This window comes from Amycolatopsis rubida (assembly GCF_900115345.1).
Classification (GTDB): Bacteria; Actinomycetota; Actinomycetes; order Mycobacteriales; family Pseudonocardiaceae; genus Amycolatopsis; species Amycolatopsis rubida.
In genome coordinates this window covers 1355532-1468876 of the sequence record NZ_FOWC01000001.1, presented here as the reverse complement: position 1 = coordinate 1468876, position 113345 = coordinate 1355532, and the positions used below count along the sequence as shown (strand labels likewise).

The 113345-nt window shown below is 68.8% G+C and carries 110 protein-coding genes, 2 tRNA genes and 1 other RNA gene (1 of these 113 only partly in view); 49 read left to right on the top strand and 64 right to left on the bottom strand.

What is annotated here, in order from left to right:
• Positions 1–816 carry the 3' portion of an alpha/beta fold hydrolase gene (locus tag BM362_RS07250; protein ID WP_093572772.1) on the top strand. It extends 102 nt beyond the left edge of the window, so only the last 816 of its 918 coding nucleotides appear in the window; the start codon falls outside the window, past its left edge; its stop codon occupies positions 814–816.
• Between the two features lie 279 nt (positions 817–1095).
• Here the strand turns inward: BM362_RS07250 and BM362_RS07245 are convergent, their stop codons facing one another.
• The 4 genes from BM362_RS07245 to nth are packed head-to-tail and all read right to left on the bottom strand — an operon-like array spanning position 1096 to position 4283.
• Positions 1096–2280: a MarP family serine protease gene (locus tag BM362_RS07245; protein WP_093572524.1), complete on the bottom strand. Its 1185-nt coding sequence runs from the start codon at positions 2278–2280 to the stop codon at positions 1096–1098.
• A gap of 7 nt (positions 2281–2287) precedes the next feature.
• Complete coding sequence (locus BM362_RS07240; RefSeq protein ID WP_067577031.1) at positions 2288–3004, bottom strand: NUDIX hydrolase; 717 nt, start codon at positions 3002–3004, stop codon at positions 2288–2290.
• Positions 3001–3603 carry a TlpA family protein disulfide reductase gene (locus tag BM362_RS07235; RefSeq protein WP_093572523.1) on the bottom strand — a complete coding sequence of 201 codons (603 nt, stop codon included), beginning with the start codon at positions 3601–3603 and terminating at the stop codon, positions 3001–3003. The genes BM362_RS07240 and BM362_RS07235 overlap by 4 nt, the downstream gene beginning before the upstream one ends.
• Positions 3600–4283: an endonuclease III gene (gene nth, locus BM362_RS07230; protein WP_067577035.1), complete on the bottom strand. Its 684-nt coding sequence runs from the start codon at positions 4281–4283 to the stop codon at positions 3600–3602. The genes BM362_RS07235 and nth overlap by 4 nt, the downstream gene beginning before the upstream one ends.
• A 237-nt stretch (positions 4284–4520) precedes the next feature.
• Between nth and BM362_RS07225 the strand changes: the two genes are divergently transcribed.
• On the top strand, positions 4521–4772 hold the full coding sequence (locus BM362_RS07225; protein ID WP_037369289.1) for a hypothetical protein: 252 nt from the start codon (positions 4521–4523) through the stop codon (positions 4770–4772).
• A gap of 159 nt (positions 4773–4931) precedes the next feature.
• Entirely contained in the window at positions 4932–5606 is a 675-nt protein-coding gene (locus BM362_RS07220) for a Crp/Fnr family transcriptional regulator (RefSeq protein WP_009084463.1), read from the top strand.
• A gap of 420 nt (positions 5607–6026) precedes the next feature.
• Here the strand turns inward: BM362_RS07220 and BM362_RS07215 are convergent, their stop codons facing one another.
• Positions 6027–7184: a glycosyltransferase gene (locus tag BM362_RS07215; protein WP_093572522.1), complete on the bottom strand. Its 1158-nt coding sequence runs from the start codon at positions 7182–7184 to the stop codon at positions 6027–6029.
• A gap of 92 nt (positions 7185–7276) precedes the next feature.
• Here BM362_RS07215 and BM362_RS07210 point away from each other — a divergent pair, with 92 nt between their 5' ends.
• Both BM362_RS07210 and dnaN read left to right on the top strand, forming a co-directional pair.
• The gene (locus tag BM362_RS07210) at positions 7277–8536 is read left to right on the top strand and encodes an MFS transporter (protein ID WP_067577039.1); all 1260 of its coding nucleotides are present in this window, start codon (positions 7277–7279) and stop codon (positions 8534–8536) included.
• A 188-nt stretch (positions 8537–8724) separates the two neighbouring features.
• The gene (gene dnaN, locus BM362_RS07205) at positions 8725–9798 is read left to right on the top strand and encodes a DNA polymerase III subunit beta (protein ID WP_093572521.1); all 1074 of its coding nucleotides are present in this window, start codon (positions 8725–8727) and stop codon (positions 9796–9798) included.
• A 635-nt stretch (positions 9799–10433) separates the two neighbouring features.
• On the opposite strand, the gene BM362_RS07200 is transcribed toward dnaN, so the two are convergent.
• The 7 genes from BM362_RS07200 to sp36 form a co-directional block, all read right to left on the bottom strand.
• Positions 10434–10688 (bottom strand): glutaredoxin domain-containing protein, encoded by a 255-nt coding sequence (locus tag BM362_RS07200; protein WP_043827085.1) that lies wholly within the window; start codon positions 10686–10688, stop codon positions 10434–10436.
• Positions 10685–11461: an MBL fold metallo-hydrolase gene (locus BM362_RS07195; RefSeq protein WP_093572520.1), complete on the bottom strand. Its 777-nt coding sequence runs from the start codon at positions 11459–11461 to the stop codon at positions 10685–10687. Before BM362_RS07195 ends, BM362_RS07200 begins: the two co-directional genes overlap by 4 nt.
• Positions 11462–12286, bottom strand: a complete 825-nt coding sequence (locus BM362_RS07190) for an NUDIX hydrolase (protein WP_093572519.1) — start codon at positions 12284–12286, stop codon at positions 11462–11464. It abuts the gene before it with no gap.
• 170 nt (positions 12287–12456) lie between these two features.
• On the bottom strand, positions 12457–13641 hold the full coding sequence (locus tag BM362_RS07185; protein ID WP_067577047.1) for a hypothetical protein: 1185 nt from the start codon (positions 13639–13641) through the stop codon (positions 12457–12459).
• 38 nt (positions 13642–13679) lie between these two features.
• Positions 13680–14309, bottom strand: a complete 630-nt coding sequence (locus BM362_RS07180) for a hypothetical protein (RefSeq protein WP_093572518.1) — start codon at positions 14307–14309, stop codon at positions 13680–13682.
• On the bottom strand, positions 14309–14764 hold the full coding sequence (locus BM362_RS07175) for a RidA family protein (RefSeq protein WP_093572517.1): 456 nt from the start codon (positions 14762–14764) through the stop codon (positions 14309–14311). The genes BM362_RS07180 and BM362_RS07175 overlap by 1 nt, the downstream gene beginning before the upstream one ends.
• Before the next feature lie 10 nt (positions 14765–14774).
• A complete protein-coding gene (sp36, locus tag BM362_RS07170) occupies positions 14775–14936 on the bottom strand; it encodes a Sp36 family protein (RefSeq protein ID WP_093572516.1) in 162 nt (53 codons plus the stop codon).
• 189 nt (positions 14937–15125) lie between these two features.
• Here sp36 and BM362_RS07165 point away from each other — a divergent pair, with 189 nt between their 5' ends.
• Genes BM362_RS07165 through bagB form a run of 3 tightly spaced genes read left to right on the top strand, consistent with a single transcriptional unit; the run spans position 15126 to position 17519 of the window.
• Positions 15126–15374, top strand: coding sequence for a hypothetical protein (locus BM362_RS07165; RefSeq protein ID WP_067577053.1), 249 nt, complete (start codon positions 15126–15128; stop codon positions 15372–15374).
• Between the two features lie 22 nt (positions 15375–15396).
• Positions 15397–16401: an ATPase BagA gene (bagA, locus tag BM362_RS07160; RefSeq protein WP_067577055.1), complete on the top strand. Its 1005-nt coding sequence runs from the start codon at positions 15397–15399 to the stop codon at positions 16399–16401.
• Positions 16401–17519: an ATPase BagB gene (bagB, locus tag BM362_RS07155; protein ID WP_067577056.1), complete on the top strand. Its 1119-nt coding sequence runs from the start codon at positions 16401–16403 to the stop codon at positions 17517–17519. Before bagA ends, bagB begins: the two co-directional genes overlap by 1 nt.
• A 44-nt stretch (positions 17520–17563) precedes the next feature.
• On the opposite strand, the gene BM362_RS07150 is transcribed toward bagB, so the two are convergent.
• Positions 17564–17857 (bottom strand): WhiB family transcriptional regulator, encoded by a 294-nt coding sequence (locus BM362_RS07150; protein WP_067577058.1) that lies wholly within the window; start codon positions 17855–17857, stop codon positions 17564–17566.
• Positions 17858–18194: 337 nt separating this feature from the next.
• Here BM362_RS07150 and BM362_RS07145 point away from each other — a divergent pair, with 337 nt between their 5' ends.
• From BM362_RS07145 to BM362_RS07135, 3 genes are all read left to right on the top strand, one after another.
• Positions 18195–20345, top strand: a complete 2151-nt coding sequence (locus tag BM362_RS07145; protein WP_093572515.1) for a transglycosylase domain-containing protein — start codon at positions 18195–18197, stop codon at positions 20343–20345.
• A gap of 432 nt (positions 20346–20777) precedes the next feature.
• The gene (locus BM362_RS07140) at positions 20778–21704 is read left to right on the top strand and encodes a metallophosphoesterase (RefSeq protein WP_198545209.1); all 927 of its coding nucleotides are present in this window, start codon (positions 20778–20780) and stop codon (positions 21702–21704) included.
• Positions 21705–21733: 29 nt separating this feature from the next.
• Positions 21734–21807, top strand: a tRNA-Pro gene (locus BM362_RS07135).
• A gap of 188 nt (positions 21808–21995) precedes the next feature.
• Here BM362_RS07135 and BM362_RS07130 read toward each other — a convergent pair.
• Positions 21996–22739 carry a class I SAM-dependent methyltransferase gene (locus BM362_RS07130; protein ID WP_093572514.1) on the bottom strand — a complete coding sequence of 248 codons (744 nt, stop codon included), beginning with the start codon at positions 22737–22739 and terminating at the stop codon, positions 21996–21998.
• Positions 22740–22778: 39 nt separating this feature from the next.
• Here BM362_RS07130 and BM362_RS07125 point away from each other — a divergent pair, with 39 nt between their 5' ends.
• Complete coding sequence (locus BM362_RS07125) at positions 22779–24626, top strand: S9 family peptidase (protein ID WP_093572513.1); 1848 nt, start codon at positions 22779–22781, stop codon at positions 24624–24626.
• Between the two features lie 39 nt (positions 24627–24665).
• On the opposite strand, the gene BM362_RS07120 is transcribed toward BM362_RS07125, so the two are convergent.
• From BM362_RS07120 to BM362_RS07100, 5 genes are all read right to left on the bottom strand, one after another.
• Positions 24666–25292 (bottom strand): TIGR03085 family metal-binding protein, encoded by a 627-nt coding sequence (locus BM362_RS07120; protein ID WP_093572512.1) that lies wholly within the window; start codon positions 25290–25292, stop codon positions 24666–24668.
• 28 nt (positions 25293–25320) lie between these two features.
• Entirely contained in the window at positions 25321–26712 is a 1392-nt protein-coding gene (gene gad / locus BM362_RS07115; RefSeq protein WP_067577072.1) for a glutamate decarboxylase, read from the bottom strand.
• A 95-nt stretch (positions 26713–26807) separates the two neighbouring features.
• On the bottom strand, positions 26808–27284 hold the full coding sequence (gene dps, locus BM362_RS07110; protein WP_067577074.1) for a DNA starvation/stationary phase protection protein Dps: 477 nt from the start codon (positions 27282–27284) through the stop codon (positions 26808–26810).
• A gap of 25 nt (positions 27285–27309) precedes the next feature.
• Positions 27310–27732, bottom strand: a complete 423-nt coding sequence (locus tag BM362_RS07105) for an organic hydroperoxide resistance protein (RefSeq protein WP_093572511.1) — start codon at positions 27730–27732, stop codon at positions 27310–27312.
• Positions 27733–27866: 134 nt separating this feature from the next.
• Entirely contained in the window at positions 27867–28439 is a 573-nt protein-coding gene (locus BM362_RS07100) for an NADPH-dependent FMN reductase (protein WP_208865110.1), read from the bottom strand.
• A gap of 129 nt (positions 28440–28568) precedes the next feature.
• On the opposite strand from BM362_RS07100, the gene BM362_RS07095 reads away from it, so the two are divergent.
• Positions 28569–29621: an alpha/beta hydrolase gene (locus BM362_RS07095; RefSeq protein ID WP_067577078.1), complete on the top strand. Its 1053-nt coding sequence runs from the start codon at positions 28569–28571 to the stop codon at positions 29619–29621.
• A gap of 112 nt (positions 29622–29733) precedes the next feature.
• Here BM362_RS07095 and BM362_RS07090 read toward each other — a convergent pair whose 3' ends face one another.
• Positions 29734–30291, bottom strand: coding sequence for a hypothetical protein (locus BM362_RS07090; RefSeq protein ID WP_093572510.1), 558 nt, complete (start codon positions 30289–30291; stop codon positions 29734–29736).
• A gap of 673 nt (positions 30292–30964) precedes the next feature.
• Between BM362_RS07090 and BM362_RS07085 the strand changes: the two genes are divergently transcribed.
• The gene (locus tag BM362_RS07085) at positions 30965–32113 is read left to right on the top strand and encodes an MFS transporter (RefSeq protein ID WP_093572768.1); all 1149 of its coding nucleotides are present in this window, start codon (positions 30965–30967) and stop codon (positions 32111–32113) included.
• Positions 32114–32228: 115 nt separating this feature from the next.
• Here BM362_RS07085 and BM362_RS07080 read toward each other — a convergent pair whose 3' ends face one another.
• Both BM362_RS07080 and BM362_RS07075 read right to left on the bottom strand, forming a co-directional pair.
• Positions 32229–32606 carry a hypothetical protein gene (locus BM362_RS07080; protein WP_093572509.1) on the bottom strand — a complete coding sequence of 126 codons (378 nt, stop codon included), beginning with the start codon at positions 32604–32606 and terminating at the stop codon, positions 32229–32231.
• 57 nt (positions 32607–32663) lie between these two features.
• A complete protein-coding gene (locus BM362_RS07075; protein WP_093572508.1) occupies positions 32664–33854 on the bottom strand; it encodes an RtcB family protein in 1191 nt (396 codons plus the stop codon).
• A gap of 680 nt (positions 33855–34534) precedes the next feature.
• Between BM362_RS07075 and BM362_RS07070 the strand changes: the two genes are divergently transcribed.
• The 4 genes from BM362_RS07070 to BM362_RS07060 all read left to right on the top strand — a co-directional run bounded on the left by BM362_RS07070 (position 34535) and on the right by BM362_RS07060 (position 36603).
• Positions 34535–34972, top strand: a complete 438-nt coding sequence (locus tag BM362_RS07070; protein ID WP_093572507.1) for a hypothetical protein — start codon at positions 34535–34537, stop codon at positions 34970–34972.
• Between the two features lie 229 nt (positions 34973–35201).
• Positions 35202–35324, top strand: coding sequence for a hypothetical protein (locus BM362_RS49875; protein ID WP_280142714.1), 123 nt, complete (start codon positions 35202–35204; stop codon positions 35322–35324).
• Positions 35325–35648: 324 nt separating this feature from the next.
• Positions 35649–36104, top strand: coding sequence for a hypothetical protein (locus BM362_RS07065; protein WP_093572506.1), 456 nt, complete (start codon positions 35649–35651; stop codon positions 36102–36104).
• Between the two features lie 4 nt (positions 36105–36108).
• Positions 36109–36603 carry a hypothetical protein gene (locus BM362_RS07060; protein ID WP_143132390.1) on the top strand — a complete coding sequence of 165 codons (495 nt, stop codon included), beginning with the start codon at positions 36109–36111 and terminating at the stop codon, positions 36601–36603.
• A gap of 48 nt (positions 36604–36651) precedes the next feature.
• Here BM362_RS07060 and BM362_RS07055 read toward each other — a convergent pair whose 3' ends face one another.
• Both BM362_RS07055 and BM362_RS07050 read right to left on the bottom strand, forming a co-directional pair.
• Positions 36652–37692 carry an aspartate-semialdehyde dehydrogenase gene (locus tag BM362_RS07055; protein WP_093572504.1) on the bottom strand — a complete coding sequence of 347 codons (1041 nt, stop codon included), beginning with the start codon at positions 37690–37692 and terminating at the stop codon, positions 36652–36654.
• Positions 37692–38957 carry an aspartate kinase gene (locus tag BM362_RS07050; protein WP_067577093.1) on the bottom strand — a complete coding sequence of 422 codons (1266 nt, stop codon included), beginning with the start codon at positions 38955–38957 and terminating at the stop codon, positions 37692–37694. Before BM362_RS07050 ends, BM362_RS07055 begins: the two co-directional genes overlap by 1 nt.
• A 236-nt stretch (positions 38958–39193) precedes the next feature.
• Between BM362_RS07050 and BM362_RS07045 the strand changes: the two genes are divergently transcribed.
• The 3 genes from BM362_RS07045 (at position 39194) to BM362_RS07035 (ending at position 41258) form a co-directional block, all read left to right on the top strand.
• Positions 39194–39784 (top strand): nitroreductase family protein, encoded by a 591-nt coding sequence (locus BM362_RS07045; protein ID WP_093572503.1) that lies wholly within the window; start codon positions 39194–39196, stop codon positions 39782–39784.
• 342 nt (positions 39785–40126) lie between these two features.
• The gene (locus BM362_RS07040) at positions 40127–40558 is read left to right on the top strand and encodes a hypothetical protein (protein WP_208865109.1); all 432 of its coding nucleotides are present in this window, start codon (positions 40127–40129) and stop codon (positions 40556–40558) included.
• 73 nt (positions 40559–40631) lie between these two features.
• Positions 40632–41258, top strand: coding sequence for a hypothetical protein (locus BM362_RS07035; protein WP_143132389.1), 627 nt, complete (start codon positions 40632–40634; stop codon positions 41256–41258).
• A gap of 219 nt (positions 41259–41477) precedes the next feature.
• Here BM362_RS07035 and BM362_RS07030 read toward each other — a convergent pair whose 3' ends face one another.
• Complete coding sequence (locus BM362_RS07030) at positions 41478–41855, bottom strand: hypothetical protein (protein ID WP_067577100.1); 378 nt, start codon at positions 41853–41855, stop codon at positions 41478–41480.
• A gap of 244 nt (positions 41856–42099) precedes the next feature.
• Here BM362_RS07030 and leuA point away from each other — a divergent pair, with 244 nt between their 5' ends.
• On the top strand, positions 42100–43884 hold the full coding sequence (leuA, locus tag BM362_RS07025; protein ID WP_067577102.1) for a 2-isopropylmalate synthase: 1785 nt from the start codon (positions 42100–42102) through the stop codon (positions 43882–43884).
• A gap of 10 nt (positions 43885–43894) precedes the next feature.
• Entirely contained in the window at positions 43895–44863 is a 969-nt protein-coding gene (locus tag BM362_RS07020; RefSeq protein WP_067577104.1) for a helix-turn-helix transcriptional regulator, read from the top strand.
• A gap of 13 nt (positions 44864–44876) precedes the next feature.
• Here BM362_RS07020 and BM362_RS07015 read toward each other — a convergent pair whose 3' ends face one another.
• A complete protein-coding gene (locus tag BM362_RS07015) occupies positions 44877–45794 on the bottom strand; it encodes an SDR family oxidoreductase (protein WP_067577106.1) in 918 nt (305 codons plus the stop codon).
• A gap of 154 nt (positions 45795–45948) precedes the next feature.
• Between BM362_RS07015 and BM362_RS07010 the strand changes: the two genes are divergently transcribed.
• The gene (locus tag BM362_RS07010) at positions 45949–46509 is read left to right on the top strand and encodes a DedA family protein (RefSeq protein WP_093572499.1); all 561 of its coding nucleotides are present in this window, start codon (positions 45949–45951) and stop codon (positions 46507–46509) included.
• Here the strand turns inward: BM362_RS07010 and BM362_RS07005 are convergent.
• The gene (locus BM362_RS07005) at positions 46463–47575 is read right to left on the bottom strand and encodes a serine hydrolase domain-containing protein (RefSeq protein ID WP_093572498.1); all 1113 of its coding nucleotides are present in this window, start codon (positions 47573–47575) and stop codon (positions 46463–46465) included. The two genes, BM362_RS07010 and BM362_RS07005, sit on opposite strands and share 47 nt — an antisense overlap.
• Before the next feature lie 64 nt (positions 47576–47639).
• On the opposite strand from BM362_RS07005, the gene BM362_RS07000 reads away from it, so the two are divergent.
• Positions 47640–48194: a TetR family transcriptional regulator gene (locus BM362_RS07000; RefSeq protein WP_067577113.1), complete on the top strand. Its 555-nt coding sequence runs from the start codon at positions 47640–47642 to the stop codon at positions 48192–48194.
• Here BM362_RS07000 and BM362_RS06995 read toward each other — a convergent pair.
• On the bottom strand, positions 48191–49096 hold the full coding sequence (locus tag BM362_RS06995; protein WP_067577115.1) for a LysR family transcriptional regulator: 906 nt from the start codon (positions 49094–49096) through the stop codon (positions 48191–48193). The genes BM362_RS07000 and BM362_RS06995 overlap by 4 nt on opposite strands.
• Before the next feature lie 86 nt (positions 49097–49182).
• Here BM362_RS06995 and BM362_RS06990 point away from each other — a divergent pair, with 86 nt between their 5' ends.
• Positions 49183–50082 carry an EamA family transporter gene (locus BM362_RS06990; protein ID WP_067577117.1) on the top strand — a complete coding sequence of 300 codons (900 nt, stop codon included), beginning with the start codon at positions 49183–49185 and terminating at the stop codon, positions 50080–50082.
• A 2-nt stretch (positions 50083–50084) separates the two neighbouring features.
• Here BM362_RS06990 and BM362_RS06985 read toward each other — a convergent pair whose 3' ends face one another.
• The 5 genes from BM362_RS06985 to BM362_RS06965 form a co-directional block, all read right to left on the bottom strand.
• Positions 50085–52304 carry an N-6 DNA methylase gene (locus tag BM362_RS06985; protein WP_093572497.1) on the bottom strand — a complete coding sequence of 740 codons (2220 nt, stop codon included), beginning with the start codon at positions 52302–52304 and terminating at the stop codon, positions 50085–50087.
• Positions 52301–52948: a hypothetical protein gene (locus BM362_RS06980; RefSeq protein ID WP_232791512.1), complete on the bottom strand. Its 648-nt coding sequence runs from the start codon at positions 52946–52948 to the stop codon at positions 52301–52303. Before BM362_RS06980 ends, BM362_RS06985 begins: the two co-directional genes overlap by 4 nt.
• 385 nt (positions 52949–53333) lie before the next feature.
• Positions 53334–53981: a DedA family protein gene (locus tag BM362_RS06975; protein WP_067577123.1), complete on the bottom strand. Its 648-nt coding sequence runs from the start codon at positions 53979–53981 to the stop codon at positions 53334–53336.
• 94 nt (positions 53982–54075) lie between these two features.
• Positions 54076–55287 (bottom strand): RNA polymerase sigma factor, encoded by a 1212-nt coding sequence (locus BM362_RS06970; RefSeq protein WP_067577125.1) that lies wholly within the window; start codon positions 55285–55287, stop codon positions 54076–54078.
• On the bottom strand, positions 55284–55664 hold the full coding sequence (locus BM362_RS06965; protein ID WP_093572496.1) for a YciI family protein: 381 nt from the start codon (positions 55662–55664) through the stop codon (positions 55284–55286). Before BM362_RS06965 ends, BM362_RS06970 begins: the two co-directional genes overlap by 4 nt.
• A 102-nt stretch (positions 55665–55766) precedes the next feature.
• Here BM362_RS06965 and BM362_RS06960 point away from each other — a divergent pair, with 102 nt between their 5' ends.
• The gene (locus BM362_RS06960; RefSeq protein ID WP_208865108.1) at positions 55767–56189 is read left to right on the top strand and encodes a YybH family protein; all 423 of its coding nucleotides are present in this window, start codon (positions 55767–55769) and stop codon (positions 56187–56189) included.
• Positions 56190–56238: 49 nt separating this feature from the next.
• On the opposite strand, the gene BM362_RS06955 is transcribed toward BM362_RS06960, so the two are convergent.
• The 11 genes from BM362_RS06955 to BM362_RS06900 form a co-directional block, all read right to left on the bottom strand.
• Entirely contained in the window at positions 56239–57351 is a 1113-nt protein-coding gene (locus BM362_RS06955; RefSeq protein ID WP_244287056.1) for an ABC transporter ATP-binding protein, read from the bottom strand.
• Positions 57348–58343, bottom strand: a complete 996-nt coding sequence (locus BM362_RS06950) for an ABC transporter ATP-binding protein (RefSeq protein WP_067577129.1) — start codon at positions 58341–58343, stop codon at positions 57348–57350. The genes BM362_RS06955 and BM362_RS06950 overlap by 4 nt, the downstream gene beginning before the upstream one ends.
• Before the next feature lie 4 nt (positions 58344–58347).
• On the bottom strand, positions 58348–59283 hold the full coding sequence (locus tag BM362_RS06945; RefSeq protein WP_067577131.1) for an ABC transporter permease: 936 nt from the start codon (positions 59281–59283) through the stop codon (positions 58348–58350).
• Positions 59280–60281, bottom strand: coding sequence for an ABC transporter permease (locus BM362_RS06940; RefSeq protein WP_067577133.1), 1002 nt, complete (start codon positions 60279–60281; stop codon positions 59280–59282). The genes BM362_RS06945 and BM362_RS06940 overlap by 4 nt, the downstream gene beginning before the upstream one ends.
• Positions 60282–60368: 87 nt before the next feature.
• Positions 60369–62045: an ABC transporter substrate-binding protein gene (locus tag BM362_RS06935; RefSeq protein ID WP_161269649.1), complete on the bottom strand. Its 1677-nt coding sequence runs from the start codon at positions 62043–62045 to the stop codon at positions 60369–60371.
• 425 nt (positions 62046–62470) lie between these two features.
• Entirely contained in the window at positions 62471–62947 is a 477-nt protein-coding gene (locus BM362_RS06925; protein ID WP_244287055.1) for a uridine kinase family protein, read from the bottom strand.
• A gap of 44 nt (positions 62948–62991) precedes the next feature.
• Positions 62992–63429, bottom strand: coding sequence for a DUF2304 domain-containing protein (locus BM362_RS06920; RefSeq protein WP_067577138.1), 438 nt, complete (start codon positions 63427–63429; stop codon positions 62992–62994).
• An 11-nt stretch (positions 63430–63440) separates the two neighbouring features.
• Positions 63441–64184, bottom strand: a complete 744-nt coding sequence (locus BM362_RS06915; RefSeq protein ID WP_067577140.1) for a glycosyltransferase family 2 protein — start codon at positions 64182–64184, stop codon at positions 63441–63443.
• A 6-nt stretch (positions 64185–64190) separates the two neighbouring features.
• Positions 64191–66158, bottom strand: a complete 1968-nt coding sequence (locus tag BM362_RS06910) for a DUF6541 family protein (RefSeq protein WP_093572493.1) — start codon at positions 66156–66158, stop codon at positions 64191–64193.
• 83 nt (positions 66159–66241) lie between these two features.
• Positions 66242–67525: a hypothetical protein gene (locus BM362_RS06905; protein ID WP_093572492.1), complete on the bottom strand. Its 1284-nt coding sequence runs from the start codon at positions 67523–67525 to the stop codon at positions 66242–66244.
• The gene (locus BM362_RS06900; RefSeq protein ID WP_093572491.1) at positions 67522–68541 is read right to left on the bottom strand and encodes a glycosyltransferase family 2 protein; all 1020 of its coding nucleotides are present in this window, start codon (positions 68539–68541) and stop codon (positions 67522–67524) included. The genes BM362_RS06905 and BM362_RS06900 overlap by 4 nt, the downstream gene beginning before the upstream one ends.
• Positions 68542–68627: 86 nt before the next feature.
• Here BM362_RS06900 and BM362_RS06895 point away from each other — a divergent pair, with 86 nt between their 5' ends.
• A complete protein-coding gene (locus BM362_RS06895; protein ID WP_067577149.1) occupies positions 68628–69725 on the top strand; it encodes a UDP-N-acetylglucosamine 2-epimerase in 1098 nt (365 codons plus the stop codon).
• 357 nt (positions 69726–70082) lie between these two features.
• Here the strand turns inward: BM362_RS06895 and recR are convergent, their stop codons facing one another.
• Positions 70083–70679, bottom strand: a complete 597-nt coding sequence (gene recR / locus BM362_RS06890) for a recombination mediator RecR (protein WP_067577151.1) — start codon at positions 70677–70679, stop codon at positions 70083–70085.
• A 3-nt stretch (positions 70680–70682) separates the two neighbouring features.
• Positions 70683–71039, bottom strand: coding sequence for a YbaB/EbfC family nucleoid-associated protein (locus tag BM362_RS06885; protein WP_067577153.1), 357 nt, complete (start codon positions 71037–71039; stop codon positions 70683–70685).
• A 103-nt stretch (positions 71040–71142) separates the two neighbouring features.
• On the opposite strand from BM362_RS06885, the gene BM362_RS06880 reads away from it, so the two are divergent.
• Together BM362_RS06880 and BM362_RS06875 are read left to right on the top strand one after the other, a co-directional pair.
• Positions 71143–71997: an N-acetylmuramoyl-L-alanine amidase gene (locus BM362_RS06880; RefSeq protein WP_244287054.1), complete on the top strand. Its 855-nt coding sequence runs from the start codon at positions 71143–71145 to the stop codon at positions 71995–71997.
• 105 nt (positions 71998–72102) lie between these two features.
• The gene (locus BM362_RS06875; protein WP_093572490.1) at positions 72103–75207 is read left to right on the top strand and encodes a TIM-barrel domain-containing protein; all 3105 of its coding nucleotides are present in this window, start codon (positions 72103–72105) and stop codon (positions 75205–75207) included.
• Positions 75208–75250: 43 nt separating this feature from the next.
• Here BM362_RS06875 and BM362_RS06870 read toward each other — a convergent pair whose 3' ends face one another.
• Positions 75251–77311, bottom strand: coding sequence for a DNA polymerase III subunit gamma and tau (locus BM362_RS06870; protein ID WP_093572489.1), 2061 nt, complete (start codon positions 77309–77311; stop codon positions 75251–75253).
• Positions 77312–77335: 24 nt separating this feature from the next.
• On the opposite strand from BM362_RS06870, the gene BM362_RS06865 reads away from it, so the two are divergent.
• On the top strand, positions 77336–78208 hold the full coding sequence (locus BM362_RS06865; protein WP_067578050.1) for a fused MFS/spermidine synthase: 873 nt from the start codon (positions 77336–77338) through the stop codon (positions 78206–78208).
• A gap of 74 nt (positions 78209–78282) precedes the next feature.
• Here the strand turns inward: BM362_RS06865 and ffs are convergent.
• From ffs to BM362_RS06845, 4 genes are all read right to left on the bottom strand, one after another.
• Positions 78283–78382, bottom strand: an RNA gene (gene ffs / locus BM362_RS06860) — signal recognition particle sRNA small type.
• Between the two features lie 5 nt (positions 78383–78387).
• On the bottom strand, positions 78388–78882 hold the full coding sequence (locus tag BM362_RS06855; RefSeq protein ID WP_093572487.1) for a GTP-binding protein: 495 nt from the start codon (positions 78880–78882) through the stop codon (positions 78388–78390).
• Between the two features lie 3 nt (positions 78883–78885).
• Positions 78886–79305 (bottom strand): roadblock/LC7 domain-containing protein, encoded by a 420-nt coding sequence (locus BM362_RS06850; RefSeq protein ID WP_009084595.1) that lies wholly within the window; start codon positions 79303–79305, stop codon positions 78886–78888.
• Positions 79302–81635, bottom strand: coding sequence for a sensor histidine kinase (locus BM362_RS06845; RefSeq protein ID WP_093572486.1), 2334 nt, complete (start codon positions 81633–81635; stop codon positions 79302–79304). The genes BM362_RS06850 and BM362_RS06845 overlap by 4 nt, the downstream gene beginning before the upstream one ends.
• 260 nt (positions 81636–81895) lie before the next feature.
• Between BM362_RS06845 and BM362_RS06840 the strand changes: the two genes are divergently transcribed.
• Positions 81896–82801: a serine/threonine dehydratase gene (locus tag BM362_RS06840; RefSeq protein ID WP_093572485.1), complete on the top strand. Its 906-nt coding sequence runs from the start codon at positions 81896–81898 to the stop codon at positions 82799–82801.
• Here BM362_RS06840 and BM362_RS06835 read toward each other — a convergent pair.
• The 3 genes from BM362_RS06835 to BM362_RS06825 are packed head-to-tail and all read right to left on the bottom strand — an operon-like array spanning position 82788 to position 86832.
• A complete protein-coding gene (locus BM362_RS06835) occupies positions 82788–84572 on the bottom strand; it encodes a glycosyltransferase family 39 protein (RefSeq protein WP_067577170.1) in 1785 nt (594 codons plus the stop codon). The two genes, BM362_RS06840 and BM362_RS06835, sit on opposite strands and share 14 nt — an antisense overlap.
• Positions 84573–84617: 45 nt before the next feature.
• A complete protein-coding gene (locus BM362_RS06830; protein ID WP_093572484.1) occupies positions 84618–86105 on the bottom strand; it encodes a sensor histidine kinase in 1488 nt (495 codons plus the stop codon).
• Complete coding sequence (locus BM362_RS06825) at positions 86080–86832, bottom strand: response regulator transcription factor (protein WP_067577173.1); 753 nt, start codon at positions 86830–86832, stop codon at positions 86080–86082. The genes BM362_RS06830 and BM362_RS06825 overlap by 26 nt, the downstream gene beginning before the upstream one ends.
• A 159-nt stretch (positions 86833–86991) precedes the next feature.
• Here BM362_RS06825 and BM362_RS06820 point away from each other — a divergent pair, with 159 nt between their 5' ends.
• Both BM362_RS06820 and BM362_RS06815 read left to right on the top strand, forming a co-directional pair.
• Positions 86992–87552, top strand: a complete 561-nt coding sequence (locus BM362_RS06820) for a hypothetical protein (protein ID WP_093572483.1) — start codon at positions 86992–86994, stop codon at positions 87550–87552.
• An 87-nt stretch (positions 87553–87639) separates the two neighbouring features.
• Complete coding sequence (locus BM362_RS06815) at positions 87640–87834, top strand: hypothetical protein (protein ID WP_067578052.1); 195 nt, start codon at positions 87640–87642, stop codon at positions 87832–87834.
• A gap of 1 nt (position 87835) precedes the next feature.
• On the opposite strand, the gene BM362_RS06810 is transcribed toward BM362_RS06815, so the two are convergent.
• A complete protein-coding gene (locus BM362_RS06810; protein ID WP_093572482.1) occupies positions 87836–88282 on the bottom strand; it encodes a nitroreductase family deazaflavin-dependent oxidoreductase in 447 nt (148 codons plus the stop codon).
• A 125-nt stretch (positions 88283–88407) separates the two neighbouring features.
• Between BM362_RS06810 and BM362_RS06805 the strand changes: the two genes are divergently transcribed.
• Genes BM362_RS06805 through BM362_RS06795 form a run of 3 tightly spaced genes read left to right on the top strand, consistent with a single transcriptional unit; the run spans position 88408 to position 91120 of the window.
• Positions 88408–89088, top strand: a complete 681-nt coding sequence (locus BM362_RS06805) for a TetR/AcrR family transcriptional regulator (protein ID WP_067577177.1) — start codon at positions 88408–88410, stop codon at positions 89086–89088.
• A 46-nt stretch (positions 89089–89134) separates the two neighbouring features.
• Positions 89135–90652, top strand: a complete 1518-nt coding sequence (locus tag BM362_RS06800; protein WP_093572481.1) for a 3-hydroxyacyl-CoA dehydrogenase — start codon at positions 89135–89137, stop codon at positions 90650–90652.
• A 33-nt stretch (positions 90653–90685) separates the two neighbouring features.
• The gene (locus BM362_RS06795; protein WP_093572480.1) at positions 90686–91120 is read left to right on the top strand and encodes a VOC family protein; all 435 of its coding nucleotides are present in this window, start codon (positions 90686–90688) and stop codon (positions 91118–91120) included.
• 921 nt (positions 91121–92041) lie between these two features.
• On the opposite strand, the gene BM362_RS06790 is transcribed toward BM362_RS06795, so the two are convergent.
• Positions 92042–95020: a PQQ-dependent sugar dehydrogenase gene (locus tag BM362_RS06790; protein WP_093572479.1), complete on the bottom strand. Its 2979-nt coding sequence runs from the start codon at positions 95018–95020 to the stop codon at positions 92042–92044.
• Between the two features lie 91 nt (positions 95021–95111).
• Positions 95112–95741: a L,D-transpeptidase gene (locus tag BM362_RS47305; protein WP_167545217.1), complete on the bottom strand. Its 630-nt coding sequence runs from the start codon at positions 95739–95741 to the stop codon at positions 95112–95114.
• A 236-nt stretch (positions 95742–95977) separates the two neighbouring features.
• On the opposite strand from BM362_RS47305, the gene BM362_RS06780 reads away from it, so the two are divergent.
• A complete protein-coding gene (locus BM362_RS06780) occupies positions 95978–96496 on the top strand; it encodes a hypothetical protein (protein ID WP_067577185.1) in 519 nt (172 codons plus the stop codon).
• Here the strand turns inward: BM362_RS06780 and BM362_RS06775 are convergent.
• Entirely contained in the window at positions 96480–97373 is an 894-nt protein-coding gene (locus BM362_RS06775; protein ID WP_093572478.1) for a serine/threonine-protein kinase, read from the bottom strand. The genes BM362_RS06780 and BM362_RS06775 overlap by 17 nt on opposite strands.
• A gap of 17 nt (positions 97374–97390) precedes the next feature.
• Entirely contained in the window at positions 97391–99133 is a 1743-nt protein-coding gene (locus BM362_RS06770) for an HsdM family class I SAM-dependent methyltransferase (protein WP_093572477.1), read from the bottom strand.
• 77 nt (positions 99134–99210) lie between these two features.
• Here BM362_RS06770 and BM362_RS06765 point away from each other — a divergent pair, with 77 nt between their 5' ends.
• From BM362_RS06765 to BM362_RS06735, 7 genes are all read left to right on the top strand, one after another.
• On the top strand, positions 99211–99960 hold the full coding sequence (locus tag BM362_RS06765; RefSeq protein WP_067577189.1) for a PP2C family protein-serine/threonine phosphatase: 750 nt from the start codon (positions 99211–99213) through the stop codon (positions 99958–99960).
• 63 nt (positions 99961–100023) lie between these two features.
• Positions 100024–100108 (top strand) — tRNA-Ser (locus BM362_RS06760).
• Between the two features lie 103 nt (positions 100109–100211).
• Complete coding sequence (locus BM362_RS06755) at positions 100212–100589, top strand: nuclear transport factor 2 family protein (RefSeq protein WP_067577191.1); 378 nt, start codon at positions 100212–100214, stop codon at positions 100587–100589.
• Between the two features lie 361 nt (positions 100590–100950).
• Complete coding sequence (locus tag BM362_RS06750) at positions 100951–101211, top strand: hypothetical protein (protein ID WP_009084635.1); 261 nt, start codon at positions 100951–100953, stop codon at positions 101209–101211.
• A gap of 5 nt (positions 101212–101216) precedes the next feature.
• Positions 101217–101465 carry a hypothetical protein gene (locus BM362_RS06745; protein WP_067577192.1) on the top strand — a complete coding sequence of 83 codons (249 nt, stop codon included), beginning with the start codon at positions 101217–101219 and terminating at the stop codon, positions 101463–101465.
• Between the two features lie 7 nt (positions 101466–101472).
• Entirely contained in the window at positions 101473–104223 is a 2751-nt protein-coding gene (locus BM362_RS06740; protein ID WP_093572476.1) for an FtsK/SpoIIIE domain-containing protein, read from the top strand.
• A 23-nt stretch (positions 104224–104246) separates the two neighbouring features.
• A complete protein-coding gene (locus tag BM362_RS06735) occupies positions 104247–104591 on the top strand; it encodes a hypothetical protein (RefSeq protein ID WP_425285691.1) in 345 nt (114 codons plus the stop codon).
• 252 nt (positions 104592–104843) lie between these two features.
• On the opposite strand, the gene BM362_RS06730 is transcribed toward BM362_RS06735, so the two are convergent.
• Positions 104844–107345 carry an endonuclease/exonuclease/phosphatase family protein gene (locus tag BM362_RS06730; RefSeq protein ID WP_342029785.1) on the bottom strand — a complete coding sequence of 834 codons (2502 nt, stop codon included), beginning with the start codon at positions 107343–107345 and terminating at the stop codon, positions 104844–104846.
• A 125-nt stretch (positions 107346–107470) separates the two neighbouring features.
• Between BM362_RS06730 and BM362_RS06725 the strand changes: the two genes are divergently transcribed.
• The gene (locus BM362_RS06725) at positions 107471–108487 is read left to right on the top strand and encodes a CapA family protein (protein ID WP_093572474.1); all 1017 of its coding nucleotides are present in this window, start codon (positions 107471–107473) and stop codon (positions 108485–108487) included.
• A gap of 430 nt (positions 108488–108917) precedes the next feature.
• Here BM362_RS06725 and BM362_RS06720 read toward each other — a convergent pair whose 3' ends face one another.
• The gene (locus BM362_RS06720) at positions 108918–109595 is read right to left on the bottom strand and encodes an alpha/beta fold hydrolase (protein ID WP_198545182.1); all 678 of its coding nucleotides are present in this window, start codon (positions 109593–109595) and stop codon (positions 108918–108920) included.
• A gap of 93 nt (positions 109596–109688) precedes the next feature.
• Here BM362_RS06720 and BM362_RS06715 point away from each other — a divergent pair, with 93 nt between their 5' ends.
• Complete coding sequence (locus BM362_RS06715; protein WP_067577202.1) at positions 109689–110252, top strand: TetR/AcrR family transcriptional regulator; 564 nt, start codon at positions 109689–109691, stop codon at positions 110250–110252.
• 2 nt (positions 110253–110254) lie between these two features.
• Here the strand turns inward: BM362_RS06715 and BM362_RS06710 are convergent, their stop codons facing one another.
• Positions 110255–111181, bottom strand: coding sequence for a TauD/TfdA dioxygenase family protein (locus BM362_RS06710; RefSeq protein WP_067577204.1), 927 nt, complete (start codon positions 111179–111181; stop codon positions 110255–110257).
• A gap of 325 nt (positions 111182–111506) precedes the next feature.
• Here BM362_RS06710 and BM362_RS06705 point away from each other — a divergent pair, with 325 nt between their 5' ends.
• Together BM362_RS06705 and BM362_RS06700 are read left to right on the top strand one after the other, a co-directional pair.
• Complete coding sequence (locus BM362_RS06705) at positions 111507–111800, top strand: hypothetical protein (RefSeq protein WP_198545183.1); 294 nt, start codon at positions 111507–111509, stop codon at positions 111798–111800.
• Positions 111800–112369 (top strand): hypothetical protein, encoded by a 570-nt coding sequence (locus BM362_RS06700; RefSeq protein WP_067577207.1) that lies wholly within the window; start codon positions 111800–111802, stop codon positions 112367–112369. The genes BM362_RS06705 and BM362_RS06700 overlap by 1 nt, the downstream gene beginning before the upstream one ends.
• On the opposite strand, the gene BM362_RS06695 is transcribed toward BM362_RS06700, so the two are convergent.
• Positions 112366–113160: an SAM-dependent methyltransferase gene (locus BM362_RS06695; protein ID WP_067577210.1), complete on the bottom strand. Its 795-nt coding sequence runs from the start codon at positions 113158–113160 to the stop codon at positions 112366–112368. The genes BM362_RS06700 and BM362_RS06695 overlap by 4 nt on opposite strands.
• A gap of 9 nt (positions 113161–113169) precedes the next feature.
• On the bottom strand, positions 113170–113292 hold the full coding sequence (locus BM362_RS49870) for a hypothetical protein (protein WP_280142713.1): 123 nt from the start codon (positions 113290–113292) through the stop codon (positions 113170–113172).
• Positions 113293–113345 lie beyond the last annotated feature (53 nt).

Below are 113345 nucleotides of genomic sequence, written 5' to 3'. Positions count from 1 at the left end.
GAGGGCCCGTTAGTGCTGCTCCTGCACGGGTTCGCGGGTTTTTGGTGGACCTGGCGCCACCAACTGCCCGCACTGGCCGACGCGGGTTTCCGCGCGGTAGCGGTAGACCTGCGCGGCTACGGCGACTCAGACAAACCCCCGCGCGGCTACGACGCGTGGACACTGGCAGGCGACGTAGGCGGCCTGATCAAGACATTGGGCGCCCGCCGGGCACATCTAGTAGGCCACGCCTGGGGCGGCATGCTCGCCTGGACCGTCGCGGCACTGCACCCGCGCCTCGTGTCCTCGGTGACCGCCATCGGCGCCGCGCACCCGCTAGCGTTCAAGTCGGCGGTGAAACGCACGCGCGGCCAGATCCGCGCAGCCGGCCATCTTTTCCGCTTCCAGGTACCGATGGCCCCGGAAAAGTGGCTGGTCCGCGACAACGCGGCAGCAGTGGAAGAACTGTTCGCCAATTGGTCCGGCGAGTCCTGGCGATCCTCTTCGGACTTCACCGAGACCATGCCGCCGTTCCGCCAAGCCATGCTGGTCCCCGGCGTCGCACACTCCGCACTGGAGTACTACCGCTGGGCCTTCCGCGCCCAGTTCCGCGGCGAAGGCAGACGCTTCACCGACGCCGTCGACGGCCGCATCACTGCTCCGGTACTGCAACTACACGGCGCGGACGACACCTGCATCCTCCCGGAAACCGCACTGGCCTCAGTCCACTGGGCAGGCCCGCACAGCGAACCGAAAATCTGGCCAGGCATCGGCCACTTCCCACACCTGGAAGACCCGGACCGAGTCACCAAATCCGTTGTGGACTTCGTCCGCTGACGCTCGGGCAAGGGGTACGTGAGGGCCACCCCCACAGACGCCAGCGAGACCACGCGACCCGACCAGATGCCGCGCACCGCCACAACGAGGCCGCACACCACAACTACCAAGAAACCCCAATTGGCGCGCAAGCCCACCCGAGAACCGCAGCCGATACACCCGACCATCGAGGCACCCAGCCCTCCCCCGCACCCCGATACGAAGCCTTCCTGCACACTCGGGCTTCGGGGTGCCCCACGCCAGCAACCGGGCCAATGTCGCCCCCAGGCGACGAGCCGATCAATTAGCGCAAGCCCCAGTCCCCACCCGAGCAGTCTGCGACGGCGCAGCGTCAACCGCACTGCGCACCTGATCCGCAGTCAGCGTGAACCCAGTATCCGGATCCTCCACCGCGGCCCCGAACACCACCCCGATGACATCCCCGTCAGGCGTGATCATCGGCCCCCCGGAGTTCCCGCTCCGCACCGTCCCCCGAACGGTGAACACATCCCGCTGCACAGTATTAGCGTCGTAAATATCCGGCCCGCGCAAGTTAATCCGTCCCCGAACCCGAGCCGGAGTAGCGGTATACGGCCCATCCAACGGATACCCGAGCACCACCGCGTTATCCCCGGCCTTCGCGGTTTCCGGCGCAAACGGCAACACCGGCGCCCTCAGCCCAGGCACCGCCAGCACCGCGACATCGATCTCCGGATTGAAATAGACAACCCGAGCCCGATAGTCCCCCGAAGTCGACTCGATCCCGACCTCATCGGTCCCCGCCACCACGTGCGCATTAGTCATCACCCGCTGCGGTGCGACCACAAATCCGCTGCCTTCGAGCGCCCGGGAACAAGACGGCGCATTCCCCCGAATCTTCACCACACTCGGATGCACCCGCTTGGCCACAGCGGACACATTGAGCGAGGTATCCGGCGGCGGCGTATCCGCCGAAGGAGCCTTCTCGAACGGCGAAAGCGCAGACGGAAACCCGGACGCGTCAAGCAACTTCCGCAAATCGCTTGGCAGTCCTTGCGCCTCGGCAGGCATCAGGTCGTTGACCTTGCCGAGCACCACCGAGGAATTGATCGACTTAGCCAGCCCAGGAATCGCCGAAACCGTCGTCAACGGATTCGCGACCAGCCAGGCAACCACGAACACCGCGGCCGCCTGCAAGATCGCGCCGAGCGTCTTGTCGATGCCGGAAAGCTTGTCCGGATTGATCTTCTGCCGCAGCTTCCGCCCGACCCACACGCCGAGCGTCTCGCCGAGCACGATCAGGAACACGACCACAGCGAACGCGAAAGCCACCTTCGCGACCGGACTGTCGAAGAGGCTGATCACGAACGGTGCCAGCTTCACCCCGGCCACCGCGCCCAGCGCGACGCCCACGAGCGCGGGCAGCGCGACGATCACGCCCTGGAACGCGCCGGAAACCGCCGCCATGACCGCGAGCAGCAGGACGACGACATCGACCCAGTTCACCGCGCCGTTACTCCTCGATAGAACCGTCCCGAGCCGCCAACCGGCCCTGATGTTCGGCCCACGCTACGTCAAGCTCGCGCACATCGCCGGTGTCCCACTCCCGTTCCCAGCCGCCGAGCGAAAGCAGCACGGACAGCAGACCGGCGGTGAAGCCCCAGACGAACAAGCCGTCGACAGTGAACGCGGGCCCGCGCCACGACGCGTCGCCGCGGCGCACGGTGAACCGGTTGGCCGGGTCGGCGAGGTCGGCCAGCGACACCCGAGCGACCGCCGCCGTCTCTGCCGGATCGACCGCGCGCACCGGCGACGGGCTGTGCCAATGCGCCAGCACCGGCGTCACCGCGAACCTCGACACCGGCACGAACAGCTCCGGCAGCACCGCGACCGGCAGGATCCCCGACGGGTCGACGCCGGTCTCCTCCTCGGCTTCGCGCAGCGCCGTGCCGACCGGGCCGTCGTCGCCGTCCTCCGCGCCGCCGCCGGGGAACGAGACCTGCCCGGCGTGCGAGCCGAGCGTGTCCGCCCGGCGTTGCAGCAGGACGTCCGGGCCGTCGCCGCCAGGCCGTTCGCCGAACAGGATGAGCACCGCGGCGGCGCGGGTGAGCAGGTCTTCGGGCGGGCTGAACCGGGTGAACGTGCGGCTGTCGACCTCGCCGGACACCTTCACCAGCGGCCGCAGCCATTCCGGCACGGCTTCGGGTTCGACGAGCGGTCCGGTGGTCATGAGTAGTCCTTCACAGCAGCGCGCACCTGGTCAGTGTTGCCGAACACCCGCGGGTTCGCGATGAACCGGACCTGGCCGTCCGCACTGACCAAGTACGACGCGGGCAGCGACGAGGGCACTTTGAGCGCGGTGCGGATGGGACCGGTCTGGCCGTCGCCGTCGTAGAGCGACGGGAGGTGCACGCCGAGTCGCTCGAACAGGCCGAGCCCGTCCGGAGCCGGGCTGGCGACCTGCACGCCGACCACGCGCACCGCACCCGGCTCAGCGGCGTACCGCTGCAGCACCGGCAGCTCGGTGCGGCACGGCTGGCACCACGACGCCCATACGTTGACCAGCACCGGACCGCCGCCGAGAACCTTGCCGACGTCCACGCGGGACCCGTCGCCGAGGCAGTCCGCTTCGATCCCGGAGAGCTGATCGACGGCTTTCGCCGCGGCGGGAGGGCAAGCCTGGAGCTTCGCCGCCGCACGAGCCGAGGCGAGGTCGCCGGACGCGGGCGGCGCGGACGTCGAATCGCCGCCGCGCAGCGTCAGGACCGCGACCAACGCGGCCACCGCCAGCACCGCGACCCCGAGCGCCCACTTGGTGACTGCGGTCACCCGCGCGCCGCCAGCTCGAGAATGTGGTCCTTCTCCGGGCCTTTGACCAGTTTCGCGGCCACTTCGAACTCGATGGGCCCGGTGCCGAACGACGGGCAGTCCTTGCGCAGCGGACACGCGCCGCAGGCCGGTTTCCGTGCGTGGCACACGCGGCGGCCGTGGAAAATCACGCGGTGGGACAGCATGGTCCACTCTTTCCGCGGGATCAGCTCGCCGACCGCGTGCTCGACCTTGACCGGGTCCTCTTCCGCGGTCCAGCCCCAGCGCCGCACGAGGCGGCCGAAGTGAGTGTCCACTGTGATTCCCGGCACGTCGAAAGCGTTGCCGAGCACGACATTCGCGGTCTTGCGGCCGACGCCGGGCAGCGTGACGAGGTCGTCGAGTTTCTTCGGCACCTCGCCGCCGTAGCGCTCCACGAGCGCCGCGCCGAGACCCATCAGCGAATTCGCTTTCGCCCGGAAAAACCCGGTCGTGCGCAGGTATTCCTCGAGTTCGGCGCGCTCGGCTCCGGCGTAATCGGCCGCGGTGCGGTACTTCTTGAACAACGCGGGCGTGACGAGGTTCACCCGCACGTCCGTGGTCTGCGCCGACAACACCACCGCGACCAGCAGTTCCAGCGGATTCGTGAAGTCCAGCTCGGCCTTCGCGTCCGGATAAACCTCGTCGAGGCAACGTTTCATCCGCCGGGCGCGTCTCACGAGAGCGAGCCGGCTTTCTTCGCGGTCCGCGCGGGGCCCGTTCGGGACAACAGGGGGCACCCCGATAGCCTACGGGCGAGTCGGACGAGCCGGTCGGGAGCATCCGCCGGTGGACGGCCGAACCGCCAGAGCACCACCTCTGCGGGCCGCGCGTCCGCCCTGAGCGAGGATCTGGAGATCCATGACCGAGTGCGTCACCGAAAACAGCGGAGCTGTGGCATGACCGTGTGGTTCGTGATCTTGGTCCCGCTGGTGATCATGTTCTTCGCGTTGTTCATGGAACGGGTCGAGAGCAGGCTCAAGCACGTCGCGGTGCAGGAGAACGAGGTCGAGGAGTTCCTGGAGCAGGCCCAGCCCAACGAGGTCAGGGCCCTGTACGGGCACGGGATCGGCCGCGCGCTGGAGCTCTTCCGGCTCCGCAGGCTCGGCGGACGGGCAGCCAGGCTACGCGCGCGCAAGGTGCGGAGTTAGGCTGCTCAGTCGGACGAGATCGTTCCAGGCAGCCGCGCCGGGCGCGGCGAGCCGACGAGCGATCTGCCCGACACGCCCTAGACTGACGCGAAAGTGATCGGCGACACTGCCTTCGGCCTGCGAAGGAAGTGGTCGTTTCTCGACGAGGAGGCACCCGAGGTGGACGAAACCCTGGCCCGTGCGGGCATTTTCCAGGGTGTGGAGCCGGCAGCGGCGGAGGCGCTGGCCCAGACCTTGGAATCCGTGGAGTTCCCCCGCGGCCATGTCATCTTCAACGAGGGTGAGCCGGGCGACCGGCTGTACATCATCCAGTCCGGCAAGGTGAAGATCGGCCGCAAGTCCCCGGACGGCCGTGAGAACCTGCTGTGGATCGCCGGTCCGTCCGACATGTTCGGCGAACTGTCCATCTTCGACCCCGGCCCGCGCACGTCCGGTGCCACGACGGTCACCGAGGTCCGCGCGGTCACCATGGACCGCCCGGCGCTGCGGCAGTGGATCGCCACCCGCCCGGAGATCGCCGAGCAGTTGCTGCGCGTCGTCGCGCGCCGCCTGCGCCGCACGAACAACATGGTCGCGGAGCTGATCTTCACCGATGTCCCCGGCCGCGTGGCCCGTGCGCTGCTGCAGCTGGCGCAGCGCTTCGGCAGCCAGGAGGCGGGCCTGCTGCGGGTCACGCACGACCTGACGCAGGAAGAGATCGCCCAGTACGTCGGCGCGTCCCGCGAGACCGTCAACAAGGCGCTGGCCGACTTCGCCCACCGCGGCTGGCTGCGGCTCGAGGGCAAGAGCGTGCTGATCCTGGACCCGGAGCGGCTCGCTCGCCGCGCCCGCTGATCCACACCCGTGCGGGTTACTCCGCACGGGCTTTCGAAGGCCACCTCCTACCGGGGGTGGCCTTCGTGCGTGCATATCGGACTGTCCCCCACAAGAGCGGCATTCCGCCCCCGTCCCGTGTCGCCGCCGGTTTCGGCGCGTCCGGCCAGGAAAATGACAAGGAGCCGGGCGCCACCCCCGACGTGGCGCACCGGCTCCTTGCCTGCGCACGGATCATCCCCCGACGACCCGCGCTCCCCGCCCTCCGGACCAGGCCCCGACCCATATGCCGGAGGGAGCTGGGTGCTGCAGTGCTGTCCAGCCCGCAATGGGCTGTCGTTCAACCATCACGGCCAAAACTCACGAATTCAAGGCCATTCACCCTCAAGGACGCCAAGACCGCGTTTTCGTTGCACGAGTTCACGAAGAATCCAGCTGGTGTTATCGGATCGAGACCTCCAGGTCATGCAACCGGGCCACCACCGACGCCGGGGCGGGCTGCTCAGCGATCTGGGCGGCCAGGGACTCGGCGGACTCCCGGTAGGCCGGGTCGGCCAGCACTGTCCGGACCGCGTCGAGGATTCCGTCGCCTGAGTCGACCGCGATTCCGGCTTCCACGGCCTGAACCTGCGCGGCGACTTCGAAATGATCAGTCGCCAACGGCAAGACCACCAGCGGCACCCCGTGCGCGAGCGCGCCGAGAACGGTCGCCGAACCGCCGTGGCAGACCACTGCGTCGACGGCGGGCAGCAGCTGTGTCTGGGGCACGAACTGCTCGATCCGAACGTGGTCCGGCCGCTCGCCGAACCGGCCGGCGTCACCGTCCAGGCCGATCGTCGCCACGACGTTCACCGGCTCGTCGCGCAACGCGGCCACCATTCCCTCCAGCACGCCGGGCCGCGCGTTGTGGGTGGTGCCGAGGGTGACGTAGACGGTCCGGTCATACGGCAGCCCATCGAGGACTGCCGGACGCGGACCAGGCGTCGGCGTCACGCCAGCGGGCTGGAGCGGCCAGCGCGTCGGGTACTCCCAGGCGACGTCAGCCGGGGTCAATCCCGTCGGCCAGAAGTCCAGGTACGGCACGGCCTCGCGCGGCGGCAGCTCGCCGAGACCGCGTTCGCGCACCAGGCCGTTGGCGACTTCCCAGGCCCGCTCCATCGTCGCGGCGGACTTCGGCGGGCCGATCGCGTGCATCGCATACGGCACGCCGACCAGGCACGCAGCCATCACGGCGGCACGTTCGGCGAGGTTGGCGATGACGAGATCCGGCCGCCAGCCGCGGACGAACTCGACCATCTCGTCGAGCCGCGCGGCCGCGCCGAGACCGACCATGTACTCGGCGACCAGGTGGGAGAGCCGCTCGTCCGCGGTCATCCCGGCCATCTCCTCGCGGGCTCGCTGCCACATCGAGGCCGCGGCGGCGGGGTCGCTCGGCTGTCCCACCGACACCGCTTGCAGACCGGCGTTCTCCAGGTACCGCACGGCTTCCGGACCGGTCACGAACGCGACCTCGTCTCCAGCGGCACGTGCTGCCTCGGCGAGCGGAAGCATCGGCGCGAGATGGCTGTATCCAGCCCCGGAGGAGAACATCAGCCGCATCGCGCGAGCGTACTGGCTGACCCGATCGGGCGTGACCGAGATGACCGGGAAATTACTGGTACCTACGTACCAATTTCGCCATACTGGTACGCGTGTCCCAGTCTGCCCATTCCGAAGGCCGCACCACGCTCTCCGACTACCGCGCCGCGCTGAGCGCCCCTGGCTCGCGCGGCCCGGTGATCGCGTCGATCCTCGCCCGGCTCCCGATCGCGATGATCGGCATTTCCGCGCTGCTGTACGTGCAGCGCGAAACCGGTTCGTTCGCCGCCGCCGGGCTGGTCTCCGCGAGCTCGCTCGCCGGGGTCTCGGTTGGCGCGGTCGTACAGGGCAGGCTGATCGACCGGTTCGGGCCGAGCCGTCCGCTGCTGGTCGTCGCCGCCGTGTTCGCCCTGTCGATGGCGTCGCTCGCGGTCGCGATCGAGGCGCACCTGCCGACGTTCGTCCTGATCCCGCTGGCCGCCGCGACCGGGCTTTCCGAGCCGATGGTCGGCTCCGCGTCGCGGGCGCTGTGGACGAAAATCCTGCCGGAGGGACCGGCGCGCAACGCCGCGCTGTCCTATGAGGCGATCAGCATGGAGGTCTTCTTCATCCTCGGCCCCGGCATCGCGGGCCTGCTGATCACCGCGCCATGGGCGGGCACCGGCATGGTCGTCGGCTCGATCACCATGGTCACCGGCGCGGTGCTGTTCGCGCTGAACCCGACCGTGCGCGCGTGGGGTTCAGCCCCGAAGGCCAGGACACCACTGCTCGGCGCGCTGGCCAGCCCCGGGATGCGGACGCTCGCCTTGGCAGCGCTCGGTTTCGGCATGGTGATCGGGTTCGTGGAGGTCGCCGTGCCCGCCGCCGCGACGGAATCCGGCCATCCCTCGCTCAGCGGTCTGCTGCTGTCCGCGTGGTCGTTGAGCTCGGTGGCGTTCGGGGTGGCTTACAGCCTGCACCCGTGGCCGCGCCGTCTCGGCCTGCGCCTGCCGATTCTGCTGGGCGGTTTCGGCGCTTTCGTCGCCTTGCTTGCCCTTCCGTCGAGCCTGTGGGCCCTTGCGCTGCTGATGCTGCTGGCCGGCGCGATGATCACTCCCCAGTCGACGACCCACTCCGCAGCCATCGAGGTCGTCGCCCCTCGCGGCACCGCGGCCGAGGCGTTCGGCTGGGTCCTCACGGCGGTGACGCTAGGCCTCGCGGCAGGCCAGTCGGTGAGCGGCTACCTGGTCGAACATTCCGGGACGGCTGCGGCTTTCCTGGCTGCTGGCGTAGCCGGTGTTGCGCTGGCTGTGGTGGTTTGGCTGCTTCGGGGGACCGTGCGGGCTGCTTCGCCGGTACCTGCGGACGGTGCTCTTGTCGGAGCTGCTGGGTAGCCCTTCCCGCAGCTGGTGCCGCTTCGCTCGGCAGCGCTGCCGGGTAGCTGTTTCCGAAGCTGTCCGGGCCTCTTTGCCCGCCGACAGGCACCGTCCGTGTCCCCTTCACCAGCGGTTGAGGATGCGTTTCCACAGCTCAACTACGTTGGTCGCCGTTTTTGTCGGTGCTCGCCGCTACTTTGCGTGGCATGGATCTCACATCCTTCGTGCGGCCGCTGGCGGCGGTCGCGACCGCCGCGGCCCGGCTCCTGTCGAGGCAAACCCGCCTGCGCTTGCGGACGAACGCTGAGGGCCTCGTCGTGTCCGGCAACGACCGCGACCTGGCCGTCCAGCTGTCCTGCCCAGCGACCACCCATCTCGACGGCGAAGTCGTAGTACCAGCCGCGCCGTTCGCCGAGACAGTCCGCATGCTGGATGTCGACCAGGTCCGGTTGGCAGTCGAAGGAACCCGCCTCGCGATCCGAACGGACAGTGCCCGCTTCGCCCTGCCCGTGCTGGACCACGACCTGCTCCACGTTCCGGAACCACCACCCCTGCTGTCCAAAGTTGACGGCACAGCCCTCGCTGCGGCTTTGCGCACCGTCGCGGGCACCGCCGCCAAGGACGACCCGCTCCCGGTCTTCACCGGCGTACGAGTGCAGTCAATCGGCGACGAACTGTGCCTGACCGCTTCGGACCGCTACCGGATGGCCGTAGCCCGCCTGCCGCTGCAAGAGGTCCGGGACCCCATCGACGTCCTGGTCCCCGCCACCCTGCTGACCGAAGCCGCCCGCCACAGCGCCGGTGCCATGGGGCTGCACGCCGACCCCAGCCACTTCGCGCTGAGCTGGCGAGGAGGCACCGTCACCACAGCGGTCCTGGACGCGGGTTTCCTGTCCGCGGACTCCATCCCGTCCGACGCGGTCGACACGGAAGTCGAGGTAGGCGCCGACGAACTGGCCGCAGCCATCCGCCGAGTCGGCGTCTACTCCGAGGACCGCCGAGTCCTGACCCTGGAAGTCGGCGACGCACACCTCCGCCTGGCAAGCGCACGACAAGACACCGGCGAGGCGGAAGAACACCTGAAGGCAAACGTTTGCGGCGGCCGGACGTCGCCGTCCTTCCAGGCCCGGTACCTGCTGGACGCCCTCGCCCCGTTCAGCGGAGAACGCATCCGGCTGGCAATCCAGCCAGGGTTGCGAGCGTGCGTCCTGACTCCGGCCGACGAGGACGGACGGGAGGTGGCATTGAAGTACTACTTGATGCCGATGTTGCCCCGGTAACCGGCGAACACTGACTTGGCTCCGGCCTGACGGCTGGTTCGCGCCGGACGCGGTGCGAGCCGGGGTAGGCACGGCTCGGGTGCGCGGTGCCGAGCCGGGGCTGAGCCGTCTTGGGCTCGCCGGGACGAAGCCAGACTTCCACGACACGACACGGCACGGCACAGCTCAGCCGCACAGCACCAAGCCAGAGCTATGCCGACTCGGGCTCGCCGGGACGAAGCCAGACTTCCACGACGCGGCACGGCTCAGCCGCACAGCACCAAGCCGGAGCTAAGCCGACCTGGGCTCGCCGGAGCGCCGCGGGGCTAGGCGACGCGGCGCTCTCGCACGCGGAGCGTGCCGAAGGTTGGCACGCTCCGCCGCGGGCTTTCTGGGCTGTTCCAGGCCGTGCACCCGGCGCGGAGCCGAGCGGAGTCGTGCCGGAGGCCGAAGGGGTCTGAACGGGGCTGAGCGGCCTGCGGCGGAGTCAACACGGCAGGGGCGTGCCGTTGTCGGTTCGCGGCGGTTCTGGCTGCTGTTGCCGGGAAGGCAGCACAACTGCGCGGTGATGGATTGGCTGCCGCCCTCCATCCGAAGATCCACCGGGGCCTGCGCGATGCGTCGCGGCACGTCCCGGGGAAGGCTCGGAACAGCCTTCAGGCAGCCGTCTCCGCGGCCACCGCGGCCTTGACCTCGTCGAACGTCGGGTTCACCAGTGCGGTCGACCCCACAATCACCGTGGGCACCGTCTCGTTGCCGTTCGCCACCTCGCGCACTCGTTCGGCCGCGCCCGGTTCCTCCCAGATGTTGATTTCCCGGACCGGCAAACCGCTTTCCAGCAGTGGCCGGCGCAGGGCCGAGCAGAAGCCGCAGCCTGGGCGCCAGTAGAACTCGACCTCGACGTTGCTCATTGTCCGTCCTCCGAAGACGACCGTAGATACTCCAGTTGTGCGCGCACGCTCGCCTCGGCCGGTGCCCACAGCGCGCGGTCGACGTCGGCGTAGACCACCTCGACCACTTGCCGCGGCGTCGCGTCTTCGCCGAGCGTTCGCAAGGCGGAACGCACCTGATCCAGGCGCTGTTCCCGGTGCGCCAAATACTCTCGTGCGGTCGCGGGCAGATCCGGCAGCTCCGGGCCGTGGCCGGGCAGGCCTGGGGTGCCGTCCGGGAGTGCGATCAGTTTGCGCAGTGAGCGCAGGTAGTCGCCCAGGTCGTGCAGGACCGTCGTGCCTCGGCCGAGGATCGTGTCTCCGGTCAGGATCTGGCCTCCGACCAGTAGCGACACCGAATCGTCGGTGTGGCCGGGAGTGTGCAGGACACTGAAGTCCAGTCCGCCCGCGGCGAAGGAGTCTCCGTCGGCGAACGCAGGCGCGTCGATGCAGAGGGAAGCGTCGAAGGCTCGCACCGGCGCGCCCGTTTTCGAAGCGAACCAGGGTGCGCCTTCGGCGTGATCCGGGTGGTGATGGGTCAGCAGGATGAGCTCGACCGGGCCGACGGCGGCGAGTTTTTCCAAGTGCTCCAGATCGTGGTAGCCGGGGTCGACGACCACGGCGGCAGCGGCGTCACCACCGCGCAGCACCCAGGTGTTGGTGCCCTCCAGCGTCATCGTCGAAGGATTGTTCTCCAGCAGCACCGACGCGGTTTCGGAAACACGGCGCAGCACGCCGTAAGCGGGAGCGGTCACTCAGGACTCCGAAGTATCGAGGACAACGCGGATGTTCTCGCCGTCCCGGACCAGGGTCGGCACGGTCTTCACGATCTCGCGCGGCTCGGCGAGCACCGCGTCAGCCTTGGAAAACTCGGCGAGTTCGACGAGGGTCAGCCAGGTCGGCGGCATCAGCGTGCGACGACCTTCGCGCGCGTCCGCGACTGCCTCGGCGGGCGGTTGCCAACCGGCGGCGGCGGCTTCTGAGGTCGCGCCGTCCGCGCGCTGGCCTTCAGGGAGCTTCGCGACGAAGAAGCGGGTGTCGTACCGACGCTGTTCCTGCGGCGGCGTGACCCAGTGCGAGTACGGGTGGAGCAGGTCCGCGCGCAACGTAAGGCCCGCATCAGCCAGGAAACCAGCGAGCGAGATTTCCCGTGATTCCAAGGCTTTCCGCGCTTCGTGGTACGGCGCGACGTCGGCGACCACCGAGTCTTCGGTCCCAGCCAGCAGTACGCCGGACTCCTCGAACGTCTCCCGAACAGCGGCACAAACGAGCGCGCGGGCGAGGCTTTCGTCGCAGGTGAACTGCTCGGCCCACCACGACGGCGGCGGCCCGGCCCACGCCACGGAGGCGTCGGCGTCGCGCGGATCGACCCCGCCGCCAGGGAACACCGTCATCCCGCCGGCGAACGCCATGCCCATGACGCGGTGCTGGAGGAAGACCTCCACGCCGTCGGAAACGTCCCGCAGCAGGATCACCGTGGCGGCGTCCTTCGGGGTCGCCGGCGGGCCATCCGCGTTGTCCCGGATCGCGATGCCGGGACGGGCGGGGATGTCGAAAACGAATTCACGCGGCCGTTCCACCCGGGCAACATACCTCGCAATCCGTACGCGTCGCGGATTACTTGTGTCACCTCGCGACAGTCCCGGGGCAGCCCAAAACCGCCGTCCCGCGTCCGGTCGCCCGAAAGCCGTGGAGGGCTCCTTGCGGGAATCTTCTTCCCGCAAGGAGCCCTCCACGGAACAACAGGGGCTCAGGACCAGTGCTGGTCCCCGCCGGAACGGGACGCGCCGTTGAGCCGCAACCGGGCCGCCTCGGCACGCTCGCGTTCAGCCAGTTCCTCGTGCAACTCGCGCAGCAGCGCACGGTCGCGTTCGGACAGGCTCGGATCGTCCAGATCCAGCGCGGGCAGCTCGACCACCTCGTGCATGCTCGGCTTGCCCGCGGCGATCTCGCGGCCCTTCTCCGGGTCCTCGGCCAGCGCGCGCCGCAGCTGCGCCACCTCGGACGGAGTCAGGTCCGACGTGCGCTCGGCACGCGACTCCGATCCGGCCGTCCTCGGCCGCTCCGAAGACGCGGCGGGCTCGGCCACCGGCTCCGGCGTCGAGATCGGCTGTGCGGGCACGGCCTGCACGATCGGCACCACGGGCGCGACCGGCACCACCGGCTCGGCGGCAACCGGTTCCGGTTCGGGCTGGCGGTGCCCGTGCCGGCTCGGCGCTTCCGAGACCGGCTCGGGAACCGGAGCCGAAGCGGGCGCCGGGGCGCTGCGCTGCGGCGTCGGTTCCGGCCGGTAGTCCGGGGCCGAATGCGTGCTGCCGGTGACCCACACCGGGCTCGCGACGGCACCCGCGGCCTGGTGGTAATCCGACTGCGGAATTCCCGGACCGCTCACCTCGACGACCGAGCGGATGCCCGCCCGGCGCAGCGCGGTGTCGACGCGGAACGCGACCGCGGGAGGGTTGCCCTCGGGACCGAGTTCGACCAGCACTACCCGCTGCGGCAGCGCGCCCGGCACGCTGCCCGCCGGGGTGTTGCGCCACACCGCGTGCACGGAACGCACGTCGGGCAGCACCTGCAAGGTCCGGTCGAGCGCCTCGGCGAGACCGAACTCGGGCTGGTTGTCGCCGGTGAACCGGTGCGTGTGCATCGGCTCGTGGTCGGTGACCAGCAGGTCGTTCGCGAGCGTCGCGTCCGACCGGCTCATCTCGAGCACCAGCGCCAGCTCGCGCTGTTCGGCTTCGCTCACCGCGATCCGGCCCGCGATCAACGTGCCGGTGGTGAGTTCCACCGCCTCGTCGATGTGAGCCCGGGCGATCAGTTCCCGCGCTTCGGTGAGCGCGCTGTCGTCGATGCGGCCCGCCAGGGCCAGCAACAAGTTATGCAGGCGCAGGGGCACCGAGAACCCGTCCATCGGGCCGTCGTGAACCTCCACCATGGCTCTGCTCCTCCCAGCTCGCCTGGCGGCAACGAGCGTTAAGCGGCGACAAGTCGATGACCGGCGCCCGCGGCGCCTACGCAGACCAGCTCGGACTCGGCGAGCGCGGCCCGGTGGTACCCGGGAAGGTCGAAGCGCGGCGGGATGACCTCGACGCTGGGCTCCTCGTCCCCCATGACCCGCAGCACCCGCTGCAGTTCACCGGTGAGCCGGGGCTGTCCCGCGGTCGCCGTCACCAGCAGGACTCGCTTCGCCCCGCTCTCGCCGGCGGTGCCGAGGCGCCGCCAGCTCTGCCGTACTTCCCCCACATCCGCGCGTCCACGCAACGTCGCGTGAAGCAAGACGGACACAGAGTCGACGGAGTTCACCCATTCGGGCGCACTCTGCGTGAATGTGTACCTGGTCTCGGTGACGTCGTCTACCCCCAGGGTCGAACTCACCTGGTGCCAGTCAGCACCGTGCGGGATCAGACCGGCCACGAGCAGGCGGTACTCCGACTGGTCCAAATCGATCCTGTGCTTGAGCAAAGACCGCGGCAGGGTCCGCGCGAGCGTCCCCATCGCGCCTTCGCCGAGCCAGTCGCGGAACCGCCACAACAGCTGGTCCGGCGTGCGGCCGGCGAGCCGCAGCAGCAGTTCGTGCAAGGACTGTTCGATGTCGGGGTCCATCACCGCACCTCCACGATCAGTTCGACTTCCACCGGCGAAGCGATCGGAAGCTCCGCGACGCCGACGGCCGACCGCGCGTGCACCCCGGCGTCGCCGAAGATCTCGCCGAGCAGCTCGGACGCCCCGTTCACGACCGCGGGCTGGCCGGTGAAGCCCTCCGCGGAGGCGACGAAACCGACCACCTTGACAATCCGGACAACAGAGTCAATGCCGACGAGGGCGTGCACCGCGGCGAGCGCGTTCAGCGCCGCTGTGCGGGCGTGGCCCTTGGCCTCCTCCGGGCTGACCTCGCCGCCGACCTTGCCGGTCGCGGCGAGCGCGCCGTCAACGAACGGCAGCTGGCCGGAGGTGTAGACGTGCGAGCCGGAGCGCACGGCGGGCACGTACGCGGCCAGCGGTGCGGCGACTCCGGGCAGTTCGATGCCGAGCTCGGCGAGCCGGTCACTCCAGGTCAACGCCGCCCCCTCAGCTCTTCGGCCGCTTCAGGTACGCGACGTGCTGTTCGCCGCTCGGGTTGGGCAGCACGGTCACCAGCTCCCAGCCGTCCTCGCCCCACTGGTCGAGAATCTGCTTCGTGGCGTGGATCAGCAGCGGGACGGTGGCGTACTCCCATGTGGTCGCACTCATGACTCGGGAGCGTAACCAAGCGGGCAAGGCCCCTCCGGACTGCGGCCGCCGAAAGCCCGTCACCCGTCCAGGGGAGCACCTGGCTGGGCCGGGTGAGTGTGGGGCAGTTCACATCCGATCGTCGCTCTCGTGAACGGCGATCACGGTTCTCGCCGTGATCGCCACTCACGAGGTCGCTAGCGTGGGCGCGTGGAGACCTGGCGGATCGTCGCGACCGTGCTGCTCGCCGTGGCCGGGGTGCCGCTCGCGCTGGCCGTGATGGCCAAAACGCGGGACCGGGTGAACGATTCGGGCCAGGTGGCGATCGCGGGCGCGGTCACCCTCACCGGGCTGATCGTGGTGGCGGTGCTCACGCTGACCGTGCTGCCCGGCTTGGTGACCTGGATCGTCGTGGCGGTGGTCGCCGCTGCGGTCGGCGTCCTGATGCTGGCCAGCTGAACACCGGTTTAGTGTTGAGGGTGTGACCACACCCTCCGCTGGCTGGACCGACGAGCTCGCCAGGGCCCGGCTGCACTTCGTCACCGGCAAGGGCGGAACCGGCAAGACCACGCTCGCCGCGGCGCTCGGTCTCGCGCTCGCCCGAAACGGCCGCCGGGTGCTCTTGATCGAGGTCGAGGGCCGCCAGGGCATCGCGCAGCTCTTCGACACCGAACCGCTGCCGTACGCGGAACAGCGGATCGCGTCGGTCCCCGGCGGCGGCGAACTGCGCGCGCTGCACATCGATGTCGAAGCGGCGCTGCTCGAATACTTCGAGATGTTCTACAACCTCGGTTTCGCCGGGCGGACGCTGCGCCGGATGGGGGCGATCGAGTTCGCCACCACGCTCGCGCCGGGCCTGCGCGACGTCCTGCTCACCGGGAAGATCAAGGAATGCGTCGGGCGCACGGAATCCGACGGCCGCCACACCTACGACGCGGTCGTGGTCGACGCGCCGCCGACCGGGCGCGTGGTGAAGTTCCTCGACGTCACCAAGGCGCTCACCGACCTCGCCAAGACCGGCCCGATCCGCGGCCAGGCCGACGGCGTGGTGCGGCTGCTGCATTCCGGCGAGACCGCCGTGCACCTCACCACGCTGCTGGAGGAGATGCCGGTGCGCGAGACCGTCGAAGCGGTGGCCGAACTGGACGGAGCCGATCTGCGACCAGGCGCCGTGCTGGTGAACCGGGTCCGTCCGCCGCGGCTGCCCGCGCGTTCGGTGACCGCGGCGGCCGACGGCCGGGTAGACGCCGACCGGGTGCGCTCCGGCCTCGCCTCGGCCGGGCTGAACCTGCCGGAGGCGACGCTGGAGGCGCTCGTGGAGGAGACCGTGGAGCACGCCGTCCGCGTCGCCGCCGAACAGCGGGCCCGCGAACAGCTCGCCGAGGCCGATCTGCCGACGCTGGAGCTGCCGGACCTCACCGAGGGCGTTGACGTCGCCGCGCTCTACGAACTCGCCGAAACGCTGCACGAACAGGGGGTGCGCTGATGCCCGCCGACACGATGCTCGACGTGGACGCCCTCCTCGACGACCCGGCCAGCCGCGTGATCGTGTGCTGCGGTTCCGGCGGCGTCGGCAAGACCACCACCGCCGCGGCGCTCGCGCTGCGGGCCGCCGAACGCGGCAGGCAGACCGTGGTGCTCACGATCGACCCGGCACGCAGGCTCGCGCAGGCGCTCGGGCTGCGCGAACTGGGCAATCATCCCAAGCAGGTGCGGGTCGAGGGCTTCGAGCCCAAGGGCGAACTGTGGGCGATGATGCTCGACATGCGCCGCACGTTCGATGACATGGTGCGCGTGCACGCCGGGCCCGAGCGGGCCGAGCAGCTGCTGCAGAACCCCTTCTACCAGACCATTTCCACGTCGTTCTCCGGCACGCAGGAGTACATGGCGATGGAGAAGCTCGGCCAGCTCGCGGCGACCGACGACTGGGATCTGATCATCGTCGACACGCCGCCGAGCCGGTCCGCGCTCGATTTCCTCGACGCGCCGACCCGGCTGTCCACCGCGCTCGACGGCCGGATGATCCGGCTGCTCACCGGCCCGGCGAAGGCGGGCGGCTGGGGCCTGCGCAAGGTGGTCAGTGCGGGGTTCTCGATGTTCGCGAAGGCGGTGTCGACGATCATCGGCGGCCAGCTGCTCGCCGACGCGTCCGCGTTCATGCAGGCCTTCGACAGCATGTTCGGCGGCTTCCGCGAACGCGCGCGCAAGACCGCCGAGCTGCTGCGGTCGTCCGGTACGTCGTTCCTCGTGGTGGCCGCGCCGGAGCCGGACGCGCTGCGCGAGGCGTCCTATTTCGTGGAGCGCCTCGCCGGAGAGTCGATGCCGCTGGCCGGTCTGGTGGCCAACCGCACGCACCCGGTGCTCGCGCCGCTGTCCGCGACCGAAGCTCTGACCGCCGCCGAGTCGGTGCAGAACGCGCCGCTCGCCGAAGCCGTGCTGCGGCTGCACGCCGACCGCGTCGCGCTGGCCGAGCGCGAGAACCGGCTGCTGGCGCGCTTCACCCGCGCGCATCCGGAAGTGCCACTGACCCGGGTGCCCGCGCTCGCCGGTGACGTGCACGACCTCGAAGGCCTGCGCGACATCGGGATAAAGCTGACGTCGTGAGTGGCGATGCCGGTTCTCACCGGCATCGCCACTCACGAGCAGGTTCAGCCCGCCGCGGCGGACAGCGCGTCCCGCTTCGCCGCTTCGAGCAGGTCAGTCCAGCTGGTCACGTCCGGGCGACGGCGCAGCAGGGCGCGCCGTTCCCGTTCCGTCATCCCGCCCCAGACTCCGAAATTGATCCGGCCGTCGAGCGCCTCGGCGAGGCATTCGGTGCGGACCGGGCACCCCATGCACACGGCTTTCGCCCTGTTCTGCTCGGCGCCTCGCACGAACAACCCGTCGGGATCAGCGTCCCGGCACGAGGCATCGACCCGCCAGCCAACCTGATTGGTTTGCATACCCCCAGCTCCCTCATCTGGTGTATGGCACCAGCGAAGGCGAAGCTCCCGCTCCCACCCCCGCGAGCGTTTCCCACTGCGCCGCACGTCGGTGACGGCACCTCCCCGGTGCCGCTGCCGCCGTCCGGACCAGCCAGGCTCCCACCCGGGCTGCTCCGTCTGTCGGCATCTACGTGAGACGTTGACGGACTGTAGGGTCCCTCGGTTCCCTCCGTCGAGACCTAGCATGCATTCCGTTACCAAAGGTCACGACACGGGGTCCCGTTAATGATCGCCTCCGGGGCGCGCGGACCCTTAGGTCACGAAGGCGACACGGGGCTTCAGTACCCTGGCTTTCGTGCGCAAAACGGATGGTCTTTTCAAGCTCCTCGGCCTGTGCCTGCTGGCAGGGGTGCTGGTCGCCGGGATCATGTTCCCGGTGGTGGGCGCCGCGGGGGTCGTGTCCAACCAGGCGAGCGAAACGGTCGACAAGACGTCGTCCGACCTCGCCGACATCCCGCCGCCGCTGGTGACGACTATCACCGACTCCGGCGGCAAGCCGATCGCGACGCTGTACAAGCAGTACCGGATCCCGGTCCGCCCGGACCAGATCAACCCGGCGCTGAAGTGGGCGCTGCTGTCTGCCGAGGACAAGGCGTTCTACGAGCACCACGGGGTGAACTGGGGCCGGACGCTGCGCGCCGCCGTCTCCAACACCGCGGGCGGGGACACGCAGGGCGCCTCGACGATCACGCAGCAGTACGTGAAGAACTACCTGATCAACGTCGTCTACCGGGGCGACAAGAACGGGCAGGCGAAGGCGCAGGAGCAGACGCTCTCGCGCAAGCTCAAGGAAGCCCGGATCGCGATCAACCTGGAGACGAAGCTCTCGAAGGACCAGATCCTCGCCGGCTACCTCAACATCGTCGAGTTCTCCCGGCAGATCTACGGGGTCGGAGCGGCCGCGCACGCCTACTTCAACACCACGCCGGAGAACCTGACCGTGCCGCAGGCCGCGCTGCTCGCGGGCATCGTGAACAACCCGATCGTCTTCGACCCGTGGAACCACCCGGACAAGGCGACGAAACGGCGCAACCTGGTGCTCGACCGGATGGTCAGCAACCAGAAGCTGGCGAAGGCGGACGCGGACAAGTTCAAGGCCGAACCGCTCGGCGTGGTGCCGGACACCCCGCAGAAGCCCGCGTCGAACTGCACCGGGGCCGGGACTGAGAACGGCTTCTTCTGCCAGTACGTCCAGGACTATCTGCTCAAGGCCGGGATGTCCGAGGACCAGCTGTACACCGGCGGCTACACGGTCAAGACGACGCTGGACGAGAAGGCCAACCACGAAGCGAAGGTCTCGGCCGAGCAACAGGTGAACAAAACCCAGAAGAACGTCGCGAACACGCTTTCGCTGATCCGGCCCGGCAAGGACCGGCACGAAGTGGTGGCGCTCGCGGCGAACCGGGACTACGGGATCGACGCGGATCAAGGGCAGACGACCTACGCGCTCCCGTCCGGCGTGTTCAACACCGGCGGCGCGGGGTCGAGCTACAAGATCTTCACCACCGCGGCGGTGCTGAACCAGCACATCGCCGGGATCTACAGCAACATCCCGGTCGGCAACAGCTACGTCTCGCACGTCTTCACCGGCAGCCAGCCGCACTGCCCGGCGACCGGTGCACCGAACACTCGCTGGTACTGCGTTGGCAACGCGGGCAACGGCTATCCCGAATCGGCTTCGTTGCAGCAAGCACTGGCGACCTCGCCGAACACCGCGTTCGTGGCGCTGGAGGACAAGCTCGGCAGCACCGGGCCCGCCATCGACATGGCGACGAAACTGGGCATGCGCGAGACGATGGCGAGCAACCAGGGCGGCGGACCGGTCGATCCGAAGTCGACCAACCCGGGAAAGAACCAGACCCAGGCGCAGGCCTACGGGCCCAAGGGCAATTACCCGGGCACGGGCGCGTTCACACTCGGCTTCAGCCCGACGAGCGGCCTGGAAATGGCGAACGTCGCCGCGACCATCCTGAGCGGCGGCAAATGGTGCCCGCCGACCCCGCTGGCGTCGGTGACCGACCGCGACGGCAAACCGGTGCCGGTCAAGGAAGCTGCGTGCGAGCAGGTCGTGCCGGAGGGCCTCGCGAACACCATGGCGGTCGGGATGAGCAAGGACGACCAGCCCGGCGGCACGTCCGCCAAGGCCGCCGCGGACGCTGGCTGGAACCGTCCGCTCGTCGGCAAGACGGGTACGACCCAGAACAACGGTTCGGCGACCTTCGTGGCCGGGACGCCGCAGATGGCCGGTGCGGCGATGGTGTTCCGCCCCGAAGGCGGTAATGGCGGCCTCTGCTACGGAGGTGTTGGCAACGTGTACACCTGCGGCACCGGCAACATGTTCGGCGGCAAGACGCCCGCGCAGACCTGGTTCGGCGCGATGACGAACATCATGAAGGACCAGCCGATCGTCGGGCTGCCGCCGGAGGATCCGGCTTACACCAACTGAATCCGGTGAAAACGGGGCGGGAGACGCGATCTCCGCCCCGTTTCGCCTGTCCGGGCTCAGCGTCGGCCGTTGAGCGCGATCCGGCAGAGCCGCACGATCGCGATCGGAAAGCCCGGTCCCAGTGCTCGCAAAGGGGCCACCCCAGCGAAAACACCACAACCGCGCCCAGGGTTTTGTCCCCCGGTGCCACGGGAACGCGGCCAGCAAAAGGAGAATCGTGCTTGCCATAGCCAGGCTCCGCATCTCTGTCGGACTGGTCCGATCCAATTCGAGCCAACGACGCGCCGGCTGTCGAGAGAACACCGCTGAGACCTTCGCTCTACGCCATCCGGCACCGGCCACAGCGGACGACCCGATCGAACACGTATCCTCGACCTTGTGAGCACGCTCGGTAATGCCAGTCCGCCCGGAGGCCCCGCGAAGCGGTTGGCCGTGGGGACCATCGCCCTTGGGGCCGCCACCCTCGGTTACGCCGTCGGCATCGAACGCCGCCGCTGGACCTTGCGGACCGCCGAGTTGCCCGTACTCGCGCCCGGTACGCCGCCGTTCACCATCCTGCACGTCTCTGACCTGCACATGCTCCCCGGTCACCAAGCCAAGCAACGCTGGGTCGCCGCGCTCGACGAGCTCGAACCCGACCTCGTCGTCAACACCGGCGACAACCTCTCCCACCGCACCGCGGTCCCCTCCGTGCTCCGCGCGCTCGGCCCGCTGCTGGACCGGCCGGGGCTGTTCGTCTTCGGCAGCAACGACTACTACGCGCCCAAACCCAAAAACCCCGCGCGCTACCTGATGCCGCGCGGCAAAAAGAAGCGCATTCACGGCACCCAGCTGCCCTGGCGCGACCTTCGCGCCGCCTTCGTCGAGCACGGCTGGGTCGACCTGACCCACGTCCGCCGCACGGTCGACGTCGGCGGCCGTGCCGTCTTCGCCGCCGGCGTCGACGACCCGCACCTCCACCGCGACCGGTACTCCGACATCGCCGGACCCGCCGACACCACCGCGGCCGTCCGCCTCGGTGTCACGCACTCCCCGGAACCACGCGTCCTCGACACCTTCGCCACCGACGGCTACGACCTCGTCCTCGCCGGCCACACCCACGGCGGGCAACTCCGCATCCCCGGCTACGGCGCCATCATCACCAACTGCGAACTCGACCGCAGCCGTGCCCGCGGCGCCTCCCGCTGGGGAGCCCGCATGTGGCTCCACGTCTCCGCCGGACTCGGCACCTCCCCCTACGCCCCCGCTCGCTTCGCCTGCCCGCCGGAAGCCAGCCTGTTGACGCTGGTCCCGCGCGGATCCGACGCCCCCGACCCCCGCAAACCAGCCCCGCGCAAAGCCGCGAAACCCGTCCGCTAGACTTACTCCCGACCCGCTAAGCAGTACCTCGGGGTGTGGCGCAGCTTGGTAGCGTGCCTCGTTCGGGTCGAGGAGGTCGTGGGTTCAAATCCCGCCACCCCGACTGGTAAGTGAGGGCTCCCTGTCTGCACAAAGCGCAGACGGGGAGCCCTTACTTCGTTGTATCTCCTGGGGGTCGGACCCCCAGACCCCCGCCAGGGGGCTCGCCCCCTGGACCCCCGAAGGTGCGGCGGCGGCGGAGGGTGGGGTGGGGTCGTGAGTGTTTGTACCGGTTGCCGCTCACGAGGGGGATTAGCGGGTGGCGGTTAGTTCTTGCCAGCATTGGTGGAAGTCGCCGATTGCGGTGGTGCGGGTCCAGGACCAGGCGGAGCGGGCGGCTGAGGTTAGTTGGTCGTGGTCTTTCGTGGGGGGCTTGGAGAGGGCTTCCGCCAGGCGGGCTTCTACATAGGTCGCCAGGGCGCGGTAGGAGAGGTCTTCCCGGTAGCGCGAGCGTTCGGTGATGTTCGTGAAGCCAGCGGTGGCGAGTTTTGTGGCTATGGTGCGGCCGGAAAAGGGGTCGCCGCCGGAGCTGCGGCGAAGCAGGTAGTGGCCGCGCAGGGCGGCGTCCACGTTTGCGGTTCTAGGGCGGATTTTTGCTCGGCTCCAGTCTGAGGTGGAGATTGCCAGGTGGCCGCCTGGGCGGAGTACTCGGCGGATTTCCGCCAGTACGGCGGCGGGGTCTGCCAGGTGCTCAAAGAGCGCGTGTGAAAAAACAACGTCGAATGACGCCGTCGCGAAAGGGAGGGCGTATGCGGTCGCGTTGATGTAGTCCACTGTGGACGCAGCGGGGAGCAGGGGGTGGTGGATGTCAAGGCCGATCACGTGGCAGTTCGGGGCCAGAGTGGCGGTGATGGAGCCTTGGCCGCAGCCCAGGTCCAGCACGCGCGAGCCCGGGATGAAAAGTTGTTGGGCGAACGCGGCGCGGTCACTCGCTGTGCGCGTGTTCATCATTGACAGCGCGTCTTGGGCATAGCCCGGCGCGTAACCCTCCAGCACCCCGCACAGAGTACGGGTGAGAGGTGGCAGGATCGAGGGGTGAGCACGCAGTCAGGCAACCAAAATCCGCCCGCAGTGGTCCCGGACCGCCTGTTCGACGACCCCGAAGCCGAAAAACGCTGGCTGGCGCGATTCCACGCGCCGCGCATCTCGGTGCCCGAATGGGCCCGCGACGCACCCGAGGCCAACGTGTACGTCTCCAACGCCAGTGGCGTATGGGAGGTCTACGCGTGGGACCGGGCCACCGACAGTCACCGGCGGGTCACCGACCGGCCCAACGGCACCTTGCACGCGACGCCCTCGCCCGACGGAACAGCCATCTGGTGGTTCGACGACACCGACGGCGACGAGTTCGGGTCCTGGCGCAGCCAGCCGTTCGACGGCGACAGCTCCGCGGCCAGCAAAGCACTGCCCGATATTCACGACGGATACCCGGCCGGTCTGGAAATCGGCCAGCGAGTAATCGCGGCAGGCGTTTCGACCGACGACGGCAGCGAACTGTTCGCGAAAATCGACGGCGTAACCGAGCGGTTTTACCAGCACGCGGACGACGCCGGGATCGCGTCGATGTCGCGGGACGAAAGCCTGCTCGCCATTTCCCATTCCGAGCACGGCGATTCCCGGCACCCGGCGTTGCGAGTGCTGTCCACCGACGGGTTCACCACCGTCGCGGAGAAGTGGGACGGCGAAGGCAAAGGCCTGCAAGCGCTGGAGTTCTCGCCGCTTCCGGGCGACCAGCGCGTGCTGGTCCTGCACGAACGCCGCGGCCGCGAAGAACTGCTGGTGTGGGACGTGCAGGCGGACACCGAAACCGAACTGCTGATTGATTTGCCCGGCGAGGTCGTCGCGGACTGGTATCCGGACGCGCGCGCGTTGCTCGTCGTGCACTTCCACGAGGCGCGCAGTTCGTTGTACCGATACGACCTTGACACCGGCGAGCTGTCCGCTGTGGACACTCCCGCCGGACGGATCGGCGGCGCGGGCGTGCGGCCGGACGGAACCATCGAGTACTCGTGGTCCAGCGCTGCCGAGCCCGCTGCGGTCCGTGCCCGCGCGGCCGACGGCACCGACTCGGTTCTGCTGACACCGCCAGGCGAGCGCGCGCCGGGTTCGTCGCCGGTCACCGACGCGTTCGTCGAGGGCGTCGGCGGCCGGATCCACGCACTGGTCTCCCGTCCCGCGGATGCTCCAGAAGGCCCGCTGCCGACGGTGTTTTCGCTGCACGGCGGCCCGCACGCGGCCGACGAGGACCGGTTCTCCGCCTACCGCGCGACCTGGCTGGACGCCGGATTCGCCGTGGTCGAGGTGAACTACCGCGGCTCCACCGGCTACGGCTCGGCGTGGCGGGACGCCATCGAGGGACGTCCGGGCCTGACCGAGCTGGAAGACGTCGCGGCGGTCCACGACTGGGCAGTCGAAAGCGGACTGTCCGATAAGGACAAGTGCGTGGTGAACGGCGCTTCGTGGGGCGGGTACCTGACCCTGCTGGCGCTGGGCACCCAGCCGACCCGGTGGGCCGCTGGCGTCGCGGGTGTGCCGGTGGCCGACTACGTGGCCGCTTACGAGGACGAGATGGAGCAGCTGCGCTCGTTCGACCGCGCCCTGTTCGGCGGTTCCCCGGAGGACGTGCCCGCGGTATACCGCGAGTGCTCGCCGCTGACGTACGTGGACGCGGTCGCCGCCCCCGTCCTGATCCTGGCCGGCGACAACGACCCGCGGTGCCCGATCCGGCAGATCGAGAACTACCTGGGCCGCCTCGCCAAGCGCGACGCACCCCACGAGTTCTACCGCTACGACGCGGGCCACGGCTCGCTGGTGATCGCCGAGACGATCAAGCAGACGTCCATCGAGGTGTACTTCGCCTTGCGGGCGCTGGGAATGCGCTGAGGGTTCGGGCCGCCCGGGGGGTCTCCTGGGCGGCCCGGATCACAGCCCGCGCTTAGCGCCCGTCAACTGCGCCACCGCGGCATCGTCACCCTCATAAGTCACCTGCACCGCGTCTCGCCCGAAGACGAACAGCAGCAGTTCCACCGGCTCGCCCACCACCGTGACCACCGGAGCACCCGGCTTCACCGAAGCCGACTGGCCGTCCGGGGTCCGCAGTACCACTCCGACCGGGGACTTGCGCAGGTTCAGCTTCGCCGTCCGCGTAGCCAACCGCCACGCCGCACCGTCTCGCGAAGGATCAGCCTCGCGTGGGGTCCAATCGGGTTGTGCCCGCCGGACATCCTCGTGGTGTACCAGGAACTCGGCACCGTTCGTCGCCTCGTCCACCGGGCCGATGGACGTCGGCCAGAACCGGGACGGGCCGCGGCGGACCTGGGCGACCAGGTCGTCCCACGGGCGCGCGGCGACGCCGTCCTGCACTTTCCGGGTGTGACCGGCCAGTGCGGGCACCACGATTCCGGGCATTGCGTCCGGCCGGTGCTCCCGGACGACCAGGTGCGCGGCCAGATCCCGCGTCTGCCAGCCCTCGCACAGGGTCGGGGCGTCCGGGCCGAGCTGCTCGAAGAGGTCGCTCAGCGCTTGGCGTTCATCCTTGGCAAGGCCCATACCGGCCAGGTTACTCGTTAGTAGCGGGCTAGTGGTGGAAACCGGTCGACGTGGCTGGGTCGTGCTGCGGGGACGGCTGGCGGTCCAGTTCCGGAAGTATCCGCTTCAGGTCGCCGAGCAGCAGGTCAGCGAGGTCGTGCGTGAAGCCGTTGCGGATGACGACGCGCAGTACCGCCAGGTCGGTGCGGTTGTCCGGGAACGTGTACGCGGGCACGAGCCAGCCGCGTTCACGGAGACGGCGGGAAACGTCGAAGACGTCGAACGCGGTGACGTCCGAGCGGGTGGTGAAGGCGAATACCGGCAGCTGGTCGCCGCGGGTGAGCAGTTCGAATGGCTCCAGCTTGGAGATCTCGCCGGCCAGATACGTCGCCACGTCACGGGAAGCCTGTTGTACCGCGCGGAAACCTTCGCGGCCCAGCCGGACGAACGTGTAGTACTGCGCGGCGACTTCCGAGCCGGGGCGGGAGAAGTTGAGCGCGAAGGTCGGCATGTCGCCGCCCAGGTAATTGACGTTGAACACCAGTTCCTCGGGCAGCGCCGCCTTGTCGCGCCACACCACCCAGCCGACACCGGGGTACACGAGGCCGTACTTGTGCCCGGAGGTGTTGATCGACGCGACGCGCGGCAGCCGGAAGTCCCACTCCAGGTCCTCGTCGAGGAACGGGGCGATCATCGCGCCGGACGCGCCGTCGACGTGCACCGGAATGTCCCAGCCGGTTCGCTCATGCAGGGCGTCGAGGGCGGCCGCGACCTCGGCGACCGGCTCGTAGCTGCCGTCGAAGGTCGAGCCGAGGATCGCGACGACGCCGATGGTGTTCTCGTCGCAGAGCTTCACCGCTTCTTCGGCGGACAGGTGGTACCGGTCGCCCTCCATCGGCACCAGCCGCGGCTCGACTTCCCAGTACTCGCAGAACTTTTCCCAGCACACCTGGACATTGATGCCCATCACCAGGTTCGGCTTCCCGGTGCGGCCCAGCTTCGACCAGCGCCGCTTCAACGCCATCCCGGCGAGCATGCAGGCCTCGGACGATCCGGTGGTCGAGCAGCCCATGATGTCGGTGGGGTCGGGCGCGTGCCACAGATCGGCGAGGATGTTGACGCAGCGCCGCTCAAGTTCCGCGGTCTGCGGGTACTCGTCCTTGTCGATCATGTTCTTGTCGACGCATTCGGCCATCAGCTCGCGCGCCTGCGGCTCCATCCACGTCGTGACGAACGTGGCGAGGTTGAGCCGCGCGTTGCCGTCGAGCATCAGCTCGTCGCGCACCAGCTGCAGCGCCGTGTCCGGCGGCAGCGAATCGTCCCGCAGCCGGTCGCGCGGCATCGTGAAGTCCGCGGCGAGTGCCGGATTGCTTCCGGCGTACAACGGATTCGTGCCGGTCTTCCGGTCTGCCCGATCTTGTTTCCCCTGATGAAGCACCATGTCAGCGAACCTACTGCCGGGTGCCCGCGACGACCACCGGATACGGAAAAGCCGTCCGCGACAAGGGCGGACGGCTTTTCCTCAGGCGACGCGGGTCAGGCCTGCTGCGCCTGCCACATCCAGTGCGCCTCTTCCAGCGCGCGGGTGATCTCGATGAGCAGATCCTGCGTCACGAGGTCGCTCTTGTCGGTCTCGTCGATGCGCTTGCGGAGCCGTTCGATCAGCGCCGCGAGAGTGTCGACGATCGCGGCGACGGTCGATTCGACGGACTGCCAGTTGTCCGGGTACTCCGGTACGCCGGAGGTCGCCACGACGGTCTTCGCCTTGCCGTTGGGCGAAACCCCGATCGCGGCGGCGCGCTCGGCCACCTCGTCGACGTACTGCCGCGCGGTCGACACCAGCTCGTCGAGCTGCAGGTGCGCGCTGCGGAAGTTCTGGCCCACCACGTTCCAGTGCGCCTGCTTCGCGATCAGCGAGAGGTCGACCAGGTCGGCAAGCGTCGCCTGCAGCGCGTTGCCGGTGATCTCCTTGTCGGAGTCGGAAAGCGGGCTCTTGATGGGGGAAGTGGTCATCTCGGGTGTCCCTCCTCGCTCTTGGTCAGACAGTGGTGGTCAGCTCCACCTCGATGTTGCCGCGGGTCGCGTTGGAGTACGGGCAGACCTGGTGCGCCTGCTCGACCAGCTGGTCGGCGTCGGCCTTCGCCAAACCGGGCAGCGACACGTCGAGCCGCACGCCGAGCTGGAACCCGACGTCCTTCTTGAACACGCTGACCGAACCGGTCACCGTCGCGGCGGGCAGCGGGACCTTCGCCTGCCGGGCCACGGCTTGCAACGCGCTCAGGAAACACGCGGAGTACCCCGCGGCGAACAGCTGCTCCGGGTTGGTTTTGTCGCCGCCGGGACCGCCCATCTCCTTGGGGATCGCCAGCGACTCGTCCAGCACGCCGTCCGAGGACGTCACGTCGCCGTTGCGGCCTTCTCCTCGCGCGGTCGCGACGGCGGTGTAGATCGGCTCGGCCATGCGTGTTACCTCCTCATCGGGGACGCCTCCGGAGGCAGCGTCTCTGATGAGTTCAACGCCCCGCATCCGCGGAACCGTGCCCCGGCATGGCAGTCATCACCCCGGGAATAACCGGGATTCGAGGAGGCGAAACCTCAGTGAGCGCGAAGCAACGCGTGCTCCGCGACCTGCTCTCCGATCAGCCGCAACGTGCGGACGCTCTTCTCGTCGGACGCGCCGCCGCCCTCGTCGAATTTCGTCTCGGCGGAGTTGATCGAACCACCCAACGGAGTGGACCAGCCGCGCAGAGCGTGCGTGATCGTGCGGAGTTGTTCGAGCGTGGTGACCGCGGCCTGCCAGCCGTATGCGACGGCGGCGAGGCCCACCGCGCGGCCGTCGAGGTAGGGGCGGGTGTCTTCGCGAAGGTCTTCGATGTAGTCCAGGGCGTTCTTGACCAGCCCGGACAGCCCGCCGTGGTAACCGGGCGAGACGACGATGAGCCCGTCGGCCCGGCGCACGCCCTCGATGAGCTTCCGCGCGCGTTCGTCCCGCTCCGGAATCGCGGTGTCGTAGAACGGCAGGACCAGCTCGGGGCCCGGGATCAGCTCGGTCACGACGCCGCGTTCCCCGGCGGCGGCGAGCGCGATGCGCAACGCGCGCTCGGATTGCGAGCTCTCTCGCAGCGAGCCGCCTATGCCCAGCACCTTGACCGTTTTCGCGGAAGTCACCGGTCGAGGCTAACCCCTCCACTTAACTGGAGGACCAGACTTTGGGACGGAGGCCTGGGTCACACACCGACTGGACCAACGTACCTACTGGCAAGTAACCTCGGCTCATCCGGCGTTCGAGGAGGAACGATGGCCATTCCGCTGCAGATCCGCGCCCAGGCTGCCGCCGCGCAGTTGGTGTTCTGGCTGCCCCGGCCGGTGCGCAGGCTGATTGCCGGGAAGCCGCTGCGGCTGGACGGCCAGGAACTCGCCCTCGACGCCCAGCTGCTGCTTCGGCTGCAGAAGCTCTCCGGCGCGGCGCTGGTCAACGGGTCGGTCGAACAGTCCCGCGTCCTGCTGGAGGCGGGTCAGCACCTGGTGAACGGCAAGCGGATCGAGCCCGTCACGACCCGCGACGTCGCCGTCCCCTCCGGTGAGGCGTCCCTCGACGCCACCCTGTACACCCCGGCGGGCCTGCCGGAACCGTCTCCGCTGCTGGTGTTCTTCCACGGCGGCGGATGGGTCATCGGCAGCCGGGCCACGCACGACAACGCCGCGCGCTACCTCGCGAAGCACGCCGGGGTCCGGGTGCTGTCGGTGGAGTACCGGCTCGCGCCGGAAAGCCCGTTCCCCGGACCGGTGGACGACGCGCTGGCCGCGTTCGACTACGCGCACGCCAAAGCGGCCGACCTCGGCGCGGACCCGGACCGGATCGCAGTGGGCGGCGACAGCGCGGGCGGCAACCTGTCCGCCGTCGTCGCACTGGAGGCGACGCGGCGCGGAGGCCCAGCACCCGCGTTCCAGCTGTTGATCTACCCGGCGGTCGACTTCACCACGCGACGCCGGTCTCGCGAACTGTTCGGCGAAGACCTCTTCCTCACCGACGAGGCGATGGTGTGGTTTGAGGGGCATTACGCGCCTGAGGGCGTCGACAAGGCCGACCCGCGGATGTCGCCACTGCTCGCGTCTGACCACAGTGGACTCCCACCTGCCTACATCGTCACTGCGGGCTTCGACCCGCTGCGCGACGAAGGCGAGGCGTACGCGGAAAAACTGCGGGCGGCGGGCGTTTCGGTGGCGGTCAGCAGGCAGGCCGACCTGATCCACGGCTTCCTCAACTTCGCCGGGGTCGGGACGCGGTTCCGCGAGGCGATCGCGGAAATGGCCGGTGCGCTGCGAGTGGGGCTCGCCAACCGCTCGTGAGTGGCGTTGCCGGTGAGAACCGGCATGCGCACTCACGAGTCCGGACATGGAACGGAGCCTGGCGCGGCGAACCGCACCAGGCTCCGGGCCTTTCCCCTCCCGCTCAGGCCGTTCAGGTCGCGGGCACTGGCACCGGGGCGGGCACCGGCGGGGCCGGCAGCGGCGGCGTCGGCACCGGAAGCGGCGGCACCGGCACTCCGCCGAGCAGACCGGCCAGCAGGCTGGTGACCGCGGCGAGCAGGCCCTTGACCAGGTCGCTCACCGCCTTCAGCGGTCCGGGCAGGTCCGGCAGCGGCGGGATCGGCAGCGGCGGGATCTGCCGCGGCGTCGCGGCCGGGTCGGCCAGCAGCCGGTTGGACTCGTCCGCGCGGACCTTCGCCGCCGACGAGAGCTGCTGGGTTTCGGATTGGACCTGGTAGCGCTTGCCCGCCGCGAGGTCGGCGAGCACCGGGCTGAGCCGGGTGAGATCCGCCCTCGTCTTGGCGACGTCGCCCGCGTACGCCACCTTGGTCAGATCGTCCCGCATCTGCAGTACCTGCGCGGCGACGGCTTGGGTAGCCGAGGACCCCTTGCCGCCCGCCGGGCTCGCGGAGGCCATCCCCGAGGTGCCGACGGCCAGCAAACTGCCCGCGGCGACCACAGCGATGATCCGCCCGATCTTGCCTTTCATTCTTTACCTCCCTGGCCTCTGGGACCTGCCGGGTAAATCGATACCCGCCGTGTCGGCCCAACACCAGCCGATCACCGGATAGGGAGTTTTTCTAACCCTTACGTGCCGAATCCAAGAATCGGGAACCGGCCCGCAATTGATTAACGTGGGCGGCTTGCGCGTCCCCCGACGATCACGGGCCGCGGACCTGAATCTGACTCATAGTAGCCGGATTGCCCGAACGGCGGCAGCACTCACTCACACAGGCGTAGTTCGTGATCGATTACCTTCATCACCCTGTCGGGAGGCGTGATCTCGCTCGTCCGACCGTGGGGGTCCCCCACGCACGCACCGCCGCCCGCATTCGGGTCCACCTCCCCCTTTTCCCGGGGAATCTCCGCCGCTTCGACCGGAAAACTCCACGGTCGGCGCGGAAATATGAAAAACCGTTCACGAATGGGCGGCGAGAATGCTTTTCGCGTTGCCGACGAAGTTATCACCCAGGTCGCGCTCGCATTTTCCGGGTCCGCCGAACGCCTGCGCGACACCCGGACGGGTGCCGGGTCACCGCTCAGCGAGTGTGACGAAAAGAAGTTGCACGCTCGTACCAGCTTTTGCTCTCATGGGGTACGTGCCCTTTCAGCCGTATCGTCGCGTCCTGAGCGTCCCCGGGGTCCGCCCGTCGATGGCGCTGATGTTCTTCGCACGCGTGCCCATGACGATGACCGGCGTGACGCTGACGCTGTACGTCGTCAGCGGGCTCGGCCGCGGCTACGGCGCGGCCGGCATCGTCGGCGCGGCGGTCACGCTGGGCATGGCGCTCGGCGCGCCGATGATCGGGCGCACCATCGACCGGTACGGCCTGCGCCCGGTGGTCGCGGTGTGCGGGTTGTCATCCACCGCGTTCTGGTTCGCGGCCCCGCATCTTTCCTACGGCGCGCTGGTGGTGTGCGCGCTGCCGGCCGGCGTGCTGTCGGTGCCCGCGGGCTCGCTGGCGCGGCAGATCCTGGCCGCGCTGGTGCCCGCCGGGCAGCGGCGCGCGGCGTACTCGCTGGACACGATCCTGGTCGAGGCGTCGTTCATGATCGGCCCGGCGGCCGGGATCGCGGCGATCTCGTCGCTGTCGGCGACGCTGACGCTGAGCGGCATCGGCAGCATCTTCGGCGTCACCGCGCTGCTGATCTTCCTGCTCAACCCGCCGATCCGAAACGAGGACGAACTGGCCCCGGCGGGCACCGCGCGGCCGCCGCTGCGGTCCTGGCTGACCGGACGGCTGCTGGCGACCCTGCTGATCGCCGCCGGAACGCTGTTCTGCCTGGTCGGCACGGAGGTCGCGACGCTGGCCGCGCTGCGCTCGCACGGTGACGTCGGCTGGACCGGCCTGGTCATCGCGGTGATGTGCGCGGCGTCGATGATCGGCGGCATCGTGCACGGCGCGGTCCGGAAGTCGCTGCCGCAGGGGCTGTTGATGCTGCTGCTGGCGCTACTGGTGATCCCGGTCGGGCTGGCGACGCAGCCATGGTGGCTGCTGATGCTTCTGCTGATCCCGACGAACCTGGTCTGCGCCCCGACGCTCGCCGCCACCACGGAGGCGGTCAGCGAACTCGCGCCGCCCGCCGTTCGCGGCGAGGCGATGGGCCTGCAAGACGCGTCGACCCGGCTCGGGCTGGCCGCGGGGAGCCCGGTGGTCGGCTTCGCGATCGACCATTCGAGCCCGGCGTGGGGTTTCGCGGCGGCCGGATTCGGCGGGCTGGCGCTGGCGGCGCTGGGGCTGGTGTGGTCGCTGCGCCGCAGCTCGGTGCGGGCCCCTTCGCTGGCGGCGGCTGTCCGGGCTCGCCGCTGAGCTGATGCCACGACTGGACACGGCTCGATCCCGTGGGAGTACGTGAGGGGAACCCTGACGGCATCTGATTCCCGCAGGGTTCCCCTCACGTGCCTCTGCGGGAGCCGGGCGAAGATCAGGTGCAGGCTTTGCGCAGGCCGTCGAGCTTTTCCAGGTTCCGTTTGGTCCACCGGGCGATCACCCCGGCGTCCTCAAGGTGTTCCTTCTGCACCTGGAGGTACGAGTCGGCCATGCCGAGCAGGGCGTTCTTGACGTCCTCCTCCTTGACATCGGCCGCCAGCTCGCGCAGCCGCCGTTCCTTGTCCTGCGCGCGGGCCTTGAGCTTTTCGCCGTCCACCAACGGGTTCAGGTCGGCCAAGCCCAGCGCTTCGGTGCACGTGGAGACCTTGTCCACCGCTGAATTCGTCTGGTTGACCGCCGAATCGACCTGGTCGCATCCGGCCAGCAACGTTCCGGCCGCCACCAAGGCGACAGCCACCCCCCAGCTCCTCATCGCTTCAGGGTAGCGGGTTCCGCGGGCGAACCAGCGCGATTCGCCCGCGGGAACCCCTCACCCCTTCACGCACACGACCTGCTTGAGGTGAGCGACCACCTCGACCAGGTCGGTCTGCGCCTTGAGCACCGTCTCGATGTCCTTGTACGCGGCCGGGATCTCGTCGACGACCCCGGTGTCCTTCCGGCATTCCACGCCCGCGGTCTGCGCGGCGAGGTCGGCGGCGGTGAAGGTCTTGCGGGCCTTCGTCCGCGACATCCGCCGTCCGGCGCCGTGGGACGCGGATTCGAACGACGCGGTGTTGCCGAGTCCGCGCACGATGTAGGAGCCGGTTCCCATGCTGCCGGGGATGATCCCGAGATCTCCGGAGCCGGCCCGGATCGCGCCCTTGCGGGTGACGAGCAGGTCGAGGCCGTCGTAGGTTTCCTCGGCGACATAGTTGTGGTGACACGATATCGCGTCGTCGAACGTCGTTCCCGGGATTACCTCGGCGACCGCGAGTTTCACCAGCGCGACCATTGTCGCCCGGTTCCGCGCCGCGTAGTCCTGTGCCCAGAACAGGTCACGCCGGTACGCCTGCATTTCCGGCGTGTCCGCGACGAACACCGACAGATCAGGATCCGGCAGGTCCCGGTTGTGCGGCAGCTTCCGCGCGATCGCCATATGCCGTTCGGCGAGTTCCTTGCCGATGTTGCGGGAACCCGAATGCAGCATCAGCCACACGCGGCCCTCGCCGGCTCCGCCCTGTTCGAGGCAGACCTCGATGAAGTGGTTGCCGCCGCCGAGACTGCCGATCTGCAGATGCGCCCGCTTGCGCAGGTCCTGGACGCCTTCGTGCAGGTCGCCGAACGACTTCCAGAACGTGTCCCAGCCGCCGACGCCGTGCACCTTCGCGGTGTTGACCGGCGTCTGGTGCAGGCCGAACCCGACCGGCACCGCCGATTCGATCCGCTTGCGCAGCTTGCCGAGGTCGTCGGGCAGGTCGCTCGCGGTGAGCGAGGTCCGCACCGCGCTCATCCCGCAGCCGATGTCGACGCCGACCGCGGCCGGGGAGACCGCGTCGCGCATCGCGATGACGCTGCCGACCGTGGCGCCCTTGCCGTAGTGGACGTCCGGCATCACCGCGACGCCGTGCACCCAAGGCAGGTTGGCGACGTTGCGCAGCTGCCGCATCGCCTGGTCTTCGACCGACGCGGGATCTGCCCACATCCGGATCGGAACCCGCGCGCCGTCCACTGCCGTGTACATGACTTTCCTTTCCCAGAAAGAAGTTTGCCCGCTCAGCATCCGGCACGCCGTCGCTCGCGACAACAGGTTTTCCGGATATCGGGCATCGGTGAAACGAAATCGGCGCTTCGGTCGATACCGGGCTCGAACGACCGGTTCGCCCAGGGTGCCGGTCTTGGGGAGGATTCCGTTTTTCCGTGAGGTACTCGTTGCGAGAGACGCTCACGGTCTTGTTGCTGGCCGGTTTTCCGGTGCTGCTGCTCGCCGTCGCCTGCGCGCTGAGCTGGTTTAAGGTCGCCGCGTTCCACGGTCATCCGTTCACCTCGGCGCAGCACGCGACGACGACATCGGCGGCGTGCTCGGCACGCCCGGGGAGCAGCCCGAACTGTGGGCGGCCGTCCGCGAACTCGCCCAGGAAGCCGGCACCTGGCCGCCGGCCGAGATTTACCTGGTTCCGCAGGTCAGCTTTTCGCCGGAATGCGGCTCGGGCACGAACTCGGCCACTACAGCAATCGCCACCCCGCTCCGCCGGCGCGACCGCGGACGGCAGACGATCGGGCAAGTCGTGAACGGACTCGGCTCGGCTGGGTCCGGTCGGCTGCTGCGCGCTGCGCGAGGTCGAAGTCCTCGACACGGCCTGGTGGGTCTTCCTGAACGACTATGCGAGAGTCGCGTGGTCCTCCGGTTATCTGCCGGACCGGATGGCCGAGGGCTACCAGCTGCTGCTCGCCGACGAGCAGTGTGGAGGAAATGACTTCCCTGCGGGAGAATCCGCCGTCGCGGCCTGCCTCGAAGTACGACAGCCACCCGCCCATCTCCGATCGGATCGCGCTGCTGGAAGCCGCAACGGACCGGAGCTGCTCGACGCGGTACTGGCGACCGGCTTCACGGAGGGAGCGTCCTCGAAGAAGCTCGGCTGGGCCAGCCTGGTCGACATTGGGGTGCGCGAGTCGAATCAGGCCGAGGCACTGCGGATTCTCCGCAGCCGCCGCCTCGACGACCTGCTGAACCTGCTCGATGCCGGTCGGCTTGAGGACATCACCGATCCCACCGCTCCACCGGAGGCCCGGGCGCAAGTCCACAGTCGACTGTCCATTGTGCTGCATGCGCAAATCGCCAAAGCCGGTGCGGCGCATTGAGAACTGTCCTGGTCCGGACCAGCGAAGCCGGTGCTGGCCGAACCGTATGCCACCGAACTGGATCCCGCGATCGACTCGCGAGAGGCAGACCTTTGCTGGGACTGATCAACCTCTACACCGTTCCGCGATACCGCCGGATGATGAAGGGGATCGCGAAAGACGCCAAGAAGCGCGGCTTGAGCACGTCCGACTACCTGCGCACGCTCGGCAGCAGCGACCTGGCCCGCCGATGGACGTCGAACGGTTCGGCCTGCCTCCGGATGCCAGGCTCACCGAAAAACCGCTGCTGCCGAAGCCGGTCCGGGACGCCAAAATCGCGCACGCCGCCGGCGACTGGCAGCCGACCTGCTAGCCGGGATCGGGCAGGACTGGGACCGGCGCAGTTCGGTCGTGAGTCTCCTCGGCGAGGTCGCGGCCGACGACGACACGGCGCTGAAGTCCTGGCGCGCGGCCCGTCCCGGCGACGCGCTCACGAACGCGGCGTGGCAGATCCGCAGCGCACGGCAGGCGAAGTACGTCACCGCGGAGCAATTCTCGGGATTCCAGAGCGTGCTCGACGAGGCCGACGAAGCGAGCCAGACCGCCGCTGAACTCGCTCCCGACGACCCGACGCCGTGCATGATCGCGATGGGCAGGCAATACGGGGCACGCCGAGTTTCGCGCGGCGTGGAACGGTGTGCTGGCGCGCGACCCGTTGCGCCTCCACGCGCATGCGCGCGCCTTGCAGTACTGGTGCGACAAGTGGTTCGGCACCCACGATCTGATGTGGACATTCGCCGAGGAGGGCGCGGCGAAGCATCCGAAACTGGCGTGGCTGCCGCTTGCCGCGGCGTTCGAAGCGTCTTTCGCCGGAGCCAAGGACGCGTGGCGGCTGCTGCCGTGGCTCGACGGCGAGGGCCGGGACGCACCGGACACGCTGAACAGCCGCGCCTACGCGGCGCTCGTCGAACTCAAGCGCGGTCCCGAGACGGTGGAGCAATTCCGCCACCTCGGCCGGAGCGCGTCCGGACCGGTGTGGTCCTACAGCGAGCCACGAGTTCCGGACCTGCCGGAACCGGGCCTGCCGGCTCGCGAAGCAGCCGGGACCGGTCCCGGACGGCCAGTGGTCTCCTGGCCCGGTTCCCGAGTCTGAGGTGGTGTCCGAGGTGTTCCCGTCCAGCCCTTACCAGCCAATGCCCGCGTCCGGCGCGAACGCGGAGCAGGAGGTGCGGCGAGCGATCCGGTCGATGCGTTTGGCCATCGGCGGGCAGGCGGTCGTCTACCTGGCGCTCGCCGCGTTCGTCGGATACCTGCTCGGGCTTGGCGGCACCTCGAACGCTGTGGCCTTGCCGGTGACGATCCTGGCGATCAACTCGGCACTGATCATCGCTTTGGTGGTGTGCGCCGTCCTGCTGGGCAGGCGGCAGCGCGCGGTCATGCTCGCACTCGTCTGGCTGGAGTGCGGGTTCGTGGCGATGCTGCTGCTTGGCACGATCCTGACGCTGGCCACGAGTTCCGGATCCTCGGGCGCCCCGGTCGGGCTGATTCTCTGGGGTTTCCTGATGCAGGCTGTGCTGCGTCCGCTGCAGAAGCCGGAGGTCCGGGTCGCGTTCGGACTGAAACCGATCAAGCCGCGGCAGAAGAAGAAGTGAAAGCTGCCCGGCCCCTGAACCAGGGACCGGGCAGTTTCAGCACGGAGATCAGCGGTTCCGCGCTACCAGCTCGGCGATCTGGACGGTGTTCAGCGCCGCCCCCTTGCGGAGGTTGTCGGCGGATACGAACAGCGCCAGGCCGCGCCCGTCCGGGACACCCGGGTCGGTGCGGATACGCCCGACCAGGCTCGGGTCGATCCCCGCGGCCTGCAGCGGCGTCGGCACGTCCGCCAGCTGCACACCCGGCGCGTGCGACAGCAGTTCGGTCGCCCGCTCGACCGACAGCGGCCGTTCGAATTCGACATTGATCGACAACGAGTGCCCGGTGAACACCGGCACCCGCACGCACGTGCCGGACACCAGAAGCTCCGGGACGCCCAGGATCTTCCGGCTTTCGTTGCGCAGCTTCTGTTCCTCGTCCGTCTCGAACGTTCCGTCGTCCACAATGGACCCAGCCATCGGCAGGACGTTGAACGCGATCGGCGCGACGTACTTGGCCGGGGCCGGGAACTCGACCGCCGAACCGTCGTGCGTGAGCGAGGCCGCGCGCGAGGCGACGGCGTTCGCCTGTGCGGCCAGTTCGTCGACGCCGGCCAGACCACTGCCGGACACCGCCTGGTAGGTGCTCGCGATGATCCGCACCAGACCGGCTTCGTCGTGCAGCGGCTTGAGGACCGGCATCGCGGCCATGGTGGTGCAGTTGGGGTTCGCGATGATCCCCTTCCGCACGTCCTTGATCGCCTCCGGGTTGACCTCGCTGACGATCAGTGGCACGTCCGGGTCGCGCCGGAACGCCGACGAGTTGTCGACCACGATCGCGCCCGCCTCGGCGAACCGCGGCGCCTGCTCGCGAGACGTCGCACCGCCCGCGGAGAACAGCGCGATGTCCAACCCGGACAGATCAGCGGTCGCGGTGTCCTCGACGGTGATTTCTTCGTCGCGCCACGGCAAGGTGCGTCCCGCCGAGCGGGCCGAGGCGAAGTACCGGATCTGCTCGACCGGGAAATTCCGCTCGTCGAGCAGCTTGCGCATCACTGCGCCGACCTGGCCGGTAGCCCCGACCACCCCGACGCGAAGACCCGGAGCCATCAGCGACCACTCCCCGCGTAGACAACGGCTTCCTCGTCGCCGCCCAGTTCGAACGCCTCGTGGATCGCGCGCACGGCCTCGTCCAGCTGCGCGTCGCGGATCAGCACCGAAATGCGGATCTCCGAGGTGTTGATGATTTCGATGTTCACGCCCGCGTTGGCCAGCGCCTCGCAGAAGGTCGCGGTGACGCCCGGGTGCGAGCGCATCCCGGCTCCGACGAGCGACACCTTGCCGACGTGGTCGTCGTACAGCACGGACTCGAAGCCGATCTCCGCCTTGATCTTCTCAAGTTCCTTGACCGCCTTCGCCCCGTTGGCCTTCGACAGCGTGAAGGTGATGTCGGTGCGGCCCGAGGACGTGCTGGACACGTTCTGCAGCACCATGTCGATGTCGATCTCGGCGTCGGCGACGACCCGGAAGATCTTGCCCGCGGCGCCGGCGAAGTCCGGTACGCCGGTCACGGTGATCTTCGCTTCCGAGCGGTCGTGTGCCACGCCGGTGATCAGCGCTTGTTCCACGGGGATCTCCTCGATCGATCCGGCCACCGTGGTGCCCGGCTTGTCGCTGTAGGAAGAACGGACTCGGATCGGCACGCCGTAGCGGCGCGCGTACTCGACCGAACGCAGGTGCAGGATCTTCGATCCGCTCGCCGCGAGCTCCAGCATCTCCTCATACGGGATGGTGTCGAGCTTTTTGGCGTCCGGCACGATCCGCGGGTCGGCCGAATACACACCGTCCACATCGGAATAGATCTCGCAGACGTCCGCGTTCAGCGCGGCGGCGAGCGCCACCGCGGTGGTGTCGGAGCCGCCGCGGCCGAGCGTCGTGATGTCCTTGGTGTCCTGTGCCACGCCTTGGAAACCGGCCACCAGCGCGACGTAACCCTGCTCCAGCGCCTCGGTGACGCGGCTTGGAGTGACATCGATGATGCGCGCGTTGCCGTGCACCGAAGTGGTGACCACGCCCGCTTGGGAACCGGTGAACGACCAGGCTTGCGCGCCCTGCGCGGAAATGGCCATCGCGACCAATGAGTTCGAAATGCGCTCACCGGCGGTGAGCAGCATGTCCATTTCCCGCTCCGGCGGCGCCGGATTCACTTGCTGCGCCAGATCGAGCAGCTCGTCAGTGGTGTCGCCCATCGCCGAGCACACGACGACCACGTCGTTGCCCGCCTTCTTGGTCGCGACGATCCGTTCAGCCACGCGCTTGATCCGGTCGGCACTTTCCAGCGACGATCCGCCGTACTTCTGGACCACGAGGGCCACGCCCGAACCTCCTTGACGGGCCGGGGCGTACTCCTTGGAGGGCACCGAGGAGCGCCCACGACCCTTCATTTGGAGAAGAGCCTACCGGCGCGAACGGCGCTCGCCACCCCATCGAGTGGTCCGCCACGGCCCGCCCGGAGGGTTTGGAAGTAAATTTTCCTTAACGCCAGGGGAAAGCTCGAAGCCCTTCCTCCGGAGTGACGGAGAGCACTCCCCGGCCGTACTACGTTCGCCGCATGCGCAAACCAGCCGAGACGAGCGTCCCCGTCGCGCCGGCCATCGCCGAGCGCTGGAGCCCGCGGGCCTACGACGAGACCGCCGAGATCACCACTGCCCAGCTGACCGCATTGCTCGAAGCCGCCCGGTGGGCACCGTCTTTCGGCAACACCCAGCCGGCGCGCTACCTCGTCGGCCGCCGCGGCGATCCGGTGTTCCCCCGCATCCTCGCGACGCTGAACTCCGGGAACCAGGCGTGGGCGTTCCGGGCGAGCGCGTTGCTGATCGGCGTGATGGTCACCACGAATGAGAAGGGCGAGGTGCCCTACGCCGACTACGGACTGGGTTTGGCGACCGAGAACCTCGTCCTCCAGGCGGTCGAACTCGGCTTGGTCGCACATCAGATGGCGGGCTTCTCGCCGGAGCGGGTGCACGAGGAATTCGGCCTTCCCGAGGACGCGACGGCCCGGGTGGCGATCGCCGTCGGATCCGTCGCCGACCCTTCCGTACTGGCCGACCCGCGCCGGATCGAACGGGAACTGGCCCCGCGGCGCAGGCTGCCGCTCGCGGAGTTCGCCTTCGGCGGCCACTGGGGGTCTCCGGCACTGTGACCGTTTCGTGAGCAATCCGGGGAACCGGCATCCCGCCGTTGAGGTCAGATAGACAGCAAACCGGTCAGGCCACTGAATCGGTGGGATTCTTCTCAAGGAGTGACGAAATGCGTACAGCGATGCCGGTTGCACTGGCTGTTTCCGCGACGGCGATGGCGTTCGCGCTGTCCGGGTGCTCTTCCGAGGACACCCCCGCCCAGCCGATCGCCACTCCCCCCCGCTTCGTCGGCCGCCCCGTCCTCGGCCGCACCGTCCTCCTCGGCCGCCGCTCCCGCCGGCGACGCCGCCTCTGCCGAGTACACCAAGCAGGGCACGAAGCTGAAGATCGGCGAGAAGGCCGTGGTGCCGTTCAAGTCACAGAAGAACACCGGCGCGATCGGCGTGACGGTGACCGGCATCGACAAGGGCGTGGAGGCCGACCTGGCCCCGCTGAAGCTCGGCGACCGGGCCAAGGGCATGACGCCGTACTACATCCAGGTCAAGGTCACGAACGAAACCGGCTCGGACTTCTCGTACAGCTCGCTGGGCCTGATGAACGGCCTGCTCGCGGACGGCACCAAGGGCCCGCATGTGACGGTGATCGGCAAGTTCGAGAAGTGCGACAGCGGGAACTCCGGCAAGGCCTTCACCACGAAGGACGCTTCGTACAACAGCTGCGTGCTGGCGCTGGCCCCGGCCGGTGCGGAGGTCAAGGGGGCTAGCTACAGCGCTAGCACCTACCGGGACCTGGCTCCCAACACTGACTACGGCAAGGACGCCGTGACCTGGCAGTAAGGTTCGGCGCGAGATCGTCGCGGGGGCGTCAGTCATGGACTGGCGCCCCCTTTTCGCGCCCTGGGGAGAACTGATGTCTGGCAGAAGACCGATCGCGTTGGTGGCGGTGTTGGCGTTCGCGCTCTCCGCGTGTTCGAGCACAGCCGACGTGCCACCGCCCGGTACCGCTCCGACTTCAGTGCCAGCCCCGACCTCGACCAGTGCACCCGCGCGGAAGAACATCGCCTACACCAAGCCGGGCACGAAGCTCAAAATCGGCGAGAAGGCCGTGGTGCCGTTCACGACCGGCTCCTCGCCCGTCGGCGCGGTCGGGATCACGGCGACCCGCATCGACCGGGGCACCGAGGCGGAAGTGGCCCAGCTGAACCTCGGCGACGACCTCCCCGGACTGGTGCCGTTCTATGTCCAGGTCACCGTGTCGAACGAGACCGGCGACGACTTCTCCGCCGCCCGGGTGATCGGTATCCGCGGCCTGCTCAAGGACGGCTCCAAAGGACGGATAGGCCTGTCCGCGGACTCGCCGAAGTGCCACAGCGACGCCACCGGCGACTTCACGGCCAAGGGCGCGACCTACGGCACCTGCACGATGGAACTGGCCGTCCCCGGCGCCACGGTGACCGGCGCGAAGTACGACGACGGCTACGCATGGCTGGCCAAGGGCACGGACTACCAGGCAAATCCGATCGGCTGGCAGCCGTGATCCCGGCTCAGGCGCTCATCGTGAGGATTCCTGGGCTCTACGCCGAGGAGCCGCTCCGGCCAGCACCGTCAGCCAACCATCCGCCATCCCGACGCCTGCGTCGAGCAGCGCGGCGGACCTGACCGTTGAAGCTTGGCGACCAAGCCGCCGGACCGCAGCTCGGTCGGCCGAACACCGGCTACGACGAGGACGTGATCGGCTGGCAGCCGTAAAGATCGCTCAGCCGCCCGCGCCCCCGACGCGCCGGATGATCTTCGCCAGGATCCCGGACACGACCAGCCAGAACACCGCCGCGATGCCGTAGTTCACCAGCACGCGCAGCTTCGCGTCGCTCGGCGTGAACAGGTCCTTGAAGCCGAGCGACAGCCCGTCGGCCCAGCTGCGGACGAACGAGACGATGCCGTTGCCCTGGTTGGCCTCGCCGATGACGAAAATCACGTGCAGCACCAGGACCGCGGCGAACAGCAACCCGGCCCAGCGCACCAGCGCCGCGAGGAAGGACACCCCGCGCTCACGAGTGCGCCGCCAGTCCACCGGGGTGCGCTGGGGTCGCGCCTTCGCCTCGGTTTCCTGCGCTTGTTCCGCGTGCTCGCCCATGCCGGGCAGTCTGACACGTCGCTTCGCGGGCCGCTACCCGCTAGTAACAGGTATCAGCCACCCGACGTAACAGTTCGATCGCGGCGGGCGGCTTTCCTTTCGCGGCGCCGGGTGGTTACAGTGACCTCGTGGCTCGTGAACTCCTGCTTCGCTGCCGCGACGGGGCCTGATCTGACCGGCTCCTCGTCGCGGGGCTTTGTGGTGCCGGTCGTCCGCACCGAACCTTTCAGGAGATTTTCCCGCGATGAGCACCGACCCCCGTACCACTAACTCCCGTCTGCGCACGCCCTCTCGTCCCGCGCCCGCCGGACAGCCCTCGTGGAACCCGCAGCGCGGCACGTCCATGCCGGTGCACCGTTACCGCCCCTGGTACGACGTCGTCGAGAACATCGACGTACCCGACCGCACCTGGCCGGACAAGCGGATCGAGCGCGCGCCGCTGTGGTGTGCGGTCGACCTGCGCGACGGCAACCAGGCCCTGATCGACCCGATGTCGCCGGCCCGCAAGCGCAAGTTCTTCGACCTGCTGGTCCGCATGGGCTACAAGGAGATCGAGGTCGGTTTCCCGGCCGCGTCGCAGACCGACTTCGACTTCGTGCGCGAGATCATCGACGAGGGCGCGATCCCCGACGACGTGCACATCCAGGTGCTGACCCAGTGCCGCCCCGAGCTGATCGAGCGCACTTTCCAGGCGCTTGAGGGCGCGCCCCGGGCGATCGTCCACATTTACAACTCGACGTCGATCCTGCAGCGCCGCGTGGTGTTCCGCGAGGAGCGCGAGGGCATCAAGAAGATCGCGACGCAGGCCGCCGAAATGGTCGTCGAGCTGGCGGCGAAGCAGCCGGACACCGACTTCCGCTTCCAGTACTCGCCCGAGTCCTACACCGGAACCGAGCTGTCCTACGCGCTCGAGGTGTGCAACGCGGTCACCGAGATCTGGCAGCCGACGCCGGAGAAGCCGGTGATCCTGAACCTGCCCGCGACCGTCGAGATGGCGACGCCGAACGTCTACGCCGACTCGATCGAGTGGATGAGCCGCAACCTGGAGCGCCGCGATTCGGTGATCCTGTCGCTGCACCCGCACAACGACCGCGGCACGGGAATCGCCGCCGCCGAACTGGGCTACCAGGCGGGCGCGGACCGGATCGAGGGCTGCCTGTTCGGCAACGGCGAGCGCACCGGCAACGTCGACCTGGTCGCGCTGGGCATGAACCTCTACAGCCAGGGCATCGACCCGCAGATCGACTTCTCCGACATGGACGAGATCAAGCGGACCGTCGAGTACTGCAACCAGCTGCCGGTCCCGGAACGCTCCCCGTGGGGCGGCGACCTGGTGTTCACCGCCTTCTCCGGCAGCCACCAGGACGCGATCAACAAGGGCCTCGACGCGATGAAGGACGCCGCCGACAAGAAGGGCGTCCCGGTCGACGAGCACCCGTGGGAGGTCCCGTACCTGCCGATCGACCCGAAGGACGTCGGCCGCACGTACGAGGCCGTGATCCGGGTGAACTCGCAGTCCGGCAAGGGCGGCGTCGCCTACATCATGAAGGCCGAGCACCAGCTGGACCTGCCGCGCCGGCTGCAGATGGAGTTCTCGAAGGTCATCCAGGCCTACACCGACACCGAGGGCGGCGAGGTCGACCCGGCCACCATGTGGCGCGCGTTCTCGACTGAGTACCTGGAGTCGAAGACTCCGCTGGAGCTGATCAAGCAGCGGGTCACCGACAACGGCGGCGGCGAGTACGACCTCGAGGCCACGGTGAAGGTCGAGGGCGACGAGCACGAGATCACCGGCCGCGGCAACGGGCCGATCGCCGCGTTCTTCGACGCACTGTCCACTGTGGGCTACGACCTGCGGCTCCTGGACTACAGCGAGCACACGCTGAGCCCCGGCGACGACTCGCGCGCCGCGTCCTACATCGAATGCGCGATCTCCGACCGCGTGTTCTGGGGCATCGGCGTCGACCCGTCGATCGTCACCGCTTCGCTGCGTGCCGTGGTAAGCGCGGTCAACCGGGCCAACCGCTGACCCGAGCCTGATGCGAGCAGAGCGCCTGGTCGCACTTCTGTTCACGCTGCACCGCAAACGCTCGGGCACCGTCGGGGAGCTGGCAGGCGAACTGGGCGTGACCGAGCGGACGCTGCGGCGCGATCTCGCCGCGTTGCGCGAAGCCGGCGTGCCGCTCTGGAGTGAACCTGGGCGCGGTGGCGGCATCCGGCTCGTCGACGGCTGGCGTTCGCGGCTCGACGGCCTCACCTCGCGTGAGGCCGTCGCGCTGCTGGCCCTCGACGTGCCGGACGCACTCGCCGGGCTCGGCCTCGGCACCGCGGTGGCCGCGGCGCACGCGAAAGTCTCCGCGAGCATGCCCGCGCAGTTGCAGGAACAGGCCCGGACGGTCGCCGGGCGCTTTCACCTCGACGCGTCGGCCTGGTTCAGTTCGCCGGATGACGCGGCCGCGCTGCCCGCGGTCGCCAAGGCGGTGTGGACCCAGCGGCAGCTCGACGTGCGGTATCGGCGGCGCGACAAGGTCGCCCGGCGGACGCTCGATCCGCTGGGTCTCGTGCTCAAAGCCGGAGTTTGGTACCTGGTGGCGCGCGTCGACGCCGACTTGCGGACGTATCGCGTTTCCCGGTTGGCGGCGGTCGCCGAAACCGGGAAAACCTTTGCCCGGCCGGAAGAATTCTCGCTCGCTGATTGGTGGCGCGCGTCGTCGGCGGAGTTCGAGAAGATGCCGCTGCCGTTGAAGGTGACGGCTCGGCTCGACCGGTCCGCGGCGGCTGCGTTGCGGCGGGTTTTCGGGCCGGAGCAGGTGAACGAGGTGCTGGTGTCGCTCGGTCCGAGGGACGCCGATGGGTGGGCCGAGGCCGAGTTCGCCATGGAGGGCAAGGAAGTCGCCGTCGGACAGCTGGTTTCCCTCGGCCCCGGCGTCGAGGTGCTGACCCCGCCGGAGATCCGCGCCGCGGTCGCGGAATTCGGTCAAACGCTGGCCGACCGCAACCGTCGGTGAAGGAACGTCGGCATCAGCGGTAGCCGCTGGCGTCGGCGGGCTTTCCGGGTTCCTGGACCTGCTCGATGTACCGCCACGCGTCCGGACGGCTGCCGTCCACGTCGTCGATCTCGTAGACCTTCGCCAGCTGTCCGCTGGAAACGGTCTGGCCGGTCCAGCGGTGCCGGTCCGCGTCGGCGGCGAGCGCGACGACCGTGCGGCCGGAGAAGACCGGCGATTCCGAGATCACGAAATGCGGCTCGCGGACGGTCGCGTCGCGCCAGTTTTCCTCGGTGACCTCGAAAATCTCCAGCATCGCTTCCGAACGCAGCCAACCCGGGGTGAACGCGATCGCGGTGCAATCGTGCGATTTCAGTTCGGCCGCCTCGCCGACCGCCAGTACGTTGATCGCCGCCTTGGCCAGGTAGTACGGCAGCGACGTGCCTTCGCGGTACTTCTGGTTGTACTCGGCGGTGCCGTCGGTCAGTTCGATCACCAGCCCGCCCGGACGGCGGATCACCAGCGGGAACAGATGGTGGCTGGTGATCAGGTGCGCGTCGAGGGACAGCCGCAGCATCCGCAGGCTGGCCTCCAGCGAATGCTCCCAGACCGGTTTGCCCCACTCCAGGTAGCGGTCGCCGCCCCAGATGCCGTCGACCAGGATGTCGAGGCCGCCGTGCTCGGCGTCGATGCGCTTGGCGAGCGCGGCGACCTCGTCGCTGACCAGGTGGTCGACCCGCAGCGCCATTCCCTTGCCGCCCACGGCTTCAATCCGCTCCAGAGTGTCCTCAATGGTCTCCGGACGGTCCACTTCGGACCGTCCGGCCCGCGTCGTGCGGCCGGTGACGTACACGTACGCCCCGGCCCGGCCCAGCTCGACCGCGATCGCCCGGCTCGCCCCGCGCGTGCCGCCCGCCACGAGCGCGACCTTGCCCGCCAGTTCCCCGCTCATCCCGTTCGCCCCTTTTCTCTCGGTGGACCACCATCGTGCGGGCGAAACCTGACATCCGCTGTCCGGGTTCCAGGAATCTGTGTCCCGGCTGTGCCTTGCTGTGAAGAGCCGGTGATGGGGACTCATCGGCACCGGCGGAGCGGTTAATAGAGACATGGACGCTACGACGACTGGGCTGGTGGTGCTGTTCGTTGTCTCGCTGGTGCCGGTGTTGCCCACCGAGGTGACGCTGCTCGGCATGGGCGTGGCCGCCGCGCAGCACGGGACCTCGCTGGCCGTCGTGATCGCGGTCGCCAGCTTCGGCTGTCTGCTGTCTGACCAGGCGTTGTACGCGCTCGGGCGGTTCGGCGGGGCTCGCGTGCTGGCCCGGCTGGGCCGTCGGCGCAAGCTGGCCGCCGGGCTGACCTGGCTCGACGGGCGCTTGCAACGGCATCCGCGGCCGGTCCTGGTGGTCGCGCGATGGCTGCCTTCCGGCGGGACGGTCGGCGCGCTGCTGGCCGGCTCGTTGCGGTGGCGGTTCACCGAGTTTCTGACCGCCTCCGCAGTTGGGGTGCTGCTGTGGACGTCGTATGTCGCGTTCCTCGGCTACGCCGGCGGGCAACTGGTTGCCGAGCCCGGGCTGAGCCTCGCGTTGTCGCTGACCATCGCGGTGCTGCTGGGCACCGCGATCACGATCGCGATTCGACGGCACGCAGCGCCGAGTACAGCGCCTTGATCAGCGGTTCGTTCTCCGGAGCGGCGGCGGCGGGGAACGGGACCCGGCGGCGGGTGTAGCCGTAGGCGATGCCGTTGCGCGGGTCGGCGAACGCCTGCTGGCCGCCCGCGCCGCTGTGCCCGAAGCTGCCCTGGCCCAGCTCCGGGTAGTACTCGCCGGTGGCGTGGAATCCGATGCCGAATGCTTTGCGCTCGCGCAACACCACGTCGTGGCCGACGGACTGGATCTGCGCGAACTCGGCGGCGGTTTCCGGCTTCAGCAGCGGCGGTTCGCCGTCCAGCGGGCTGATCGCGGCCGCGTACATCCGGGCCAAGCCGCGAGCCGAGGCGACGCCGCCGAACGAGGCCGGGCCGAGCCGCCGGACCTCCGGCAGATTCGGCAGTTCCCCGACCTCCGGGCCGTCCGGGTGGTGCCGGTTGAACGCGATCCCGTTCAGGCTGTTCGCGGCGGGCGGGGCAAGCCGCCGCTCGGGGGTCAGGATCATCGGCTGCGCACTGGCGAATCGCGGCTCCAGTTCGGCGGGGAGGCCGAGGTAAAAGTCCACTGTGTACGGATCGCGGACCCGTTCGGCGAAGTGTTCCTGGATGGTGCGGCCGGTCGCCCGCAGCACGACCTCGCCGCTGAGCGCGCCGACGACCAGTGCGTGGTAGCCGAACGCGCTTCCCGGCCGCCAGAACGGGCGCTGGCGGGCCAGTCGTTCCGCGACGATCCGGTCGTCCGCGAGTTCCGCGCGGCTGAATCCTTCGTCAGCGCCGACCAGTCCGGCTCGGTGCGCCAGGAGTTGCCGCAGGGTGACGTCGGCCGAGAACTCCGGCCAGTAGTGGCGCACCCGCTGGTCAAGGTCCAGCACTCGGTCCTGGACCAGGAGCGCGACGACCAGGTGTGCCGCACCTTTCGTCGCGGAGTAGGCACCGAGCAGAGCATCCCCGTCGACACCGGTCCACAAATCGGCTACTCGCTCACCACGGTGGTACGCCACCAGCTGGGCGGCTCCGTCGGCGACTGCCGCGAACGTGTCCCGCACCTGTTCGAAACCGGGCCGCACGGTGCCCTCGATGTTTGCCATGCCACGACTGTACGCTCATTAGTAACCATTGGTCACTAACTCTGCCTCGGTAGAGTCCTGAGCTATGACCCGACCGCGGCCCGGCCGCCCCGCGCAGCTCGATCGCGAGCGGATCGTCGACGCGGCGTTGTCCGAGGGGAACCTCGACACGTTGACCATGCGCGAACTGGCGGCACGGCTTGGCGTGACGCACGGCGCGCTCTATCGCTGGGTCGCCAATCGGGACGCGCTGTTCGATCTGATCAGCGAGGTAGTGCTGGAGCGGGTGCTTCCGGCGGAAGGACCGCCACGCCGGTCTTGGCGGCCATGGCTCGCACAGGTCGCGTGGGCGATGCACGACCAGTTCCTCGCGGTCCCCGGTTACGCGACCCGGTTATCCCGGCCGCATCGGCACAACGCGGATTCGTTCGGCAAGCTGCGCTCGCAGGTGGTCGCCGCGTTCACGAACGCCGGAGTGCCGCCGGAACTGGCCGAGCAGAGCTGGTACATCTTCATCACGTGCACGGTCAGCTGGCTCGCCGTGCGGGAGAACCCGCTCGACCTCGGTCCGGACGCGCCGCGGTTTGAGCTGTTTCTCGATACTTTGCTGCGCGGGCTTCCGGCCCGGGAACCCGGCTAGGTCGGCAGAGCGGCCACTTCGGCACGCAACTCGTCGATCACCGTCGCGACCGCCGGACGATTCGCGGCACCCGTACGACACACCGCTTCCACCAGCCGCGCCGCCCGGATTCCGGCCAGCGGACGGCCCGCCAAACCACTGCCCCGTCGAGTGTCCATTGTGTACCGGGGCATCAACGCGATCCCATGCCCCGCCGCGACAAGCCGTTCAGTGATCCGGAAATCGTTGATGCGCTGGACGATCTGCGGCCGCACCCCGGTGCGCACGGTCAGCGAGCGCAGGACGTCGTCGACCGGGAAGCCGTGATCCACCGAAATCCAGCGTTCGTCGGCGAGATCGGCCAGTTCGACGCGGCGGTTGCGGGCGAGGCGGTGACCGACAGGCAGGGCGACGTCCAGCGGTTCGCGCAGCAGCGGGACGACGTCGAGGCGTTCGGTGTCGAATTCGGGCGCGTGCTCGTCGCGGTGGGCGACGACAACGTCGTAGTCGGCGACCAGGCCGGGCACCTGCGGCGGGACCATGTCGACGTCGCGGACGTCGACATCGAGGTTTTCGTACTGGTCGATGCGGCGCAGCAGGCCGGGCAGGAGCAGCAGGCCCGCGGATTGAAAGATCGCGATCCGCACGCGTCCGCGCGGGGCGCTGCGGTAGGTGGCCAGCTCCGCCTCGGCCCGGTCCAGTGCGGCCAGCACGTCGTCGGCGCGGGCGACCAGTGCGCGGCCCGCGTCGGTGAGCCGCAGGCCGCGGCCCGCCGGTTCGGTGAGTGCGATGCCGACCTCCGCCTGCAACGCGCGCAGCTGCTGGGAGATCGCCGACGGCGTGCAGTGCAGCGCCCGAGCGGCGGCGGTGACGCTGCCCCGATCGGCGAATTCGCGCAGCGTCCGGAGCCTGCCCAAGTCCATCCGCGCAGTGTATGTGAAGCACTGCTACACAGTCGGTACAGTTTTTCTCGCTGGTGCTTCAAGGTTTGCCTAGGCAGAGTGGCGGCATGGCCATCCGGGACCGTCTGCTCGCTGTGTTCGTCGCCGTCTTGTGGGGCCTGAATTTCATTGCGATCCACGCCACACTCGGCCAATTCCCGCCGATGTTCGCGGGTGCGCTGCGGTTTCTGCTGATCGCGATCCCGACGGTGTTGCTCGTGCCGCGGCCGCGCGTGAAGCTGCGCTACCTCCTTGGCTACGGGCTCGGGTTCGGCACCGGGCAGTTCGCGTTCCTGTTCGTCGCGATGCACCTGGGCATGCCGACCGGGCTCGCGTCGCTGGTGCTGCAGGCGTCCGCGCCGTTCACCGTGCTGCTGGGCGCGGTGCTGCTGCGGGAACGCGTCTCCGGACGGCAGCTGGCCGGGATCCTGCTCGCGGTGGCGGGCATGACCGCGATCGCCTGGCAGCAGTCCGCCCACGCCGCGCTGGTGCCGGTGCTGCTGACCTTGCTGGCCGCGCTGAGCTGGGCGATCGGCAACCTGAGCATGCGCCGCGCGGAGCCGGACAACCCGTTGCACCTGACCCTGTGGATGTCGGTGGTGCCGCCGCTGCCGATGCTGGCGCTGTCGAGCATCTTCGAAGGTCCCGGAGCCGCCTGGCATTCGCTGGCGACGCTCGGCACCAAGACCGGTCTGATCGGCATCGCGGGCCTGGCGTACGTGGTCGTTTTCGGAACAGTCGTGGGCTCGGGCATCTGGACCACGCTGATGCGCCGCAACCCAGCGGGTGTGGTCGCGCCGTTCTCGCTGCTGGTGCCGGTGGTGGGGCTGACGGCGTCGTTCTTCGTCCTCGGCGAGGTGCCGACGGCACTGACCCTGGTCGCCGCGGCGGTGGTGATCGGCGGGGTGCTGCTGGGATCGCTGCGGAGGAAGCCCGCGGTTACACCGGAGGAGCTGCTGCCGGCGTGAGGTCAGGCACTGGGGCGAAAGAGTATCGAAGTCAACAAGTCGAGCGAATGCGCGAGCTGGGAACCTAGCTCGGCGTGCGCCACCGAAGACAGCTGATACGGCCGCAACAGATCGACGATCTCCGCCTGCTTGCGGAGTTCTGGCAAAAAGATGGGCATCGACCGGAGCAGGTCGGAGCTGAAGTACCGAACCGCGGTGCCGACAGCGTTGCGCCGCAACCATTCTTGCGCGTCAGCTCCGTTCAAGTAGTAGACGAGATAGTGCGGGTCGACTTCCGGCCCCGGCCGGAACCCGACACACCCCGGCCCGAGCAGCCAGCCTGCTTCGGCGGATCGCACCAACCCGAACCGCCCTAGCGTGCCTGCCCGTGCGCTGACAACGTCCCGCTCAGCCAGCCGGTATCTGGCATACCGCGCAGCCAAGGCTTCGGGAACGAGGTCGAGTTCGCCGTAGTCGACCTGGTTGTTTCGAATGTTGCGAGGCAGGACTAACGGCGTGCCCGGACTGTCGCCTTGCCGCTTCACGCTGCCTGGGCCGGGAAGAACCTCGCACACTTTGCCGAGGCGCACCCGTTCCCCGGTCACCTTTGCCCGGCCCGAAGACAGCACGGCAGCCGCAGTCGACTCAAGACCGTCGTTCAGCTGGCGTACCTGCTCAGTCAACTCGGCCAGCTCACGGCGCGCTGCGGCAAAGGCGGCAGCCGGGCCGTCTTCCCGGTGCTCCGCCTTCCTGGAGACATACCGTGCGGGCTGAAGGTTGTAGTCGCCCTCCTCAAGCTCCGAATAGGGCACCGCGCGAGAGTAGCCCGGACTGCCGAAAAAGCTGCCCTTCTGCGAACTCGACCAGCGGCGGTGTTCATCGACCGCTCGATCGATCGCCGCCGTTGTCAACCGTCGTGCGGACCGGTCGGCCTCCGCCTCGTCGCTGGCATCGATGAGCAGCACTTCGTCGCCGAACACGTTGCATCCCGGAGCCCGCAGAAGCCAGAGATGAACGGGAATTGCGGTAAAACGGAAGAGCCGGGCAGGCAATGCGATGACGCATTCGACGATGCCATCCTCGATCAACGCACCGCGAATATGCGCCTCGTTCTTGCTGGACGCAGCTCCCGACGGCATGATCACCGCCGCCCGGCCACTCGGCGCGAGTTTCGCGGCAACATGTTGCAACCAGGCGAAATTCGCGTTCTTCTCCGGCGGCTCACCCCACCGCAGGACTCTCTTGTCCAGCTCAGCCGACTTGAGGTTGAACGGCGGATTGGCCAGGATCCGGTCAAAGGTCAACCCCGGAAAGCTGTCCTTCTTCACCGCAAGCCCGGGCTCGCCAAGTTCGGCCTCGACCCCATGCAGAGCCAAGTTCATCCAGGAGGTCGACCAGGACCACTGGTCGCCGGCCTTGCCGAATACCTCGATGGGAACATCGGCGGGAACGCCGGCTATTCGCTCGGCGGCGACAGTCAGCAATTCACCCGACCCGCAAAAGGGGTCATATGCCGAGTACACCGGCTCGTCGCCGAGCAGATCGACCATGAGCCGCGCGACCTCGGGCGGCGTGAACTGCCCTCCGCTTCGGCCTGATTGCCGCCGAGTGAGCCCGAGAAGCACTGAGCCCAGCTGGCCGGCGTTTTCCTTCGCCGGAAACCGGTCCACGAGGTCGACTGCTTTCCGAAGAGCTGGGCTCGATACTTCAAGCACGCGCGTGAACAACAATCGGTCTGCCGCGCCCGGGACCGGTACCGAGATGCCGCGGAGCACCTCCTGCGCTTCCGGCCAGGTTCTGGTGCCAGTCACAGCTTTCCAGTCCGCCGGCTGAGCGGAACGCAAGTACACCAATCCGAGCAGGTAGTCGAGAGCGGCGAAACGGTCAAGCGAATCGAGCATGGACTCAACCGCCTCCCACACCCGGTCAGCAAGGTCAGCTTCGGTCACCGGCCTGGTCTGCGCCGCACCTGAGTCAGGCAGCTGTCCGGGACCGAGGTTTCGGAGAAGACGGTCGCCATAGGTGTAGCCCTCCGGCTCGCCTTCCTTCCGTCGATGGACAGGAATCCGCCGTTCTTTCAACCACTCAGCGACCGCCGGGATCTCGAACAGTTCCTTCCCCCCGATCTTGTGCGGCGGAGGAAATTCCGGCGAGCGGGACCGCCAGTTGCTGAAAGCGCTCGCGTTGACTTCCGCCAGCTTCGCCAGATCCGCCGCGGACCGCATACCCTCCGGGAGGCTCATCGACGTTCTCCTCCCCGCTCGGGCCTTCGGGCAAGGATCGTTTCGACCTGGTCGCGCCTTCGCAACTGCACCAGCACCTCCGGGCACAGGCAGCCGATCAGCCGGAGGATGGTCGCGTGGTCAGCCTCCAGATGCCGATGATGGATCGGCTCGTAGTGCATGATCCGGTTCCGGAACCGGCGCACCTCGTCCAGGTCGCGGTACAGGGCCGACCTGGGCTGCCTGCGGTGCGGAAAGGCGCGGTGCAGCCACGGCTCCCACAGTGACCGGTGGTACTCCTTGCCCACCAGCCACACCCAGAACCCGAAGGAAAGCTCGGCAACCAGATCATCGGGCGTGACCGGTCGGCGCTGCCGGAGCTGCTGCCGAACCTTGTCGGCGGCCTTGCCGACCAACGCGTAGTGACGGTCTTCCAGCGGGGCGACGTCCCACCAGCCCGGGCGGCCGAACCTTTCCACCAGCTGCCGGTGCAAGGCGTTGCGCAATGCCAGTTCCAGGCAGTGCAACGCGGGGTAAAACGCGGCCGACACTTCCACGTTCCACCAGTAGAGGTCGATCGCTGTCGCGCAGTCCCCGTCCATCTTGCGCAAGTACGGCCGAAACCGCGTCGACGACAGAGTCTCGTCGATCCACCTGTGCTGCACGCCCACCTCTTCGTCCCCCTCAGGGCAGCACGAAGATGTGCTACTCTGCTTGTTGTACGCCCCGGGTCGCCCCTGCTTTGCATGCCGCCCGGGGCATAGCTTTGTCTGTGGCCACGCACCCTCGCACGGGGCGGCCGGATCCCCTCGCCGTCTTCAAGGAGACTAGCGGTCTAGCAGCAACCGTGCAAGCACTGCGAGTACACAGATTTTGTGAACACTCGTGTTCGGGCGCGGTACTTCAAACCCGTGAACAGATGACGTGGCAGCGATCAAGACGGAGCCGGACGCAAACCGGCTGGGTCCCGCGCGTTGGCGCAGCACCCAGCCGGGCTTCGAATCCTCCAGCCGCACCGGACCGCCGGGGATTCGCAGTTCTTCAGTCGGTTCAGGCGACCGCGTCGTTCTTCTCCTCCGCCTGCGCGGACGCCGCCGCGTGGCGGGCCATGCGCTTCTTCAGCACCAGCGTCACCACCACGCCGATCACCAGCGCCGCCGCCAGGCCTGCCCACTGGAAGCCCTTCAGCCACTTGTCGGCGACCACGCCGAGGTAGTAGATGAGCGCCGTGGTTCCGCCTGCCCAGACGATGCCGCCCAGTGCGTTCGCGATCAGGAAGCGCGGATAGTGCATGTTCAGCGACCCGGCGAGCGGGCCGGCCAGGATGCGCAGCACCGCGACGAACCGGCCGAAGAACACGGCCCACATGCCGCGTTTGTGGAACATCTTTTCGGCGCTCGCGATGTGCTCGGGGCCGAAGTGCTTGGGGAACTTCCGCCCGGCCCAGGCGAACAGCCGTTTGCCGCCCTTCTTGCCGATCAGGTACCCGATGCTGTCGCCGATGATCGCGCCCGCCGACGCCAGCACGCCGATCCACAGCGGGTTCAGCCCGCTGTGCGACGACGCCAGCAGCGCCGCGCTCACCAGCACGATCTCCCCCGGCAGCGGAATGCCCAGGCTTTCGACCATCACCACCAAGCCGACCAATAGGTAGACCGACAGCGGAGGGATCGCCTCCAGCACGTGGTCGATGTTCACTGCCAACCCCCTTGTGATTCGTGCCTGGTCTCCGCAGGGTACCCAGCTGACGAGCGTTCTCGCGTCCGCCTGGAGTCGGGGGTGGGGTCCGTCTTCAGGCAGGGTTTTTTCGGGGTTTTTCCGACATAACACGCAAAGCGCGCGATTCGAAGTACTCCCGTTCCGGAAGGCTCAAAGTGCGCTCGGCGGCGCGGGCGTAGCAGTCGCGGGCACCTCGCGCGTCGCCGGACAGTTCCAGCAGGTGGGCGCGGACCACGTCGGCCCGGTAGTGGTCGGGATGCTCGGTCGCGTCCAATTCGGCCAGCGCTGCTGCCGGGCCTTCGACGCGGGCGAGCGCGACCAAGCGGTTGAGAGTGACCATCGGGCCGGGGGCGATCTGCCGCAGGAGGTCGTACAGCAGCAGAATCTGCGGCCAGTCGGTGTCGTCGGCCGCCCCGGCTTCGTCGTGCACAGCGGCGATCGCGGCCTGCAATTGGTACGGGCCGACAGGGGTGGTCGCCAGTGCGTGCTCGATGAGCGCACTGCCTTCGGCGATCGCGGACGCGTCCCAGCGCGAACGGTCTTGTTCGGCCAGCGGCACGGGAATGCCGTCCTGGCCGCTGCGGGCGGGACGGCGGGCGTCGGTGAGCAGCATGAGGGCGAGCAGTCCGGCGACCTCGCCCTCAGCAGGCAGCAGGGCGTGCAGTTGCCGGGCGAGCCGGATGGCCTCTGCGGTCAGTTCGACGCGGTTCACCTCGTTGCCGGAGCTGGCGGTGTGGCCTTCGGTGAACACCAGATACAGCACCTGCACTACCGCGGCGACGCGTTCCGGCAGTTCGTCCTCCGGTGGCAAAGCGAAATCCGCACCGCGCAGCTTCTGTTTCGCGCGGCTGATCCGCTGGCCGATCGTCGGCTCCGGGACCAGGTACGCCCGTGCGATCTCGGCCGTGGTCAGGCCACCGACGGCACGCAACGTGAGAGCCACTTGCGACGGGCGGGTCAGCGCGGGATGGCAGCAGAGCAACAGCAGGGCGAGGGTGTCGTCTTGCTGCGGCACGAGTTCGAAGGACGGCGGTTCCAGCGCGGCCACCGTCTCCTCACGACGGATCCGCGCGGCTTCGTTGCGCCACATCTCGATCCGCCGTCGCGAAGCGATCGTGATGAGCCAGGCCTTCGGATTGTCCGGAACCCCGTTCTTCGGCCACTGCACGGCGGCGGCGAGCAGGGCCTCCTGCACCGCGTCCTCGCATGTGCCGAAATCGCCGTAGCGGCGCACGAGCGCGGCCAGCACCTGCGGGATGAGGTCGCGCAGGAGGCCGTCGATCACAGCTCGAAGTCCACGTCGCCGGTCAGCCCCATCACGGGCCGCACCTCGATCGTCGCGAACGGGGCTTCCGGGATCCGCGCGGCGATCTCCAGCGCGCGCGCCTCCGAATCGCATTCCAGCAGGTAGAACCCGGCGAGCTGTTCCTTGATCTCGGCGAACGGGCCGTCGGTGGTGCTCACGCCGTCCGTGCCCACGCGGACCTGCTTCGTCAGCTCCGGCGCGGCCAGCCGCTCGGACACGATCCGCTCGCCGGTGCCCGCCAGCTCCTCGTGGAACCGCTGGTAGGCACGCAGGCCCTCGGCCTTCTGCTCGTCGCTCATCCCCGCCCAGGCCGCGCGCGAGGCCGGGTTGCCATAGATTAGGACCAGATACTTCATCGGGAGGCTCCTCGAAAAGTCTTTCCACCCCAGATGTCGAAGCCGAGCGGACGGCTTCGACGTCCCGGACGAACACCGAGTCCGGGAAAAGGAGAACACAGAATGTCCGAGAACGAGATCCGCGACCTGCTGGCCGAGCGCACCGCCGCGATGCACGCGAAGGACCCGCAGCGGGTCGTCGCGAGCTACGCCGAGACGGCGGTCAAATTCGATCTCGCCCCGCCGCTGCGCACGACCGGCGCTTCCGCGGAGTACATCGCGCGGTGGCTCAGCACCTTCGACGGGCCGATTTCCCACACGTACCACGACGAGGAGATCACCGTGTCCGGCGATCTGGCGGTGGTGGCGGCGCTGGCGAAACTGACCGCGACGCCGCAGGGCCAGAGCGAATCGTTCACGCTGTGGTTCCGCACCACACTTGTCTTGCGGCGCAACGGAAACGACTGGCTGATCGCGCACGAGCACAACTCGACGCCGTTCCACATGGACGGTTCGTTCCGCGCCGCCGTCGATCTTCAGCCCTGAAAAGCCGGGAAGGCCCCCACCCGGTAAAGGTGAGGGCCTTCACCGGCGATCAGAGGATCTCGGCGGCCGAACCGACGTCCGGCGGGCCGAGGTCCGGGTTCAGCGCCCCGGCGTCGACCAGTTCCACCTCGACCTTGTGCGGCTGGATCCGCCCGTCGCGGATGTCCTCCGCGTAGTGGCAGGCCACCCGGTGCCCGGCACCGATCTCGCGCAGCTGCGGGCGATCGGTGTCGCACAGGCTTTCCTGCTTCCACGGGCACCGCGTGTGGAACCGGCAGCCCGACGGCGGATTGGCCGGCGAGGGAAGGTCGCCGGCGAGCAGGATCTGCTCGCGGCTGTCCTCCACCACCGGATCCGGCACCGGGATCGCCGAGAGCAGCGCCCGCGTGTAGGGGTGCAGCGGGTCCTGGTACAGCTGCTCCGACGTCGTTTCCTCGACCAGCGCGCCGAGGTACATCACGCCGATCCGGTCGGAGATGTGCCGGACCACCGCGAGGTCGTGCGCGATCACCAGGTAGGTGAGACCGAGCTCGTCCTGCAGCTCCTCCAGCAGGTTCACCACCTGCGCCTGCACCGAAACGTCCAACGCGGAGACCGGTTCGTCGGCGACGATCAGGTCCGGCTCCACCGCGAGCGCCCGCGCGATGCCGATGCGCTGGCGCTGACCGCCGGAGAACTCGTGCGGGTACTTCCGCAGCGAGGTCTCCGGAAGACCGACCGCGCTCAGCAGCTCGCGCAGCCGTTTCGCGGTCGATTCCTTGTCCTTGTCGAGCCCGTGCGCTCGCATGCCCTCGACGAGGATCGATTCGACCGACTGGCGCGGGTCCAGGCTCGACATCGGGTCCTGGAACACCATCTGCATCCGCCGCCGCGCCTTGCGCAGCTGCTCGCCCTTGAGCTGCGCGACGTCGGTGCCGTCGAACACGACCTTGCCGTCGGTCGGTTCGTTGAGCCGCAGGATCGCGCGGCCGAGCGTCGACTTGCCGCAGCCGGATTCGCCGACCAGGCCGTAGGTTTCGCCGCGGCGGATCGACAGGTCGACCCCGTCCACCGCGAACACGTGGCCCACCGTGCGGTCCACGATGACGCCGCGTTTGATCGGGAAGTGCACCTTGAGGTCGGTGACCTCGAGCAGCATCTCGTCGGTGTTCGCCACCGTCATCGGGTTCCTCCTCCTGCCGCCACGGCGGGTTGCACCGGGTTGTGGCAGCGCAGCAAGCCGTTCCGGTCGGGAACCAGCTCCGGCGAATTCTCCAGGCAGGCCTGTACCGCGTTGGGGCAGCGCGGTGCGAAGGCGCAGCCGCCGTCCCACGGGATGTTGTCGGCCACCGAACCGCGGATCGGCACCAGCTTCTCGCCGCGGCCCTCGTCGAGCCGCGGGATCGAGGCCAGCAGGCCGTGCGTGTACGGATGCCGAGGCTGCGCGAACAGCGAATGCCGTTCCTGGCGCTCCACGATCCGGCCGCCGTAGAGCACGTTGACCTCGTCGCAGAGCCCGGCGACGACGCCGAGGTCGTGCGTGATCATCACCAGCGCGGTTCCGGTGTCCTGCACCAGTTCCCGCAGCAGGGCGAGGATCTGCGCCTGGATCGTCACGTCGAGCGCGGTGGTCGGCTCGTCCGCGATGAGCAGCCGCGGACGACAGGCCAGCGCGATCGCGATCAGCGCGCGCTGGCGCATCCCGCCGGAAAGCTGGTGCGGGTACTCGGAAAGCCGCCGCGCCGGGTCGGGAATGCCGACCTTGTCGAGCAGTTCCGCCGCTTCGATCCGCGCCTTCTTGCGCGGCATGTCGCGGTGACGCTCCAGCACCTCGGTGATCTGCAGCCCGATCGGGATCACCGGGTTCAGCGAGGACAGCGGGTCCTGGAACACCATGCCGAGATCGCGGCCGCGCCGGTCGCGCATTTCGCGGTCGGGCAGGGTCAGCAGGTCGGTGCCCTCGAAGCGCACCGAACCGCTGACGGTGTTGCCGCGCTTGGCGAGCAGCCGCATGATCGCGAGCGAGGTCACCGACTTGCCGCAGCCGGACTCGCCGACCAGCCCGACCGTCTGGCCGGGTTCGACGTCGAAACTCACGCCGTCGACCGCGGTGAACGGACGCTCGCCGCGGCGCTGAAACACGACCTTCAGGTCGCGGACTTCGAGAAGTGCCACGGGGTCACCGCCGGTTCTTCGGGTCGAGGGCTTCGCGGAGGGACTCGCCGAGCAGCGTGAACCCGAGCGCCACGATGATGATCGCGATCGCCGGGTAGTAGGCCAGCTCGGGCCGGATGTCGAGGAAGTGCTGGGAAGCGTTGCCCAGCATCAATCCCCACTCCGCGCGGGTCGGGTCCGGGTCGCCGAGGCCGAGGAACGACAGCGCCGCGGCCTCCAGGATCGCGGTCGCCAGGGTCAGCGTCGCCTGCACGATCACCGGGCCGAGCGAGTTCGGCAGCATGTGCCGGAACACGATCGTCGTCCGTTTCACGCCGAGCGACGTCGCCGCCAGCACGTGGTCCGCCTCGCGCTGGGCGAGCATCGAACCGCGCAGCAACCGGGCGAAAATCGGCACGCCGATGATCGAAACGGCGAGGATCACCGTCCACTGGCTCGGCTTCGCGAACAACGACGCGATCGAAATCGCCAGCAGCAGCGAGGGAAACGCCAGCAGCACGTCGACCACGCGCATGAGAACGGTGTCGACCCAGCCGCCGAAGGCGCCCGCGAGCCCGCCGATGAGCGCACCGATGAGCACGCCGATCACCGTGGCGAGCACGCCGACCAACAGGGTCTGCTGTGCCCCGATGAGCAGCCGGGACAGGAAGTCGCGGCCGAAATCGTCGACACCGAGCGGGAAACCGGGCTGGGCGCCGGGAATGATGCCCCGGCCGAGGATGACCTTGTCCTGCAAATACCGGACCTGCGGGTCCTTCGGCGCGAGCAGCGGCGCGAAGATCGCCAGCAGCAGGAACAGCAGGATGATCACGCCGCCGACGATGGCCACCGGGCTGCGCAGCATCCGGCGCAGCGCCTCGGCGCCGAGGCTGCGCCCGCCCGCCGACGCCGCGGCGAGCTTGTCGATCGGCTCTTTCTTCTTGTTCAGCAGAGTGTTCACCGCACACGCACCCTCGGGTCGATGAGCCCGTAAGAAATGTCCACGAGCATGTTCACGAGCACGTAGACCAGTGCCCCGAGAAGCAGCAGCGCCTGCAGCCGCGGGTAGTCCCGCTTGTCGATCCCTTCGGCGAGAAGGAATCCGAGGCCGCGGAAGTTGAACACTCGCTCGGTCAGCACGGCGCCGCCGAGCAGCGCGCCGGTCTGCAGGCCGATCGTGGTGACCACCGGCAGCAGCGCGTTGCGCAGCACGTGCCGCTGGCGGACCACGGGCTGGGTGAGGCCCTTCGAGTTCGCGGTGCGGATGAAGTCCTCGTTGAGCACGTCGAGCACCGACGCACGGGTGATCCGGGTGATCACCGCGAGCGGAATGGTCGCGAGCGCGAGCGCGGGAAGAATGAGGTGCTTGATCGCATCCCACACCGCGTCCCATTCGCCGGTCATCATTCCGTCGAGAATGGCGAAATGCGTGACGACGGTGGCGTCGATGCCCGGTGCCTGCCTGCCCTGCGACGGCAAGCCAAGCGGCGTGGAAAGCAGGTCCTGCATCATGTAGCCGAGGAAGAAGATCGGCACCGCGACGCCGACCAGGGTCAGCACGATGATGACGTTGTCGACGATCTGCCCGCGGAACCGGGCCGCCAGGTAGCCGAACGAGATCCCGAGCACCACGGCGATGATCATCGCGGTGATGCCCAATTCAATGGTGGCCGGAAGGAACGTGCCGATTTCCGACATCACCGGCCGCGACGACACGAGCGAACTGCCGAAGTCGCCGGTGATCGCGCGGCCGAGAAATTTGAAGTACTGCACGAAAATCGGCTGGTCGAGGCCGAGCACGTGGTTCAGGTTCGCCAGTTTTTCCGGAGTCGCCTTGTCCCCGAGCAGAGCGGACGCGGGCCCGCCGGGGAGTGAGCGCAACCAGGCGAACACCAGGATGGACAGGATGAGCAGCGTCGGGATCGCTTGTAGCAGCCGACGCACGAGAAAACGGAGCACGAGTAGTCCTTTGTGTACAGCCCGGGAACGAGGCCAAGGGCAGGCGCGGTAGCACCTGCCCTTGGCCTGGCTGCTCAGCGGAGCACGTCAGCCGATCGTGACGTTGTTGAAGCGTTCGTCGGTGAGCGGGCTGGCCACCACGCCCTTGATCTTCGGGCCGACCACGATCGCCGGCGTCGGGTAGGCGATCGGAACGGCGGGCAGGACGTCCATGATCTTCTTGTTGGCGTCCTGGTACGCCTTGGTGTGCGCCTCGCCCGCCGGCGAAGCGTCCGCCGCGGCGAGCGTGTTGAAGACGTCGGTGTCCTCAAGGCCGAATTCCGGCTTCGGGCGGCCGAAGAAGGTGCCGACGAAGTTGCCCGCGTCGTTGTAGTCACCGGTCCAGCCGAGCAGGTGGATGTCCTGCTTGCCGTTCTGCTGCACGTCGTCCTTGTACCCGCCGTTCCACGACTCGGCGACCGGCTGCACGTTGACGCCGATGGCCTTCAGGTCCTCGGAGATCGCGGTGTAGGTGTCGGCCGGGTTCGGCATGTAGGGCCGGGTGACCTCGGTCGGGTAGTAGAACTTCAGCGTCATGCCCTCGGCGCCTGCTTCTTTCAGCAGCTGCTTGGCCATGGTCGGGTTGTACGGGTACTTGGTGACGTCGTCGGTGTAGCCGGAGATCGCCTTCGGCACGAACTCGGTCGCGACCTCGGAACCCTCGGCCAGCTTCGAGCGGACGAACTGCTCGCGGTTGATGCCGTAGGCCAGCGCCTTGCGCACCCGCACGTCCTTGAGCAGCGGGTTGCCCTTTTGGTTGATGCCAAGGTAGAGCAGGTTGAACGACGGGCGGATCAGCACCTGCTCGCCGTCGTTGCGCAGCAGGCCGTAGTCGGCGGGGGCCGGGAAGTCGTACCCGTTGATGTCGCCCGCCTTGAGCGCCTGCTTGCGGGCGTTCTCGTCCGGGATCACCTTGAACACGAGCTTGTCCAGCTTCGCCGGCGCCGGCATCGTGCTGGTTTCGTTGCGCACCAAGGTGATCTGGCCGTTGCCCTGGTCCCAGCTCTCGAACTTGAACGGGCCGGTGCCGGTCGGGTGCTTGTAGGCGTACTCGGAGTACGTGATCGAGGTGCCGGAGCCGGTGACCTTGTCCGCGTTGTACTTCTTCAGCGCGGTGGGGCTCTGGATCGCGAACGACGGCAGGGTGAACGCGGCCGGGAAGGCGCCCTTCGCGCGGGTCAGGTTGAGAACCGCGGTGTGGTCGTCCTTGGCTTCGCAGCTCTTGTAGAGCGGTTCGCCCTTGGTGATGCCTTCGTTGTGCGCGAAGCCGCCCCAGACATCGCCGTAGTAGATCATCTGGCTCTGGGCGGTGGCACCCTTCATGTTGTACCAGCGGTCGAAGTTGAAGCAGACCGCCTTGGCGTCGAACGGGGTGCCGTCGCTGAACTTCACGCCCTGCTTGAGGTCGAAGGTCCAGGTCTTGCCTTCGTTGCTCGACGTCCACTTCGTGGCGAGCGACGGGGCCAGGTCCGCGGTGCCCGGCTTGTTCTGGATCAGCGTGTCCAGCATCTGCCGGGTGATCCGGAGCGTCTCGCCCTCGTCGGCGAAGATCGGGTCGAACACCTTCGGGTTGCCGGTGTTGCCGAAGACCATGGTGCCCCCGGACCCACCGCCTCCGGCCTCGTCCCGCTTCGATTCCGCGCACGCGGACAGCGAGACCGCGAGCGCGCCCGCCAGCCCGATCAGAGCTGCCCGGCGTGTTCGGGTCAGCCGCAATTGCTGCATCTGGCACCCCTTGGGAATGTTCGGTGTCTCGAAATGCACCGTCGGCGGTCAGTTCGGGAAGACCAGTGCGATCGGTGTGTTCGGTGACACTAGCGGGAACTCGGCCTCCGCTTAAGCACGTGAGGTTACGATCGCGCTACGTAAGGCCCAAATTGAGTGCAATGTGTCGGCAATTATGCGCGCAGCGTAGCGAAAACTGCCGGTTTGGTACGTTGAGTGGCGGTTTGCTCACCCGGTTGGCCTAACCGCCCGGGTTGTCCGTTCCGGGTGCCGTGGATGTTCCGGAACCCCTCCGGAGGGCCTTTGGAGTTGCCCGCGAAGGACGCTGAAACGGCCCGAATGCACACGAGTACCCGGCGCTCGCACATTCCGCGCAATAGCCGTTTCGCCTGCCGTAAACGATGTCGAGCCAGGATTCCGGTTGTTCAGACCAGCTGGTCCGCGGCTTCCCGGGTACCGTCGACGGCGAACCAGCCGCGCTCGAACAACTGCCAGCGGCGCAGTTCGGCACGCGCCGCCTCGCCGTCCCGGGCGACTGCCCTGGACAACCGTTCAGTCTCGGTGCCGCCCTCGATCCAGCACAGCCACGACAGCCGCGACCGCAGCGCGCGGCGGCCGCTCGACACCCCCTCCAGCACCAGTACCTCGGGAACCTCGACGCGCACCAGCTCGCCGGGACGCGGAGTGCCGGAGGTCCAGTCCATCCGCCGATACTCGCCGGGCAGGCCTTGTGCCAGCGGCGTCAGCACTCCGTCCTCCAGTCGCGGCCACCACGCGACGGGGTCGTCCCAGGTGGCGAAGGCATCCGTGCTGACCAGCGCGGCACGCGAGCCGAGAGCTTCGACCGTCTCGGCGGCGAGAGTGGACTTCCCGGCTCCAGACGGACCGTCGATGGCGAGCACTCGAACACCGCCGAGCCGGGACGGCGCGGCGAGCAGCGCGGAGATCAGCGAACGCGTGCCGGCCTCGCTTCGGGAAGGCCGTCCACAGTGTCCGGCGCGGTCGTGCGCTTATCCAGTTCGGCGATGCGCGCTTCGAGGTCGCGCTGAGCGTCTTCCAGCTCGCAGCGCAGCAACGCGGTCTCCTCGACCGCGGTCCGCACCTCTTCCTCCAGGTGCCCGACCTCGGTCGAAAGCTGCAGCGAAACCATTGCGAGGACCACTCCGGACAGGAAGAAGACGAAGTTCGACGGGGTCTCCACGCCCGTCAGGTGCGCCACGAAGTTCGCCACCGCCGGCACCACCGCGAGGATCACGACGCCGATGGCCACCACGAGCCAGATGCCAGCGTACTTCTCGCGCAGCTTGCGCCGCCGCATCATCTCGATGACGACGAACAGCACGAGACACGCGATGACGATGCTCAGTACCCGCCAACCTGCCATGGAGGGCCTCCTTACCCGGCGTCGGAAGAATCGGCGGACGGACGGCGGCGGACCAGCGCCAGCAGCAGCGCCAGCCCCGCGCGGCCCAGGTACACGGCGGATTTCACCGGCGAATGGCTCGGCGCGCCACCCGCCCGCTCCCGCATCAGGACCGGGGTTTCCGCGATCGCGAGCTTCGCCCGGATCGCCAGCACGAGAGCCTCGATCGTGTCGCCGAGGTATTCGGCCGGGTAGCCGGCGGCGAACAGCCGGATCGCGCGCGGTCCCATCGCCTTGAACCCGGACGTGACGTCGCTGAGCTTGGTCCCGGCCAGCTTGCTGAACACCAGCGACAGGACGGCCATCGCGTACCTGCGCGGACCGACGGCCCGGTACGAGCCCTTGCCCGCGAACCGGGAGCCGATCGCGAGGTCGGCCCCCTCGTCGAGCAGCCGCAGCAGCGCGCCGACCTCGGCCGGATCGTGCTGTCCGTCGGCGTCGACCTGGACCACGGCGTCGTAGCCGCGCGAGACGGCGTAACGGAACCCGGTGCGCATCGCGCCGCCCACGCCGAGATTCACCGACAGCCGGACCACCCTGGCTCCCGCCTCGCGGGCGAGTTCGGCGGTGCGGTCGAGCGAACCGTCGTCGACGACCAGCATGTCCATGCCGGGCAGCGACCGCTTGATCTGGGCGAGCACCGACGAGACGCTGTCCTGCTCGTTGAAGGCCGGGATCACGATCAGCACGCGGCGGGTGCGCACGGGTGTCGTCATCGCCGCTCACTTCCCCCGCGGGACGCGGGTCCCGGGCACGGCGGCGGAACCGGCGGCCTCGGACTGGCCGGTGATCTGGTAGATCGTCGCGTCCGCGTTGCGGAAGACGACCCGGAACATCGGGCCCTCGGCGATCCGGGCCACGCCGGCCGACTGGATCGCGGTGCCGGAGCCGGCCAGCCCTTTGCCCTGGATGACGTAGCGCACGCCAAGGTCGGTGAGGTTCTTTCGGACCCGCGGGTTCTCGCCGACCTGGTCGACCCACGCGCTCAGGTACCCGGCTTCGGTGCCCGGCTCGGCACCGTAGAAGTTCCACTCGACCGGTGTCACACCGGACAGCGCGTACATCCACGCCGAACCGTCGGCTTTGTTGTTCATCACGCGTTCGCCGGGCTCGGTGTGCTGCGCGAGCCAGGCGTACGCGGCTTCCTCCCCTTTGGACACCGTGGGGCCGTCCTTGTAGTTGGCCGCCATCCGCTCCGCGTTGCGTCCGGCGTAGCCGCCCCCGCTCAGCCCGCCGAGCACCACGGCCAGCAGCAGCACGGCGACGCCGGTGAGCGCGACCGGCTTGAGCTTCACCCGGAGCTGCGTCGTGCGGACCAGCCAGGCGACGAAGGTGTGCGTGAACTCGCCGAAGGCCACGGCGCCGGCGAGCGGCACAAGCGCGGCGATCCGCCAGTGGTCGTTGTAGAAGACGCTCGTGACCGACCGCACGAGGTTCGATTCGAGCGACACGGTGACCAGGAACAGGCCGCCGAACACGACGTACGCGCCGACCAGCCACAACATCCGCCGATGCCGCACCATCAGCACGATGCCGATGAACGCGGGCACGCCGACCCACCACTGCGGGAACTGCGACATCGGGGAGAAGGTCAGCGTCTCGCCGAGGCCGCCGGCGACGGTCGCCTCCGGCGGCCAGTGCGCACTCGTCACCCCGCTCACGTTGTACAGCGACGGCAGCACGAGGGGCACGCCGAGCGCGATCGCCAGCCCGACGGCCGCGATCAGCGAAGGCGCGCTGCGCCGCCATTCGATCTTCTCGTAGCGCAGCAGCACCGCGAGCAGGATGAGCAGGAAGTACCCGCCGAGCACGAACACGAGGCTGGTGTGCAGGCCGCACAGTCCAGCGACGCCGACTCCGAGCGCGACCGGGCCCGCGATGCCGTCCGGCTTCAGCAGGTACCGCGCGAGCACGAGCATCGCCGGGATCAGCGCGACGCCCGCGACGTACGGCCACAGCGGACCGCGCCACAGCGAGTCGTACGGGAACGCGCTGAACCACGTGGTGACCGCGGCGGCCGCGGCGGTGCCCAGCGCAGGCATGCCCCACACCCGGCACAGTGCCGCGACGCCGACCGGCACGGTGAAAATCACCGCCAGCGCGGCCAGGTTCAGCGTGGGCATCATGGTCAGCCCGCCCTTGCCGAAGACCAGCGAAAGCAGCGCGTGGTAGGTGTCCGGGTAGAAGTAGTTCGTCTGGTCGGGCAGGTTCGCGATCGTGCCCACGGTGGACGGCCGGGCGTCGCCGTGTTCGGCGATCCAGCGGATCAGGTTGCCGTGGAACGGCGCGTCCCAGCCCTGCTGGACGGTGTTGATCCCGTTGGTGCCGCGCAGAAAAGCGACCGCGCCGACGGCAAGGCCCGCGGCCACGCCTGCCGCCATCACGACGTGGTCGCGCAGCGGGAGCTTCGGAAGTTCCTCGACCGTCCAGTCCGGATGGCGGCGCGCGCGCAGCCGTCGCACGGCGAACGCCAGCCCGAAGCCGGCGATCGCGAGCACCAGCGTCCAGAGCGCGACGGCGAGCATCGTCCAGCGGATGCCGAGCCCGCCGAGCACCGGGACGCCGAGCGCGACGACTCCGAAGGTGAGCAGAGGCGCGGTGGCCGCGAGAGTCCATCCGCGCAACCGGACGGCAGCCCCGAAGACGAGCCCGGGCACCCAGAATGCGAGCAGCACCAGAAGAACGTTCATCGAATTCGCGTTCCAACCGTGAGCACCATTTTGCCTTCGCCGCGCACCGATGCCGGAGGCTGCGAAGTCACACTACTGCGGCGCTATTCCGATCTTTCATCGGAGTGGCGAGTTGCCCTCGCCGGCGAATTGGCGAGAACGAATGCGAGCACAACCGCGAGGCCGGTCATTGGCGCGGCGGCGAGTGCGACGACCGCACGAAACACGGTGTCCCCGGGCACTGCCAACAGCAGCACCGAAGCCGTGGCCGCGACCACCGCCCAGGTGATCAACACGCGCTTGGCCTGGGCGCGCGCGACGAGCACGGCGGTGAGCAACTGCATGGGCACCAGCAGCACCGAGGACCAGGCGAGCCCGGCGACCGCCCAACCGTCCACCTGGTAGCCGGCACCGTAGACAAACTCCACCGCCCACGGGCCGAGCAGCAGGCCGACCAGCGCGCCGAGCGCGGCCAGCGCGAGCGAGGCGAACGTGCCGAGCAGCAGCACGCGACGCAACCGGTGCCGTCCGGCCTCGCTCGTGGAAAGCCGTACGACGAACGGCACCGCAAGCGATTGCACCGGCCCGACCAGCGTCAACGGCAACCGCGCGATGACCAGCGCGGCGAAGACCGCACCGAGCCGGTCGCGGTCGCCGCCCGGGGCGAGCAGGCCGACCAGCGCGGGATATCCGGTGATGACGCTCGCAGTGAGCGCGGCGCCGAGCAGCAGCATCAGCATCCGGCGGACGGTCACCGGCCAGCCGTCGCCCTCGGCCCGGACGTCGAGCAGCCGCCAGCCCTGGCGGACGAACAGCAGCCAGGCGAACGACCCCGCCGCGACCGCCAGCGCCAACGGGACCAGCTGGTAGGCCGTCGCAAGGACCAGCAGGCCCAGTACCAGCGCGCGAACCGCCGGTTCGGCGACCACCAGCCAGGCGAAGTGCTTCACCTGGTGCTGCCCGATCAGCACCCCGCGAATGCCGAACTGGCAGGCGAACGCGACGCCGCCGGCCAGCACGACGAGGGCGAGTTCCCCGGCGCCGGGGAAAAGCCGGTCGTTGACCGGCGGGACGAGCAGCGCGAGCCCGAACGCGGCGGCCGCCGCGGCGGCGGTGGCGACGGCCCGGAGCGCACCCCGGCCGGCGAGGCCGCCGGTGAGCGCGGCCACCGCGGACTGCCGGGAAAGTTCCTGCTCAAGCGGGGAAAGCGCGCTGCCGAGGCCCATCAGCAGGCCCCAGAAGGTGACGAACGTGGCGTACTGATCGGGCGGGAGAAGCCGCGCGCAAGCGACGGTGAGGGCGTAGCCGAGGATGATCGACGCGATCAGCGAACCGCCGAGTTTGCCCGCGGTGCGGCGGGTGTCGCGGACGACTCCGGGCACGCTCATCGACGCCGCAACCGTGCGCGCAGCGCGAGGTACAACCCGCGAAACACCCCCGAGCCGAAGCCGGCCGCGAAGACCGGCAGCAGGGTGCTGACCGCGCGTGCCTCGGCGTTCGTGGCGCCGCACTTCTTCACCACCGCGGCGGCCGCGACGCTTCCGGCCACACCGAGCGAGGCCGTAGTCTTCGGCATTTTCGCCGCCAGCCCGGCACCTATCACGCCTACAGCGAGCGAACAAAATAACGCGTTTCTCGCTGGACCGGGTGAATTTAGGTAGGAATCCACATAGGTCGTCCCCCGAAAGAATGACTGAGCGTAGAACTTTTGAAACGAATCGCGTCCGTGGTAGATCGCGGAGAACTGCGGGGCCAGAAAAATCCGCGAGCGTTCGGCGATCCAGCGCAGCATCCGGGTGTCGTCGCTGGCGAGCCGGACGTCGTCGAACAGCGATGCGAACGCGGCCGCCGCCCCCTCCAGCAGGTCGCGGCGCGCACAGAAGAACGTGGTGCCCTTGGGGTAGACGTCGAACTCCTCGATGCCGAACGACGTCAGCTTCGGGTCCGCGAAGTACCGCCGCCAGCCGACGGCGACGAGGCCGGACATGAAGCCCGCGTAGGGATTGCGCTCGGAGGCGACGTGGATGTGGCCGTTCCAGACCGCGCGCTCCGGGTGCTCGACCAGCTGCTCGCGCAGGAAGGCGAGGCTGCCCGCGTCGACGATGACCCGGCTGTCCAGCAGCATCAGCCAGTCGCCGGAGGCCTTCGCCATCCCGGCGCGGCGGGCCTCGAACCGGCCGCCGTTGGGCTGGGTCAGCACCGTGATGCCGTGTTCCTCGTGCAGCCGGGCAAGCTTTTCGGGCGTGCCGTCGGTGCTCCCGTCGTCCACGACGAGCACCTCGACCGGCCACCGGGCCGCCTCGGCGGAGGCGATCAGCGCGCCCACGCTGCGTTCGATCCACTCCTGCTCATTGCAGACCGGGATCACGACGCTGAGCGACGGAAGGAGCGGGTGAGCACTCACGCGGCGAGGCTACCCTGCACTTGACCGGCGGGAATGCCCAGTATCCTTGCCGCCGTCGCTAACCCTCTGTTGATTGGGCATCCACGGTGATCTCCTTCATCGCAGGCACCACCGCGGAACTGATCAAGATCGCGCCGGTCTTCCACCGGATCGCCGAGCGCGCAGCGACGCCGAAGCTCTGGTTCACCGCACAGCACGTGGACGAGGTCGCCGACGTTCTGTCCGATCTGCGGCTGCCGGAACCGGATGTGTGGTTCGTGCCTCGTGCGCAGGCGCGCGACCTCGACTCTCCGGCGCAGGTGCCCGGCTGGGCCGCGCAGGTCATGCGCACCGCGTGGAGCCGCCGCGCGGAACTCCGCGCCCAGCTGACCGCGGACGGCCGCCCGCCGCTCGTGCTGGTGCACGGCGACACGTTCACCACGCCGTACGGGGCGTTGATCGGCAAGAAGATCCTGAAGGCCCGTGTCGGGCACATCGAAGCGGGCACGCGGTCGGGCAGCATCCTGTCGCCGCTGCCGGAGGAACTGAACCGCAAGATCGCCGGGAAGTTCGTGGACATCCACTTCTCGCCGAGCGAGCGCGAGGTGCACAACCTGCGGGGCGCCCGCGGCGTCGTGGTGAACACCGAGGCGAACACGGCGATCGACTCGATGCGCCAGGTCGTCGACCAGCCGCTGGACGTGCCGGGCCTGCCGGAGAAGTTCGGCCTGGCGACGCTGCACCGGTTCGAACTGGTGTCACGCGCGGACAAGTACCGTGAGGTACTGGAAATCCTGCGCGCGCAGAGCCGCAAGATGCCGGTCCTGTACCTGGCCGGCACACCAGAGCGGGAAAAGATTCGTGCGCTGGGCTTGGCCAACCTGTTCGACGACAAGTTCCTCGCGCAGCCGAAGATGCGGTACCTGAAGTTCCTGCCGCTGGTCGCGCGAGCCGAGTACGTGGTCACCGACTCCGGCGGGTTGCAGGAGGAATGCGGATACCTGGGCCTGCCGTGCGCGGTCCACCGGGCCCGCACCGAACGGCACGTGGGAATCGGCGGGAACGTCGTCCTGACCGAACTGCGCGGGGACCGGCTGCGGGAGTTCCTGGACACGTACCAGAATCGTCGCCGGGAGTCCTGGACGGACAAGTACCACCCGTCGGACATCGTGGTGAACTCGTTGGCACAGCTGGGTTATTGCTGACCGCTGAGCAACCGGATGTCCCGGACGCAGAAAATCTGGGCCAGCTCAGCCATCTTCTCGAAGAACTGAAGCCCCCGGCGACCAGTGCCGACAGCAGGTCCTCTTCCCCAGCCATCGATGTCCGGCGAAAATCGCTTCCGCTGACGGTGATCCGAACCAGCCCTCGCGGCATCCGGTCCAGCGCGAGATCCAGCGGCTGGTCCGGGAAAGAAGATCACTACCCCCGGACACGGTGAGCATGATCGCGCCGGTCAGATCCTCGCCGTACCGCGTGCGCGGCCGCTCGATGCAATCCAGGAGATTCACGAACTCCGTCGTCGGCCAGAGCCGGGTCTGGACAGGGGTCCGCCCAGGTCATTACAGCGCGCGCCGCCCGGACAACGCGCGTCCCAAAGTCAGCTCGTCCGCGAACTCAAGATCCCCGCCCATCGGCAGCCCCGACGCCAGCCGCGTCACCGACAGCCCGGGGAAATCGCGCAGCATCCGCACCAGATACGTCGCCGTCGCCTCGCCCTCGGTGTTCGGGTCGGTCGCGATGATGATCTCCCGGACGTCCGCCTCGCCGATGCGCTTCAGCAGTTCTCGCATCCGCAACTGCTCCGGGCCGATGCCGGACAGCGGGTCCAGCGCGCCGCCGAGGACGTGGTAGCGGCCCTTGAACTCACGGGTCCGCTCGACCGCCAGCACGTCCTTCGGCTCCTCGACCACGCAGATCATCGTGAGGTCGCGGCGTTCGTCGCGGCAGATCCGGCACGTTTCCTGTTCCGAGACGTTGCCGCAGATCTCGCAGAACTGCACGCCTTCCTTGACCTTGCCCAGCACGTCCTGCAGCCGCGCGATGTCCGCGGGGTCGGCGCCCAGCAGGTGGAACGCGATGCGCTGGGCACTCTTCGGACCGACGCCGGGCAGCCGCCCGAGTTCGTCGATCAGGTCCTGGACGACACCTTCGTACAAGTGTCAGCCGCCGAAGCCGAGGCTGCCGAGGTCCGGCATGCCGCCGCCGAGGCCGCCCGCCAGCGGGCCCAGTTTCTGCTCGGTGAGCTTCTGCGCGCTCGCCGACGCGTCACGCACCGCGGCGACCACCAGGTCGGCCAGGGTTTCGACGTCGTCCGGGTCGACCACCTTCGGGTCGATGACGAGGCTCTTCAACTGGCTGTCGCCGGACACCGTCGCGGTGACCAGGCCACCGCCCGCAGTGCCGGTGACCTCGGTGTTGGCGAGTTCCTCCTGGGCCTCCACCAGCTTCTGCTGCATCTGCTGGGCCTGCTGCATGATCTGCGACAGGTCGAAGCCGCCGCCGCCGGGTTGCACCATGATCGCACTCGGTCCTTCCGCGTTTGGGTGTTCCTCCCCAGCCTAGCCGCGAGCCCGGCGCGTCCGTCCCCGCGGCACGCGTGTGCTGTGGCACCGTTGTCGCGTGCGAGCGAAGACACTCCCGCTGCTGACCGGCCTGCTGCTGCTCACAGCGTGTTCCGGCGGCGGCGAGACGCCTCCCTCACCGGCCGCTGCGCCGACGTCGCCGAGCTCAGCGACCCCGAGCCTGTCGTCTTCCAGCCCGCCATTGCCGCCGTCCTCGTCGTCGAGGCCGCCTTCGACGTCCGCGGTGCCGCCGGTCGGCTCGGGCAAGGTCGTGGTCCTCGATCCCGGCCACAACGGCGGCAACGCCGCGCACCCCGGCGAGATCAACCGGAAGGTGCCCGCCGGGCGTGGGCAGATGAAGCCGTGCAACACCACCGGCACGTCGACCAACGCCGGGTACCCGGAGCACGCGTTCACCTTCACCGTCGCGCAGGAGGTCGGGAATGCGTTGGCGGCCAAGGGAATCAAGGTCGTCTACACGCGGCAGAACGACTCCGGCGTCGGCCCGTGCGTCGACGAACGCGCGAAGATCGGCAACGACGCGAGTGCCGACGCAGTGGTCTCGATCCACGCCGACGGCTCCACGTCGCCGACCGCGCACGGCTTCCACGTCGCGTACTCGGCACCGCCGTTGAACGCGGCGCAGGGCGAACCGTCGCTGAAGCTGGCACGCACCATGCGCGACGGAATCCGCGACGACGGCTTCGCCACCTCCACTTACATCGGCTCGGCGGGCCTTTCGCCGCGGAATGATCTGGGCGGGCTCAACCTGTCGACCCGGCCGACCGTGCTCGTCGAATGCGGCAACATGCGCAACGCCGACGAGGCCGGGCAGATGTCGTCCGCGGCGGGCCGAACGCACTACGCGCAGGCCATCGCGAAGGCGATCGAGGCGTACCTGGCCGGTGCCTGACGCAGAGAGCCGAAAGGGCTACTGAGCGGACAGAACACCGGACACCGTCTTCTCCCTTGATCGGTCCCGACTTACCGTCGCTGGGGACCTGTCGAGGAGGCGCCGGTGGCAACTTCACTCCGAGGACGACTGGTACGGCTGTTCGCCGTGACAGCCATGGCGGGCACTCTCGTGTCGACAGGAGTCGCCGAGGCCGCTCCACACTCGGTGACCGCCGGGCCAGCGCGGTTCGAAGTCCTGTCGCCGACGCTCATCCGCACCGAGTACGCGGGTGACGCCAAGTTCGTCGACGCTGGCACGTTCAACGCGATCGGCCGCGGCAGCTTCCCTAAAACTCCTTACACCGCGACAAAACGCGATGGCTGGCTGACCATCCGGACCAGCGCCGTCCAGTTGCGCTACCAGCTCGGCTCGGGCGCGTTTTCCGACAACAACCTCACCGTCCGGCTGCGTACCGGCGGCCAGGACGTCACCGCGCGGCCGTGGGCGGGCAGGCTGGCTCCGGTCTGCGCGTTCACCACCCTCTGCGAGGCCGAACAACTGCGGCTCAACGGCCCAGGCGCGGCCAGCGACCACCGCGGCTACACCGGTGATGGTTTCGCGGCGGGCTTCGCCAACCCCGGCGACAGCCTGTCCTTCCGCGCCACCGCTCCCGGTGATCACCAGCTGGATCTGCGCTACGCCAACGGAACCGGCGGCGACGGGCAGCACACGACCCGCACTCTCAGCGTCCTCGTGGACGGTGCGAACGCGCGGGTCGTCACCCTTCCGGCTACCGCTGACTGGGACACCTGGACCCTCGCGACCGTGCCGATCACACTGCCGGCGGGAGAGCACCAGGTGACCGTCAAGCGTGGCACCGCCGACTCGGGCAACGTCAATATCGACAGCCTCGCCCTGGTCAACACCGGTGCCGCGTACCCGCAACCCGTGCCGCCCGCGCCGACGCCGTGCGCGTTCGGTGTCCTCTGCGAGGCCGAGCAAGGCGCGCTGTCCGGCGGCGCGCACCCGGCCAGCGACCACGACGGCCACTCCGGCAAAGCTTTCCTCGCGGGCATGGAGCGATCCGGCGCTTCAGACGCGTTGACGATCACCGGTGTCCCCGCCGATGGCACCTACGATCTGCAGCTGCGCTACGCCGACGCGACCGCTGTTTCCGGCCAAACCCAGCCGACCTCGCTGACCCTCCAAGCCGGCGGTACCTCCGCCAACCTGACCCTGGCGTCGACCAGCAGCTGGAATTCGTGGCGCACCAAGGCAATCCCGGTGCAGCTCAAGGCTGGCACCAACACCGTCACACTGTCCTGTCCGGACTCGAACTGCCACGTCAACCTCGACACCGTCGCCGTCACGCCCGCGCATTCGGTGTTGCTCGCCCCGCACGCGCCACTCGGCGGTTATCGACGCGGCCTCGACGGTGTCGACGGAAGTGCGGTCTCCGCAGCCGGAATCCTTTACCAGGACGGCTGGTCACTCCTCGACGACACCGCGTCGGCGCTGTACGACCCACGCACCAAGGTCGTCACCCAGCGGCCCAGCAGCGAGAACTACCAGGATGGATACGTCTTCGCTTACGGCCAGAACTACGGCCAAGCGCTGCGGGAACTGGCCCAGCTGACCGGACCGTCTCGGCTGCTGCCCCGCTGGGCTTACGGCGTCTGGTATTCCGAGTACTACGACCGCACAGCCGCCGACTTCGAGCAAACGATCATACCGAAGTTCCGAGAGCAGCACGTGCCGCTCGACATGCTCGTCGTCGACACCGACTTCAAATCGCCGGACCGGTGGAACGGCTGGGAAATCGACCCGACCCGCTTCCCCGGCCCGAAGGCGTTCTTCCAGTGGGCACACGACCAGGGCCTGCACACGTCGCTGAACATCCACCCGAGCATCCGCGGCGACGACCCGCAGTTCCCGGCGGCGCAGGCGACCGCGAAGGGCAAACTCCAGCCCAGCTGCGGAAAAGACTGCTACGTCTTCGATTTCGGCGACCCCGACCAGTTGCGCGCCTACTTCGACCTGCACCGGACGATGGAACAGCAGGGCAACGACGTCTGGTGGCTCGATTGGTGTTGCGACGCCTCGAAATCCAGTCTTGCCGGCGTCACCCCGGACGCGTGGATCAACCAGCAGTACGCGGAGCACGGCGGCTTCGCGTTTTCCCGCGCCTACGGTTCGCTGCAAGCCGGTGGATACAGTTCGCCGACCGCCGTACCGACCGGTCCGTGGGCGGACAAGCGCACCACGCTGCACTTCACCGGAGACACCATTTCCGACTGGGCAACGCTGGCCTTCGAGGTCGGCTACACCCCCGGCGAATCCGCGGCGACCGGCCTGGCTTCGGTGAGCCACGACATCGGCGGCCACACCGGCGGATCGCAGCAGCCGGGCACGGAACCGGGCAGCACGAAGCTGCCGGACGATCTGTACGCGCGCTGGGTGCAGCTCGGGACGTTCCAGCCGATCGACCGGCTGCACTCCAACCACAGCGACCGGCTGCCCTGGCAGTACGGAGCCGCCGCGGACACGTCAGCGACTAAATTCCTTAACCTGCGCGAGAATCTCGTGCCGTACACGTACACGCTCGCGCAGCAGGCCACCGCGACGGGAATGCCGATCGTGCGGCCGCTGTACCTGCAATATCCGGACCAGCAGGAGGCGTACGCCCAGGCTGGCGGGGAATACCTGTACGGCCCGGACGTCCTCGTGGCTCCGGCGACCAGCCCGGGCACCACGGCGACCACGAGCGTCTGGTTCCCGCCGGGCAGCGACTGGACGGACTACTTCAGCGGCAAGACCTATCGCGGCGGCAGCACCGCGCAGATCACCACGGGCTGGGACACGATGCCGGTGTTCGTGCGCTCGGGCGGGATCCTGGTCACCCGCAGCGGAAATGTCGCTGGTGACGCGCACGATCCGCTTACCGCCGCGACCGTCACGGTGGCTGGCGGCCACAACGGCGCGTTCGCTCTCCGGGAGGAGCGGTCCACAACTGCGGTGCGCTACACCGAAAATGCGCACTCGGCAACGCTCGCGATCGGGCCCACGCAGCGCGCTTGGACCGTCCGGTTCACCAATGCCGCCAAGCCAGCCGTGGTGTACGTGGACGGTCGGCGCAGTGGAAGCTGGACCTGGGACGCCGCGGCGCGGACTGTGACCGTGCGAACGTCGCCGACGTCGCATCCGGTGAGTGTGCGGCTGGTGTCGTAAGTGTTGATCGCGGTTAGAACCGTGATCAACACTCACGACGCCACTAGTCCAGCGGACGTGCCCCAAGGTGATCCGACAGCAGCTTGCGGGCGATCTGCTCCGGGTCTTCCTCCGCGGGCGGCGGAGGCGGCGGCGGGACCGGGCTGGAGTCCTCGGAGTAGATGTCGTCGTCCTCGTCCGAGGGCTCGGGCGGGAGCGGGATGTCCGGTTCGCTCGTGGTGACGCGCGGGCGGCTCGGCGCTTCCGCCGCGGGCTTCGGCGGGGCCGCAGGCGCGGCGGCCGCCGGGGGCTGGGCAGCCGCGGACGGACGCGTGAACGACCGTTCCGGAGCCGGTGCCGCCGGTTGCTGCCGAGGAGCCTGTCGAGCCGGAGCGGCAGCCGCGGCCGCGCCGTGCACGCAGCGGACCTGCCATTCGCCGCCGAGCACCTCGCTCAGCCCGGCCGCGATCTTGCTCGCGTTGCCCTGGTCGCTCAGCCGCCGGGCGAGCGGTTCGGACTTGTGCGTCAGCGTGACCGCCGAACCGTCGACTTCGGCGACCGTCGCCTGCGTGAGCATGGCTTCGAGCGCGCGCCCGCCGGTGAACTTCCGCAGCGACGCCAGCAGCTGCGGCCACTTCTCGCGCACCTTAGCCGCGTCGATCCCGCCCGCGGCCGGGGCTTCCTCCGCCGCCGGAGCGGTCGGAGCGGCCGGAGCCTCCGGCGCGGGAGCAGGCGCGGCCGCAGCCGGGGCAGGCGGTTCGACAGGAGCCGGACGGCTGGCCTCCGGACGCGCCGGTTCTTCGGCCGCCGGACGTGCGGCGGGAGCTTCCTGGGCCGGACGCTGCGAAGGCCGCTGGAACCGGGCCGGAGCCTCCGCCGGAGCAGCGGAAGCGGCCGGGGCAGGCGCGGGACTGGCATGAGGCGCGGGAGCCGGGGCAGCGGCGGGACCAGCCGGCGCGGGTGCGCCAGCCGGTCGCCGCTCAAGCCGTTCGATTCGCGCCAGCAAGGCTTTCTCCGCCTCGGTGACCGACGGCAGCAGCATCCGCGCGCAGAGCAGTTCGAGCACGAGCCGCGGCGACGTCGCGCCGCGCATCTCAAGAAGTCCACTATGGACAATGTCGGCGTAGCGGGACAGCGTGGCCGGGCCGAGCTTCTCGGCCTGCTCGGTCATCCGCTTCAGCTCGTCGTCCGGCGCGGCGACCAGGCCGCGTTCGCCCGCTTCCGGGACCGCGCGCATCAGCAGCAGGTCGCGCAGCCGATCGAGCAGGTCGGTGGCGAAACGGCGCGGGTCGTGTCCGGCGTCGGCGAGTTTCTCGACGGTGCCGAACACCTCGCCCGGATTGTCGTTCGCGAGTCCGTCGATCACCGCGTCGATCAGCGCGGTGTCCGTGACACCCAGCAGCGACACCGCCCGCGGGTACGTGACGCCTTCCGGACCGGCCCCGGCGAGCAGCTGGTCCAGCACCGACTGGGTATCGCGAGCCGAACCGCCGCCGGCGCGGATCACCAGCGGGTACACCGCCGGTTCGACCGTCGCGCCCTCGGCGGCGACGTTGCGCTCCAGCAGCTCCCGCATCGAGCTCGGCGGGATCAGCCGGAACGGGTAGTGGTGCGTGCGCGAGCGGATGGTGGTGAGCACCTTGTCCGGCTCGGTGGTGGCGAAGATGAAGATCAGGTGCTCTGGCGGTTCCTCGACGATCTTCAGCAGGGCGTTGAAGCCCTGCGTCGTGACCATGTGCGCCTCGTCGATGATGAACACGCGGTAGCGCGATTCGGCGGGCGCGTAGAACGCCTTGTCCCGCAGTTCGCGGGCGTCGTCCACACCGCCGTGGCTGGCCGCGTCGAGTTCGGTGACGTCGACGCTGCCAGGGCCTTCCGGCGCGAGCGCGCGGCACGAGTTGCACTCGCCGCACGGATCCGGGGTCGGGCCTTTGGCACAGTTGAGCGAGCGCGCCATGATCCGCGCACTCGACGTCTTGCCGCAGCCGCGCGGCCCGGAGAACAGGTACGCGTGGTTGATGCGCCCGGCGGCCAGTGCCGTGCGCAGCGGTTCGGTCACATGCTCCTGGCCGACGACCTCGGCGAAGGTCGCCGGACGGTACTTCCGGTACAGCGCGAGAGCCACGAGCCCGAGACTACAGTGAGCATGGTGAGCCCCTCCCGTTCCGGTCGCGGCCGTGCGCCGAGCGGCCCGCGGCCGGGCACTTACCCGGTGCGGTTCGGGACCGCCGAGCTGCTGCGCGACGCCGATCGGCCCAACGCGTGGATGCTTTCGGTCGGCGGGGTGGCGCAGTCCTACGTCGATCTGGACGACCCGGCGAACCTGGAGTTCGACTACGTGCGCCGGCTCGGCGACCTGGTCGATTTCCTTCCGCCCGGCCCGCTCGACGCACTGCACGTCGGCGGCGCGGGCTGTTCCCTGCCGCGCTACGTCGCCGCGACGCGACCGGGTTCGCGGCAGCTGGTCTTCGACGCCGACGAGCCGCTGATCGACCTGGTCCGCGAGCAGCTTGACCTGCGCAGCGTCCCGAAGCTGCGGGTACGGATCGAGGACGGCCGCGCGGGCGTGCGCAGCAGGCACGACGCGACCGCGGACTTGATCGTGATCGACGCCTTCGAACGCGCGACGCTGGCCGGCGGCTTGGCGACCGTGGAGTTCGTCACCGATGTGGCCCGGGTGCTGCGGCCGGGCGCCACGATGCTGGCGAACATCTCCGACGGTCCTGGCCTGCCGTTCGCCCGCCGGTTCCTCGCGACGCTGGCGGAGGTGTTTCCGCATGTCGTTCTGCTGGCCGAACCCAGTGTGCTGCGCGGCCGCCGATTCGGGAATCTCGTGCTGGCCGCCTCCCGGCTCGACCTGCCGACCGCGGAGCTGACCCGGCGCGCGGCGTCTTCGCCGTATCCGGCGCGGGTGGTGCACGGGGATGAGCTGCGGCAGCTTCGGGGGAAGGCCGCGCCGGTCCTCGACGCGGAGTCGCTGCCCTCGCCAACGCCGCCGGACGACGTCCTCGGCCTGTTCTAGCGACCCGGGCGTACTGCGTCGTTGGTGCAGATCGGCCGCGGTCCGTACCCGCCTGCTTTTCGCCGGACCAGCAAAAAAAGCGGGTTCCCCCCGTACCCGCCAGAGCCCGCTTATCCTTGCTGCCTTCCGGCCCTGGGGAAGTTCACAGGGTGGACGCCACGGGGGGTCCCCGCAGACGACTATAGCGGACTCGGCTGCCGCTCCTGCGACCCCTCGGCCACGCCCGCTTGGAGCAGGTCGAGCACCTCCCGCACCGACGCCGGGTCGCGGGCGTCGAAGGGATGCACCGGAATGCCCTCGCGCACGGTCAACGCCCAGCGCACGTCGTGCAGCGGGCGGGCGAGCAGCCCGTCGAAGCAGTTCACCCCGACCACGAACGGCAGCCGCAGCCCTTCGACCGCGTCGAGCACCGGGTAGGCGTCCGCGATCCGCCGCGGATCGACCACCACGAGCGCGGCGTCCGCGCCCCGCACGAGGTCGGGCCAGCGGAACCAGAACCGGGCCTGCCCCGGCGCGCCGAACAGGTACCGCCGCCGCTCGCCCTCGCCGAGTCTGCCGAAGTCGAGCGCCGCAGTGGTGGCACCGGCGTCGGTGCGTACCGGCGCGATCTCCGAAACGGCGTGCACCGCCGTCGTTTTCCCGGCTCCGGCCGGGCCAAGCACGAGAATCTTCACGGGTCAGGCGAACGCGGTGTTCTTCAACTCCTCGACCAGCGCGGGGGTAAGGACTTCGGACGCGCGGTTGGCGAACATCGCCATCTCGTAGGCGATCGTGCCGAGGCTGGCCTGTTTGTTGGCCAGCACGCCGAGCGAGCAGCCGATGCTGATGGTGCAGACCACGAGGTAGCCGCGTTCCAGCTCGACCACGACCTTGTCCGGATCGCCGAGCGGATGGCTTTCGGACACGCTCTGTGCCAGCGCGAGCATCGCCGAGCAGGTCGCCGCGAGCCGGTCGGCGTCCGCGCGGTCGAGGTCCTGCGACGCGGCGATCAGCAGCCCGTCCGCGGACACCGCGAGCGCGGCGATCGCGCCTGCGGTGTGCAGCGCGAAGCGGTTGACCAGCCAGTTGAAGTTCTGCGCGGCGGCGGGAACGGTCATGATCCTCCTTGATCGGCCTGCTGGGCGGTGACTTGCTGTGCTTTGGCGACGCCGTCGGAAAACGAGTCGAAGGTGGCCCGCTCAGCGGCCGGATCGCGCAGGTCGCGGCGCGGCAACGGGGTGCGGACGATCTGCGGCAGTTTGAGCCCGGGGGCCAGCTGCGCGCCGGGGACGCGGCGGAAGACGCCGTCACGGGATTCCGGTGGCACCACAGTGAACTGGTGCGTCGGCGACGGATCCGCGACGTCCTGCGCGTCCGGAGTGTCCTCTTTGGATTCTTCTGGCTCGTCGGGGAGTTCCAGCGTTCCGGCGCGGGAAGCGAATTCCGGTTCCGCTTCCGGCCACCGCGGAGCCTCGTCCTTGTCCGGATTCGGCTCGTCGGCTTCCGGTTCCGGCGGATCGGTGAACCACCGGAACCCGGCCGGAGCAGGCGTGGACAGCGCGGCGATCGCGGGCGCGGGCAGCAGCACCGGCCGCGGGTCGGGCACCTGTCCGGGCTCGAAAAGCCCAGGCCCACGCCGGAAATCGACGTCTCGGGTGAACAGCGCCTGCGGCACCGAGACCTGTGCTGTCACGCCGCCTTCCGGAGTGGACTCCAGTTCGACGCGCAGCGAATGCCGCTGCGCGAGCCGTCCGGCCACGGCCAGGCCGAGTTGCTGACCGGATGCCGCGTCGACCGGTTCGGCGAGCCGGCGGTTCTCCTGCGCCAACCGGTCCGCGGACAGCCCGACGCCGTGATCGGCGATGCTCACCAGCAGATCGCCGGATGACTGGAACTCCGTCGAAATCTCCACCGCCGACTCCGGCGGCGAGAACGCGGCGGCGTTTTCCAGCAGTTCCGCGAACAGCAGCACCAGGTCGATCCCCAGCGACGGCGCGAGCAGCGCCTCAGCCGGTTCGCCGAGCCGGATCCGGGCCTCGTCGTCGATTTCCGCGGCGGCGGAACGCAACGCGGTGGCCAGTTCGATCGGACCGCCGACCCGGGTCTCGTCGCGGTTTCCTGTCACCACAAGCAGATCGTCCGCGGTGCGCCGCAGCCGGAGCGCGGCGTGCTCCACGCGACGCAGCCCGGCGAGCAACACCGGATCGTCGGCGCCGCGCGTCAATTCCTCGATCACGGTGCGCTGGCCCGCGACCAGATTCTGCGTGCGCTTGGCCGCTCCGACCAGCAGCTGAACCCCGGCGCGGCGCGAGTTCGCCTGCTCGGCCACCGCTTCCACCCCGGTGCCGCGGAGCCGGTTGAACGCATCGGCCAGCTCGGCCAGCTCGCCGCCGGTGCCCGCCTCAAGCGCGGGCAGCAACGGTTGCGGCGGGCCCGACTCCGGCTCGGCGACCTGAACCAATTCAGCGGCGGCCAGGTCGGCGGTCGAGCGAGCCTGGCCGCTCAGCCGCCGCAACGGCCGGGCAATGGATCGCGCGGCCAGTACGGACAATGCGGCAACCAGTCCGAAAAGGACAATCGCGGCACCGCCGACGACGGAGGCCGTCCGGGTCGCACTGGACGCTTCCGCGGAGGCAGCGTCCGCGATCGCACCGGCGATCCGGGTCTCCACCGCGTCGCGCTGATCGGCGAGCTGAGTACCGGCAGTGACCACATCGGACACAAACTGCCGGTCTTGCCGCGGTGCCGCGGCCAGCCGGTCGAGCTGCTGGGCCGTCGCCCCGGTCTCGACCGCAGCGACCTGTGCCGCGTCCTGCTTCCCGGCCAGCCGGGCGAACTGTTCTCCGGAGACGGCAGCGCGCTGACCTGCGCGATCAGCTCCGGCGGCCGCGACCAGCGCGGTCGCGGCGGCCGCTCGCTGCTCGTCCGCGCGCAGCAGGGCGTCGAGCGTCCGTGCCTGGGAGCTGTCCGAAGTAGCCAGTCCCAGCGCGTCGATCAGCCCAATGGACGTGGAATCGTAGCCAGAAGCAATATCAACTACGGAAACCTGACGATTGAGCGCGCTCTGTCGCAGTTTCGACAGTGCGCCGCCTGGGCTGACCAGGCTGTCCGCGATGCCGCGCGCAGCGCTGTCCACCGCCTGCCGCTGCCGGACGAGCTCCGAATCGGTGGCCGACGGGTCAGCGGCAAAAGCGGCCGTGAGCAGGCTTTCCCGCTGCACCTGTCCGACCAGGCCGCCCACCCGCTGTCCCCGGGCCACGGCGTCCGAAGTGGTCGCGGCTGCCGACGCGGCGGTGACCTGGCTGAGCACGAGCGGAACCGCCGACGCCACGACCAGGACCAGCGGAGCCACCACCAGCACGGTCACTCGCGCCTGCACGGTGCGGATCCCGAGGCGGTCAAGCAGCCGCGCGGCGGATTCCTGCGGCCGGGCCGAACCGTCGCGCATCCACGTCACCTTCCGTTCCCGAGGAGTCCCGACGAGACCGAGGCGTGAAGTGCACCGAACGGGGACACCCGCAGGACGCTACTACTCTCGGTAGTGCTCGTCGCGGTACGCACATGGTCGGACACCCCACGTCTGCGCAGAGCTTAGCGAGATCCGCAAGGTCTCGACAATGCCCTCTTGTACCGTGTCGCGCCCTGACACGCTGGGGTTTTCCCGGCGAGCGGCATGCGAGGAAGGATGCTGGGAGGAGAATGGCCGATATGCGCACCGCACCTGTCGCCGCCGACGTCGTCGCTGCCCACCTCCGCCTCCGACCACACGTCCGGTGGACACCGCTGTTACGCACTGAAATCGACGGCCGCCCCCTCGTGCTCAAGCTGGAGCAGCTCCAGCGGTCCGGTTCGTTCAAGCTCCGCGGCGCGGTAAACGCCCTGCTCAACGGGCCTAAGCCGAAGCGCGTGGTCACGGCGTCGGGTGGCAATCACGGCCTCGGCGTCGCCACCGCCGCGCAAGCGCTGGGCATTCCCGCTGTCGTCTACGTGCCGGAGTCCGTGCCCGAAGCGAAGGCCGCCGGCATCGAAGCGGCCGGCGCGAAGCTCATCCGGCACGGCGCGGCGTACAGCGAGGCCGCGGCAGCCGCGTTGGCCGTCGCAGAGGAACCCGGCACCCGTTACCTGCACGCGTACGACGACGCCGACGTGATCGCCGGACAGGGAACCGCGACCGCGGAGATCGTGGCCGACGCACCAGACGTCGATGCCATTGGCGTCGCAGTGGGCGGCGGCGGGCTGGCGTCCGGCGCGACGCTGGCCGCGGACGGCCGTCCGGTGTTCGCGGTGGAGCCGGAGCGCTGCCAGGCACTGCATGCCGCCCTCGCCGCGGGCGAGCCGGTGGACGTCACCATCGATTCGGTCGCGGCGTCCGCTCTCGGCGCGACCCGCGTCGGCGAGCTGGCGTTCGGCATCCTCAATTCGCCTGCCGTCACTTCCGTGCTGGTGTCCGACGCCGAGATCCTCGCCGCACGCGACCTGCTGTGGCGCGACTTCCGGCTCGTCGTCGAACCGGCCGCCGCGGCTCCGCTGGCCGCCTGGCTGGCCGGGCGCGTCCCGGCCGAGCTGCCGTGTTTTGTCTTGTGCGGGGCCAATACCTCGGTCACTTTCGCGTGAGGTCGTAGACCGTCGCGCCGCCGACCGTGGTGGGTTGGAAGTGCTGTTCGACCCAGGCGGTGATCTTCCCCGAGGTGCCGCGGCTGCCGCCGCGGCCGTTGCGCGCGCCGACGACGAAATAGTGGATCTCCCCGCTCGCCACGTACTGCTGGAATCGCGCGAGTGTCGGCGCGGGGTCGCTGCCGCTGAAGCCGCCGACCGCGAGCACCGGTTTGCCGCTGTTCAACGCCAGTCCGGCGGCCTGCATCGCGCCGGTTTCCGCGGCAGCCCACTTCGTCGTCGTGGTCTCCAGCAACCGATAAAGCTCCACATTGGACTGTTGTGGTCCGCCGAAACTGACGCGGCCGTTGTGCTGCGGCCCGGACGCCGGGCTTCCGCCGGTATGCGCCGTCGACGCGGTAGCCACCGTGAATGAGGCCATCCCCAGCAGTGCAGCCACGAGTGCCAGCACTGCGGCTGCCCGACGCGCAATCCCGATCAGCAACGCGAACACGCCTAGGACGCCCAGCACCAAGACGGAGTACCGCACCCATGGCTGCCAGTTCGGCGTCCGATGCAGCAGCACGAAGCTCCACGCTACAGTCGCCGCCAGCATCACCGCGAGCACCACGCGCGGCGCGAAGTAAGCACGGCCACGCCACAGTTCGGTCGCGGAGATCGCTACCGTGGCTGCGATTCCTGGCGCGAGCGCGACTGTGTAGTACGGGTGGATGATCCCGCTCATGTAGCTGAAGACGAGGGCGCTGATCACCGTCCAAGCACCCCACAGCAGCAGCGCCGCCCGAGTTCGATCAGTCCGTGGCGCACGCCGGGTGAACCACAATCCGGCCACGAGGCCGACCAACGCGGCGGGCAACAGCCAGGACGCCTCGCCGCCGAACTGCTCGGTGAACAGGCGGGTCAAGCCCGCCTGGCCGCCGAAGCCATGTCCGGCACCGGAAAACTCCGGCATTTTCGGCCGCGCGTCCCCACCGTGCGACTGTCCGAAAATCCGGCCGAGTCCGTTGTACCCGAAGGCCAATTCCAGCACACTGTTGTTCGTCGACCCGCTGATATACGGCCGATCCGCAACCGGCCACAACGCCACCGCGAGCACCCACCAGCCCGCGGAAACCACCACCGCCCCGGCAGCGGCGAGCAATTGCCACACCCGCCGTCGCACCGAAGTCGGCGCAGCAACCGCGTACGCGAGCACGAAGGCAGGCAACACCAGGAATGCTTGCAGCATCTTGTCGAGGAACCCGAAACCGATCGCGACGCCCGCCAGCAGCAGCCACCTCGTGCTCGCCTTTTCCAGCGCCCGCACCAGGAAATATCCGCCCGCGACGAGCAGCAGCACCAGGAACGCGTCCGGATTGTTGAACCGGAACATCAGCGCGGCGACCGGAGTGAGCGCGAGCAACGCCCCGGCCAGCAATCCGGCGACCGGTCCGGAAAGCCGCCGCACCGCCAGGTACAGCAGGCCGACCGAGCCCACACCTGCCAGCGCGTCCGGCACCAGCATGCTCCAGCTGGAAAAACCGAAGATCCGCCCGGACAATCCCATCACCCACAGGGAAAGCGGCGGTTTGTCGACGGTGACCACGTTGCCCGGGTCGAGCGAACCGAAGAACCACGCTTTCCAGTCCCCCGTGCCCGCTTGCCCGGCCATCGCGTAGAAGTCATTTCCCCAGCCGGAAATCGCGACATTGGTGAGATACAACGCGGCGGTGCCCAGCAGCAGCACCGCGACCGAGGGGCGCACCCAGCGTGGCGCGACGACAGTCGTCATGCCCGTCATTCTCACGGCCCGGACTGTGCGCGGGCTGTGAATCACTCACGAAGGAGTGTTGGCACCGTCACGCAATTGCGGGAACGAAGCCACGAATTCGGTGCGCCCTGGACCGCTAGCAACCAGCACGCGACCGGAATGCGCGGCCACGACGGCGGCGACAATCGCCAGCCCCAGCCCCGTGCTCCCGGCAGCACGCGAACGCGAATTGTCGCCGCGGGCGAACCGTTCGAATACCTCGGGCAGGATTTCTGGCGGAATTCCCGGCCCATCGTCCACAACGGACAAAGTTACCCATCCGTCTCGTGTGGACAGTGCGGTGGTCACCGTGGTGCCCGCGGGCGTGTGCGTACGGGCGTTGCCGAGGAGGTTCAGCACGACCTGGTGCAGTTGCCCGGAATCGCCGAGCACCGCGATCGGTTCGCCGGGAAGTTCCAGCAGCCACTTGTGTTCCGGACCGGCGACGTGCGAATCGGCGACCGCGTCCGCGACCAGCCGGGACAAATCGACCGGTTCGTGCACGACCGGACGCCCGGAATCGAGCCGGGCGAGCAGCAGCAGATCTTCCACGAGCGTCGTCATCCGCGCCGATTCGGATTCCACCCGGCTCATCGCGAACGCGATGTCCGGCGGCACCTGTTCGCTGCCGCGCCGAGTCAGCTCGGCATATCCGCGAATCGCGGCGAGCGGCGTGCGCAATTCGTGGCTCGCGTCCGCGACGAACTGCCGGACCCGGCTTTCGCTGGCATGGCGGGCGGCAAGCGCTTCGGCGATGTGACCCAGCATCCGGTTGATCGCCGAACCGACCTTGCCGACCTCGGTTCGCGGGTCAGTGTCCACTTCGGGCACTCGCTCGGACAACGCGACCTCGCCGCGGTCCAGCGGCAGTTCGGACACCCGGGAAGCAGTGGCGGCAAGCCGGTCCAGCGGGGCCATCGTGCGCCGGATCGTGACCGCACCGGCGAACCCGGCAACGAGAATCCCGCAGAGCGCGACGCCACCGAAGATGAACCCCAGCCGCCACAACGTTTCCGAGACCCGGCTCATCGGCAGCCCGATCACGGTGAACTCGCCGCGCGGCGAATACGTCGCGACCACGCGGTATTTCTTGAGACTGCCGGGAAGCTCGACCGTGCGGCTCTGGCCGTTCGGCGCGAGCACGAGCAGGACCCGATCCTGCTCCGGGGTCAGCGGGACGAGGCCGAACGGACCGATCACCTGCCCGTTGACCTTGCCGTCGTGCACGACCAGGCTGAGCGTCCCCTCGGGCTGACCGAGCACGCGCAGCGGATCCGGCGGCAGCTTGCCGGAACCGTTGATGGGCGGACGCGGCACGCCGTGGCGGAACCCGCGATCGCTCGCCGCCGCCAGCTGCCCGTCGAGCTGCCCGACGAGAAAGCTGTTCAACGCGAATTCGGTGACCACGCCGACCACCAGGCAGACCAGCGCGAGCAGCGCCGCCAGCTGAACAATCAGCCTGCGGCGCAACGACCACGGACGGCGGCGCTCAGCCCGCGGCGGGTTTGAGGACATACCCGGCGCCGCGCATGGTGTGGATCATCGGTTCCCGATCGGCGTCGATTTTCTTGCGGAGGTAGGAAATGTACAGCTCGACGATATTGGCCTGGCCGCCGAAATCGTAGCTCCACACGCGGTCGAGGATCTGCGCCTTCGACAGCACCCGGCGCGGATTGCGCATCAGGTAGCGGAGCAGTTCGAACTCGGTCGCGGTGAGCGGCACCAGATCGCCGCCGCGGTGCACCTCGCGGCTGTCCTCGTCCAGGGTCAGGTCGCCGACCACCAGTTGCGAGCCGGTCGATCCGGAAACACCACCCGCCCGGCGCAGCAGCGCGCGCAGCCGCAGCGCGACTTCTTCCAGGCTGAACGGCTTGGTCACGTAATCGTCGCCACCCGCGGTGAGCCCGGCGATCCGGTCTTCCACCGCGTCTTTCGCGGTCAGGAAAAGAACCGGCAGATACGGCGTTTCGGCGCGCATCCGGCGCAGTACCTCAAGGCCGTCGAAATCGGGCAGCATCACGTCGAGCACCACGGCGTCCGGGCGGAAATCGCGGCCGATGCGCACCGCCTCGGCTCCGGTGCCCGCACTGCGCACCTCCCAGCCCTCCATCCGCAGGGCCATGGACACGAGTTCGGCCAGCGTCGACTCGTCGTCGACGACCAGCACGCGGACCGGGCTGCCGTCCGCGCGGCGCAGTTCGGCCTTGCCCCGGCCGGCAGACGCGGCGTTCACACTGCTCATGGTGCCATCTTCGGGCCTCGTCTTCAGGTCGAGCTGTGCACTGGCTGTGCGTTTCCTGTGCGGGTGGGCGCACAGGTGTCCCCCACGTCCGCCACAGGTTCCGCACAGCGGCCGCCCCGACGCTCGGGAAGGAAAAGCTCGAACGTTCCGGAGGAGACCATGACGACCGATCCAGCAGAGGGCGCGACCTGGGGAGAGCAACCTGCTCCCGCATCCGGCGGCAGCGGCCAGGGGAAGGCGTGGTCGGGCCGGAAAACCGCGATCGCGGCGGGCGTCGCGGTGGTGATCGCCGTCGGCGGCGGACTGGCGATCTGGGCGGGCACCAGCGGCAGCAACGCAACGGCGCAGCAGGGGCCGGGCGGATTCGGCGGCCCGGGCGGGCAGGGCGGTTTCGCCGGCCGCGGAGGCATGGGCGGGATGGCCGCGCTGCGGGACGCGCTGCACGGCGACTTCGTGGTGACGGATCCGACCGGCGGGTACGTGACCGAACGCCTGCAGACCGGGACGATCACCGAACTCAGCGCCACCTCGGTGACCCTGACGAGCAAGGACGGCTACAAGCAGACCTACACGCTGGATTCATCCACGGAGAAGACCGGTTCGCCGAAGTCCGGCGACAACGTCACCGTGGTCGCGAAGGTCCAGGGCACCACGGCCACCGCGACCTCGCTCGGCGAAGCACAGCAGTTTGGCAACGGACAGCCGCGCCGCCGCGGATAGCCCGTTCGGAAGGGTGGTCCGTGAAGGACTCCTTGGGGGAACCTGATTTCCTCAAGGGGTCCTTCACGGAGAGCGAGGGAGATGGTCGTGAGGCGGTGGATCACGCTGGCGTGCGGTGTGGTGCTGGTGCTCGTCGGCGCGGTGTGGGTGCTGCAGGGCGTCGGCGTGCTGACCGGCAGTTTCATGACCGGCCAGAAGCTCTGGTTCCTGATCGGGCTGGTCGCGTTCCTGGTCGGTGTGGTCCTCATCGCGGCCACCACGTTCGGCAAACGCGTGCGCTGACTCACCGGGTGAAGACCTCGAACACCGGGTAGCCCGGCGCGATCTCCAGCAGCTTCTTCTCCGGTGCCTTCGCGTCCACGCCCTCGAAGAACGTGCCGACCTCGAACGCCCAGCGCTTGAGGTACGAGCGCAGGATGACGGGCTTCTCCTCGTCGGACAGCTCGCGGTAGGTGAACGGCTCGGTGCGGCGTCCGACGGTCAGCTGGCCCTCGCCCGCGGCGCGCAGGTTCCGCACCCACTGGGTTTCGCCGCGCGCGGCCACCAGGTAGTGCTTGCCCCCGAACGGCAGCAGGTTGACCGGCACCTCGCGCAGTTCGCCGGACTTGCGGCCGCGGACGCCCAGCACCCGGCTGCCCCACACGCTGAGGCCGCGTTTGGTGAGCCAGCGGACGCAGCCGTTGAACGCCGCGGTCGCCCTGCCCGGTTCGAGGTAGCGAGTGCTGGTCATGAGGTCCTCCTCGGTTTCGAGAGCGGTGCTCTCTGTTGTGAACAGTGAACACCCAGAGACTGGCTCTCGTCAAGAGCAGTGCTCTCGGTTTTGCGCAGCGCTCTCATGCGCGGCACACTGATCGCATGACTGCCGCACCCCGGACTGCCCGCGAACGGGTCCGCGCCGAGCTGACCCGCGAGATCAGGGACGAGGCTCGCCGCCAGCTGGCCGAGGTCGGCGCGCACGGCCTTTCCCTGCGCGCGGTCTCCCGTGAGCTGGGGATGGTCTCGTCCGCGCTGTACCGGTACTTCCCGAGCCGAGATCACCTGCTCACCGCGCTGATCGTCGACGCATACAACGCCGTCGGCGAGGCCGCCGAACAGGCCGACCCGCACACCGACGACCCCCGGGAACGCTGGCGAGCCATCTGGCGCGCGACCCGCGACTGGGCCCGCGCGAACCCGCACGAATACGCGCTCATCTACGGTTCGCCGATCCCTGGTTACCAAGCTCCACAGGACACCGTCGGCCCCGCCGGGCGAGTGGCCTTCGCGCTGGTCGCGGTGCTGCGCGACGCACATCCGCACGAGCCGGCGGTCACCGCGCCGATGTCGGAGGAACTGCGCGCGCAGGCCGGCCAGCTCACCCGGATCCTGGACCTCGACGCGCCGGCCGAGGTCGTCATGCGCGCTATCGCCGCCTGGACCCAGCTGTTCGGCGCGCTCAACTTCGAGCTGTTCGGCCAGTACGCCGGCAGCGTCGACCCGGCGGACGCGTACTTCGAGCACCTCGCCGGGCAGATGGCGGACTTCGTCGGCCTGTAGTCCGGGGTAAGTTCGCCGTGGCGGCAAAGCGAAAGGCAGGTTCGACGTGACGGGATGGGCCGGACGGGTCGGCAGGATCCGGGTGATCGGCACCGGGGTGATGGGACGCGGCATCGTCCAGCTCGCCGCGACCGGCGGGGTCACCGTGGAACTCGCGGACGTGCAGCCGGAGGCGGTCGCCGCGGCGATCGACCACGTCGGCGCGATGGTCGACCGGCTGGTCGCCAAGGAGAAGCTGACCGAGGAAGCCGGCCGCGCGGCGAAGGAACGCCTCGTCCCGGTCGAGGGCCCGCTCGCCCCCTCCGACGGGGTGGACCTGGTGCTCGAAGCCGTCCGCGAAGACCTCGAAACGAAGCAGACGCTCTTCGCCGGTCTTGAGAAGATCTGCGGCCCCGACACGATCTTCGCGACCAACACCAGCTCGCTGTCGGTCACCGAAATCGCCGCCGGGCTCACTGACCCGACGCGGATGATCGGCCTGCACTTCTTCAACCCGGTCCCGCTCATGCGGCTGGTCGAGGTCGTCCCCGGCGCGCGCACCGCCGGCTGGCTGCCCGGCGAGGCCCTCGAACTCGTCCGAAGCTGGGGCCACCAACCCGTGCTGGCGAAGGACGCCCCCGGCTTCCTCGTCAACCACGCAGGCCGCGGCCTGAACACCGAGGCGCTGCAGATTCTTTCCGAAGCCCTCGCCGCTCCCGCCGAGATCGACCGCATCGCACGCGACGTCCTCGGCCTCAAGCTCGGCCCGTTCGAACTGCTGGACCTCACCGGCCTGGACGTCTCGCACGCAGTGCTGGAAAGCATCTGGAGCGGCTTCCACGCCGAACCGCGCCTGCGCCCGTCGTGGCTCACCCGCCCGCGCGTCGCCGCCGGACTCTTCGGCCGCAAAACCGGCGAAGGCTTCTACCGCTATGCCGACGGGAAACAAGAGGTCCCTCCGGAGCCCACTGCCCCGCCTGCCCCGGCCATGCCGGTCTACGCCGCCGACGAACGCCTTGGCCGCCTCCTGTCCGCAGCAGGCATCGACGTCGTCCCGGACGCCTACCCCGACACGGTTCTCCTGGTGACCCTGCGCGGAGAGTCCACTGTGGAGGCTGCGCGGCAACTGGAACTGCCCGCCGCGCGCGTCGTCGGAATCGACGCACTTGGCTACGACTCGCGCTTCACCATGTCTGTCCATCCGGGACTGGATCCGCACTACGGCCGCGGCGCCTGGGGTGCCCTCGCCGCCACCGGAACCCCCGTAACGGTCGTCCGCGACGGTGCCGCCCCCATCGCGCAACGCCTGCTCGCCTCGATCATCAACACGGCTTGCTCCATCGCCGACCAGGGTCTCGCGGCTCCCGCCGACATCGACACCGCAGTGCGCCTGGGCCTTGGCTACCCCCGCGGACCGCTGGAGTGGGGCGACCTGGTCGGCCCGGAAAAGGTCCTGCGAATCCTGACCGGTCTCCTGCGCGCCACCGGGGACCCGCGCTACCGCCCGAGCAGTTGGCTGACCGAACGGGTGACACTGGGCCTGCCGCTCGCCTCCACCGGCACCCGTCCGGCTGATCTGGCCTGAGTTTTTGTCGGTGGCGCGCAGTAGCTTGTCGGCATGACTGTCACCATCGATCTGACCCTGGACTGCACGAACGCACAACTTCTCGCGGCCTTCTGGAAAACGGCACTGGGCTATGTCGACGAGCCTCTGCCGCCGCCGTTCAGCACCCGCGAGGAGTGGCTCGCGCAGTTCGACCTGCCCGAGGACGAGTCCGCGGAGGATGGCGCCTGGCTGTGCCATCCCGAGGGCGCCGGGCCTCAGCTGACGATCTTGAAGGTGCCGGAACCGAAGACGGCGAAGAACCGGCTGCACATCGACATCCGGGTCCCCGGGGATGGCGAACCGGCCCAACAGTGGGCAAGGATCAAAGCCGAGGCTGAACGTCTGGTGGCGGCGGGCGGGTCGATCCTGGCGGAGGACGAGGGACACCATGTGGTGATGGCTGATCCGGAGGGGAACGAGTTCTGTGTTGCAGCTGCCTCGGCGTAGCTCTCTTACGGTCCACCGAGACGTTTCGCCGCACAGCAACAGGTCAGCGAATGAGCCATCTCCGCCACCACGGCCAGCGCTAGAACGCTCGGCGTGCACTCGACAAAGTACCTGCGGCCCAAGTCGCCGCATCTGGTTTTCGGGCAGCTCTTCCGAAGCCACCTGTCGCTCCTCGTCCCGGCGCTCTGGCCGAAGTCGTGTCCGGTACAAAGCTTCGGCGATCCTCGGGAGATCTTCCGGGCAAGCCTTTGCCGCGAATGTTCTTGCCGACAGCCAAGTAAAGAAGGCGCGGACGCCAACCCCTGCCCGCGTTGCGACTGTGGCAACAATCGCCGCAACTTGCACCGAGGTGCCGGTCGAGACGCCTCCCTTACGTAGACCGTCCCGGGCCTGGACCCAGGCGTCGGCACCCTCTGGCACCGACGACGACGTGAGCGGCCTCGGCGGACTTGAGCAGCACGGCTGTCTCGCTTTCAACAGCAAGCGTCACTTGAATGCCGTAACCGGGAGACAGCGGCGGCGCGCGGCCCGGTGTTGGTGGGGACACCGCGCAGCACTCACCCCTTCCCGGCACGCGACTCGGACTCCCAAAAAAGCTGCTCGCCGTCCGACGCACCAAGAACGACCGCCTAGGCAAGTGCTAGCGCGTGCCCAAAAAGGAGATATCGACATAGCGAGGCTGCCGCGAGCCGCGCGACGCCGCCAACGAAGGCGCGGCTCATAGTCTTGATAAGGGACCTTCGCGGAATCAGCCAGCCCGCCCAGCGGCATCCGTGAATTCAACCCCACCGGTGCAGCCACCCCCGGCTTCGAACCCTCTGCTACGCAGCCGGAAATCAGCCTCGGGTTGTTACGCGCAATCCTCAACGCAAGGAGCGACTACTGTCGAAAAGCAAGCTCCCCAAGTGACAGAGATCCAGTTTACCACCGGTAGTCCGAGGTCACCCCATTCCGGTAAATCACATAACCGCCCTGGAAATCGCTCCGAGCGCCGCCGCTGATCCGGTATTCATCCGAGGTGGGCAACCGCAAATACCCCCACTCCCATCCCCGCGCGGCCCACCGCTTGCGAATCTCCCCCTGCACCATGTGCGCCCCGGTACCCAGACTCCAGTAAATCGACCCACCGCCAGTGAAGTGGTTGTAGCGCGCGATCCCGTTAGGAGTACCGGTTTCATCGATAGTCGGATAACCGAGACCTCGCTCCCAACCCAACGAGGCCCACTTATCCCGAATAGCCCCGCCGATCTGATGCGCCCCACTGGACGGCGTCCAGTAGATCGACCCGCCGATCGTAAAGTGGTTGTACCGGCCAACCCCATCCGGCGTCACCGACTCATCGGTAGTCGGATAGCCAAGCCCCCGCTCCCAGCCCAACGAAGCCCACTTATCCCGAATAGCCCCGCCGATCTGATGCGCCCCACCGGTAGGCGTCCAATAAACCGACCCGCCAGTGAAGTGGTTGTACCGGCCAACCCCATCGGGCGTCCCGGACTCGTCGGTGGTCGGATACCCCACCCCGCGTTCCCACCCGAGAGCGGCCCACTTGACCCGAATCTGCCCCTGGACCGAATGCGCCCCCGTCGCCGGCGTCCAGAAAATAGACGTGGCCTGGCTGCCCGGCGTGCCGATCAGATGGTTGTACCGACCCACCCCGTCCGCCGTCCGGGTCTCATCGGTCGTCGGCGGCCCATACACCTGATGCCCGCCGATCGCGAGATACCGGGCCAGGATCTGCCCGCCGATCTCGCGCACCCCGGTAGCCGCGGACCAGTACAACCGCCCGTTCGCATACGGCCGATACCGCACCGGCCCGTCAACCACCTCAGGACCCGTTGGCGCACCGAGCGAACTCCGCAATTCCGGCTCAGCCGCATACCGCTGGTCGATCGCCGTCACGTAGCGGGCAGTCAGCGTCAGGTCGCCAGCACCGACGGTGATCGACCACGAAGAGGTAGCCGGACCGCCCTGCCAACCGGCGAACCGGGAAACTCCGTCGGTGCCAACCGGCGCAGCAGTCACGTCAAACGTCGCACCCTCAGTGACCATCGCACTGCTGACACCACCCTCGCTCGGGATGCTCAACGCGGCGGGCTGCGTGCCGACCAACGTCAACCGATGCTGGCGCGGGTAAGCAACATACGTGTTGCTGGCCTGCACCCCGGCGCTGTCGGTTACCGTCGCGGTGAACTCCATCCGGGAGTCCGTGTGATCAGTGAACGGAACCGTCAACGTCGGCCCCGTCGCACCATCACCGGGATGCACGTGGCAGGCACCGAGATCCGGACAGTGCCGGATCAGGGACGTCCACGTAACGGGAAGCCCGCCATCCTCGACATCGGCAGCCTTGGCTGACAACGAAACCTGCTCGCCCACCGCAAAAGTCTTGTCCGGCGCGGTCAACGTCAGCACCGGCGAGTGATTGCCCGGCGCGACAGCGATCTTCACGGTCCCGACACCACCAAGCGGATCCGAAACCCTCAACGTCGCGGTGAACGAAGCACCATCCCCGTACTGATGGCTGGCCTGTATCCCAGTACCGGTGCTGCCGTCGCCGAAGTCCCAGGAATAGGTGAGCGGATCGCCGTCAGCGTCAGTAGAACCGCTGGCAGCAAAGGAAACCGTGCGAGTGTCCGGGTCCGTCGAGGAAGTAGCCGCTGCCACCGGCGGAGCATTGTTCGTCGAGTAGCTCAACCGCCGCAGTACTCCGGAGTTGAGGTCAGTGAAGACGATGTCCCCGTTGGGCGCGGCGGAAATCCGAGTAACCCCGCCGACATTCTGGAACGGCGCGGGATTCGCGGGTGCCTGCGTGAGCTTGCCCTGCGCGTCATACCGCAGCGTCCAGATCTTCTGCCCCGCGTAGTCCCCGAAGAAGTACGCACCCTGGTAAACGGCCGGATAAGTCGTGCCGCCATACACAATCCCGCCGCTGACACTGTTGCCCTGCGCAGGACCGGTCCCGTGCTGGTAGTCCCACAACGGCGGAGTGTTCACCGCCAAAGCACAACGCGCGTCAGCCGAATAGCCCGGCGTGAGGTGGTTCCCCTCGTAGCAAGGCCAAGCGAGATTCGCACCCGGCTGCACGACGTCCAGCTCTTCCCAGGTGTACCAGCCGACATCGCCGACCACCGGCAGCCCGCTCTTCGGGTCGAGGCTGAACCGGAACGGGTTGCGGAATCCGCTCGCGAACACCTTGCTGCGAGCGGAATCCGGCGCGTCCGCGTGGTAGTACGGATTGCTCGGCACGCCCTTGCCGTCCGCGGTGAGGTGCAGGATCTTGCCGAACGGCGAATCGAGGTCCTGTGCGACGAAGGCGACCGGGTTGGTCTTGCCCGCGTCGCCGTTGTCTCCGACGGAGTACCAGAGGGTGCCGTCCGGCGCGGGGTAAACCGTGTCGAGGCCGTGGATGTAGTACGGACTGCCGGGCAGGTCGAAAATCACCTTCTCGCCGGTCAGCCCGGACGGATGTCCCTCGCCGTCGAGCTGCACGGTGAACTTGGCGGCACGCAGCGTGTACTGGCCGTTGCCGAGGGAAACCGAGCGGTTCAGGTAGACCTGGTGCGAGGTGGCGTAGTCCGGCGCGAGCGCGATGCTCGTGAGGCCCATGTCGCCCTGCGTCTCGACCGGGAAGGTCGCGATCCGCTCCGGCGCACCGCCCGCAGCCGGGACCCAGTTGACGACGCCCGACTTGCCCAGCGCCAGCACGCTGTCGTCGGGCAGCCAGGCGAAGTCGGTGAACTCGTACTGGCCGAGCCCGGTGGGCAGGTCCCGCAAGACGAACCCCGGCGGCAGCGCCGGGGTGCCGGCTGCTGCCGCCGGGGCGACGGCGGTGACCACGGCGGGGACGGCGACGGCCGCGAGCGCGGCCACCAGCAGGGAACGGAGCTTGCGCCAGGCCATTCAGGCCCCCTTTCTCAGCGACCGGTAATCGCTCAGAAGGGGGAGTAAGTTGCCTCTATCGGGTGATATTTATTCGACCGTGACGCTCTGGTCAGGGCACGACCTGGACCACGTCGCCGATGTGCAGGGTGTTGAAGAATCGCAGCGACGACGTCGCCGACAGGTGGACGCAGCCGTGCGAGTACACCTTCAGGCTGCCGGTATGGAACGCGTCGCCCGGGTAGAAGAAGACCGAGTTCGGCATCGGCGCGTCGTCGAACTGCTTGCTCAGGTGCAGCTTTTCCTTGGACAGCACATGGAATGTGCCGGTCGGGGTCGCGTGCCCCTTGCGGCCGGGCAGCATCGAGACGGGGCCGTAGATCACCTTGCCGTCCTGCAGCAGCCAGGCGCGGTGCGCGGAAATGTCCACGCAGGCGCTGGTGCCCGAAGCGGCGGCGGCCGCCGCGCACGGGACGTCGGCAGTGCTCGGCTTCGGGGCGGGCTTCGGCTTGGGTGCGGGCTTCGGCGTCGGTTTCGGAGTCGGCTTCGCGCTGGTGCTCGCCGGGCTGCTGCTGGTCGCCGGGGCAGAACTGCTGGTCGGCGCACTGGAAGACGAGGCAGGCACACTCGCTGCCGCGGGCATCGCACCGCCGCCGGAAGCCGACCCGGCCGTGCCGCCGGAGCACGCCACGAGCCCGAAAGTCGCGGCCAGCGCCGCCATCCCCACCAGAACCCTTTTCACGATCCGGTACCCCCGCGTTCGGTCGGGTCGCATTCGGCAGGACCCGTATCACCCGAATAGACGACCACCACCCCTTCGTGGTTGCTCGGCAATGGTCACGATCCGGCTTCTCCACCCTGGGGTTGAGCCGCGGATCCACCTGGCACCAGCCCGTACGCCGACGAAAACCGCATCCATTCCGGCGAGGCTGGAAGCACTCCGGGCAGCCTCCCGGTCCACCACAGTGAAGGAGCACCGTGAACCTCGGCCCGCTCACCATCGTTCTCTACGCCGCGATCGCGGCACTCGTCCTGTACCGGGTCGTCTACCGGCAGTGGCGCGGCACGCTCCTCAGCCGCAAGCGTTTGCTGACGCTCCCGTTCATCCTGACCGCGATCGGCGTGTTCTCCGCCGCCACCGCGCTGCAAAGCGCGACCGCGACGGAGTACGCGCTGCTGGCGGGCGACGTCGTGATCCTCGGACTGCTGGGCGTCCTGCGCAGCTCCACTTCGGTCCTCAGTGCTCGCGAAGGCACGACGTTCGTGAAGGGCACTCCACTCACGTTGATGCTGTGGTTCGCCACCATCGGCGTACGCGTCGCCTTCTCCTTCATCGGAGCCGCGCTCGGCGTCAGCAACACCGTGACGTCCTCGACGATCATGCTCACGATCGGCGTCAGCATCGGCGTGCAGAACGCCTTCACCTACTACCGCATTCAGAAGCGCGGCCTGCCGCTCTCGGAGCAGACGCCGACGAGCATCAACGCTCGCCGCTAAGCCCCACCATGCGCGCGTACATCCGTGAAGGACTCAACACGGTCGCCGGGTGCAGGAATCCCGGCAACGGTGGCAAGTCCCGCGCGAAGGGCACGAGATGCGCGTACAGCACTTCTGCCCCAGACGGCCGCGCTGAAGGATCCTTCGCGAGCGTCGCGGCGAGAAGCGTGTTCAGTTCCCGAGGGACGCCGGGAACTACTGGCGCCGGTTCCTTCACCTGCTTGTCGAACACCGCGTATGCCGTCGGCCCGGTGAAGACCGGACGGCCAGTGAGCATCTCGTGCAGCACGCAACCGAGCGCGTACAGGTCGCTTCGGGGCTCCGCGTGGCCACGCTGGATCTGCTCCGGGGCCATGTACGACGGCGTACCCAGCAGCTGTCCCGCGCGCGTGAAGCGAGCTGTGTCGGCTTCGCGCAACACAGCAAGCCCGAAGTCCATCACCTTCACGCTGCCGTCCGGACAGAGCATGAGGTTGGCCGGTTTGAGGTCACGGTGACAGACCGCGCGAGCGTGCGCCGCCGACAGCACCGCAGCCACTTGTGCCGCGATCGCCGCCGCCCAGGACACCGGCAGCGGCCCGTGTTCGGCTAGCAGATCGTCCAGCGTCACGCCTTCGACGAACTGCATGACCTGGAACAACCGGTCGTCATGGGCACCGAAGTCATACAGCGTGGGCGCGCCAGGATGGTCGAGCGTCGCGAGGATCCGCGCTTCGCGGGCGAAGCGTTCTTCCAGCTCTTCGTCGCCGCCGGGAAGCCGAAGCAGTTTGATCGCGACTTGCCGGCCGAGCCGCCGGTCGAGCCCGCGGTGCACTGAACCCATGCCGCCCCGTCCGAGCGGCAGATCGTCGACCTCGTAGCGGTCCGCGATCAGCATGGGCCCCCTCACAGCGCTCACCCGCCACCGGGCTTCAGCCGTCCTTCGGCGAGTGCGGCAAAGCCTAGCCGCACCAGGTCGCGGCCGATTTCCGCGGTTTGCCGCAGTGCCCGGTCGAAGTCCGCGAGCGCGCGGAAAGCGACACCGTAAGCACGCTGCGTTTCGAGCGGATGCCGCGGCACCTTGAGCCGGCGCGCGTCGATCCGGGTCGACGCGCTGTGCACCGGGAAGTCCGCGGCGCGCAGGCACCCGGCGAGGAACTGCGCGTCGAGCAGCTCTGGATCCACGCGATAGCGGGAAAGCGCGGGCCCAAGCCGCACTGGCGCTCCACTGTGGACGATCACCGCGCCGGTGACCGACGCGACCACGTCGCCCTCGTGGGCGAGCACCGCCGCCGGATCCGGCGCGGCGTGCCCGGTCGGCGGACCGCCGATCAGGACGTCGTCAGTGGTCAGCACGGGTTCGTCGCCGTCGGCGCTACGCGGCGGCGCGTGCGTGATCCGCAGCGCGCCCGCCTTCACCAACTCGCCGACGGTCGTGTGCGCCGTCTCGCCGGACGCCGGTTCCAGCTTGGGCAGCTCGATCCCGATCTGCCCGAAAACCCTTCGTGCGGCAAGGAAAGCCTCGCCCGAATCGCTCTCGCCGGGCCGGCCGGACGGAGTCAGGTCGACGTCGTCGTCGAGCACGTCGATGATGCGTTCGCCGGTGTCCGGATCGGCCAGGAAGTCCTGCCACACCTGCGCGACGTCGTCCGCGGTGGTGTCGGCGATCAGCACCGTCGCCGGCGCGCGCTGCTCCGGCTCCGGTCGCGTGAGCAGCCAGAGATCGGTGCCTGGCGCGAGCGTGCACACCGCGCGCAAGGCACCCGCTCGAAGCAAGTTGGCCCGGATGCGTTTCCCGCTCCGCCGTCCGGCCGCGGCTCCCGGCATCAACACCGCCACCGCGCCACCGGGTTTCACGTGCGCGAGGCAGTGCTGCACCCACGCCAGCTCCGACTCGCCCCGCGGCGGCAACCCGTACTCCCAGCGCACGTCGCCGACGAGTTCCTCGTGCCCCCAGCCGCGCTCGTTGAACGGCGGATCGCACAGCACGACGTCGGCCAGCCGGTCAGCGAAAGCATCCGCGCGCAACGCGTCCGAAGCGTGCACCTCGGTGTCCGCGCCGTGCAGCCGCAGCCGGATGCCCGCGATCCGCGCGGTGTCCGGGTCGACGTCCTGCCCTCGCGCCCGGGTCGCCGCGGCGGCCAGCAACAGCGACCCGAACCCGCACGCCGGGTCGAGCACCGTGGCCCCCTTCGCGCCGGTCAGCCGCACCATCAGGTCGGCGTACGCGCTCGGCGTCGTGGAGAGCCGACGGGCGTGCGCTTCGAAAAACCGGTCGCAGAGCTGCTCGAACGTCTCCGCCGCGCCTTCGTTCGAGGCGAGCTGGGAGATCAGCGTCCGCAGCTCCGGATCGTCCGGTCCCTCGGCGTCGTCCGCGAGATACTCACCGACCGCCGCCAGCCGCGCACCGAGGTCAAGATCGTCGCCGAGCGCACGCAGCCGTTGCCACGCTTCGTCGATCGGTGCCAGCACGAACGGACGACCGCGCCCGCGCAGCCACGCCTGCACCTCCGGAAGCGAAAACAACGGGCTGGACGCCGTGCCGCCCACCGGTTTGGGAAAATCGTCATGGCGCCGCCGCCAGTTGCTCACCGCCGCCCGGCGCACGCCCGCCAGGCGCGCGATGTCGGCCGCACTCACCGCCGCGTCGTCTGCCATGTCGAGCACGATAGCCGACGACAGCGGTTTCCATCGTTTTGCTTGTTAACTCAGTCAACCAATGGTTTTATGGGGGCATGGCCACCGAGCAGACCCGGTTCACCCTGCGCTACTCCGCGGGCTCAGACCAAGGGCGACGACGCACCAACAACGAGGACTCCGTCTACGCCAGCGGGCGGATGCTCGTGGTGGCCGACGGGATCGGCGGCCAGCCGCATGGCGAAGTCGCCAGCTCGACCGCGGTCAGCGTGCTGGCCTCGCTGGACGCGGAGCTGCGCACGCTCGACCTCACGGCGCACAACCTGTCGAACCTGCTCTCCGACGGCGTCCGCCGGATCGCTGACCAGCTCGCCCAGGTGGCCGAGGAAACCCCCGCCACGCAAGGCATGGGCACCACGCTGACCACACTGCTGTTCGACGGCACCCATTTCGCCGCGGCCCACGTCGGCGACTCCCGCGGCTACCTCCTGCGCGACGGCGACCTGCAGCGCATCACGCGCGACCACACCCTGGCCCAAGCCCTGGTCGAAGACGGCACCATCAGCGCCGCCGACGCCGACCACCACCCGCGCGGCTCAATGCTGATGAAGGCGCTCCTGAGCACCGGCTCGGCCGAACCCGACGTTTGGGAGTTCACCCCGCAAGCAGGCGACCGCTACCTGCTCTGCTCCGACGGCCTCACCGCGGGCGCCAGCGAACCGGCCATCCTGGACGTCCTCTCCGACGGCACCCCGGAGGAAATCGTGCCCCGGCTCATCGCATTGGCCAATGAGGGCGGCGGCCCGGACAACATCACCATCGTGGTCGCCGACGTCGTACCGGCCTGAGCCCATCCCCGCAGGTCGGACCACCTGTGAAAGGCCGCAGAGCCATCCGGTATTCTTCCCCACGGAGGATTGGCCGAGCGGCCTAAGGCGCACGCTTGGAAAGCGTGTTGGGTTCACGCCCTCGCAGGTTCGAATCCTGTATCCTCCGCTGCCACACCACGAAGGTCCCGACTTCCCAGAGGTCGGGACCTTCGGTGTTTTCGCGTTAAATCCCTTGCCAGGCAACGATATTCCGCTGGCAGAATTCGTTCATGGACCACCGCGAAGCCCAAGAGTTCGCCGCCCACTGGGCACAGGCCTGGAACGCCCACGATCTCGACGCCCTGATGACCCACTTCGCCGACAACGTGACCTTCCGGTCCCCGGTCGCGGTCCAGGTGATCGGCGGCGACGGTGTGCTCCGCGGCAAGGAGGCGCTGCGCGCGTACTGGGCCGAGGGGCTGCGCCGGATTCCCGATCTCCGCTTCGAGGTCGTCGGCGTCTACGCCGGACTGGACGCGCTGGTCATCAACTACCGCAACCAGAAGGGCGGGCTGGTCAACGAGGTCCTGGTCTTCGACGGACCGCTCGTCGTCGAGGGCTACGGCACTTACCTCGGCGACGATCCGAATCCGGCGGGCACTCGCTGAAGCCCGTCGCTGTCGGCAACCGCGGCAGGGGCTGGGATCGGCCGAACGGTCCTACCCGCTAGGCTTCGCCGCAGACTTGATCGCAGCTGTCCGGAGAGGTTCACCGGTGTCACGAATACCGTTTTGACCTGGGCGTTGGCCTTCGCGCACGCCTCACGAACCCGCAGGTCGGAAGGCCGTAACGCGGGTTTCGGGCCTCGCGTGCGCACCAGTGGATCCAACGCCCGACTGGCCCCGGACTGCCGACCGCGTCCGGGGCTTTGTCGATTCTCCCGTCCTCACTTACTTACCGAAAACACTTGATCACGCTAAGTTTGTACGTGGTCGTTCCAGCCCCTGACGTACCGAGGAGCCCGCCCCCATGGCCGGAGTGGAAGAGATCCGCGCTGGTATCGCGCTCGCGAACGAGAAGGCGTCCGCGAGCATCGCCGCGCTGCAGCAGGCAGCGCAGGCACTCGAAGAAGCACAGCTGTCGTTGTCCCAGGCCACCCAGGGCAGCAGCCAGCACGAGGTGAACCAGGCGCACGGCCTGCTCGCCGAAGCGCTGCAAGGGATCACCGGCATGCAGAGCACCATCCAGGCCGGCATCTCGTCGGCCGATTCCTACTCGGCGCGGCTTTAACGCCGATGTCGGGGCTCGCCGAAATCCACCAGTTGCTCACCGCCGCGCGAGCGGGGGTCAGCGACGGACGGGCGCACGCCGAGCGGGCGAGGACTCTGCTCGGCGACGCCCGGCGCGCACTCGTCGACGCGCAAGCCAAGGCAGATCCGTGGCTGCCGGGGCAATGGGCGCAGGCCGACGAGGCGCTCGAGCACCTCCTCACCCGTTTAGCCGCCGCCGACGATTCAGTGGGCGGCTACCAGTCACGCCTGTAGGGATGAGATGGCCAGCAAGTCAGCCGAGCAACGCAACCGTGTGCACACCGCCCTCGACCGGGTCCGGCACCAGATCGGGCTCGTGCTCGGGGCCGCGGCGGGCGCGCGCGAAATGGCCGAGGCCGAGGTGGCGCGGCTGACGCTGGAACAGGAGATCGTCCGGGTCGGCATGGACCACGCCGATCCGGCGCAGCAGACGGAGTGGGCCCGGCATCCGGCGGCGCACGAGGTGTTCGCCGCCCTCGGCGGCACCCGCACCGCCTTCTACACTGACTGGAGCGCGGGTCCCGGCGAACTGCGCGACCTCGTCGCCGCGCACGCGCCGGGCCCGGCCGGACGGCCGCCGAGCGAATGGCTCGGCCGCGTCGGCACGAATCCCGGCGTCACCGCGCCCGCGCTGTGGCGGGTCGGTTCGGCCACCTCGGCCGGCCGCGACATCTCGCACACGTTCGACGTCGCCGTGCCGTTGCTGGACGAATCGCATCTGGCCATCACGTCCGCGCCGAAAACGCGGCCGGTGGTGGACGGCATCGTGCAGGGCCTGCTGATGCGCGTGCTGTCGGCGTTCGAGCCCGGCGCGGTGAAAATCCACCTCTGGGACGTCGGGCAGCTCACCGCGATCCTGCCGGACCTCTACCCGCTCAGCCGCACGAGCGCGCTGTCGCTGTACGACCCGACGCGGCTGGAGGACCTGCTCGACGAACTCGCCGGGCACATCCGCCGGATCCACGCCACCGGCATGCAGGCGGGCCACACTTCGTTGCGGGAACTGCGAAAAGCCACCAACCAGCGCTTGGAGCCATACCGGATCGCGGTGCTGTACGGCAACGGCGAAACCCTCGACGCGGAACGCGCGCGCGACCTCAAACGCGTGGCCAGCGGCGCGCTCGCGGCCGGGATCTGCCTGATCCTGGTGGACGTGCCCACCGCGGTGAGCGCGTCGATCGAAACGCTCAGCCTGCTTGACGAACGGCGGGCGGTCAGCAGCATGACCGGCAGCGACCTGGTCGTGGACCTGGATCCGCCGATGCCGTCCGGGCAGGTCATCCGCGCGGCGAACCGCATCGCCGAAGCGCTGATCGCGCGCCAGGGCGGGCCGCGTTCGTTCGCCGACCTGATGCCCGCCGAGATCGGCCAGGAAAGCTCCGCGCGGGAACTGCGCGCGCCGATCGGGTTCCACGAGGGCGAAGCCGTCGAAGTGGTAATCGGCGACGCGAGCCCGCACGCGCTCATCGGCGGCCCGAGCGGTTCCGGGAAAACGAACTTCCTGTACGCGCTGCTGGGCAGCCTCGCCGCGCGCTACACGCCGGACGAGCTGGCGCTGTACCTGCTGGACTTCAAGGAAGGCGTCTCGTTCGCCGGTCTCGCACCCGGGCGCAAGGACTCCAGCTGGCTGCCGCACGCGAAACTGGTCGGCGTCAACGTCAACACCGACCGCGAGTTCGGGTTGGCGCTGCTGCGTTTCCTCGCCGACGAACTGCGCCGCCGTTCCGCCGCGGCCAAGGAGCACGAGGTCACCAACCTGGCTGACCTGCGCGAACAGGATCCGAGCGGGCATTGGCCGCGGATCGTCGCGGTGATCGACGAATTCCAGTACCTCTTCGCTGGACGTGACCAGGTCACCGCGCAGGCCACGCAGTTGCTCGAAGACATCGCGCGGCGCGGACGTTCGCAGGGCATTCACCTGGTACTGGCCAGCCAAGACGTCGCAGGCATCGAGGCGTTCTGGGGCAAGCCCGCGGTCTTCGAACAGTGCACGCTGCGCATCGCGATGCCGAAGGCGCGCCGGGTTCTCGCGGAGACGAACAACGCGGCCGTGTCCGCACCCAAGTGGCATGCGGTGATCAACCACGATTCCGGCGTCGCACACGGCAACCAGCTCGCGCACGTCCCGGATGCGAGCACTCGCAACGTATTCGTGAACCTGCAGCAAAAACTGTGGGAGCTCTACGCGGGCCGCTTCGCCCGGCCACGCCTGTTCGACGGCGCGCATTCGCCGGTGCTGGAACAGTTCCCGGCCTATCTGGAACTCAAGCCGAGCCCCCAGCCGCGGGCGATCCTTGGCCAGTCGATCGACGTCACCGAAGCCGCTTGCGGCGTCGAACTTCCTCGGGTACCCGGCCGGAACGTCGCCGTGCTCGGCGGCGCGACCGCGGAGGCATTGTCCATTATGGACTCCGCAGCTCGCTCGCTTTCCAAGCAGCTCAAGGAAGGCGAAGTCGAGTTCCTGCTCCACTGTCCGATCGAAGCGAGTTCGTCGGCCGTCCTGGATCTCAAGGACCGGTTAGTCGCCGAAGGACATCTCGCGACACTGACCGACAACCTGTCCGCCGGGCTGGAGACCATCGTCGAATCGCTTTCCACGACGACGCCGCGCATCCTGCTGCTGTACGGAGTGGACGCCGCGCTGCCCGCTTTGGAAGCCAAGGCTGCCGGTCAGCTGAAGAGCGGCCTAGACCACCTGCGCACGCTGCTGAAGAACGGCCCCTCCCACGGCGTCCACACCATCGGCTGGTGGCGCAGCATCGCGCGGCTCAAGGACACCCTCGGCTTCGGCGGCACGGACGACATCGGCACCTGGGCCGCGCTGGACGTCCAAGGCAATGACCTGTCGCCGTTCGCCGCGGGTCAGGTCGTGCACTGGTCGCCGCGGCCGGGCCGGGCGTTGTTCTTCGACCGCACCACGCACGGGGCACCGGAAGTCATCATCCCGTTCCAGCGCCCAGAAACCGAGCCGACCGCGGGAGGTACGCCGTGACCGAGGGAACCACCAGCCCCGCGATGCGGTACAAGGAAATCGTCGGCTTGGCCCGCGGTTCGGCGGACAGCCTGCGCGCGTGGGAACTGGCCCGAGCGGACGAAATCGAACGCCAGCTGGCGGACGCGCACGCTGCGGTTGCCGCCGCGCAGGATCGGGAGGAGAAGACCCGTGAGCGCGCCAATCGGTGGTGGAAGATGGCACTGCACAACGTTTCGCGGCTGAGTTTCGTCGAGACACCGGAGGACCCACAGCCGGTTACTACCGCTCGGCCGCAGTATTTGGACCGGTACTTGGAAGAGGTCAAGCCGAGTTATCAGGAGCTTGTGCAGGCCGTGCTGGGCCTTGGCTGGCGGGCGAAACGCTGACCAACGCCGGGGAACCCCTCTCGTGCTGGATTGGTGCGCTTGCCTGGCGAAAGCCAGAGGTATTCAGCTCCGGCCGAAGCCGCACCGCCCCGGAGAACGTGCGCCCTCACCGTCTCGATTCACTCTTTGCTTGTCTACTGGCAGGTTTAATCGAGGTAGCTATCGCCCAGAATCACGTACCTCATGACGACCACTGAGGCTCTCCATCCGGCCAGGCAAGAAGCCGTGAGGGGAACCCTCACGCACCACTGACTACGCCGTCCGGTGCAGCAACCGGTCAAGCTGGTCCAGCAGGTCGTTGGCGAAGTCCGCGAACGGATTCCCCGCCGAAGGACGGAATCGCACCACCTGCGGGTCATGATCGCTGGCCTGGTCGGCGAACTCGGCATTGACATGCACCACGTCATAATCCACACCCCGCGGCGCGGCCGATGCCAGAATATGGTCCAGCACCTGCGACTGCCCCTCATACACGTAGCTGTACCGCTCGGCCGGCGGCAGCGTCGAGATCAGGTCCTTCAACAACCCACCCGACGTCAGCTTCGCCAGCGCGGGCGAGAACTGGTAGTCGTTCAGGTCACCAGCGACCACGACGTTCGCCTTCGGATCCGCCCCAAGCAGGTCCGCCACGAAACCCTGCACCACGGTCGCCTGCCTCTGCCGCTGCACCTCGGAGCTGCGCGTCGGCGGCTGGTAGCGGCCGTGCGTCGGCTGGTCGCCGCCCTTTGAGTTGAAGTGGTTGGCCAGCAGGAAAACCGTGCGGCCGCGGAACACGAACTCGCCCGCCAGCGGCTTGCGGCTGTCCTCCCATGCCTCGTTGCCAGGGTCGACCCGGCCCGGCGACTGCGTCAGGTGCGCCTTGCCGTGGTCGGAAACCACGCCCACCGAAGACGTCGGGCCGCCACCCGGACGATCCACAAACGACACTCGCGAAGGGTTGAACAGGAAGCCGACACGGATGTTGCCGCCTGGTTGTCCGCCGTCCTCGTCGTTCACCGGGTTGATCTGCCGCCACTGGTACTGCGGGCCGCCGGCGGCGACGATCGCGTCGGTGAACTTCTTCAGCGTCGCGTCGGCGTCGACCGTTCCGTCGTCGGTCGCGCCGCTGTTGTCCTGGATCTCTTCCAGCGTAACGATGTCCGGCGTCGCCAGGTTGTCGACGATGCCGTGCGCGAGCTGCGCGTACTTGGTGTCCGAATCGGACGGTGCGAGGTTCTCGACGTTGTACGTCGCGACCGAAAGCTCGCCGGGACGCTGCTTGCGCGTGGTTTCCTTCTGCAGCTTGTTGTCCTTGGCCGCGCCCAGCTTCGACGCGAACAGCGTGTACCCGCCGAAGTTGCTGTACTCCACCGGACCGGAGGTGATGCCGGTGAGCACGTCGCCGGTGTTGACCTTCGGAGTCGCCTGCTGCGAGGACGGGATGATCGACTGTACCTTCAGCACGCCTGTGTTGATCTTGTCGTAGCCGAGGTAAACCGTGCCGCCGCGCGGAGTCGGGTTCTGCTGCGGCTTCGTGGTCACATAAAGCTCACCGTACTTGTTGCTCGGGCCGACCACCCGCGCGTCCGAGACCTGGACGATCTCGCTTTCGTGCGATTCCCAGAAGTCCAGCGCGTACTTCGACGGCTCAAGCGGCAACGGCTCGATAGTGCCGCCCGCGTTCGGGGCCAGCACATCCGGCACCTGGTCCGGCGTCAGGACGGTCGGGGCGGGGAGCGGGTTGCCCGGGGAATCGACCGTCCACTGTGCACTCGTCAGCTCAGTGAGCGACTGGTAGTTCGAGGTCGCGGGCGCGTCCGGGTAGTACTCCTTGACCTTGCCCTGCGCGGTGATCGCGTCGCCGACCGCCACGTCCGGGGTGGTCGATCCGGTGAACACGAACAGGCCCTCGCTGGTGCGCGGATCGCTGTCCGGATGCGGGTCGGTGATCCAGAACCCGCGCGCCGAACCGAAGCTCCGCACCGCGGTGACGATGCCGGTGACGTCCTCGACCTGCTTGTCCTTGAACGGCGAAATTCGCGTGGTGCCCTGGATGTCGTGGATCTTCGCCGGAACGCCCGGTTCTCCCGGCTGCGTGCCGGTGGTCTCGCCCTTGGTGTTGGTGGGCGTCGGGTCGCCGACGGCGAAGTCCGCGCTGTTGTCGTCGGTGTCGGCGAGCGTCGCCGCACGCGCGACCGAGGTCGTGTTCGACGGCGCGGCGGCCGGATTTCCTTCGCGGACAACGGCATCGCCGAAGCCGACGAGGTCCTTGACGCGGCTGTCCGCCGAGCAGTCAGCAGCAGTCTTGCAGGTCAGCGGCGCACTGTCGGACACGAGCGCGACGGTGCCGGCGGTCGCGGACATCGCGATGCCCCCGGTCGCGTCGGGCGTCGGCAGTGCGACCGTGCCGCCGTTCCCCTTCCCCTCCGCGACGAGGTAGCGGCCCTTCGGTGCGACGGACCCGGCAAGCGGCGTGACCTGCCACTTGCTCGACGCGCTCGCCGAAGCGGGCAGGTACTGGACGCTGTAACCGTCGAGCGCGACCGGCGCGCCGCCGTGGTTGGCCAGCTCGATGAAGTCGTTGATCAGCGTGGCGCCGGAATTGCCGCCACCGCCGTAGACCTCGGCGATCAGGGCGTCCGCGCTCGGTGCGGCCGAAGCGGGCACGGCCAGTCCGCCCAGCACGAGAGCAGCGGCGGAGACGGCAACCGCGCCTTTGGTCAGTCTTGCCCCACCGGCGCTGCGGCCCCCGGCGGGACGACGGGATATGGTCACCCTGAGTCCCCTCTGCATGTCAACGGTCGAGGCATCGTCCCCCGAACAAGCGAAGCAGAGGAAGACGAAAGGGCAACGATTCGTAACGAGCTGGAGGGATTTCCTCCTTTGGACGGGTTGACGCAATGATCACGCTCGTACTCGGCGGAGACGTCAACCTCCAGGGCCGCGCGCACCCGGAAACGGCGTTCCACCCGTTGACCTCGCTGCTCACCGGTGCCGACCTGCGGTTCGTGAATCTCGAAGGACCGCTGTCCGGCTCGACCGGGATGGACATCCCGCACAAACCGAACTGGCGGCACTCGCCGCCGGAGATGGTCGCCGCGCTGACCGCCGCCGAGGTCGACGTCGTGTCGGTGGCCAACAACGTCACCTACCCGCCGGCCGCGGCAATGGCGAGCCTCGCCGTGCTGGACCGCGCCGGAATCGCGCACTGCGGCGCGGGCGCGAACCTCGCCGAGGCACACGCACCAGCGATCCTCGAACGACCCGGCGGCCGGATCGCGTTCCTCGCCTACACCTCGCTGTGCTGGCCCGTCGGGCAGGAAGCGACGGAAGACTCGCCGGGCGTCGCCGCGGCGGGCGCGTACACGTCGTACCAACCGGATCCGCGCGTCCTGGACGTCCCCGGCCGCCCGCCGATCGTGCACACCACGCCGGTCCGCCGCGACCTGGAGCTGCTGCTCGCCGACATCCGCCGCGCCCGCGCCGAGGCCGACCACGTCGTGGTGTCGATGCATTGGGGCGTCCCCGGCGAAGAACTGGCCGAGTACCAGGTGACTTACGCGCACGCGATCATCGACGCCGGGGCCGACCTGGTCGTCGGGCACGGACCGCACACCGTGCAGCCGGTCGAGGTGTATCGCGGCTGCCCGATCCTCTACAGCCTGGGCAACCTCGTCTTCGACTGGCCCGCGATGCGCGACCGGCACCGCGACGGCCTCCTCGCCGGCTGCGTCGTCGGCGAGCAGATGCGGGTCGAATTAGTGCCGATTCGCCGCGACGAAGACAACGAATGCGTACCGTTGACGGGAGACGACGCCGACGAAGCGCTGCAGCGGTTCGTGGAGTTGTCCGCGCGCCGCGGCACGAACGTGACGGTCAGTGATGGCTTCGCGACCGTCGAAGGACTTCGCGGCTAGACCGCTGGTCCCGCCATCACCCGGACGGCGCATCTGCCTTAAATGCAGCTCAAGCCCGGGGTCGGCTGGTACCGGGCGGGAGTACCTTACCGATGAGCACGGAAACTGTGGCCCAGACCACTTTCGGGTCGCCCCGGCGCTCACGGGTAGCACCTCGCCGGGGGAGGCGACACGGTCACGTGGGGGTTGACCGTCGTCGAATGCGCAGGTGTCACCGCCCGGGAAAACAGCCGCGGGCGCGGGACTTTCCGCTTCGCCCGCGACCGCGGCTCCACGGATTTGCCCCGGGGAAGCCTCGCGAGTGGCGAGGCGCCGCCTTGACCGCGCGGGGGAGCGCGGGAGGGGGAGGAAGGCGGCCCGCCTCGCCACTCGTGAGCATCAGCTTTTCGGCCTGGTGAGTGGCAATCCCGGTTCTCACCGCGATTGCCACTCACAAGCCCTTCACCACGCGCGCACACCCCTCGCCGTGCGTGAGCGGCAGATAGTGACCCGCTCCGGGCACGATCTGCAACGCTCCGTCCTGACACGCAGCCAAAAACCGGCGTTCGCCAAGCCGGAAGTGGTCATGGCGACCGTTCAGCAGCAGTACCCTCCCCGGGTACCGGGCAAGGTCGGCGAGCGGATCCATCCCGGCGGCCGCCTCCATCACGTCGGGGATGACTTCGGAAGCGATTCCCGCGGCGATGACCGGCTCGGCGACTTCCGCGGGAAGAACCCGGCGGAGCAGCCACGCACTGAAGGAAGCGCCGTCGTCAGCGGTCGTCGCCAGCCCGCGGTGCGCGAACCGGAATCCGCCGCGCAGCGCCGAACTGGGCACGAGCGAACATCCGGCCCCCACCAGGGAAACGACCCGCTCCGGATGCCGGGCCGCGGCGGCGATCGAGACGTAGCCGCCGAGCGAATGCCCCACCAGAACCGCGCGGCCGCCGACCTCGTCGACGGCCGCGGCGACCGCTCCGACCGCGCCGTCGAGCGTGAACTTCTCCCCGCGCCGCGCGCCGTGTCCAGGCAGGTCCGGCGCGGCGACTCGACCGCGGGCCAGGCGTTTCTGCTGCTGCCAGCACGCCCCGGACAACCGGATGCCGTGCACGAAAACCACCGGGAGCACGTCCCCACCTTCCCGTCGAAATGCAACGGACCGTTGCATTCCACCGGTGTATCAAATGCAACGCACCGTTGCAAATCCGGTTAGGATCGGGCCATGGACCGGACCGCCTCCCGCCCGCGCAAGGCGGACGCCATCTTCTCCGCGACCCTCGCGCTGCTGGCCGAACGCGGTTACGACGCACTGACGGTCGAAGCGGTCGCCGCACGAGCCGGGGTGCACAAAACGACGATCTACCGCACGTGGGCAACCAAGGACGAGGTCCTCGCCGACGCGCTCGTGCAGGCCCCGGAACTCGCCTTCGCGATTCCCGACACCGGTTCCCTGCGCGGCGATCTCCTCGAACTGGCGAAGCAGATCCACCGCCTGCTGTCCGATCCGGCGAACCGGCGCGTCATCACGGCCGTCGTCTCCGCGCTCCCGGACCGGCCCGCCACCGCCGAGGCCGCCGGACGGTTCTTCGCCGACCGCCTCGGCCGCGAGCAGGCCGTCTTCGACCGCGCTCTCGACCGAGGCGAACTCGCCGGCGACGCGGATTCGGAGATGATCATGGATTTGCTGGGCGGGAACCTCTGGTTCCACACCCTGATCCGGGCGAAATCCGCCGACGACGCCTATCTCGAACGACTTGTCGACACCGTGCTCACCGGGGTGTCGTGAGGTCAGTACGGCCGGTCCCCGACGATCGCGACGCGCTCGGCGATCCGGACGTGCGGGTGGTAGTCGTTGACCGCGTAGTGCTGGGTCGCGCGGTTGTCCCAGAACGCCACCGAATCCGGCTCCCAGCGGAACCGCACCTGGAACTCCGGCGTGTGTGCCTGGAGGAACAGATACCGCAGCAGCCGGTCGCTTTCAGCGCGGTCGAGTCCGGCGATGTGCGTGGTGAACGCCTGGTTCACGAACAACGTCCGCCGCCCGGTCTCCGGATGGGTCCGCACCACCGGGTGCTCGACCGGCGGGTACGCGTCCTGCCACTGGGCCAGCAGGTCCGGGTCGGTGAACCGGTCGAAGCCGGGGACGAAATCGTGCACCGCGGTGAGGCCGTCGATCCGCTCGCGGACGTCGGCGGGGAGGTTGTCGTAGGCGGCGGCCATGTCGGCCCACATCGTGTCGCCGCCGATCGGCGGGACCTCGACCAGCCGCAGCACCGATCCGAGCGCCGGATTCGGCCGCCAGGTGACGTCGGTGTGCCAGATGTTCTCGTACCCGGGCATCCCGGCGGTGCGGGTGAACCGCACGACCTGATCGGAATCTCCCCGTGCGATGAACGGGTTGGTTTCCAGCTCGCCCCAGTTCGCGGCGAACGCCCGCTGCTGCTCCGAAGTGATGTGCTGGTCGCGGAAGAACAGCACCTTCCACTCCAGCAACGCGCGGTTCAAGTCGGCGCGCAGCCGCGGCGACACCGGCGCGCCGAGGTCCACTCCGGAGATCTCCGCGCCGATCACCCGTCCGAGCGGGCGCAAGGTGAAAAGCTCGTAGGGACGTTCTTCAACGCCGTCCGGAAGGCGGCGCAGCACGCGCGGTCCTTCGAGGATCCCGTCGTCCGGAGTGACGGACGAGCGCAGGCGGGCAGGCAGGTCTACAGACATGGCGGTACTCCCGGAAGAATAGGTGAATTCGACTGTGGCAGCGGAAAAACACCTAAGCGGGAGGGGAGCCGAGACGACCGCGACGCCTCAGGAGAGCGGCTACGCCCTCGCCGTCCGACCGCGCCGGGGCACGGCCGGCTTGCGGCACTACCCGGTTCTCTGGCATGACTCCAATTCTGGCCGGGCGAGGATCCGCCGGTCAAGGATCCCCACGATGTGGAATCGTCGCACGCCCGGCCGAGTGACCCGGGCGGCCTCGATGGGGTTAGATCTCTCCAGAGAGTGGCGGGCCGCGGTTCGCGCTCTCCCGGAAGCGGAGGTCCCCATGGCAGGTTCGACGAGCGAGCGGCTCAACGCCGCCGCGGACGCGCTCGATCGAGCGGCTGCCGACGCGGACCGTGCGGCGGGCCGGTTCGCCGAAGCCCGTCTCGAATCGACGCCGTGGGGCATTTCCGCGCCCGCGCGGGAAATCGCCGCCCGCTGGGAGGCCGCGCTCGCCGCGCGGGACGTCGACGCGCGCCTCCTCGGCGACGCGACGTCCGACCTCGCCGGCCAGCTGCGGATGGCCGCCCGCGGCCACCACCACCGCCCGACGATCGCGACGGCGCTGCTGAGTTGATGCCGTTCCTCCACCCGGCGCTGGACAACGCGGCCGCCGGGCTTGCTTCCTTGGGCGCCGCGGCCGCCGCGATCGGCGCCCCGGACCCGGTCGCGGCGTTGCGGCAGATCGACTGCTCCCCGCAAACGATCCGCGAATCCGCGCGCACGCTGTCGGGCGGCCGCGACGTGCTGGTGATGGCACGGCTGGAGTTCGAACGCGGGGCGCACAGCGCGGAACGCAAATGGGGCGGCGAACCGGCCGCGCACTTCCGGGGCAGCGCGGACGAACTGGACGCGCACTACCGGCAGGCCGCCGAAGCCGCCGCGCGGACAGCGTCGGTCGGCCTGGATCTGGCGGACTTGCTTGACCGGCTGGCAGATCAGACCGCGGCGCGGGTCATGCTGATCGCCGAAGGAGTGTCTCCGGCGGCTGTCGCGCTGCTGGCGGGCGACCGCTCCGCGGAGCCAGCGGTGCGGGAGGCGTGCGGGACCATCGCGGAAGCAGTCACTCGCGGCGTCGCAACCATAGGGGAGGCAACGACTTTCCTCGACGCCTTCGGCACACCGGTGTTGCAGGAGGAGAACTAACGGGTCGCGATCACGAATCCGCCACGCGTGCGGTCCAGCGGCTCGCGTCCGTATCGGACGGAAAGTTCAGCCACCGTAACGGTTTCCGGTCGCCAGCCGTGCTTGGCGAGCCACTCCGGAGCGTCTCCCGAGAGACCGCCGTGCCAGAGCGCCGCCACCTCGCTGCCGAATTGACGCGCTCGCTCCAGCAGCCCGTCCTGGTCGCCGTCCGGCCGATGCTCGAACGAAACCCGGCTGCCCGGCGCGGACAACTCGGTAACGGCGGTGAGCATCCGCTCGGCCTCGTCCCGGCTGAGATAGACGAGCAGCCCCTCGGCGAGCCAGACGGTCGGCTGAGCCGGGTCGAATCCCTCGTTTTTCACCGCGGCGACCCAGTCGTCGCGCAGATCCACCGGAACCGGCGTGCGCTCGCATCGGGGCCGCGCACCTTTTTCGGACAGCACCGTTTCCTTGAACGCGAGCACGTCCGGCAGGTCGACCTCGAACACGCGCGCACCGTCGGGCCAGTCCAGCCGGAACGCACGAGCGTCGAGACCGGCCGCGAGAAGCACCGTCTGGGTCCCGCCGGAGACGAAGTCGTCGAAGAACCGGGTGCGGATCGCGACCTGGTGCGCGAACACCATCCCGAGCCGGTGGTCGCGCTCCTGGCCTTCGAAGATCGCGCGCCCGGCATGGAAGAACGCGCCCGCGTACGGATCCTCGAACAGCCGATCCGCACGCCCGCTCTCCAACGCCCGAAGCCCAGCCACCCCAACCGCGGTCTTGCCGACCGGCGGAAGCTCTTCGCTCATGAGCCCACGCTACTTCGGCATCGCCGCTTTGACGGCCTCGACCAGCTGCCACACCTTCTTCTTGCCGGACGAACGGGAGTAAAAGGTGCACAGATCGGCCTTGTCGCCGCCCGAGGCTGGGTTCTCGATCACCGCGGTCGACGCCCCGGACTGAACGCGCCGGGTTCGGTGTTGCTGACCTTGCT

Excerpts from the sequence above, each read along its gene's own strand:
- BM362_RS06750 (WP_009084635.1), top strand. The coding sequence starts at position 100,951 with ATGGCCGGAGTGGAAGAGATCCGCGCTGGTATCGCGCTCGCGAACGAG.
- BM362_RS07020 (WP_067577104.1), top strand. The coding sequence starts at position 43,895 with ATGCGAGCAGAGCGCCTGGTCGCACTTCTGTTCACGCTGCACCGCAAA.
- BM362_RS07005 (WP_093572498.1), bottom strand. The coding sequence starts at position 47,575 with ATGGCAAACATCGAGGGCACCGTGCGGCCCGGTTTCGAACAGGTGCGG.
- BM362_RS07055 (WP_093572504.1), bottom strand. The coding sequence starts at position 37,692 with ATGGCTCCGGGTCTTCGCGTCGGGGTGGTCGGGGCTACCGGCCAGGTC.
- bagB (WP_067577056.1), top strand. The coding sequence starts at position 16,401 with ATGCCCGCCGACACGATGCTCGACGTGGACGCCCTCCTCGACGACCCG.
- BM362_RS06710 (WP_067577204.1), bottom strand. The coding sequence starts at position 111,181 with ATGTCTGTAGACCTGCCTGCCCGCCTGCGCTCGTCCGTCACTCCGGAC.
- BM362_RS06805 (WP_067577177.1), top strand. The coding sequence starts at position 88,408 with ATGACTGCCGCACCCCGGACTGCCCGCGAACGGGTCCGCGCCGAGCTG.
- BM362_RS07200 (WP_043827085.1), bottom strand. The coding sequence starts at position 10,688 with ATGAGCAACGTCGAGGTCGAGTTCTACTGGCGCCCAGGCTGCGGCTTC.
- BM362_RS06765 (WP_067577189.1), top strand. The coding sequence starts at position 99,211 with ATGGCCACCGAGCAGACCCGGTTCACCCTGCGCTACTCCGCGGGCTCA.
- dps (WP_067577074.1), bottom strand. The coding sequence starts at position 27,284 with ATGACCACTTCCCCCATCAAGAGCCCGCTTTCCGACTCCGACAAGGAG.
- BM362_RS06995 (WP_067577115.1), bottom strand. The coding sequence starts at position 49,096 with ATGGACTTGGGCAGGCTCCGGACGCTGCGCGAATTCGCCGATCGGGGC.
- BM362_RS06915 (WP_067577140.1), bottom strand. The coding sequence starts at position 64,184 with ATGACGACACCCGTGCGCACCCGCCGCGTGCTGATCGTGATCCCGGCC.
- BM362_RS06735 (WP_425285691.1), top strand. The coding sequence starts at position 104,247 with ATGCGGTACAAGGAAATCGTCGGCTTGGCCCGCGGTTCGGCGGACAGC.
- BM362_RS06775 (WP_093572478.1), bottom strand. The coding sequence starts at position 97,373 with ATGCTGATCGCGGACCGCTACGAGGTCGACGATCTGCCGCTCGGACGG.
- BM362_RS07105 (WP_093572511.1), bottom strand. The coding sequence starts at position 27,732 with ATGGCCGAGCCGATCTACACCGCCGTCGCGACCGCGCGAGGAGAAGGC.
- BM362_RS07035 (WP_143132389.1), top strand. The coding sequence starts at position 40,632 with ATGTCTGGCAGAAGACCGATCGCGTTGGTGGCGGTGTTGGCGTTCGCG.
- BM362_RS06990 (WP_067577117.1), top strand. The coding sequence starts at position 49,183 with ATGGCCATCCGGGACCGTCTGCTCGCTGTGTTCGTCGCCGTCTTGTGG.
- BM362_RS06700 (WP_067577207.1), top strand. The coding sequence starts at position 111,800 with ATGCCGTTCCTCCACCCGGCGCTGGACAACGCGGCCGCCGGGCTTGCT.
- BM362_RS07090 (WP_093572510.1), bottom strand. The coding sequence starts at position 30,291 with ATGAAAGGCAAGATCGGGCGGATCATCGCTGTGGTCGCCGCGGGCAGT.
- BM362_RS07070 (WP_093572507.1), top strand. The coding sequence starts at position 34,535 with ATGGCCGAGGGCTACCAGCTGCTGCTCGCCGACGAGCAGTGTGGAGGA.
- BM362_RS06840 (WP_093572485.1), top strand. The coding sequence starts at position 81,896 with ATGCGCACCGCACCTGTCGCCGCCGACGTCGTCGCTGCCCACCTCCGC.
- BM362_RS06795 (WP_093572480.1), top strand. The coding sequence starts at position 90,686 with ATGACTGTCACCATCGATCTGACCCTGGACTGCACGAACGCACAACTT.
- BM362_RS06830 (WP_093572484.1), bottom strand. The coding sequence starts at position 86,105 with ATGTCCTCAAACCCGCCGCGGGCTGAGCGCCGCCGTCCGTGGTCGTTG.
- BM362_RS06740 (WP_093572476.1), top strand. The coding sequence starts at position 101,473 with ATGGCCAGCAAGTCAGCCGAGCAACGCAACCGTGTGCACACCGCCCTC.
- BM362_RS06825 (WP_067577173.1), bottom strand. The coding sequence starts at position 86,832 with ATGAGCAGTGTGAACGCCGCGTCTGCCGGCCGGGGCAAGGCCGAACTG.
- BM362_RS06745 (WP_067577192.1), top strand. The coding sequence starts at position 101,217 with ATGTCGGGGCTCGCCGAAATCCACCAGTTGCTCACCGCCGCGCGAGCG.
- BM362_RS06705 (WP_198545183.1), top strand. The coding sequence starts at position 111,507 with ATGGCAGGTTCGACGAGCGAGCGGCTCAACGCCGCCGCGGACGCGCTC.
- BM362_RS06755 (WP_067577191.1), top strand. The coding sequence starts at position 100,212 with ATGGACCACCGCGAAGCCCAAGAGTTCGCCGCCCACTGGGCACAGGCC.
- BM362_RS06850 (WP_009084595.1), bottom strand. The coding sequence starts at position 79,305 with ATGACCGTTCCCGCCGCCGCGCAGAACTTCAACTGGCTGGTCAACCGC.
- BM362_RS06835 (WP_067577170.1), bottom strand. The coding sequence starts at position 84,572 with ATGACGACTGTCGTCGCGCCACGCTGGGTGCGCCCCTCGGTCGCGGTG.
- BM362_RS06725 (WP_093572474.1), top strand. The coding sequence starts at position 107,471 with ATGATCACGCTCGTACTCGGCGGAGACGTCAACCTCCAGGGCCGCGCG.
- dnaN (WP_093572521.1), top strand. The coding sequence starts at position 8,725 with ATGGATCTCACATCCTTCGTGCGGCCGCTGGCGGCGGTCGCGACCGCC.
- BM362_RS07045 (WP_093572503.1), top strand. The coding sequence starts at position 39,194 with ATGCGCAAACCAGCCGAGACGAGCGTCCCCGTCGCGCCGGCCATCGCC.
- BM362_RS06770 (WP_093572477.1), bottom strand. The coding sequence starts at position 99,133 with ATGGCAGACGACGCGGCGGTGAGTGCGGCCGACATCGCGCGCCTGGCG.
- BM362_RS06920 (WP_067577138.1), bottom strand. The coding sequence starts at position 63,429 with ATGGCAGGTTGGCGGGTACTGAGCATCGTCATCGCGTGTCTCGTGCTG.
- BM362_RS06715 (WP_067577202.1), top strand. The coding sequence starts at position 109,689 with ATGGACCGGACCGCCTCCCGCCCGCGCAAGGCGGACGCCATCTTCTCC.
- BM362_RS06960 (WP_208865108.1), top strand. The coding sequence starts at position 55,767 with ATGTCCGAGAACGAGATCCGCGACCTGCTGGCCGAGCGCACCGCCGCG.
- BM362_RS07185 (WP_067577047.1), bottom strand. The coding sequence starts at position 13,641 with ATGGTGGAGGTTCACGACGGCCCGATGGACGGGTTCTCGGTGCCCCTG.
- BM362_RS06810 (WP_093572482.1), bottom strand. The coding sequence starts at position 88,282 with ATGACCAGCACTCGCTACCTCGAACCGGGCAGGGCGACCGCGGCGTTC.
- BM362_RS07180 (WP_093572518.1), bottom strand. The coding sequence starts at position 14,309 with ATGGACCCCGACATCGAACAGTCCTTGCACGAACTGCTGCTGCGGCTC.
- BM362_RS07240 (WP_067577031.1), bottom strand. The coding sequence starts at position 3,004 with ATGACCACCGGACCGCTCGTCGAACCCGAAGCCGTGCCGGAATGGCTG.
- nth (WP_067577035.1), bottom strand. The coding sequence starts at position 4,283 with ATGAAACGTTGCCTCGACGAGGTTTATCCGGACGCGAAGGCCGAGCTG.
- BM362_RS07095 (WP_067577078.1), top strand. The coding sequence starts at position 28,569 with ATGGCCATTCCGCTGCAGATCCGCGCCCAGGCTGCCGCCGCGCAGTTG.
- BM362_RS07080 (WP_093572509.1), bottom strand. The coding sequence starts at position 32,606 with ATGAGGAGCTGGGGGGTGGCTGTCGCCTTGGTGGCGGCCGGAACGTTG.
- BM362_RS06985 (WP_093572497.1), bottom strand. The coding sequence starts at position 52,304 with ATGAGCCTCCCGGAGGGTATGCGGTCCGCGGCGGATCTGGCGAAGCTG.
- BM362_RS06695 (WP_067577210.1), bottom strand. The coding sequence starts at position 113,160 with ATGAGCGAAGAGCTTCCGCCGGTCGGCAAGACCGCGGTTGGGGTGGCT.
- BM362_RS07010 (WP_093572499.1), top strand. The coding sequence starts at position 45,949 with ATGGACGCTACGACGACTGGGCTGGTGGTGCTGTTCGTTGTCTCGCTG.
- gad (WP_067577072.1), bottom strand. The coding sequence starts at position 26,712 with ATGGTGCTTCATCAGGGGAAACAAGATCGGGCAGACCGGAAGACCGGC.
- BM362_RS07000 (WP_067577113.1), top strand. The coding sequence starts at position 47,640 with ATGACCCGACCGCGGCCCGGCCGCCCCGCGCAGCTCGATCGCGAGCGG.
- BM362_RS07085 (WP_093572768.1), top strand. The coding sequence starts at position 30,965 with ATGTTCTTCGCACGCGTGCCCATGACGATGACCGGCGTGACGCTGACG.
- BM362_RS07120 (WP_093572512.1), bottom strand. The coding sequence starts at position 25,292 with ATGGGCCTTGCCAAGGATGAACGCCAAGCGCTGAGCGACCTCTTCGAG.
- BM362_RS07015 (WP_067577106.1), bottom strand. The coding sequence starts at position 45,794 with ATGAGCGGGGAACTGGCGGGCAAGGTCGCGCTCGTGGCGGGCGGCACG.
- BM362_RS06845 (WP_093572486.1), bottom strand. The coding sequence starts at position 81,635 with ATGCGCGACGGTTCGGCCCGGCCGCAGGAATCCGCCGCGCGGCTGCTT.
- BM362_RS49875 (WP_280142714.1), top strand. The coding sequence starts at position 35,202 with ATGGACGTCGAACGGTTCGGCCTGCCTCCGGATGCCAGGCTCACCGAA.
- BM362_RS07075 (WP_093572508.1), bottom strand. The coding sequence starts at position 33,854 with ATGTACACGGCAGTGGACGGCGCGCGGGTTCCGATCCGGATGTGGGCA.
- BM362_RS06935 (WP_161269649.1), bottom strand. The coding sequence starts at position 62,045 with ATGCAGCAATTGCGGCTGACCCGAACACGCCGGGCAGCTCTGATCGGG.
- leuA (WP_067577102.1), top strand. The coding sequence starts at position 42,100 with ATGAGCACCGACCCCCGTACCACTAACTCCCGTCTGCGCACGCCCTCT.
- BM362_RS06820 (WP_093572483.1), top strand. The coding sequence starts at position 86,992 with ATGACGACCGATCCAGCAGAGGGCGCGACCTGGGGAGAGCAACCTGCT.
- BM362_RS07150 (WP_067577058.1), bottom strand. The coding sequence starts at position 17,857 with ATGCAAACCAATCAGGTTGGCTGGCGGGTCGATGCCTCGTGCCGGGAC.
- BM362_RS07030 (WP_067577100.1), bottom strand. The coding sequence starts at position 41,855 with ATGGGCGAGCACGCGGAACAAGCGCAGGAAACCGAGGCGAAGGCGCGA.
- BM362_RS07215 (WP_093572522.1), bottom strand. The coding sequence starts at position 7,184 with ATGCGGCTGATGTTCTCCTCCGGGGCTGGATACAGCCATCTCGCGCCG.
- BM362_RS06905 (WP_093572492.1), bottom strand. The coding sequence starts at position 67,525 with ATGAGCGTGCCCGGAGTCGTCCGCGACACCCGCCGCACCGCGGGCAAA.
- BM362_RS06885 (WP_067577153.1), bottom strand. The coding sequence starts at position 71,039 with ATGGTGCAACCCGGCGGCGGCGGCTTCGACCTGTCGCAGATCATGCAG.
- BM362_RS06790 (WP_093572479.1), bottom strand. The coding sequence starts at position 95,020 with ATGGCCTGGCGCAAGCTCCGTTCCCTGCTGGTGGCCGCGCTCGCGGCC.
- sp36 (WP_093572516.1), bottom strand. The coding sequence starts at position 14,936 with ATGAGTGCGACCACATGGGAGTACGCCACCGTCCCGCTGCTGATCCAC.
- BM362_RS06910 (WP_093572493.1), bottom strand. The coding sequence starts at position 66,158 with ATGAACGTTCTTCTGGTGCTGCTCGCATTCTGGGTGCCCGGGCTCGTC.
- BM362_RS07225 (WP_037369289.1), top strand. The coding sequence starts at position 4,521 with ATGACCGTGTGGTTCGTGATCTTGGTCCCGCTGGTGATCATGTTCTTC.
- BM362_RS06955 (WP_244287056.1), bottom strand. The coding sequence starts at position 57,351 with ATGACGGTGGCGAACACCGACGAGATGCTGCTCGAGGTCACCGACCTC.
- BM362_RS06965 (WP_093572496.1), bottom strand. The coding sequence starts at position 55,664 with ATGAAGTATCTGGTCCTAATCTATGGCAACCCGGCCTCGCGCGCGGCC.